We start from the raw sequence: 115,343 nt of genomic DNA on the forward strand, positions 1-115,343 counted from the left end.
TTAGCGACTAATCAGATCGCACAAACTGGACTGAGTTCCCTTCCTCCGGTGATCTACTATTCGGAACAGCTATTTAGAGCTTATCTGACCCCATACAAGACAGATTTTTGTGTTAAGCAGTTTCTCCAAGTGCCTTTGCATCGGTCAGATAGGAGCTACAACGCAGTCAATTGCCACAACCTATGTGGTTGACATTTAATTAATTTCCTATATAAAAGTACGATAAGTCTCATAGCAATTACCTGAGACAATTATGTAGCTTTTATTTCGGTAAAAAATGCGTAAGCTATTGAAATTGAAGGTTATATTTGTGCTGTGAAGTACGAGCACGAGGGTTCGAATCCCTCCCTCACCGCCAAATAAAACAAAAGGGCCTGTCTTGTGACAGGCCCTTTTGTTTTATCCGGTACGGGCGGTGCGGTTCGGGCCCTGGTTCGACAGGCGGGCAGGACAGTCCGCCTGGACGGCCAGAGGCCGCCCGCAGGGCGAGCGCCATGGATGGCGCGAGTCAATCCCGACCCAGCGTACAGATTGAAAAACCGACCTGATGGTCGGTTTTTTGCTTTGGGGAAGAATTATCCGCTCATGTCGAAGAGGGAGGGTAAGAACCCTCGCCGGGTTCGAGCAGAGCAGCTTGCTGCGATGAACGGCCGCAGGTGGCCCCGAAGGGGTGAGCAATGCACTGGCGAATCATCCTTCCCTCATCGTCAAACAAAGTAAAGGGCCTGTCTTGCGACAGGCCCTTTACTTTATCCGCTGAAGGCGGCCGGGTTCTGGCCCAGGCTCGACCTGTGGGTAGGGTAGCCCGCCTGGGCGTTATGCAAGGAAGCTTGCCAAGCTGTCCATCTCATTGAGCAGCGCGCTCACCACGTTGCCTCCCTTCTTCCTTATTACGCTGGCGCCAAGAGGTCTGTTTTTCGAAGACATATTGGCGCGCTTCTTTCTGTTTCTCTCTGCCTGTGGTGAGAGCCTTTAGTCGCCCAGGCTTTGATTGGCCAAGTGCCTCTCTTCAGTAAGTGATCGCCGGGTAATAGGTGAGGGGTAGAGATAAACTCTTCCCTGCGCAATGGATTGCCATTTCCTCAGTGATTGGTGCTGATTATGCAAGAGTTGGTAGTTTTATATGCCAACTACGCAATTTGTTGCGCCGCATGGCGGCTGTGCAAGTGAAGGTTTATTTTAATTGTTTGTTTTTTAAAGGAAAATTGGTTTGGCATGGTCACTGCTAACGGATTCGGTCGAGTGTCATTACCGTTCAACCAATCAGGAGCATACCCATGCCAACTCCATGTTATATCAGCATCGAAGGTAAAACCCAGGGCAACATTACCGCCGGTGCCTTCACCTCCGATTCCGTCGGCAACATCTTTGTACAAGGCCACGAAGACGAGATGCTGGTACAAGAGTTTCAACACGTCGTCACCGTACCGACCGATCCGCAATCTGGTCAGCCTGCTGGCCAGCGTGTCCACAAGCCGTTCAAGTTCACCGTTGCGCTGAACAAGGCTGTGCCGCTGATGTACAACTCGCTGGCCTCCGGCGAAATGCTGCCGAAAGTGACCCTGAAGTGGTACCGCACCTCTGTCGAGGGCAAGCAGGAACACTTCTTCTCTACCGTGCTGACCGATGCCACCATCGTCGACATCGACTGCCAGATGCCGCACTGCCAGGATCCGGCGAAGTCTGACTTCACCCAGCTGATCCAGGTCTCTCTGGCCTACCGCAAGATCAACTGGGAGCACACCGTTGCCGGTACTTCCGGTGCAGATGACTGGCGCGCGCCGATCGAGGCGTAACTCGCCCATCAGGGGCACTGCTTGCGGTGCCCCTTGTTTTCTTAACGCATAACCCGTTGCTTTCAACCGAGTCAGCTTATTTCCCCCTCATTTTTCTTATGTCCGTTTGCCTGGCGTGAGCGGGTACAAGAAAAAATCCGGGTTTACGTCTTGCCGCACGCCGTCAAGGGCGTGCGGTAGCCATGGTGTCAGAAAAACCGGGGCGATGGCGGATCTCTCACCCGGCTTGCAGTGCCCCGCCTGATGGGGCTACACGACATCTCAGAGGCGCTCAGCGATGGCAGACAGCACAGGATTACAATTTACCGTCAAGGTGGGGGCCCTGCCCGAGAGCACCTTCGTGGTGGCCGAGTTTGCGCTGGATGAAGCGCTGAACCGGCCGTTCAGCCTGCGCCTGGAGCTGGCGAGTGCCCAGCCCGACATCGACTTTGGCGCCGTGCTGGACCAGCCGTGCGAGCTGCTGGTGTGGTACAACGGCGAGCTGCAGCGTCGGGTGTGCGGGGTGGTCAGTGACTTCGCGCAGGGTGACAGCGGCTTTCGCCGCACCCGCTATCAGCTGCTGGTGCAGCCGGCCCTGTGGCGACTCTCTTTGCGCCAGAACTCCCGCATCTTCCAGGCACAGAAGCCCGATGAAATCCTCTCCATCCTGTTGCAGGAGCACGGCATCACCGACTATGCGTTTGCCCTGAAAAATGAGCATGCCAAGCGGGAATACTGCGTTCAGTATCGCGAGACCGACCTCGATTTCGTGAACCGCCTCGCCGCCGAAGAGGGAATGTTCTACTTCCACGAGTTTGAAGCGGGCAAGCACCGCATCGTGTTTGCCGACGATGCGGCGGCATTGACCCAAGGCCCCGAGCTCTTCTTCAACCTCGGGAGCCGCTCGCTGGAGCAAGGCCCCTATGTACGCCAGTTCCACTACCGCGAGGCAGTGCGCCCGTCGGATGTGGAGCTCAAAGACTACAGCTTCAAGACCCCTGCCTATGGCCTTTCCCACAAGAAGGTGGGGGCGGAGCTCGAGCACCAGCGCGACACCTACCAGCACTTCGACTATCCGGGTCGCTACAAGCAGGACCCGAGTGGCAAGGCCTTTGCCCAACATCGGCTCGATGCGCTGCGCAACGACGCGGTGGCTGGCCAGGCTAAGTCCAACTGCGCGGCCTTGCTGCCGGGCCAGACGTTTTCACTCACCGAACACCCCAATGGCAGCCTCAACACCGACTGGCAAATCGTGCACATCCAGCACACCGGCGTGCAGCCACAGGCGCTGGAAGAGGAGGGGGGCAGCGGTCCCACCGTCTACCACAACGAATTTGGCGTGGTGAAGGCGAGCTCCACCTGGCGGGCACGCATCGGCAGCCCCGAGGCACCCCACAAGCCGATGGTGGATGGCCCGCAAATTGCCATGGTGGTGGGCCCCGAGGGGGAGGAGATTTACTGCGACGAGCACGGCCGGGTCAAACTGCAATTCCCGTGGGATAGATATGGCAGCGCCAACGACCAGAGTTCCTGCTGGGTGCGGGTCTCCCAAGGCTGGGCCGGTGGTCAGTACGGCATGATGGCCATCCCGCGCATCGGCCACGAGGTCATTGTCTCGTTCCTGGAAGGGGACCCGGACCAGCCCATCGTGACTGGTCGCACCTATCACGCCACCAACCGGCCACCCTACGAGTTGCCGGCCAACAAGACCCGCACCGTGCTGCGCACCGAAACCCACCAGGGTGAGGGTTTCAACGAGCTGCGCTTTGAAGACCAGGCGGGGCAGGAAGAGATTTACATCCACGGTCAGAAAGACCTGAACGTGCTGATAGAGAACGATGCGGTCTGGCACATCAAGCACGATGAGCATCGGGATATCGACAACGAGCGGGTGACCCGTGTCAGGAAGGTACCGGGTGAGGAGGGGGCCCCACCCAGTCTTGGCAACGATCATCTGACCGTTGAAGGAGAGAAGCGGGACCATATCAAGGCTGACTACTCGCTGACCGTGGATACCTCCATGCATCAAAAACTCGGTCAGAGCTGGCTCACCCAGGCGGGGCAGGAAGTGCACGTAAAAGCCGGTGCCAAGGTGGTGCTGGAAGCGGGTTCTGAGATTACCGTCAAGGTCGGTGGCTGCTTTATCAAGGTCGATGGCGGCGGTGTCACCCTGGTCGGCCCCACCATCAAGATGAATTCGGGTGGCAATGCAGGCTCTGGATCTGGTTGGGCTGGCAAGGTACCCAAGAGCATCGAGGGTATGTTGGACAGCCCTCACACACGCTGGATGAAGTTTTATCACCTCGACTCCGAGCTGATGCCGCTGGCGGGCACCCCATACAAGGCCGTGCTGAGCGATGGTTCGGTGCGGGAAGGCACGCTGGATGGTGAGGGCATGGCGCTGCTCGAAGATGTGCCTGCTGGCACAGCTTCAGTGACCTATGACCTGCAGGACACTTTTGTCGATCTGCCCCGTGAATCCATCTCGGCCCTCACCGGCCATCTCGACAGTCTGAGCGACGAGGGCTGATATGTTCGGTAACGATCTGTTTGAACAGCTCTATGACCACCTGGATCAAGCGGTGTCTGGTGGCGCGGCCTATGTCAAACAAAGTGCAGAGGCGGTAAAAAAGGGGGTTGCTTCTAGCCTGCAGTGGATTTGGGAGGCCCTGCAGGGTGACTTCAATCCCAACCAGAGCGCGGGGCAGATTGCCGCCAATGCGGTGCTGGGTCTTATTCCCGTGGTCGATCAGGTGCTGGATTGCCGCGATCTGATTGCCAATGCCCGGGATATTTCCCGTGATCCCAAGCAGCCGGAGAAGTGGGTTTTTCTGAGCTTTACCCTGATTGGCCTGATCCCGTCGCTGGGCTCAGCCCTCAAGGGGGTGTTGAAGATCATCTTCCTGTTTGTCCGCAAGGCGGGTGGGGATGCCACCAAGGCGATCAGACCCGCAATGGCGCCCGTGCTGACGTTTCTCAGTGATCCCAAGGTCAAGAAAGTGCTGGGTATCTCGCGCCTCGACAAGGTGCTGAAAGGATTTGCCGGCCAGATCCGTGGGCTGAGAGGACAGATTGCCGTCAGCGTGCTGCTGGGTTATCTGAATGATGCAGTCAAGTCACTGACCAGTTTGATCGGCAAGATCAAGGGATTGGCTCCTGCTTCAGTCAGGATCTGGCTTGAGCAATCCCAGCGTCTGGTGTTGCAGATGCAGTCACAGGCGGGTCAGATGCTGCCTGTCGCCATGGGGCCCGTGCTCAAATCCCTCGATGAGATAGCCGCGGGATTGGAGAAAGAGGCGGTCAAGCATACCCCTGGTTACAAGGCCGTGCCCGGTGGGGCCGTTATCCACTCGCTGCCGGACGATGTGGTCAAAGTGGATCTCAAGATCCTGAGCCGCTCGAAGAAAGGGATTTATGGTGAGATCATCAGCGACAACTGGATGGCAAATCACAAGTTCGAGAACCTGTTGCCAGAACATCGCCGGGTACGTAGCCTGAATGACAAGCCCAGAGGGCGGGGCATCGATGGTATCTACAAGAATACCAATCCTCCTCCTCCCTACGTGGTGACCGAGACTAAGTTTCGGACGGCAGGGGGGGAGTATATTGACGAGGATGGCACCAAGAGCACCAAGCTGTTGTCGATGACCAAGGGGTCGGGCAAGCAGATGAGCAATTTGTGGATAGAAAGGCGATTACCGGATGAAATAGCAGATAAAAAACTATTGGCGGATATCAGAAAACAAAAATATGAATCTTGGTTGATGATCGTCGATGAGTCTGGTGAGGTGATTCAGATCACCAAGCTGAATAAGAATGCCGATGCTATCGGTACTATCCCGGTCAAGTAGGAGTAGAGAATGAGTTCGTTTATTGAGCAGCGTCGAGATCCACTATTATCTGAGGATTTCTTCTTGGTTCAGCTAGAAGACTACAAAGAATCGCTCTATTTTGACCAGGAGTGGTGGAGTTGGATAAATGATCCTCACCATGAACGCTGGAGTGACCCAGCAGGATTGCCTACTCGCTCTGGTGCCAGTGCGGGCATGTTTATGGATAATCTTGAACATCTGATCTTGCTTTATTCTGGTGGAGTCTCTCATGAAGAGGTTATTGCTCAGCTAGGCGTCGTCACTAAAGAGTTTTTACGCCATAAAAAAGAGTTTCCAGATGAACAGTTTTATTACTGGGAGCAAGATGCTTATCAATATCTGCTCTGGATGTTCTCATTAAGCATCCTCTATGGCCAGGATGAGATATTGCCCGAGTTGGTGCGTTATATCAGTAAGAATCCGGAAGGGGACGACGACCCGCTGTGGAGCGTACTGTTGGCCCGCCTGGGTTATCCTGGCTTCCCTCGAGGTCCAGAATCCTATATTCCAGAGGTGTACCGCCCGCTATTTGATGCCATCAAGGGAGATGGTGTGAATCCCACCAAGGTTGAGCGTCAGGTGAGCATCAAGCAATATCTCAAAGGATGGTACAAGGGGTGTAAAGAGTGCTATTGGCACGACAGGCACAAGGCAAAGCATGCCATCTACTTTGGCTATTGGGCTTTTGAAGCGGCGCTGGTCACCCTGCTTTATGAGCTGGATGACAGCAGCTATCGAGACATGCGCTATTACCCCAAGGATCTGGTGGATTATGCCAGAGCCAATGGTATTGCAGAGAAATGGCAGGCATTGCGAGTAGCCCAACATCCTATTGCCATGCCGGGTTCCGTGGTGGAGCAGGATGGCAACTGGCGCTGCAACCTGACCGATGAGCAGTGGCAGCTTCGCAAAGGGCAGCGCTTACCTTCCCAAACCCATGTCAACAAGGATGATATGTTGTTCTGGGTACAGGAGTAGTCCGCAGTGTATCGATCATGCATTGCCTGCGTGATCGATACATCGCGAACCGAACATCGTTTTGGTGCTGCCGTGGTATTGCTTGGCCTCTTTGGCTCTGTATGAAAAAATCGAGAAAGAAAGGTGAAGGCGATAAAAAAACTATTTCTGCTCCTATCCGTCATTATCTTGTCACCCCTGTTGATTCCCATGGTCTATGTCGAAAGACGAAGAAAGAAATGGCTTCTATCAATTTTACTATTTCCTCTGCCTGAAGAGATCAGAGTCGGCAGATTGAACGCGCTGATGAATACCCATACCGATGAGCTACAGGGGGGCATTGTGTCAGCACTTGTTGAATTCAACTCTGATGAGCATTGGGTGTGTCTCAATATTGACTGGCGAGACGTCGAGGAAGTTGAGTTGCAGGGCAACGCATTGGCGGATATTCATGGTATCAAGGAACATTTTATTTTATCCGAACCGGGTGAGGATACATCGGTTTGGCACATGTTGGTGCTTTATGACTTATGGCTGCAAGCGCGAGGATATGAAGTCGTGCTTTGGGATATAGATGCAGATCAATATACAGGGTTTATTTGTCGAACGGATGTTCTCGATAAACTGTTAAACGAGGGGCGCAAGCTGGGTTTGGCTATGGTCAAGCTGGATCATGTGAACGAGCAATAAGATTATTGGGCGCCATGGGCATGTCCAGAATAAGTTCTATTTAAAAGTTGATAAGCAATAGAGAGTCTATCTGGTTGTAAGCAAGCATTATGTACACAACTACCCTTCCATCTTCATTATTTTCAGATACAAACGATGACATACCGCACATTATGTTTGGTACTGGCGAGCCATTGGCTCGCCGCTTGTACCACTACGACGCCACAGACTGAATCCGATCTCATTCAAGCCGCTCAGCAGGGCCAAGGCAAGGCGCAATATGAGCTGGCCAATCGTTTGGCGGCCAAGCCGGATTATCCCGAGGCGATGCGCTGGATGAAACAGGCGGCCGAGCAGGCGGGCCCCCTGGCGGCAGATGCTGACATGCGGGGCAAAGCTGCACTGCAGGTGGGGAACTGGTATCAGGCTGGTCTGGGGGAGCCCAAGAGCCCCAAGCAGGCCAGTGGCTGGTGGCAGCGCTCGGCCAAGTTGGGGAATCCGGATGCCAGTTATCGGCTGGGGATGGAGTGTCGGCAGCAGCACAAGGGCAAGCTGGCCAATGAGTGTCTCGACTGGTTCGAGCAGGCGGCCCAACGCGATCATGCGAGTGCCCAGTTGATACTTGGACAATGGTATGCAGGTCAGGTGGGATCCTATGAGGAAGCCGTCAAATGGCTGGAGAAAGCCGCCGAACAAGGCAATCGGGATGCCCAATTCCAGCTTGGCACTCGCTATGAGCAGGGAAAAGGGGTGAGCAAGCGCCCCGATCTTGCCCTGCGCTGGTATGAGAAAGCCGCCGCTCAGCAGCAACCGGATGCCTTGCTGATCCTGGCACGCAAAGCTGCACCTGAGGAGGCGTTCAGTTTCTATCAGCGGGCTGCCAATGCAGGGTCTGCGCCAGCTCAACTGTGGCTGGGGCAGGCTTATCTGGCAGGAGAAAAGGTCGTTCAGGATCTTGCCTTGGGTCGTTATTGGCTGGAGCTGGCTGCTGGCAATGGTTCTCATGAAGCCGAATATCAGTTGAGCCTGCAACAGAGCGATGCCGCAGGGCGAGAGCATTGGTTGACGCGTGCCGCAGAAGGGGGATTGAGCCAGGCTCAGCTGGCATTGGCGCAATGGCAGCAAGAACGGGGGGACCTTGTGACCGCTCGTCAGTATTTTGCACTGGCTGCAGCACAGGGTAACGTCGATGCCCGTTATGCCTATGGCGAGATGCTGCGGTTGGGATTGGGCGGCAAGGAAGATTATGTGCAGGCGCTCAAACAGTATCGATTGGCTGCCAATGCCCAGCACAGAATCGCCCAATATCGCATGGGGATCATGCGTGAACAGGGGCTGGGAGCACCACGCAATAGAGTGCATGCTTATGCATGGTATTTGTTGGCGGCAACAGATGGTAATCAAGCGTCTGTCAACGCCCGTGATGAACTGGAAAAAGGCATGACGGAAAAAGAAAAAAGTGTTGGACAAAAATTGGCGCAGCATTGGTTTTTACAACAGAAAAATCAGCTGGAATTGTTGCCTGGTTAAGTAGAGGAATTACCTTTCAATCTAGGAACTCATCTTTTCAATGATGTCATTACGATGGCAATGCATTGTTTTCTTGGTTTTTCAATGAGTTCTGGTTAGCTGATGAAAGCTACTTATCATGTCCTTTCATGTAATGGAATCCTATTGTGTGCTGTCGCGGCACAGTTTGACGCATGAATGGCATTATATTTTAGACAGTAAGTGACGTATTGAGTCGTTAATGATGAAAAATAACATTTTTAATTGTTGAAAAGTGAAATTATTTTCTGATATTTGATGTGGATAATATGCCACAAATGTTTGTTTAGATTTGCAAATCCCTGTAACGCACTGTTTTTGTTGTGTTTTTTATTTTTGTTTTGCTTGTTTTATTAATGGCTTATTGACGGATTATTGCCTGTGAATATACCATCTGCCGCAAATGGCGCCTTAAGCCAATATGACCTCTAACAAAGAGTAGAGGCACTTCGGGTTGTATAAATACAAACGTGAATATTATGTTTTTGATTATTAGAGCTTTGCTCTATTCATATCAAAAGCATATCTGTTGGCCTGTGGACTTTCCTTGCGATATCCACCCATATCGTCAACTGTCATTTTTGACAGTTGTTGGTTAATCCATCGGCTATAAGCTTTTGGGTCTCTGTAGATCCATAACTTGGTATTTAGAGCATGGGAAAAAATATCGATGGCGCCACCGTTGCGCCCAAAGAACGTATCAATATAAAATATGTACCGGCGACCGGTGGGCAGCAGGGAGAAGTTGAACTTCCGTTGACCATGATGGTAGTCGGCAATATGAAGGGCCGTACCGAAGACACCCCGATCGAGGAGCGTCAGACCGTCTCCATCGACAAGAATAATTTTTCGTCCGTCATGAAAGAATCCGCACTGGAACTGAAGTTTTCCGTTCCCAATCGTCTGGAAGAGAACAGCCAGGATGCATTGCCGGTTTCGATCAATATCCAGTCTCTGGAAGACTTCACCCCTGACCGCGTGGCCCAGCAAATACCTGAGCTGCGCAAGCTGCTGGAGCTGCGCGAAGCGCTGGTTGCCCTGAAGGGGCCGCTGGGGAATATTCCTGCCTTCCGCAATCGTTTGCAGGATCTGCTGTCCAGTGATGAAGCTCGTGAGCAGCTGCTCAAAGAGCTGGATTTGATTAAGCCTGCCGAGTGATCGCCGGGTTGGATTGACTGAACGAGAAGGGAACAAACATGTCTTTGGTCGAAGAACAGGTTCAAGCGGGGGCGAGTGCCGCCTCCTCGTCCTTGCTGGACGAAATCATGGCGCAGGCCCGCATTACCCCGGTGGATGAGGGCTACAGCGTCGCCAAGCAGGGCGTTGCAGCCCTGATCGCCAACATTCTGGACAGCGGCACCACCAGCGATCCGGTCAACAAGGCGCTGGTGGACAGCATGATTGTCGAGCTCGACAAGAAGCTCAGTAAGCAGATGGACGTCATCCTGCACGCCAAGGAGCTGCAGGAGATGGAATCCTCCTGGCGCTCCCTGAAGCTCTTGGTGGATCGCACCGATTTTCGCGAGAACATCAAGATCCAGGTGCTGCATGCCACCAAGGAAGAGCTGCTGGAAGATTTCGAGTTCTCACCCGAAATCACCCAGTCCGGCCTCTACAAGCATGTCTATTCCAGCGGTTATGGTCAGTTTGGTGGCCAGCCGGTGGGGGCCGTGATCGGTGATTATGCCTTCACCCACAGCGCACCCGACATCAAGCTGATGCAATACGTCAGTGCGGTGGGTGCCATGGCCCATGCGCCTTTCATCTCCTCTGTGGCGCCATCCTTCTTCGGCGTCGACAGCTTTACCGACCTGTCCTCCATCAAGGATCTGAAATCGGTATTCGAAGGGCCGGCCTATACCAAGTGGCGCGCCTTGCGTGAGTCGGAAGATGCCCGTTATCTGGGACTGACCGCACCGCGCTTCCTGGCGCGTCTGCCCTACGACCCGACCGAAAACCCCATCAAGGGCTTCAACTATCAGGAAGACATCAGCTCGGACCACGATCACTACCTGTGGGGCAACACCGCCTACCTGATGGGGACTTCCCTGACCGACAGCTTCGCCAAGTATCGCTGGTGCCCGAACATCATAGGCCCGCAGAGCGGTGGCGCCATCCACGACCTGCCGGTGCACGTCTATGAGGCCATGGGTCAGCTGCAGGCGAAGATCCCGACCGAGGTGCTGATCACCGATCGTCGCGAGTACGAACTGTCGGAAGAGGGTTTCATCACCCTGACCATGCGCAAGGACAGCGACAACGCCGCCTTCTTCTCCGCCAACTCGGTACAAAAACCCAAGGTGTTCCCGAACACCAAGGAAGGCCGGGAGGCCGAGACCAACTACAAACTGGGTACCCAGCTGCCCTACATGTTCATCATCAACCGCCTGGCGCACTACATCAAAGTGCTGCAGCGCGAGCAGATCGGCTCCTGGAAGGAGCGTCAGGATCTGGAGCGTGAGCTGAACAGCTGGATCCGACAGTTTGTCGCAGACCAGGAAAACCCGCCGGCAGAGGTCCGCAGCCGCCGTCCGCTGCGCGCTGCGCAGATCAAGGTGCTGGATGTGGAAGGGGAGCCGGGCTGGTATCAGGTCGCCATGGCCGTGCGTCCGCACTTCAAGTACATGGGGGCGAGCTTCGAGCTCTCTCTGGTAGGTCGTCTGGACAAGGAATAAGGCCCGATGCCGCATCTCTCTTCTTGGGATAGAGGAAATGCGGCCAGCCTGTTTGATCGCATCCGGGGGGAGGGGCTTGGCTCCTCTCCCCGCTCGGAGTCTGAGGAACTGATCGCATCTGTCAAACGGCAGCTCGAGCAGGTTCTCAACACCCGCCCCGGCAATTGCCGTAGTGCACCCGATCTGGGGGTCATCGATCTCAATGACGCCACTCAGGGCAGTGCGGATATCAAGGGGCGGATCCGGGAGGCGATCCGGCAATGCATCCGTCGTTATGAACCGCGGATCGTGCATGTGGATGTTCGTTCACCCGACTATCAGGCGAGTCCGCTTGAGATGTCGTTTCAGGTGACGGCCCACGTGCGGCTGGAGCATATCGAGCAAGTTACCTCGTTCAACGTCCATATGGACAGTCACCGTCACTACCGCATGGTTTGATCAATGTCGCTGGAACATTACTTCAGGGATGAACTGGCATTTTTGCGCCTGCAAGGGCGCGAATTTGCCGACGCCTATCCCGAGCTCACCCGCTTTCTGTCGGAGCAGAACACCGATCCCGACGTGGAGCGCCTGCTGGAGGGATTCGCCTTCCTTACGGGCAACCTGCGCGCCAAGATTGAGGATGAGTTTCCCGAGCTGACCCACGGTCTGCTCAACATGCTCTGGCCCAACTACCTGCGTCCCGTGCCCAGCATGACCATCATGCAGTTTTCGGTCATTCCGGGGGCCATCGCCCAGCCGGCGCTGGTCAGGCAAGGCTGCCAGCTCGACAGTCTGCCGCTGGACGAGGTGACCTGTCATTTCCAGACCTGTCACGATACCTGGGTCTATCCGGCCGATATCCGTCATATCGCTGCCCAGAGTGGCAACGATCTCTCCACCATCTCGCTGGATATCGCCCTGCATGCCCCTCTGCCGCTCAGCGAGTTGCAGCTGGACAAGCTGCGCTTCTTCCTCGGTGGTGACAGCTACACCGCCTATGAGCTCTACTTCTGGCTCTCCAACCAGCTCTCCCATATCGAGCTGGAGATCGATGGCAAGCGTTTTCGCCAGGAGGCCAAGGCCCTCAAATCGGTCGGCTTCGAACGCGATGACGCGCTCTTGCCTTATCCGAACAACGTCTATTCCGGCTACCGGATCCTGCAGGAGTACTTCTGCTTCCCGGAAAGCTTCCTCTTCTTCGAACTCTCCGGTGGTGAGTGGCCCAAACAGCCGCTGCCAGTGAGCGAATTCAAGGTGCACTTCTGCTTCGACCGGCCGCTGCCGGCGGAGCTCAAGATCCGGCCCGACTCCTTCATGCTCAACTGCGTGCCGGCCATCAACCTGTTCCAGCACGACAGCGAGCCGGTCAACCTCAACGGTCGTCAGGCGGAGTATCCCCTCAAGGCGAGCTATCGTCATGCCGACAGCTTCGAGATCTTCTCGGTGGATCAGGTGGAGGGCTGGGTCGAGGGGAACCTCGGCCGCTCCCGCGGCACGCCGCGCATCTATCAGCCGTTCGAGAGCTTCCAGCACCAGATCGAGCGGGCCAAACAGCGGCTGGCGCTCTACTACCGGGTGCGGGTCAAGGAGGCGGTGAGCGGGGATGGTTTCGAGCACAGCCTCTCGTTCGTGCGCGGGGATGAAACCACCACGGTCGAACTGGATGAATCCATCTCGGTGACGCTCACTTGCACCAACCGCTCTCGCGCCGCCCGTCTCAAGGTGGGCAGCGTCTGCGTGCCGACCGGCAGCTCGCCCTCGTTTGCCACCTTCCGCAACCTGATCCGGCCGACCCGGCCGCTGCGCCCGGCGCTGGACGGCAGTCTGCACTGGACGCTGATTTCCAACCTGTCGCTCAACTATGTCTCCCTGCTGCGCCGCGATGCCCTGGTGCAGGTGCTGCGCACCTACGATTTTCCGGCGCTGCACGACAAGCAGGCCGAGCAGGCCTCGCGCAAGCGGCTGGCGGGGATCGAGGAGATCGAGACCAAACCGGTTGACCGGCTGGTGCGCGGCATGCCGGTGCGGGGGCTCAAGTCGGTGCTCTCCATCCGCCAGTCCGCCTTTGGCAGCGAAGGGGAGCTCTATCTGTTCAGTACCGTGCTGGCCCACTTCTTCTCGCTCTATGCCAGCGTCAACGCCTTCCACCTGCTTGAGGTGGTCAATCTCGACAACAAGGAGCGCTACCAATGGCCAGTCCAGATCGGTCAGCACTCCCTGATGTGAACGCCGCCCGGGAGGCGCCCCGCTTCAATTTCTTCCAGCTGGTTGAGCTGCTCAACCGGCTCGATGGCGCCGATCAGGAGCGGGGGCTCGACTACCTGCCGGGTGACGAGAACATCCGCTTCAAGGCGACCGCCTCTCTGGGGTTCCCCACCAGCGACGTGCTGCAGATTGGCCGGGACGGGCAGGGGCGCCACGAACTGGAGGTGGCCTTCCTTGGCCTGCACGGCAGCCAGTCGCCGATGCCCGGTTATTACCTCGATTCGCTGGCGTGGGAGTACGCCCAGGGGGAGCAGAAGCTCGGCCTGTTTCTGGACTTCTTCCATCACCGTCTGCTGACCCTGCTGCACCGGATCTGGCGCAAGTATCGCTACCACGTGCGGTTTCAGGACAACGGCGAGGATGGCTTCTCCCGTCTGATGTTGGCCCTGGTAGGGCTTGGCAACGAGGCGGTCTGCCAGAGCCTGCCGGTCAACCGGGCCAAGATGCTCTCCTATGCGGGCATGCTGGCCAGCCCCAGCCGCTCCCCCGAGGTGGTGGCCGGTCTGGTGGCCCACTGCTTCGATCTGGCCGACGTGCAGGTGAGTGCCTGGCAGTGGCGCAAGGTGCCTATTCATCAGGATCAGCAAAATCGCCTCGGCGGCGCCTGCGCCACCTTGGGGAGCGATTTTGTCATCGGTGACAAGGTGAACGACTGTGCCGGCAAGTTCTTGTTGAAGATCAACAACCTGAGCTTTGGCCAGTTTCTCGGCTTTCTGCCGAACGGGGAGCACTTCCACGCCCTGGTGACCTTTGTCTCCTTCATCCTGCGCGATCAGCTGGCCTGGGATCTGCGCCTGGGGTTCGGCCAGGAGCAGGCGAGGGGACTGAGGCTGGGGGAGGAGCAGAGTGCCCGCCTCGGGTGGAGTACCTTTCTCGGCCAGCCGCCGAGCGATCCGTTCGTGACCATCTGCGTGCAGGAATAAGTGCAGACATCAGCAGCGCAGAAAATTTAACTACAGGAATCAGTGCAGGAGTAACTGTGGACGATTTTAACCAGCAACTTTCCCTGGTGGTGCTCAACAGCGAACAGCTCGACGGCAGCCAGCAGGTGCAGTACCGCTTCGACGAGATGGGGGGGACCCTGGGGGCCTCCGAACAGGATGACTGGCAACTGCGCGACAGGCTGGGGGCCGTTATGCCCGCCCACGCCCGCATCGAGCTCAACGACGGTCGCTTCTGCCTGTGCGATCTGAGCGGCCAGACCTATATCAACGGTGCCACTTCGCCCATCGGGCGGGCCCGCAAGGTGCATCTGGAGCAGGGGGACGAGCTCGTGGTCGGCCCGTTCCGGCTGCGCGCCTATCTGGGGGCCATCACCCCCGAGCAGAGCCTGCAACAGGTGCTGGGCAACCGCCCCACCGAGCAGCTCGACGAGTGGCTGACCAGCGATGAACCCGTCGTACCTGCTGACGATCCGCGCACCCTGGCGGCCGATCCCTTGCTGGCATTGCAGCAGGAGCGCAGGGCGCCCAATCCGTTGATGGATGGCCCGCTGGCGGACGGTCGCCTGCAGGCTTCACTGCGTTCACAACCGGATGTGGACGTTCCCCCTCTTGCCCCTTTTTCTGCTGTCGAGAACACCATGAACCAAGAATTTCTGGATATGCCCGCCATCGAGAACCACCCCGATTATCAGCTGTCGCTGGACGGCGTCGATCACGTGGCCCTGACCCCGCTGATGCGCGGCCTGGGTCAACCTTTGCAACTGCAGGACACCCAGCAGGCTCACGACATGCTCGAAGAGATGGGCAAGACGGTGCGGGCCATGGTGGAGGGGCTGCTGCAGCTGCAAAACGAACAGGCTGCGCTGGCGGACAAGCACCTGCGCCCCATCGAGGACAACCCGCTGCGTCTGGGCCTCGATTATGACGAGACCCTGGCGGTGCTGTTTGCCGAGCAGAAGAGCCCGGTCCACCTGAGCGCACCGGCGGCGGTGGCCGAGAGCCTGCACAATGTGCGGATCCACCACGTGGCGAACCAGCAGGCCATCGGCGCAGCCCTCGACAGCATCCTGCAGGCGTTTTCGCCGCAGGCCCTGCTGGGGCGTTTCGAGCAATACCGCCGCAGTGGTGCACCGGGCACGGCTGATGAAGGCTGGGCCTGGGATATGTACCAGCACTACTACCGCGAGCTCACCTCCGCCCGTCAGCAGGGGTTCGACAAGCTGTTCCACCAGGTGTATGCCCAGGCCTACGACCAGGCCGTGCGTCAGCAACAGGGACTGATTTGATGATACGTGCGCTGATGCTGGGCGCCGCGCTGCTGGCCCTGGCAGGTTGTACCACCATGGGCAAGATGGCCGACGTGGCCATGAACCCGGATATCCAGGTGGGCAGCAATGACAGTCAACCGACGACCCTGGGGCTGAGCCTGCTGGCGGAGCCGGACGTCAACCCCAACGAGAGCGGGGAGGCGGCGCCCATCGAGTTTCAGGTGGTGCTGCTGGCGGAGGATTCCAAGCTGCTCGCCACCGACTACGACCAGGTGACCGCGGACGTGGAGAAGGCCCTTGGCAAGAACTACCTGGACCATCAGGACTACACCCTGCTGCCGGGCCAGTTCAAATACCTGCCCCCCATCAAGCTCGACGAGAAGACCCGCTACATCGGGGTGATCGCACGCTACGCCGACCCCGACAGCGCCGAGTGGCGCAAGGTCATCAAGATCAAGAGCAAGGGAACGGCTTATCAAATCCTGGTGCACCTGCGCCTGGATGAAGTGGAACTGCAAAAAGAAGAAGAATAACCATGTCGAGTCGAAATCGGGTTATCTGGCGTGAGGGGTTGTTCATCAAGCCCCAGCACTTCCAGCAACAACAAAGACATTCGGATTATGCGCTGCACGCTCGCCTGAGTGCGCTGTCCGACTATTTCTATGGCTTGCAGTCGCTCGCCATCAACGAGGATTACCTGGGCTTTGGCCGCATCGCCCTGGTGGGGGCCACCGGCATCCTGCCGGACGGCACCGTGTTCAACATCCCCAATGACGATGTGCTGCCGACCCCGCTGGAAGTCACCGACGCTTCGGTCGCCAACCAGAAGGTCTATCTGGCGCTGCCGCTCTCGGTGAGCGGTGTCAACGAGGTCAATCAGGGCGGCCAGGTGGCCACCCGGTTGCAGGCCCATCGCCACGACGTGCGCGATCTGCACAGCGAAGGGGGGGACGTGGTCTCCCTCGAAGTGGGGCGGGTCAGCCTGCGGCTGATGCTGGAGCGGGAGGATCGCAGTGCCTACGCCTCTTTGGCCATCGCCCGCATTCTGGACAAGCGTCCGGACGGCGGCCTGGTGCTGGATCCCAACTTCATGCCCTGCAGCATCAGCGTCTCCGCCATCCCGACCCTCAAGCGCTTCCTCGGTGAGTCGGCCGGGTTGGTCGCCGAGCGGGCCCGCAGCCTCTCCCAGCGCATCGCCGCGCCGGGTCAGCAGGGGGTGGCCGACGTGGCCGAGTTCATGATGCTGCAACTGCTCAACCGGGCCCAGCCCCAGCTCTCCCATCTGGCGCGCCTTGGCACCCTGCACCCCGAGCGGCTGCACGAGGCGCTGGTGCAGCTCTGCGGCGAGCTGATGACCTTTACCGACGAGTCTCGCCTGCCACCCGAGTTCCCCGCCTATCGCCACGACGATCAGCAGGTGAGCTTCGAGCCGGTGATGCTGGCCCTGCGCCAGGCGCTCAGCACAGTGCTGTCGCCGCGCGCCGTCTCCATCCAGCTGCGCAAGCACCAGTACGGCATCATGGTGGCCATGGTGAACGAGAGCGAGCTGATGACCAGCGCCGACTTCGTGCTGGCGGTGCGAGCCCGCATGCCGCAGGAGCAGCTGCGCAAACAGCTGCTGCAGCAGACCAAGGTGGCCTCCAGCGACAAGATCCGCGAGCTCATCAGCCTGCAGCTGCCCGGCATTCCGCTGCTGCCGCTGCCGGTGGCGCCGCGCCAGCTGCCCTATCACGCCGGTTACAGCTACTTCCAGCTCGACCGGCAGAGCCCGGCCTGGCAGATGCTGGCGGTGGGCAACACCCTTGCCTTCCACATCGCCGGCGACTTCCCCGAGCTCGACATGCAGCTCTGGGCCATTCGCAGCCAGTGATCGCACCAAGGAATAAGCAGAGATGACCACGGACATTATCAAGAACGAGCAACTCAGCGATCTGCTGTTCGATCATGCCGAGCAGCTGGACATGGATTCGGACTACTGGTTCCGCCTGCGCGGCCAGAGCATCAATCCGATGATCGATGCGGTGACCCCCTTGCTGGGGCTGGTGCAGCGGGTACGCCTGCTGTCGCGCTACGACCGGGTGCCCGAGCTCTACCAGCGGGTGGTGACCGAGATCCAGGCCATCGAACAGGAGCTGATGGCCCAGGGCTACGAGAACGGGGTGGTGCTGTCGTTTCGCTACATCCTCTGCACCTTCATCGACGAGGCCGTGATGGGCCGCGACTGGGGCAGTCAGAGCGAATGGTCCGAGCACTCCCTGCTGACCCGCTTTCACAACGAGACCTGGGGCGGCGAGAAGGTGTTCGTGCTGCTGGCCCGCCTGCAGGAAGACCCGGTGCGTTATCGCGACATTCTGGAGTTCATCTACCTCTGTCTGTGCCTCGGTTTCGAGGGGCGCTACAAGGTGATGAGCAAGGGACAAGGCGAGTTCGAGCGCATCGTGCGCCAGCTGCACAAGCAGTTGGCCCCCGAGGCCGGCGGCGAGGCGCCCAGCGTGTTTCACCTCGATCTGGGGCAGCAGGCCTCCCGCTATCGGCTGCGCAAGCAGGTCTCCCTGCGCAGCCTGTTCATGGGTGGCGCGCTGATCCTGGCGCTGATCTTTGGCCTCTATCACCACCAACTCAATAACCAGACCCAGGACGTGCTGCGTCAACTGGGCGAATTATTAAAATAAATACTTAAGGAGAGCACGCCTTGATTCGTATAGAGCTACCGGTACTGGTGGAAAGACTCAACCCCATCTGCCGTCACATGCTGGAAGAGGCTGCGGCCCTCTGCGTCAACCACCAGGGAGCCGAGATCCGCATCGAGCACCTGCTGCTCAAGATGCTGGAGACCCCGCTGAGCGATGTGCGCCAGATCCTGAAGGTGGCCGAGGTGGAGGTGGAAGAGCTCAAGACCCTGCTGCAACCGTCCGCTGCCGACAACGGCTATGGCCAGGGTTACCCCTCCTTCTCGCCCATGCTGGTGGAGTGGCTGCAAGACAGCTGGCTGCTCGCCTCCGCCGAGCTGCAACATGCCCAGCTGCGCAGCGGCGTCATGCTGCTGGTGCTGCTGATGACCCCCCAGCGCTACCTGCCTGGCTCGGTGACCCGCCTGCTCGCCAAGGTCAATCGCGAGCTGCTGCGCCAGCAGTTCGATGAGTGGGTCAAGGAGTCTGCCGAGACGCAAGTGACCACCGCCTCCGGCGGCAAGACGGCCCAGGCCGCCCTGCCGGCCGATGCCAGCTTGCTGGCCCGCTTTACCGTCAATGTGACCGAGCAGGCCCGCCAGGGCAGCCTGGATCCCGTGCTCTGCCGGGATCATGAAATCGACCTGATGATCGACATCCTCTCCCGTCGTCGCAAGAACAACCCCATCGTGGTGGGGGAGGCCGGGGTCGGCAAGAGCGCCCTCATCGAAGGGTTGGCCCTGCGCATGGTGGCGGGCCAGGTGCCCGAGAAGCTGCGCGGGGTCGAGCTGATGACCCTGGATCTCGGTGCCATGCAGGCCGGCGCCTCGGTCAAGGGAGAGTTCGAGAAACGCTTCAAGGGGGTGATGCAGGAGGTCAAGGACGCCGTGCAGCCTGTCATCCTGTTCATCGACGAGGCGCACACCCTGATCGGTGCCGGCAACCAGGCCGGCGGGCTGGATGTCTCCAACCTCATCAAGCCGGCGCTGGCCCGGGGCGAGCTGCGCACCATCGCCGCCACCACCTGGGGCGAGTACAAGAAATACGTGGAAAAAGACGCGGCCCTGTCGCGCCGCTTCCAGCTGGTGAAAATCGGTGAGCCCGATGCCGACGAGGCCACCGTGATCCTGCGCGGCCTGCGCAGCATCTACGAGAAGGCCCACGGGGTGCTGATCGATGAGGAGGCGCTGCAGGCAGCCGCCCAGCTCTCCGCCCGTTACATCTCCGGCCGTCAGCTGCCGGACAAGGCTATTGACGTGCTCGATACCGCCTGTGCCCGGGTAGCCATCAACCTCACCACGCCGCCGCGCGCGGTCAGCCACCTGCAAAATGCGCTGCGCCAGCGTGAGCTGGAGATCCGTCAGCTGGAGCGCCAGAGCCTGATAGGTCTCGGTGACAACGCAGAGCGCCTGGCCGAGTTGCAGGCGGCCCAGCAGGCTTGCCGTGAAGAACTGGCCGAGCAGGAGGCCCGGTGGCAGCAGCAGCAGGGGCTGGTACACCAGATTGTCGAGCTGCGCGCAGCCCTGCTGGCCGATCAGCAGGATGAGATGCTGGCCAGAGAGGCGCTGGATCTCGCCGATGCGCCGCTCGATCCGCAGGCCGCTGCCGAGCAGCTGGCTACCTTCGAGCGCGAGCTGGCCGAGCTGCAGCAAGGAGAAGTGCTGGTCTCCGCCCACGTCGACAAGACCCAGATTGCCGCCGTCATCGCCGAGTGGACCGGGGTGCCCCTCAATCGCATCTCGCAAGGGGAGCTGGACGTGGTGACCCGATTGCCGGAGTACCTCGGCGAGCTCATCAAGGGGCAGGATGTGGCGGTGGCCCACCTGCACAAGCACCTGCTCACCGCCCGCGCGGACCTGCGTCGTCCCGGCCGTCCGCTCGGGGCCTTCCTGCTGGTGGGACCGAGCGGGGTCGGCAAGACCGAAACCGTGCTGCAGATTGCCGAGCTGATGTTCGGTGGTCGCCAGTACCTGACCACCATCAACATGTCCGAGTATCAGGAGAAGCACACCGTCTCGCGCCTGATCGGCTCGCCGCCCGGCTATGTCGGTTTCGGCGAGGGGGGCGTGCTGACCGAGGCCATTCGGCAGAAGCCCTATTCCGTGGTGCTGCTGGACGAGGTGGAGAAGGCCCACCCGGACGTGCTCAACCTCTTCTATCAGGCGTTCGACAAGGGCGAGCTGGCGGACGGGGAAGGGCGCATCATCGACTGCAAGAACGTGGTCTTCTTCCTCACTTCCAACCTCGGTTTCCAGACCATCGTCGATCATGCCGAGCAACCGGACGTGCTGCTGGATGCCCTCTATCCGGAGCTCGCCGCCTTCTTCAAACCGGCGCTGCTGGCGCGCATGGAGGTGATCCCCTATCTGCCGCTCGGTCACGACACGCTAGTGCAGATTGTGGGCGGCAAGCTCAACCGGCTGGTCAAGCTGCTCAAGGAGCGCTTTGGCGCCGAGGTGGTGCTGGACGACGAGGTGGCCGAGGAGATCCTGCTGCGGGCCAATCGCAGCGAGAACGGTGCCCGCATGCTCGAGTCCGTCATCGACGGTGCCCTGCTGCCGCCGGTCTCCCTGCAACTGCTGCAGCGCCTCTCGGCCGGTGACCCCATCAAGCGCGTCCACTTTTCCGTGGTCGATCATCAGTTTGTGGCCGAGGTGGGGGCTTGAGTATGGAGCAAGCCCTCGCATTTGCCCTGGCCCTCACCGCCCAGCGTGATGAGCCGCACCTGTGCCACTGGTGGAGCTCGACCGTCCATGCCAGCTTCCAGCCCAGGGGGCTGCTGCTCGGCATGCTGGATGTGAGCGGCCGTCAGCTGGAGTGCCAAGGCTGGGTCAGGGGGAAGGAAGTGGCGCTGGGGCTGGCGGTGGACGATTTTTCCCACCCGCTTGCCTATGTGCTGCACAAGGCCCAGTCCCGCACCTGGGACTCCCTCTACGGCGGAGCACGCATCGAGCACGCCGGTTTTCGCGCACTGCTGGCCAACCTTGGCCAGCAGTGCGGGTTGCATGCGTATCCGCTGCTGGACGGCAATGGCAAGCCGTTTGCCGTGCTGGCCCTGATGGATGAAGGGGAGGTGCTGCGGGCCTGGGCCGATGGCTCCGAGCTGGCCCAGCTCTCCCAGGTCTTTTGCAACCAGCTCACCCTCATTCGCGATCTCGGTCGCAGCCGGCGGGATCAGGGGGTACTGCGTGACTCCCTGCGCCAGATGAAGGGGGAGGGGGAGCGGCTGCGTCAGCACGAGAAGCTGCTCGGCGATCAGCTGGTCGGCCAGTCGGCGGTGATCCGCGGGCTGCGCGAGCAGATCAATCAGGCTGGCCAGCACAAGCTGACTGTGCTCATTCAGGGGGAGACCGGCAGTGGCAAGGAGGTGGTGGCACGGCTGGTGCACCAGTGCTCCGATCGCGCCAACAAGCCCTTTGTGGCCATCAACTGCGCCGCCATCCCGGAGAACCTCATCGAGAGCGAGCTGTTTGGTTACCAGAAGGGAGCCTTCTCCGGCGCCCTTGCCAACAAGACCGGGCTGGTAGCCCAGGCCAACGGCGGCACCCTGTTTCTGGACGAGGTGGGGGACATGCCGGCTGCCATGCAGGCCAAGCTGCTGCGGGTGCTGGAAACCCGCAGTTACCGACCGCTCGGGGCCGAGCAGGAGTATCACTCCGATTTTCGCCTCATCGCCGCTACCCATCAGCCGCTGACCCGACATGTGGAGGAGGGGCAGTTTCGGGCCGACCTCTACCACCGTCTCTGTCAGTGCCTGCTGCTGATCGCCCCCCTGCGCGAGCACATGGATGACGTGCCGCTGCTGTGCCAGCACTTCATGGCCCAGTTTGCCGCCCAGGATGGCAAGACGCTCGTCGGTTTGCAGCGCAAGTTCTTGAAACAGCTGCAGACCTATGACTTCCCCGGCAACGTGCGCGAGCTGCGCAACCTGCTGGAGGTGGCCTGTGCCCATACCCGTCACGGGGAGGAGGTGGGGCTGGAGGCGCTGCCGCCGGAGTTGCGTGAGCGGGTCTGCGTCGAGTTGCCCGGCACCATGGACGACTACAACCACATCCGTGATCTGCGCCGGGCCATGCAGCAGTACGAGGCCTCCGTCATCGAGGCGCGGCTGCGTCACTTCCAGGGCAATCGGATGCTGGTGGCCGAGAGCCTCAACATTCCCAAGCGCACCCTGGATCACAAGTGCCAGAAACTGGAGGTGAACTGATGAGCATCCTCGGCTTGTTACCGCTGCTGCTGGCCACCAGTGCGGCCGAGGTCCCGCTGGACATGGCGCGCTGGCAGGCCTGCCGGCAGGAACCCTCGCCGCTGGTACGCCTCGCCTGCTACGACGCCATCGGCAATGGGGCGGTCAGTGCAGCCGAGGGGGCCGCCCCCAAGTCGGCGGCCTGGCAGGCCATCTGGGCCCAGGAGCAGGCTCGGACGCCAGCGAGCGCGCCCTTCCTGTTGCAGAGCGACGCCGGCAGTGGCAGTGAAACCCTGACCCGCCCGGCACTGCGGGGGGCGACCCTGGCCATCGGCTGCGTCGACAGCATCACCCATATCCGGCTGCGGCTGGATCAGCCCTGGAGCGGCGAGAAAGTGCAGGTCGAGCTGGATGGTCAGCCGAGTGCTGGCTCCCAGAGCTGGTTTATCCGGGATCAGGGGCTGTTGCTGGAATATGGCCGCGGCCTGCCCGCCATCGAGGAGCTCAAGCGCTGGCAGGGCCATCGCGAGCTGCAGGTGCGGGCCGACAACGGCGCCCTCTTGCGGGTCGATTTGAGCGGCCTGAAAGAGGCGCTGGCACCGCTGCGTCAGCAGTGCCGCTGGTAGGAGGGGCGATGAGCTATCAACACCCCTGGTGTGCACGCCTGCTCACCAGCCTGCCGGATGATCAGATAAAAGGCGCCGTGCTGGCCGACGAGCCGCGCTGGGACTACGTGGAGACCGAGCTGGTCAAGCTGGGATCCCTCGCTCACAGCCAGGTGGATCTCAATGCGGTGGCCGAGGCTTGCCTCGGCTTGCTGGAGAGCCGCACCAAGGACATGCGGGTGCTGGCCCAGCTGCTGCGCTGTCTGCAGCATCCGGCCAAGGCGACCCCGCTGGGGGCGGCGATCAGCCTGCTGGAGGCCTGGATCCAGGCTTACTGGCTGCTGGCCTGGCCCGGCAATGCCAGCCAGAAACAGCGGCTGATGGTGCAGATCGTCAAGCGCTTCGAAGGGGCCCTGCCGCGCATTTGCGAGAGCGCCTCGGCTGCCGAGTTGGCCCAGTTGCTGGCCCAGGCCGAGCAGCTGGAGCGGGTCTGGCTGGCGCAGTGTCCCGACAAGGGGGAGCTGCTCGACCCGCTGGTGATGGGGCTGAAGCGGGCCCAGCGCCAGCAGGTGGCACAGGCCGAGGCCAATGCCGCCGGGCAGCCGCAAAGCAGCGGCGCGGCGGCAGCGGGCTCCCCGGCCTCGGCTGCGTCGACCGCCAGCGGTGCCGGCGCCATGGGGCTCAGCGGCGGTGGCGGCAGTGCCGGCGTCGACGTCGACAGTTCCAACGATCGCGCCTGGCGCCAGACCCAGCTCAAGGTGGCGGAGCTCCTGATCGAGCGCCAGCCGGAGGCGGCGGTGGGCTATCGGCTGCGCCGTCACGCCGTCTGGGCCGGGATCACGGCGGTCCCCATGAGCGGGGCGGGCAATAAAACCCCGCTGGCGCCCATGTCGGCGGACATGGTGGACGAGTACCGCGCCGCCATGAACGCCCCTGATCAGGGGCTCTGGCAGCGCATCGAGCAGAGCCTGACCCTGGCGCCTTACTGGTTCGAGGGGCACAGGCTCTCGGCCGAGGTGGCCCAGAAGCTCGGCTTTGGGGCGGTGGCTCAGGCGATCGCCGAGGAGCTCGGCACTTTTCTGCAGCGCCTGCCGGCCCTGCGGGAACTGGCCTTCAGCGACGGCTCGCCGTTTCTCTCCCCCGAGTGCAGCCGCTGGCTGCAACCGGCCAAGAGCGGCAGTGCGGGCAGTGGCGAGGCGGGGCTGGCCGAGGAGGTCGCCCAGCGCCACGGCGAGCAGGGGATCGCGGCGGCGCTCGCCCTGCTCGATGAGCGGATTGCGCAGTTGAAAGAGCCAAGAGATCGCTTCCACGCCTTGCTGGTGCAGGCGGAGCTGTTGGCGCAGGAAGGCATGGAGGCGCTTGCGCGCCAGCACTATCAACACTTGTGGCAAGAGGCCAGTCGCCTCGGGTTGTCGCACTGGGAGCCCGGGCTGGTCAACCGCCTGGAGAGCCTGGCGGCGCCGTTGTCGAAATGAATGCCGAAATGAGTCATTGAGTCGGAGTTGGATCACATTTTATGTTCAAAACCATTTTTACTTTTCTGCGGCAACAGCTGCCGAAATTGAAACCCTCCTGGCCCCTGCTCGGTGCTGTGCTCTGGGTGCTGGCTCTCATCCTGGTGTGGTGGCTGGGCCCTCGTCTCGAGGTGCACGGCGCCAAGCCGTTCGAGCCGCTGTGGGGGCGGGTGGTGTTCACCCTGCTCTGGCTCTGGTTGCTGCTGGGAGTGGTCTCCTGGCGAGTGTGGCGCAAGATGCAACAGCTCAAGGCCGAGCGTCAGCACGAGGTAGTGCTGGAGCAGGACCCGGTCAAGGGGCTCATCGACAGGCAGGCGCTGTTCCTCGATCGCTGGCTGCAGGCGTTGAATACCCATCTGGGCAAGGGGGCGCTCTACGCCATGCCCTGGTATCTGGTGCTGGGGCTGCCCGGCAGCGGCAAGAGCAGCCTCATTCACCGCGCCAACCCGGCCAACAAGCTCAACCCGAGACTCGATACCGAACTGCGCGACGTGGCGCAGGATCAGCTGGTGGATTGCTGGTTGGGGGAACAGGCAGTGATGCTGGATCCCGCCGGGGTGCTGCTCTCCCAGAGCGAAGCCGAACTGGATCCGCAGGCGCGCAAGCATGAGCGGCTCTGGCTGCACCTGCTTGGCTGGCTCAATGAACACCGCCGTCGCCAGCCCCTCAACGGCCTGGTGCTCACCGTGGATCTGGCCTGGCTCTCCCACGCCAGCGTGGCCGAGCGCAAGGCCTATGCCCAGCTGATGCGCTCGCGCCTGCAGGAGGTGTCAGCCACCATGAATACCCGGTTGCCGCTCTATGTCGCCTTCACCAAGCTCGATCTGCTGCGCGGCTTTGACGTTATCTACCAGCAGCTCGACAAGGAGGCCCGCGAGGCCGTGCTGGGGGTGACCTTCAAGCCGGGCGCCGACTGGCAGCAGGATCTGGCCCTGTTCTGGGATCAGTGGGTGGACAACCTCAACCAGAATCTGCCCGAACTGATGCTGAGCCGGCTCGATGCCGCCCAGCGCAACGCGCTGTTCTCGTTCGTGCGCCAGCTGGCGGGCCTCAAGGATTACGTGACCAGCCTGCTGGCCGAGACCCTGGCCATCGAGGAGAGCAAGCCACTGCTGGTGCGCGGGGTTTATGTCAGCTCCGTCTATCAGCAAGGGGTGCCGTTCGATGCGTTTGCCCAGGCGGCTTCCCGCCGCTACAACCTGCCAGAGCCCATCCACTCGGCCCTGCGCGGGGAGTCCAACACCTATTTCGTGCGCCAGCTGTTCTCCTCCATCATCTTCCCGGAGGCCCATCTGGCCGGCGAAAACCGGCTGCATACCCTCTATCGCCGGCGCCGCATGGCCATCGGCCTCAGCTGTCTGTCGCTCTTCTCGGCCGCCCTCATCGGTGGCTGGCACTACTTCTACCGGGTCAACGAGGAGGCGGGTCGCAACGTACTGACCAAGGCCCAGGCCTTCATGGAGATCAACGAGGTGGCCGACGCCCACGCCTTCGGCGTGAGCCAGCTGCCGCGCCTGAACCTCATTCGCGAGGCGACCCTCTCCTTTGGCAACTACCGCGAGCGGATGCCGCTGGTGGCCGACCTCGGCCTCTACCAGGGGGACGAGATTGGTCCTTATGTGGAGGGCTCCTACCTGCAACTGCTGAGCCTGCGCTTCCTGCCGGCCCAGATGCAGGGATTGCTGGCGGATCTTAACCAGGCGCCTGCCGGCAGCGAGGAGAAGCTCGCCATCCTGCGGGTGATGCGGATGCTAGACGATGCGTCCGGTCGCAACAAGGAGCTGGTAGCGCAGTACATGGCGAGCCGCTGGCAGAAGGCCTTCCCGGGGCAGGGAGCGGTACAGGAGCAGCTGATGGGGCACCTGGACTATGCCCTTGACCACACCAACTGGTATGGCGCCAGGGCTGAGCGGGATCAGGCCGCCATCACCGCCTTCGTGCCGTTCAAGGAGCCGGTCTACGGTGCCCAGCGCGAGCTCGGCAAGCTGCCCATGTATCAGCGGGTCTACCAGAATCTGGTGGTGAAGGCGGGCGATGTATTGCCGCCGGATCTTAACGTGCGTGACGAGGTGGGCCCCACCTTCGACACCGTGTTTGCCCTGCGCAGCGACAACGCCGGCCAGGTGCCGCGGTTGCTGACCTGGCCCGGTTTCAACGACTTCTTCCTGAAACAAGACAAGGCGCTCATCGATCTCACCGCGATGGATGCCTGGGTGCTGGGCCAGCGCAAGCTGAGTCAGTTGAGCGAGGCGGATCGCAAGGAGATCACCCGTCAGGTCAACGACCGTTACGTCACCGATTACGTCAACCAGTGGCAAAAACTGCTGACCAATCTGGACGTGCAGACCCTGGAGAGCCCGGAGCAGGCGCTGGACGTGCTTGCTGCCATCACTGGCAACGATCAGCCGTTCCAGCGGGTGCTGGCCTCGCTGGATGACAACACCCGCATTCGCAAGATCTCCGACGTAGAAGGGGACCCGGCCCAGGCCATCAGTGCCCGCATCGGTCGTCCCTTCATGGCCACCAACGCGGCGCTCAGCGGCCGCGGCGAGCAGGGGCCGCTCATCTCCGAGGTCAACCAGAAGCTGGTGGAGCTGCAGCACTACCTGGAGCTCATCGTCAACGCCACCGAGCCGGGTCAGTCCGCCTTGAAAGCGGTGCAGCTGCGCATGACCAACAAGTACGCCGATCCGGTGTTCGCGCTGCAGCAATATGCCCGCAGTCTGCCGGCCCCGCTCGATCGCTGGGTGGGTCAGCTCTCCGAGCAGAGCTCTCGGCTGGTGATCGACCTAGCCATGTCCTCCCTCAACCAGGAGTGGCAGGACAAGGTGCTGGCCCCCTTCAACAGCCAGCTGGCCGGTCGTTATCCGTTTGATCCGAGCTCGAACAAGGACGTGCCCCTCTCCGAGATGGAGCGCTTCTTCGCGCCTAACGGAACGCTGGACAGTTTCTATCAGGTCAACCTCAAACCCATGGTGGAGAGCGGCCTGATGGAAGGGGAGTTCAGCTCGCCCATCCAGGCAGAGCTGGTCAAGCAGCTGGACCGTGCGGCCCGCATCCGTCAGATCTTCTTCAGTCAGCAGGGCAACCTGGAGGTGCAGTTTGCCCTCGAGCCCATCGAGCTCACCGCCAACAAGCGGCGCAGCGTGCTGAACCTGGACGGCCAGCTGCTGGAATACGCCCATGGCCGTCGTACCAAGATCCCGCTGGTGTGGCCCAACACCATGCGCGATGGGGCCGAGAGCAAGATCACCCTGGTGCCGGCCGCCCGCGAGCGCTCACCACGCAGCGAAGGCTTCGTCGGCCCCTGGGCCATGTTCCGCCTGATGGACAAGGGGGAGCTGACCCAGGTCAATGACGCCACCTTCGATGTGCGCTTCCCGGTGGATCAGGGGGCCATGACCTATCGCGTCTACACCGACAGCGCGCAAAACCCCTTCACCGGCGGCCTGTTCAGCCAGTTCAGACTGCCCGAATCCCTTTATTGATCGCGTCGGGGGCACGTTGTGCCCCCTTCCTGCGTTGGAAGTTCATATGTCACAGAATCAACAAGGTCAGCAGGCCCTGAAAGTGGGGCGCGACCCCAGGATGTTGCCGGAGTACGAGGCGCTGCGGGCCGAGATCAACAAGCTCAGCCACGCTTCGCGCCCCGAGGTGGACTGGCAGCGGATCCATCAGCTTGCCAGCCTTATCTTCGAAAAACACGGGGTGGATCTGCAGACCGCCATCTACTTCACCCTGGCCCGTTCGCGCCTGCAGGGGCTGAGCGGTTTTACCGAAGGGTGCGAGTTTCTCGCCAACCTCATCGTCACCCAGTGGGAGAGCTTCTGGCCGCCGGTCCATCAGGAGCGGGCCCGCATCGAGATGCTCGACTGGTTCATCGCCCGCATCAGCGACGTCATTCGCCAGTACCAGATCAGCCACGAGGACAAGCGGCTGATCTATCGCTGCGAGCGCGCGCTGCAGCTCATCAGCGAGAAGCTGCACAACGCGGATCTGAGCCGCATTCCCCGGGTCGAGAATCTGGTGCACTTCATCGAGGGGTATACCCACCTCTTTGACGAGACCGAGATCGTCATCGTCTCCGACGAGCCGGGCCTCAAGGAGGATCTGCAGATCCCGCCCATGGTGTTCTTCAAGTCCGACCTGGAGAGTGACCACGGCGGCACGGTCTCGACGTCGACCCCGCACCTGCCCCAGGGCAGCATTCTGGTGGGGCGCGAGAAGGGGCAGGTCAAGCCCACCGTGCTCAAGATTGAGCAGCACCGCCGGCAGCGCCCCGCCTGGTTCTGGTTTGGCTGCGGCCTGCTCAGCTGCGCCCTGCCGGTGATGGGCTGGCTCGGCTGGCAGCAACATCAGCAGGAGAAAACCGTGGCGGCCCAGCGTCTGGTGCAACCGGCCGCCGAGTTGCCCCGAGCCCTCAACTATGACGACATTCGTCAGGCTCGCATCGTGCTGGGGGAGCAGACCCTGCAGAACATGGAGAGCGATCTGGTGGCCCGCTACCAGAATCAGTTGACCCGGCTCGAGCAGACGTCGCCGCTCTACTGGTATCGCTACGGCGAAGGGCTGCGCAACTCGCTCTTGATGCTCTATCCCGACTCGCTGGCGGTCAAGGCGCTGGACAAGCAGTGGCAGGCACAGCTTGGCGCCCAGCAGGGGGATGTCATCAGCGTGCCCACCTACTTGGATGCCCGCGCCGGGGTGGATGCCCTGCTCGATCAGCTGCTGGAGCTGGAGCGCCAGCGCAAGACGGTGACCATCTCCTACCTCAAATCCCAGCTCTACGAAGTGCAGAAGAACCTGATGCAGAACATTCCGTTCAGTCTGCGCCTCGGTGAACTGGAGGCGAGAAAAGCCTCCCAGGAGCCCATCACGGCTGCCGAGCTCAAGAGCCTGGAAAATGATCTGAAAGCGCTCAATATCCGCCTCTATCAGCTGCAGCAGGGCGCTTCTGGTAGCTGAAAGTGCTGTCATGAGCAAAAAATTGCGCAAGCTGTGGTGAGTTTGACTGGCAAGGCAAGGTTTGCCGGGAAACTTGCCCTGTCTTGCGCAATGGATTGCAGCAGATTGGTCAGATGCCGCGAGCTTGAATCGTAATTGACTGATTTTTAATGTGATTGTGGACGACTTAGCCATGGCATGGAGGCTGCTGGGTCGCCGTTCCAACTGTCTCTGCACCAGACTGCGCTTGCACCATGGTTGCCCCACGGAGAATCCAGATGTGCCCTTCTATTGCATTGCTCGGTGACATCGGCACCGACCACGATGGTTTCCACCCATCCCCCGTGATTGCTGCCAGCCCGGATGTGTTCCTCGATGGCAAACCGGTGGCCCGCCAGGGTGATCCGCTGGCCCCCCACGACAAACCCAACAATCCACCCCATCCGCGCAGCATCTCGGGCGGCGTCGGCTCTGTGCTGGTTAACGGCAAGCCCATCGCCGTGACCGGTACCGCCGTCGGCTGCGGCGGTGTGGTGATTGGCTCAGGCAGCGGACAGGCAGGTTAAGGAGCGCTTCATGGCAGACAGCACAGGATTACAATTTACCGTCAAGGTGGGGGCGCTGCCCGAGAGCACTTTCGTGGTGGTCGAGTTTGCGCTGGATGAAGGGCTGAACCGGCCGTTCAGCCTGCGCCTGGAGCTGGCGAGTGCCCAGCCAGACATCGACTTTGGCGCCGTGTTGGACCAGCCCTGCGAGCTGCTGGTGTGGTACAACGGCGAGCTGCAGCGTCGGGTGTGCGGGGTGGTCAGTGACTTCGCGCAAGGGGACAGCGGTTTTCGCCACACCCGCTATCAGCTCATGGTGCAGCCGGCGTTGTGGCGGCTCTCTTTGCGCCAGAACTCCCGCATCTTCCAGGCGCAGAAGCCCGACGAAATCCTCTCCATCCTGTTGCAAGAGCACGGCATCACCGACTACGCCTTTGCCCTGAAAAACGAGCACGCCAAGCGGGAATACTGCGTTCAGTACTGGGAAACCGACCTCGAGTTCCTCAATCGCCTCGCCGCCGAAGAGGGGATGTTCTACTTCCACGAGTTTGAAGCGGGCAAGCACCGCATTGTGTTTGCCGATGACGCGGCAGCCCTGACCGCTGGCCCCGAACTCTTCTTCAACCTCGGCAACCGTTCCCTCGAGCAAGGCCTCTATGTGCGGCAGTTCCACTACCGCGAGGCAGTGCGCCCAAGCGATGTGGAGCTCAAAGACTACAGCTTCAAGACGCCTGCCTACGGTCTCTCCCACAAGAAGCAAGGCGCGGAGCTCGAGCATCAACGCGATACCTACCAGCACTTCGACTATCCGGGCCGTTACAAGCAGGATGGCAGCGGCAAGGCCTTTGCCCAGCACCGGCTCGATGCCCTGCGCAACGATGCTGTGGCGGGCCAGGCTAAGTCCAACTGCGCGGCCTTGCAGCCGGGGCAGAGCTTCTCGCTCACCGAACACCCCAACGGCAGCCTCAACACCGACTGGCAAATCGTGCGCATCCAGCACACCGGCTTGCAGCCACAGGCACTGGAAGAGGAGGGGGGCAGCGGCCCCACTGTCTACCACAACGAATTCGGGGTAGTAAAAGCGAGTACCACCTGGCGGGCGCGCATCGGCAGCCCGGAAGCCCCTCACAAGCCGATGGTGGATGGCCCGCAAATCGCCATGGTGGTGGGTCCCGACGGTGAGGAGATTTACTGCGACGAGCACGGCCGGGTGAAGCTGCAGTTCCCGTGGGACCGCTACGGCAGCTCCAACGACCAGAGCTCCTGCTGGGTGCGCGTCTCCCAGGGCTGGGCCGGCGGTCAGTACGGCATGATGGCCATCCCGCGCATCGGGCACGAGGTCATCGTGAGCTTTCTGGAAGGGGACCCCGACCAGCCCATCGTGACTGGTCGCACCTACCACGCTACCAATCGGCCGCCGTATGAGCTGCCAGCCAACAAGACCCGCACCGTGCTGCGCACCGAAACCCACCAGGGTGAGGGTTTCAACGAGCTGCGTTTTGAAGACCAGGCTGGCAAGGAAGAGATTTATATCCACGGTCAGAAAGACCTGAACGTGCTTATCGAGAATGATGCCGCCTGGCACATCAAGCACGACCAGCATACCGATATCGACAATGAGCGGGTGACCCGCATCAAGGCTAATGACCACCTGACGGTGGAGGGTGAGAAGCGCGACCAGATAAAAGCCGACTACTCGCTGACGGTGGATGCCAGCCTGCATCAGAAGCTGGGGCAGTCTCTGCTGGTGGAAGCCGGGCAGGAAGTGCATATCAAGGTGGGCGACAAGCTGGTGCTGGAGGCTGGTTCCGAGATCACCCTCAAGGGCGGCGGCAGCTTTGTGAAAGTGGATCCTAGCGGCATCAAGCTGGTGGGCCCCGCCATCAAACTCAATGCCGGTGGCAGCGCAGGGTCAGGATCAGGCTGGGGTGGCAAGGCCCCCGTGGTGCCCAAGGGGGTTGAGGTGGTCAAAGCTCCGGAACTGGTTGAACTGGTCAAAGCCCTTCCTACCGAGAAGGCGATGGAGGCGCTCTTGAAAGAAGAGAAGCCCGGTGCGTTTTATCTCTTTTCTGAATAAGGAAACAGCATGAAGTTTGCATTTCCCATCCTCACTGCCACAGGGGAAGAGTTCAAAGACGTCAAGGCATTGACGGCGCTGATCAATGGCGAGCAATCGGGTCACTATCTTCTTGGCAATCACAACAAATGGCATGGCGGCATTCATATCAGCGACAAGAGTGCCCCTTGGTGCAAGGATAAGTATCCTGTCAGAGCCATGGCCGATGGCAAGGTGGTGGCCTTCCGGATGATGAAGGATTACCTGACCTCTGAATTTCAGGGGGAGTCCTTGCGTTATTCCAACTGCTTCTGCCTGGTACAGCATGAATATTGTGAAGTGAATGCAGAGACCAAGGCGAAAAACGAGTTCACCTTCTATTCGCTCTATATGCATCTTCTGCCTTGGGATCAGTACCAAAGTACCGAGAAGCTGGTACTGAAGAAGGGGTGGAATGCGCGCAATTCCGTTCCCCATGCCAATCCTGATGCCGAGCAGCAACGTGTTGATGCCGCTTTGCCGCGCTTCACGCTACCTAAAAATACCGAACTGGAAATGGACAGTAACACGCCTCCTCAAAAGGGGAGCGTTGGGGGCAAGGAGTATGATTTCATCAAGGTGACGATCAAGAGCAAGCTGTCCAATACCCAGATGAAAGAGGCCGAGAAGGCCGGTGTTGTGGTCAGTCAAGGGAGTTCGGTCTGGATCGCCAATAGTCCGGCTGCTGTTGAGGTGATTAAACCCAACCTGCCTACCTGGCTATTCGATCAGATAGAGGCGGAACTGCTGACTAATATGGTTGGCCGTGCGGATCCTGGAGTTGATGGGCCTACAGGTCGTCCGGTGGTGGGAAAGAAAAGTGTTTCTCTGCCTGCCGGTACCAAGTTGCAGTATGATGCACACCAACTCGAATTCCATTGGGATGGTGACAAGGCGCGCAAGATGGCCAGATGCAAATATGTGACGCCGAGTGTGGACGGTGTGCCAAGTAGTTGTGGTGTCGCCTGGGTATGCGTCGAAGACAAATATATCAAGGCAAATACGCTTCCTCCCTCCCATCTTGGCGAACTCTATGTGTTGCCATCTCCCGTGGCCATTGCCGCAGGTGAGACCATAGGCTATCTCGGCTTGGTGGAAACGCCAAGCTCTCTGATTGGAGGCAAAAAGAGCAAGCATCAAGTCCATCTTGAAGTCTTCACCCAAGATCCTCGTCTTGACGATGTGCTGGCCAACAAGGCGGGAACAAAAGGCGGTGCTACCTATGCCAAGGTCCCGGCGGAACTCGTCTTATACGAAAAGAAAAAGCAGGATGGTAAAGATCTCTGGGTAGCGACTGCTGACAAAAGTCAGGAAGAACTGGTTGAATCACCCACGCTTGAAAAAGATGCCGCCAAGCAGGAGTGGGTCTGTGTTTCGTCAGGAAAGTATGTCAAGAAAGAGTCAGTGGAACTGTTGAGCCAGCATGACTGGCTGAAGATTGGTTTTAAAAAGGTCGATGGTTCAGGCTCCGACGGCTATCTGGATCCTGATGCACCTCCAGCCTTTTTCACCGATCTGGTCAAGAGCTTTGATTCCGATGGCAATGGTGAACTTAACAGTGATGAGATACAGGTTGCCCTGCAAAACATCAGCAATGCAGAAAAACTTCACAAGCTAATCGTCAAGCATCCCAGTGAGTGGTATGAAAAATCATCAGCCAGCAGTTATCTGTGGCTAGATAAATTGATGACAAAAATTGGCCTGCCAGATTTTGACCAACTGGTGGATCACGAAAAACAGCGTATCGATAAGCTGGAGTGGATGCAGAGTGCTGCCAAGTTAAAGCTTGATAAGGCGGTCTGGCATTTTTCACCAATGAAGATGGTTATAAAGGAGGAGGGATTTGATTGGTTGATAAATGTCGATGAATTTGTTCTGAAATATAAAGAAATGCATATGAGTTTTTCAGCAGGAACTCCGGCCCTATCTTCTCAGTCTGAAAAAAACCTCCGAAAGCTTATAGCTAACATTAATAAATACTATGCAAATAATAGCTTGTACAAGGCTAATCTTTATCAGATTGCCTATATGTTAGCAACTGCTAGGCATGAGACATATCATTTTGTTTCCGGTGAGTACTTTAGTGAGAAACCTGAAGTAGGTTCAGTTAGCTATTTTGATAAGTATGACCCAATATTAGCTGATACGCCTAAACGTAGAGAACGAGCAATATTAAATGGAAACACGGTGGAAGGTGATGGATATAAATACAGAGGCCGAGGCTGTGTTCATCTTACATGGAAAAAAAATTATCAGAGAGCAAAAGACAATATTGGTATTGATTTTGTTAACTTCCCTGAGAAGGCCGCCGATTTTGACTATGCAGTTTCGATTATGATATGGGGAATGGAGGAAGGGATTTTTACTGGCTCATCGTTGGATGATTATATCAATGAGTCATCGATGAACTATGTTTCCGCAAGAAAAATAATAAATGGCAATGATGCTGCTGCATTGATTGCATCTTATGCAGAAAAATTTCAATCACTGTTAGAAGTAACATCTATAGCTTCAAAGGAATTCTGATATGTTACGTATGTTATTATTGCTTTTTGTATCTTTTGGGGCTTCATCTCATGAAATAAAGTATAGTAAGGATGATGGGGAAGTTTATGTAATGAATGGTGAGGTGAAAAAATCGTTTGATTTTGATGAAAATAGCTCTGGTAATTCAGAACGGTGGTTCGATTTTTTTAATGGTAAACCGGCTATTGTCAATGATAGTAACTCATTGAATAGTTTTTCATCTTATGCGACATTAATATATCATAATGATGATTTTTACATTGATTGTATTTATATAGAATTTAAAAGCAATAAAAATGGAATTTATGATAAAACAGGGTTTTGTGGTCTAGAAAAAAAGATAGTAAATGGGTATGGAAATGTTGAGAGCTATATAGCATCATTTTCTGATAAAATATCTAGACAGATTAGTGATATTGATACATCTCGTCTTATTAGTGGTAAAAATGATTATCTTGCTATCGTCTCATATAGAGATAAAAATACGACTTTAAATAAAGTGTATGAAAGTAAAGAGTCTCTTATTGCTGGTGATTATGAGTATTTAATTATCTCCGGAGATAGTTGTAAACGCTATAAAAAATCTCCTTGGGTAGTTTATTATGAAAATAAAAAAACAATATCCTTTGAGACCAAGATGAGCAGAAATGGAAATGTTTTTCTAGTTGGCGCTAAATATGAGGAGAATGATGGTTTGTGTATGAATTTTAACCCCGCCAAGGTTGATTCTAGAAAAGCATATATTTATAGAGGTGGAAAGGTAACTACGTCATACCTGATTAAGGGGGACTTTATTAATTATCTTTATAGTGATGATAGTAATCATCTTTGTGAAGTTGTTTATATAAATGAAAAAAATAAAGAAGTAAGCGGTTCTTTATTATGCTCTGATATTAATTTTGGAGTAAAGTAGTCAGTTATGTAGATCATCAGTGTTGGTCTAGTTTGTATAAATATAGTAATCATCTGACACCGGCTTCAAGCCGGTGTCTTGTTTACGCTACTCTAGTGTGTGCTTCTTTCGGTATCAATTTCAGAACCTTCTTGAATATGTGCTAGGAGGGGGGTTGTCTTTCTATTGTTTTGCTCTGATGTCACCTCTGGTGAGTAGTGTTCCAAATAGCACTCCAGGTCTGGCTACATTAACCCCACCGATTCATACCAATTTGATACCCACAAGGTCTGATACGGGTTGCTGGCGACCTCCAGCACCAATACTTATGCCTTTTAGAGTGTCGCCTGTGCGACCCATTGCGGGCATTTTTGCAGCAACGGTTAGGACATTGGGAGAGCGGTTTATGTCTACCGGATTTAAATCGATAAGATTGGATGTTTTCTGAAAGGGATAATGGGGTGGCTGATGGGGCTCGAACCCACGACAACCGGAATCACAATCCGGGACTCTACCAACTGAGCTACAGCCACCACTGAAAATATCCATCAATGTTTGCATCGGGGAGACACATATCATCAATGGCGCGCCCTGCAGGATTCGAACCTGCGACCCACGGCTTAGAAGGCCGTTGCTCTATCCGACTGAGCTAAGGGCGCATTGCCTCGACAAGCCTGGCGGCATGTCGAAAAACCTGGTCGGTGATAAAGGATTCGAACCTTTGACCCTCTGGTCCCAAACCAGATGCGCTACCGGGCTGCGCTAATCACCGAAAATCTCGTCTCCAGCATAGCGACAGCGGCTGTACTGGGCAACGGGCCGGCATCATACCCAAGCGGGAAAGCCAGCGTCAACGAATTTTTCCACCAATGAATTCAAATGCCTACTTATTGCCCTCCATGCGAGAGCCGCTAACACCCGTGGCAAAAAAATGCGACAATGCGCGGCAGTTGAACACATGGTGAGTGAAGAACGATGTCTGCCAAAATCATTGATGGAAAACAGGTTGCGCAAACGATTCGCAATCAGGTCGCAGCGCAAGTCCAACAGCGGTTGGCACAAGGAAAACGGGCGCCGGGCTTGGCGGTCATCCTGGTCGGGGTAGATCCTGCCTCGCAGGTCTATGTCGGCAGCAAGCGGCGCGCCTGCGAAGAGGTAGGCTTTATCTCCCGCTCTTACGATCTGGATACGACGGCGAGCCAGGAAGAGTTGCTGGCACTGATCGATAAGCTGAATGAAGACGCAGACGTTGACGGTATTCTGGTGCAGCTGCCGCTTCCGCCCCATTGTGATACGACTCAGGTATTGGAGCGTATTCGCCCCGACAAGGATGTGGATGGTTTCCATCCCTACAACGTGGGTCGGCTGGCACAGCGTATTCCGGCACTGCGCCCCTGTACGCCCAAAGGCATCATGACGCTGATTGAAGCGACTGGTGTAAAAACGCATGGTCTGCATGCGGTGGTAGTCGGGGCCTCCAACATCGTCGGTCGGCCGATGACGCTGGAGCTGCTGCTGGCAGGTTGCACTACCACTACCTGTCACCGTTTCACTCAAGATCTGGAAGATCAGGTTCGCCGTGCTGACCTGCTGGTGGTGGCAGTTGGCAAACCCAATTTCATTCCGGGTGAGTGGGTCAAACCGGGGGCGCTGGTGATCGACGTGGGCATCAATCGGTTGGCAGACGGCTCTCTGGTCGGTGACGTTGAGTTTGAGACCGCGCGCAATCATGCCTCCTTCATCACGCCTGTGCCGGGCGGGGTTGGCCCCATGACGGTTGCCAGCCTGATGGAAAATACCCTGAGCGCCTGTCAGGACTATCACGACAACGCGCAATGATTTCCTTGTAGTCTGCTCGGGTGAACGAACTTCTCCTGTGAATTGCAGTAATAAAAAAACCGGCAACCTTGCGGCTTGCCGGTTTTTTTATTTATCCAGTTCGACTCTTACATGTTCTGTGCTTCGTTTGGCACAATGACAGAGGCGTGATTGCCTTTCGGCCCCTGCTGCAGTTCAAAGTTGACTGCTTGACCTGCTTTCAACGTCTTGTAGCCTTCCATTTGTATCGTGGAGTAGTGGGCGAAGATATCTTCACCACCTCCTTCCGGACAGATAAACCCAAATCCTTTTGCGTTGTTAAACCACTTGACTGTTCCGGTTGCCATACATCTACATCCTTTTATTGATTACCTTGAAGTCGTTGAGTAACCTGCGCCAGCCCTTTATAACTAGTAACATAGCCCATAGCAGACGGGCGCCGATTAGCAAGTAACCAATCTAGTCTAACTTTTGAGCGAGTCAAGGAGTTGTTAACAACTGATGTGATCTGGTTAACAAGTCTATTGACAATCTTGTGTTAGGCGGTAGTAATCTAGAGGTACCAAAGCGCGATTATGAGCAAGCAGAAAGAACTCTTTGCTAATGAAGAGATTGCAGAAGCAGAGAAAACCAAGCTGCAACCGCCACCCATGTACAAGGTCGTCCTGAACAACGACGACTACACACCGATGGAGTTCGTGGTGGAGGTGCTGCAAAAGTTCTTTGGTATGGATTTGGACAAGGCCACTCAGGTGATGCTGAGCGTGCATTATAGTGGTAAAGGAGTCTGTGGCACGTTCACCGCCGAGATTGCCGAAACCAAAGTGGTCCAGGTCAACACCTATGCACGTAACAACGAACATCCACTGCTGTGTACCATGGAAAAGGCTTGAATCTGATGACTTGATGGCGATGACGACACCACATTGTTGCTGTACTAGGGGAGGTGCCTATGTTGAATAAAGATCTAGAAAAGACGCTGAACGAGGCTTTCAAACTGGCCCGTGACGAGCGCCACGAATTCATGACTGTCGAGCACCTGTTGTTAGCCCTGCTGGATAACAGCTCAGCCCATGAGGCGCTGAGTTCTTGTGGTGCTGACGTGGAGCTGATGCGCAAAGAGATCAGCGCATTCATCAGTCAAACAACCCCGCTTATTCCCCGTGATGATGAAGATCGTGAAACCCAGCCCACACTGGGCTTCCAGCGGGTGCTGCAACGCGCCGTGTTCCATGTTCAATCATCGGGCAACACGGAAGTCAGTGGCGCCAACGTGCTGGTTGCCATTTTCAGCGAGCAGGAGTCCCAGGCCGCTTACTTCCTGAAAAAGGCCGAGATCAGCCGACTGGATGTGGTCAATTTCCTCTCCCATGGCGTGCGCAAAGACAGCAAGCCGGACAACAGCAGCAACAATGCAGAGTCCGACGACGATGTGTCTGCCGCCCAGATAGAAAGCTTTGCCACCAACCTCAATCAGCTGGTGCTGGAAGGGCGTATCGATCCGCTCATCGGACGAGATCAGGAACTTAACCGTACCATCCAGGTGCTCTGCCGCCGTCGCAAGAACAACCCCTTGCTGGTCGGTGAAGCAGGGGTGGGCAAGACGGCCATCGCCGAAGGGTTGGCCTATCGTATCGTCAAGGGTGATGTGCCCGAGGTGATTGCGGGCAGCACCATTTATTCCCTGGACATGGGCTCGCTGCTGGCGGGGACCAAATATCGCGGTGATTTCGAGAAGCGCCTCAAGGTGCTGCTCAAGCAGATCGAGCGCCAGGAAGGGGCGATCCTGTTCATCGACGAGATCCACACCATCATAGGGGCAGGGGCGGCCTCCGGTGGTCAGCTGGATGCGGCCAACCTCATCAAGCCGCTGCTCTCCAATGGCTTGCTGCGTTGTGTCGGCTCCACCACCTATCAGGAATACTCCCAGATCTTTGAAAAGGACCGTGCTCTGGCGCGTCGCTTCCAGAAGATCGATATCGTCGAGCCTAGCGTGGATGATACCACTCGCATCCTGATGGGTCTCAAGAGCCGCTATGAGGCTCACCATGGGGTGCGCTATACCGTCAAGGCCATCCGCGCCGCGGTGGAGCTCTCTGCCAAGTACATCAATGACCGCCATCTGCCTGACAAGGCGATCGACGTGATCGACGAAGCCGGTGCCGGACAACGGCTGCTGCCGGCGAGCAAGCGCAAGAAAGTGATCAATGTGCAGGAGATCGAAGCCATTGTGGCCAAGATTGCTCGCATCCCGGAGAAATCAGTCTCCTCTTCCGACAAGGAGGTGCTGAAGAATCTGGAGCGCAATCTCAAGATGGTGGTATTTGGTCAGGACAAGGCCATCGAGGTGCTGACCGACTCCATTCGCTTGTCACGTTCGGGCTTGGGTAATGAGCGGCGCCCCGTGGGTTGCTTCTTGTTTGCCGGCCCGACCGGGGTGGGCAAGACCGAGGTCACTCAGCAGTTGGGCAAGGCGCTTGGCGTCGAGGTGCTGCGCTTTGACATGTCGGAGTACATGGAACGCCACACCGTCTCTCGCCTGATCGGGGCACCTCCCGGCTATGTGGGCTTTGAGCAGGGTGGACTTCTGACCGATTCGGTACTCAAGCACCCGCACTCAGTGGTACTGCTGGACGAGATCGAAAAAGCGCACCCGGATGTGTTCAACCTGCTGCTGCAGGTGATGGACAACGGCACCCTGACTGACAACAACGGGCGCAAGGCGGATTTTCGCAACGTGATCCTGGTGATGACCACCAACGCCGGCGTGCAGGAGACCCAGCGCAAATCCATCGGCTTCCAGCAACAGGATATGAGCCACGATGCCATGGCGGTGATCAACAAGACGTTCAGCCCGGAGTTTCGCAACCGGCTCGATCACACCATCTGGTTCAACCATTTGGATATGCAGGTGATACATCAGGTGGTCGACAAGTTCATCGTCGAGTTGCAGGTACAACTGGATGCCAAGGGCGTGTCTCTTGAAGTGTCCGAGGGTGTCCGCCACTGGTTGGCCGAGAAGGGATATGACAGGGCCATGGGAGCGAGACCCATGGGACGGGTCATCCAGGAACACCTCAAGAAACCCCTTGCCAATGAGATCCTGTTCGGATCCTTGGTCGATGGGGGGGTAGTGAAGGTTGAGTTGATAAATGACAGCCTCAGCTTTGACTATCAAGTCAATGTTGAAGCTGTTTCCCACTAAGCTTAACGCTGTTGGAAAACCACAAAAAACCCCAACCGGAAGGTTGGGGTTTTTTGCTGAATTCCTGGCTTAGCGAGAGCGGAAAACAATACGTCCCTTGGAGAGATCGTACGGAGTCAGAGCTACCGTTACTTTGTCCCCAGTCAGGATACGGATGTAGTTTTTGCGCATCTTGCCGGAAATATGAGCGATAACCACGTGACCATTCTCCAGTTCCACACGGAACATGGTATTGGGCAGGGTTTCGAGAATAGTGCCCTGCATCTCAATACTGTCTTCTTTAGCCATTGAATCCTCTTGATAAGCCACAACAAAAAATCCGCTGGATCATGCCGGATTTAAGGCTATGTGTAAAGTTTACTCGGGCTTGCTGTCGATATTTTTCCATTCCCCCTGTATCAACCGTTCATGGGGCAGATACTGGCGCTTGTAATTCATCTTGCGGCACTCCTCCACCAGATAGCCCAGATATAGCCAGCTCCGACCGGTTCTTCTGGCCAGTTCCAACTGACTCAGAATGGCGAAGGTACCGAGGGAACGATCCGCATGGGCCGGGTCGAAAAAGGTGTACATGGCGCTGAGGGAATGGGGCAGCAGATCCGTGGTTGCGACCCCGATGAGCCGGTTATCCTTGCGCATTTCCAGATAGAGGGGCGGCATCCAGTCACAGTGCAGGAAGCCCTTGTACTGGGTGCGGCTGGGGGGATACATGCTGCCGTCATGATGGCGTTCGCGAATGTAGCGCTCATAGAGCTGATAGTACTCGGGCTTGTCGTCGTAGCTGAGCACCAGTTCGATATCCTGATTGAGCTGGCGGATCCGCTTCTGGCTGCGGCTCGGCACGAAGCGCTCGCTGTGGATGCGCAGGGACTGGCAGGCATTGCAGGCCGGGCAGTGGGGACGATAGATGTCGTTGCCGCTGCGCCGAAAGCCGGCCGTCAGCAGCCGTTCGTAGCCGCTGGCATTGAGCAGGCTGTGATCCATCAACACCAGCAATTGCTCCTGCTCATGACCCAGATAGCTGCATTGGTGCTTCGGGGTCAGCCCTACCTTGAGGATCACTTCTTCGGTCATAACAGAATGCTCCCCGTTTGCCAGCAATTGGCCGCCAGCGGTTGTCGGCTCAGTTGTGCCAGCGTCGTCAAAAATTGGCGTCTCGGCCACTCTTCTATTCCCAGGGTGGCCAAAAAATCGTTCTGCATCTGGCAATCGATCAAGGCGCCATCATGGCGGGCGAAGTGCCGGCAGAGGGCCACCATGGCCAGTTTGGCACCGTTGTCGATACGACTGAACATGGACTCGCCGCAGAACACCCGGCCGAGGGAGAGGCCATAGAGGCCGGCTTGCAACTGGCCCTCCTGCCAGATCTCGATGGAGTGGGCATGGCCAAGGCGGTGCAATTGTCGATAGGCGTCGATCATGGGTGTGCTAATCCAGGTTCCACTGGCACTGCGACGGGGCGCGGCGCAGGCCGCTATAACCTCATTAAAGGCGCGATCGATGGAAATATCGAATGAGGTACCACGGATAAATTTACGCAGAGTGCGACCGATATGCAGCTGTTCAGGCCGGATGACGCCTCTGGGATCCGGTGACCACCACAGCAGCGGCTGGTGGGGTTCATTCCACGGGAAGATCCCCTTGTGGTAAGCTGCCAGCAGGCGGGCAGGGGAGAGATCCCCGCCGATCGCCAGCAGGCCGTTGGGTTCCTCCAGGGCATGCTCGGGGTCGGGAAACCAGCACAGCTCATCATCCAATTGGGTAAGATAGCGAGACATAAGGTAACGAGGTTCATAGATGAAGGCCATTATCCTGATAGTATCCAGCTTGTTTTGCTTTGTCACTGCGCCCGCCTGGGCGCAGGTCTACGAGCGCAATACGGCAAGACCCGTGAATCAGGTGGTGTTTGGTCAGGTCGAGACGGTGCGCAACATCACCCAGCGCCAGATTCTGGAGTCAGAACACTCCGGCTGGAAAACCTTGGGCGGCGCCGTCCTGGGGGGGCTGCTTGGCAACCAGTTTGGTGGCGGTCATGGCCGTGAAATTGCTACTGCGGTCGGTGCATTGGCGGGGGCGGCCGCGGCGCAGCAGTATCAATTGGGCGGCAGCGTGGTGGAGAACAAGCTGGTGGAGCTGCTTATTCGCAACGAGCAAAACGGGCTGGTCAACGTCATTCAGGATTACGATCCGGCCATGGTGTTCATGAACGGCGACAAGGTGCGCATCCTCTATTTCGACGATGGCGTGCGGGTCGACAAGACCTATTGAAGCAGGCGCTGGCTCAGGCGGTCATCAAGGAGGGAGAAGTGACCCGACGGGCTGCCGGCTGGGCAAGCTGTCGGGCGGGTACTACACGGAGAACATCTGGCGAGGTAACGTCAGGCCGATGAGTCCTGCGACACTATCTTGTCACGGCCGGTGTTCTTTGCCTGATAGAGCAGGCGATCCGCCTCGCTCAGTGCCTCGTCCATGGAACCGCGCCCGACCTTGATCACCCCGAAACTGGCGCGAACAAACAGCGGCGTCTCCCTGGACAGCGGTTGCTGGCGCATCTGCTGGCGCAGCCCCTCCAGCCGTTTGAGCAGCACCGGTACGGTGCAGTGGGGCACCATCAGGGCAAACTCCTCGCCACCAAAACGGGCGATCATGGCATCGGGGAAGAACTGGGTGAGCAGCCGGGTGAGGTGGCAGAGCAGCTGATCGCCGATGGCATGACCCCAGTGATCGTTCACCTGCTTGAAGTGATCCACATCGAGCACGCACAGCGCAAGGGGCGTCTCCTGACGCTGGTGTTCCTCGAACCATTTCTGTCCTTCATTGAACCAGTAGCGCCGGTTGTAGAGCCCGGTCAGGTAGTCGCGATTGGCCGACTCCTGGATGCTGTTGAACTGCTCCAGCGCTTCCAGGTTGTGGCTGACCCGGCATTGCAGCTCTTCCGGTTCGAACGGTTGGTTGAGGAAGTCGTTGGCGCCCTGCTTGAGGTAGCGGGCGGAGAGGCCGCGCTTGTCCGACACCGAGATGCCGATGATGGCGAGCTGCTGCTTGCTGTAACGCTCGCGCAGCATGCGCACCAGGCTGATCCCGTCAATTTCTGGCATATAGTAGTCGACCAGCACCAGCCGAATGGCCTGGTTCTGTTCGAGCTGGGCCAGGGCCTCGCGGGCGTGGCTCGCCTCGTGCACCTGCAGCAGCTGCTTGCGCAACTGGGCCATGGTGCGGTGGCGGGAGGTGCGTGAATCATCGACCACCAGTACTTCGATGCGTTGGTTGAGGTAGAGGCGATGAACCAGGCTGACGGCGTATTGCAGGGAGTGGCGTGAATCCTTCATCACATAGTCCAGTACTCCCGCCTCCAGCCAGGCTGCACGCTTCTCCTCGCTGATATCGGCAGTGAGGATCACCACCGGCAAGCCCCGCTCCAGCAACACCTTGACCGCTTCCCCGCTGGGGGCATCCGGCAGGGTCAGATCCACCAATGCCACCACGTACTCTTCTCCCCGACAGTGGCGGGCACCCTCCAGGGTATCGAATGCATCGATCTCCAGCCCGGTTTGCTGCGCAATGGCCTGGATCAGCATCCGTCGAATGGTCAGACTGTCCTCGACTATCAATATTTTCTGTTTCATCCGGCTCCTTAAAGTAAAAAGGCATGCCTCGCGGCATGCCTTTTATATCCCTTGTGCTTATTGCGCGTCCAGATAGCGCTCGGCATCGAGGGCGGCCATACAGCCGGTACCGGCCGAGGTGATGGCCTGGCGGTAGGTGTGGTCAGCCACGTCACCGGCGGCAAATACCCCTTCGATGCTGGTCTGGGTGGCGAAGCCGTCGAGGCCGCCACGCACCTTCAGATAGCCGTTCTGCATATCCAGCTGGTCGGCGAAGATCTGGGTGTTGGGCTGGTGACCGATGGCGATGAAGACGCCCATCAGTGGCAGGTCGGTGGTGGTGTCGTTCTGGGTGTTGCGCAGACGCACACCGGTCACCCCCATGTCGTCGCCCAGCACTTCGTCCAGAGTCTGGTGGGTGTGCAGTACGATATTGCCGCTGGCCACCTTGTCGTGCAGACGCTTGATCAGGATCTTCTCGGCGCGGAACTCGTCGCGACGGTGAATGAGGTGCACCTTCTTGGCGATGTTGGCCAGATAGAGCGCCTCTTCCACGGCGGTGTTGCCGCCGCCGACCACGGCCACTTCCTGATTGCGATAGAAGAAGCCGTCACAGGTGGCGCAGGCGGAGACGCCGCGGCCCTTGAAGGCCTCTTCGGAAGGCAGGCCCAGGTACTTGGCGGAGGCACCGGTGGCGATGATCAGCGCATCACAGGTGTATTCGCCGTTGTCGCCCTTGAGGCGGAACGGACGCTGGGTCAGCTGCACTTCATTGATGTGATCGAACAGGATGCGGGTGTCGAACTTCTCCGCATGCTCTTTCATGCGCTCCATCAGGGCCGGACCGGTCAGACCCTCGGGGTCACCGGGCCAGTTCTCCACTTCGGTGGTGGTAGTCAGCTGACCGCCTTGCTGCATGCCGGTGATGAGCAGCGGATTGAGGTTGGCACGGGCGGCATAGACGGCGGCAGTGTAGCCCGCCGGGCCTGACCCCAGGATCAGCAGTTTGCTATGAGTGACTTGGCTCATGATGTGATTTCCGAGACGTGATGAGTTTGCGCGATTGTAGGTAATTCGTGATAAGGGGTCAAAGGCCAGTGAGTCGATTGTATCAATCGGCTGGCGGGGTGGGTGGGGGGTAAGAAAGGGCTGAAAACATGCCCTGTCGCGGAAGGCTCCTCAACCGGGTCTGGTGCACCTTGATAAGGAGCAAAATGGCTCTCACTCCATGGTGATGTGAGAGGTGGCGCTTGGTATCCGCTGGCGCTTGCCGGACGTGGTGCGCATTTCTATTGATGAGGTGGGGAAGGGCGTTTGCAGCCGTGTATGCCAGCGGGCGTAGCCCGCTCGGCTGATCCTGTCCGCTGGTGTGGCGGCGATCTAGACGCGATTGACAAGTTTTGGCGCAGTAGCCCTCGCTGCCGGTGCTTTGTAATACAGCACCTCAGGCCAAGCCCGCCCCATGAGGGGGGGGCACACATTCTCAGGCCGCGCACTGACATGAGGGAGGATTTCGCTGGGGTGGCCGCTCTCCTGGTGGGCACATTCACGATGGCGACCTCCCGTTATCTTGCAGGGGGAATACCAAATCATTGCCGGGCAGTTGTGACGAAGACGCAGGGAGGGGGGGGCGTTATGTTTTGAGTCTGATGGATACGCCGGCCGCGGTGAAAATTGCTGCAATGCAGGACAAAATAGCGACAGTGGCAGCGCGATAATCTGCACCACCTGAATCAATGCCGCTTCCTGCGCCGCTTTGGGCGAAAACAGTATGGTTTCGTGCTGTCAGTTCACGTACACTGGCCACAGCCATGCCTACGCGGTATTCATGGTTTTTTATTTCTTTAGGTACACCGATAATCATGCTATCCCTCGACTATCGATTGGTGGTTTATGTTGCAAGCTAGTTTGGCAACATTTGCGCCTTGCATATTCAGGTATTGACAGGATTTGTGACCATAATTATAAAATGACTGGTGATTCTTACCAAAAAATAGCCAAAGGATGGAATAAATGATGGAAGCTAAGAGTCGGCTAAAGGATTTGGACAGGATTGACCGCAACATTCTGAATGAGCTGCAAAAGGATGGCAGAATTTCGAACGTTGAGTTGTCCAAACGAGTTGGCCTGAGTCCTACACCGTGTCTGGAACGGGTTCGTCGCCTCGAGCGACAAGGGTATATCGAAGGGTATGCCGCCATTCTGAACCCTCATTATCTGGACGCGTCTCTGCTGGTATTCGTGGAAATTACCCTCAATCGCGGTGCCCCCGATGTGTTTGAACAGTTCAACAAGGCTGTTCAGGTGCTCGAGGAGATCCAGGAGTGCCATCTGGTCTCCGGCGATTTCGACTATCTGCTCAAGACCCGAGTCAGCGACATGTCGGCCTATCGCCGTCTGCTGGGGGAAACCCTGCTGCGTCTGCCCGGTGTCAACGACACTCGCACCTATGTGGTGATGGAAGAGGTCAAACAGAGCAGTCGTCTGGTGATCAGCACCCGTTGAGTCGGGTTATGCTGTGGCTTGCCAGCCTTGCGACAAGTCACGACATTCAGAAACGAGCGGCCGGTCCGCTCGTTTCTTCTTATCGAGTTGGTTGTGAATATGGCCGCCACGCCAGGCACTGGCTGACAACCGGTGGGCTTTTCAGGGATACTAGGCCCCCTTATCCCCCTGCATTACATGTTTTCAGAAAGGAGCCGGAGTTTGGCCGATAAAAAGCTGTTTACTCCTTTATCAGGTACACAACGGATCTTCGAAGCCGTCTTGATCGCCATCACCCTGATGGCTGCCTATCTCTTGCTTGCCCTGTTGTCCTACCACCCCGCCGATCCCGGTTGGTCCCAGACCTCCTGGCAAGGGGAGGTGAAAAACCTCGCCGGCAGCGCGGGGGCCTGGCTCGCCGACATCACCATGTTTACCTTCGGGGCGTTTTCCTATCTGGTTCCTCCCCTGGTCGTGCTGCTGGGCTGGAGCCTGTTCTGGCGTCCAAGCCGGCTGCTTGATGTGGATTACCTCACCCTGTCGGTGCGCATCGTCGGTTTCGTGCTGACTGTGCTAGGCATGTCCGCCATCGCCAGCATGAACTTCAATGATCTGCAGAATTTTTCCGCCGGCGGCCTGGTGGGGGACGTGATCTCCTCCGCCGTGGTGCCGCTGTTTGGCGGAGTCGGTGCCAACCTGATGCTGCTCTGCTTCGTGGCCACCGGCATCACCCTGTTCACCGGCTGGTCCTGGCTGACCATCGTCGAGCGGATCGGCGCCGCCTGCACCGGTTCGGTCAGCGCCGTTTACCATTTTCCCACCACCCTCGGCCGCTGGCTGACCGGTGGCTGGCGCCAGCCTCGCGTTGAGGGACCGGATCCCTTGCTGGAAGGGGGCGTGGGGGCCATCGAGCTCGATGACGAGGAAGATGAACCGCACTCCAGCTGGACCCGTCGTCCCAAGGAAAAGGCCAGCGCCAAGAGCCAGAAGGCCAAGTCCGATGAATGGCTGCCCGAGCTTGATGAAGATACCTTCCAGTTCGACCCGCAGTTTGACGATGAAGATGACGAGCCGGCCCCGGTGGCCAAGGCCAAGCGAGCAGCCACCAACGGTGCCCGTCATCAGCCTGCCCTGGTCACGGCCGATGACGAGGACGATGATCTGGATCTGCCTTGGGCGGAAGGAGATGAGGAGGCGCCAGCACCGGCGGCTCCCACGCCCGGCAAGCCCAAGCGCCGCCTGCAACCTGGGCTGCCACCCTTGCCCAGCATCGAGCTGCTGGACCGTCCGCCCGCCAAGACCCAGATGATGAGCAAGGATGAGCTGGAGCGCATGGGCCGACTGGTGGAGGCGAAACTGGCCGACTACAACGTGCAGGCCAAGGTGGTGGGTGTCTATCCGGGCCCCGTCATCACCCGTTTCGAGCTGGATCTGGCGCCTGGCATGAAGGCGAGCAAGATCACCAACCTCTCCCGCGATCTGGCCCGCTCTCTGTCGGCCAGCAGCGTGCGGGTGGTGGAAGTGATCCCGGGCAAGACGTTCGTCGGGATCGAGCTGCCCAACAGGGTGCGTCAGACCGTCTACCTGCGCGAGACCCTCGACTGCGAGGCGTTCTCGGGCAGCCGCAACCCGCTCACCATGGGGCTGGGTCAGGACATTGCCGGCGAACCCGTGGTGGTGAATCTGGCCAAGATGCCCCACCTGCTGGTGGCCGGTACCACCGGCTCCGGTAAGTCGGTGGGGGTGAACACCATGATCATCTCCATGCTCTACAAGTCGACGCCGGACGATCTGCGCTTCATCATGATCGACCCCAAGATGCTGGAGCTGTCGGTCTACGAGGGGATCCCCCATCTGCTGACCGAGGTGGTGACCGACATGAAGGACGCCGCCAACGCCCTGCGCTGGTGCGTGGGCGAGATGGAGCGTCGCTACAAGCTGATGTCGGCGGTCGGGGTGCGCAACCTCAAGGGCTACAACGACAAGGTGCTGGCGGCCATCGAGGAGGGAGAACCCCTGCTGGATCCGCTGTGGCGTCCAGGCGACTCCATGGATCAGATGCCGCCTGAGCTGGAAAAGCTGCCCCATATAGTCGTGGTGGTGGACGAGTTTGCCGACATGATGATGATCGTCGGCAAGAAGGTGGAGGAGCTGATCGCCCGTATCGCCCAGAAGGCGCGGGCGGCCGGTATCCACCTGATCCTGGCGACCCAGCGTCCGTCGGTGGATGTCATTACCGGTCTCATCAAGGCCAACATCCCGACCCGTATCTCGTTCCAGGTGTCGAGCAAGATCGACTCCCGTACCATCATCGATCAGGGCGGCGCCGAATCCCTGCTCGGCATGGGCGACATGCTCTACATGCCGGCCGGTACCTCCAACCCGACCCGGGTGCACGGCGCCTTTGTCGACGACCACGAGGTGCACAAGGTGGTGGCGGACTGGAAACTGCGCGGCGAGCCGAACTACATCGAGGAGATCCTCTCCGGTGAATCCGGCGGCGAGGGCGGTAGCGGCGAATATGGCGGTGGTGACGACGAAGAGCTCGACCCCCTGTTCGACGAGGCGGTGGCCTTCGTGGTGGAGTCGCGCCGCGGCTCGACCTCCAGCGTGCAGCGCAAGTTCAAGATCGGTTACAACCGGGCGGCCCGTCTCATCGAGCAGATGGAAAACCAGGGTATCGTCAGCGCCCCGGGCGGCAATGGTCAGCGCGACGTGCTGGCCCCGCCACCGGTACGGGACTAAGCCTCACCCCTCTATCATCCTGGCCATGCCCCCTGCGGGCGTGGCCTTTTATCGAGATAGTCGTTATGAAAAGCATGATGAAAAAACAACTGTTGATGGGCACTGTGCTGCTGGTTGCCAGCAGCCAGGTGTGGGCCGACGCGGCCAGCGATCTCAAGCAGAAGCTGGCGGGGGTGAGCCTCTTCTCCGCCAAGTTTGCCCAGACCGTCTATGACAGCAAGGGCAAGGAGCTGCAGCGCGCCGGCGGCGATCTGCTGGTGCAGCGCCCCAATCGCTTCAACTGGCACACCACCTCGCCGGACGAGAGCCTGATCGTGGCCGATGGCAAGGATGTCTGGGTCTATGATCCCTTCGTCGAGCAGGTGACCGCCCTCAAGATGAAAGATGCCGTGCTCAACACCCCCTTCGTGCTGATCGCCGGCAACGACAACAGCCTCTGGAAGAACTATGACGTGACCCAGGAAGGGGATGTTTACACCGTCACCAGTCGCAACCAGGACGAGCTGATCGCCTCCTTCCGCATCACCTTCGACAGGCAGAACAACATCAGCCGCTTCGACGTGAAAGAGGCCCAGGGCCAGTGGAGCGAGTTCACTCTGAGCAACTTCAACCGCAAGCCGGTGCTCAAGGGCAACGAATTTGTCTTCAAGATCCCGAAGGGGGTCGCGCTGGACGATCAGCGCTGATGAGCAGACGGTCGCTGGATTTCTGGTCGGCCCGTCTGCCAATGGCAACGGGCGTGACGCTGGGGGTCAACACAGATGAGTAACTTCTTATTGGATGTCTGGTCGGGCCGTTTTTCCATGGCTGTGTGCGTGATATTGAACGGTCAAAACAGATGAGCAACTTGTCGCTGGATTTCTCGTCGGACTTTCGTCCGCTGGCGGCCCGGATGCGGCCGCAAACCCTCGAGCAGTATATCGGTCAGCAACATATTCTGGGGCCTGATAAGCCCCTGCGCAAAGCGATCCTGGCCGGCCACTGCCACTCCATGATCCTGTGGGGGCCTCCCGGCACCGGCAAGACCACGCTGGCCGAACTGATGGCTCACTACTGCCAGGCGGAGGTCGAGCGGCTCTCGGCGGTCACCTCCGGCATCAAGGAGATCCGCGCCGCCATCGACAAGGCCAAGGAGAACAGCTGGCGCGGGGTGCGCACCATCCTGTTCGTGGACGAGGTGCACCGTTTCAACAAGAGCCAGCAGGACGTGTTCCTGCCTCACATCGAAGACGGCACCATCACCTTCATCGGCGCCACCACCGAAAACCCCTCGTTTGAACTCAACAACGCGCTGCTCTCCCGGGCCAGGGTCTATCTGCTCAAACGGCTGGAGGAGGAGGACATCCTCACCCTGATCGATCAGGCGATGCAGGACGCTCGCGGGCTCAATGATCCGGCGCTGACCTTCGCCCCCGGGGTGAAGGAGGCGCTGGCCAAGGCGGTGGATGGGGACGGGCGCAAGTCCCTCAACTACCTGGAGCTGCTGGCTGACATGGCCGAGCCCGACGGCAGCGGCCAGAAGCTTATCGACAGCACCCTGCTGGCCGCCGTGGTGGGGGAGCACGTGGCGCGCTTCGACAAGGGGGGCGATCACTTCTACGACCTCATCTCGGCGGTGCACAAATCCATTCGCGGCTCGGCGCCGGATGCGGCGCTCTACTGGTATGCCCGCATGGTGAGCGCCGGTTGCGATCCGCTCTATATTGCGCGCCGGCTGCTGGCGATTGCCTCCGAGGATGTGGGCAATGCCGATCCCCGTGCCATGCAGGTCGCCCTGTCGGCTTGGGATTGTTTCCACCGCATCGGGCCGGCGGAAGGGGAGCGGGCCATCGCCCAGGCGATCGTCTACCTCGCCTGTGCGCCCAAGAGCAATGCGGTCTACACCGCCTGGAAGGCGGCGCTTCACGATGCCAAGAACCTGCCGGATTTCGAGGTGCCGCCGCACCTGCGCAACGCACCGACCAAGCTGATGAGCGAGCTGGGCTATGGCGCCGAGTACCGTTACGCCCACGACGAGCCCGGTGCCTATGCTGCCGGCGAGCAGTACTTCCCGCCCGAGCTGGCCGGCAAGCAGTACTATCAGCCCACCGAGCGTGGGCTGGAGAAGCAGATAGCCCAGAAGCTCGACTATCTGCATGAGCTGGATCGGCAGAGCCCGCGGCAACGGGACAAATAGTGATGCAATGGCGGCTGGTAGCGAGCCTCTCCCGGGTCTGTCTTGCTGGGTTGCGCGTTAATTGGTCAGCCGATTTGATCCAGGTCGTCATCCCCCGGAAAACAGGGCAAAACGGGCGCAATAGTCCCTGTTCGGGCGGGGGGGCGGTCTGATACACTGGCCCTCTGACCCCGCTTGTCTTGGCCTGGTGCCATCTTCTTGATTTCGAAGGCCTGCTCACCATAGGCCCGATTCTGAAAGACGACAGGGGTGCGCCAACCGATGTTAACTTCCGGATCTGTTTTCCAGCCCGTCATGATGACTCAGGCCCAGATCCCATTTTAAAAAAGTAGGTAAACCATGCTGGATCCCAAATATCTGCGCAGCGATATCGCCGAAGCTGCCGCTCGTCTGGCGACACGTGGCTACGTTCTGGACGTAGCGGCTGTCAATGCTCTGGAAGAGAAACGCAAGGATCTGCAGTCCCGTACCCAGGAGCTGCAGGCCGAGCGCAACGCCCGCTCCAAATCCATCGGTGAGGCTGCCCGTCGCGGCGAAGATGTTGCACCGCTCAAGGCCGAGGTCACCAAGATCAACGAAGAGCTCGAGACCAGCAAGGTCGAGCTGGATGCCCTGCTGGCCGAGCTGAAGGTCATCGCGGACGCCATCCCCAACCTGCCGAGCGACACCACCCCGGTTGGCCGTGACGAGAACGACAACGTGGAAGTGCGCCGCTGGGGCACCCCGCGCGAGTTCAGCTTCCCGGTACGCGATCACATCGATCTGGGGGAAGCGGCCAAGGGCGTTGACTTCAAGAACGGCGTCAAGCTCTCCGGCTCCCGCTTCGTGGTGATGAAGGGCCAGATTGCCCGTCTGCACCGCGCGCTGGCCCAGTTCATGCTGGACCTGCACACCCTGCAGCACGGTTACACCGAGTGCTACGTGCCCTATCTGGTCAACCCGGACAGCCTGTACGGTACCGGCCAGCTGCCGAAGTTCTCCCAAGACCTGTTCAATACCGGCATCGACGGCGAAGGGGAAGAAGAGGGCAAGGTACGCAAGTTCTCCCTGATCCCGACCTCCGAAGTGCCGCTCACCAACATGGCCCGCGACGAGATCTTTGACGAGCAGGAACTGCCCATCAAGATGACCGCCCACAGCCCCTGCTTCCGTTCAGAAGCGGGCTCCTACGGTCGTGATACCCGTGGCCTCATCCGCATGCACCAGTTTGACAAGGTCGAGATGGTACAGCTGGTGCACCCGGAGAAATCCTGGGAAGCGCTGGAAGAGATGGCGGGTCATGCCGAGAAGGTGCTGCAGCTGCTGGAGTTGCCGTATCGCGTGATGGCGCTCTCCACTGGTGACATGGGCTTCTGCGCGGCCAAGACCTACGATCTGGAAGTGTGGCTGCCGGCCCAGAACACCTACCGCGAGATCTCCTCCGTCTCCAACTGCACCGACTTCCAGGCTCGCCGCATGCAGGCTCGCGTGCGCATCGATGGCAAGCCGCAGCTGCTGCACACCCTGAATGGCTCCGGCCTGGCGGTGGGTCGCACCCTGGTGGCGGTGATCGAGAACTACCAGCAGGAAGACGGCCGCATCGCCATCCCGGCGGCGCTGCAATCCTACATGGGCGGCCTGACCCACATCGGGTAAGCGCTCATTGCAGACGACAACGCCATGGCATGCCATGGCGTTGTGCATTCTGGCGTCGGTCAACCGTTTCAATGGGCCGTGAATGCGCTGGTTCGCCGCCTGTTTGAACCGTTAACACATTTTTATCAAGCATTGCGCAATCGTTTTTGTTAGACTGCGCCGCAATTTCGCAGGACATCTTTTTCTATGGTCTGGATTGATTACGCCATCATCGGCATCGTCGGTTTCTCTGCTCTCATCAGCCTGGTGCGCGGCTTCGTCAAGGAGGCCATGTCTCTTGTCACCTGGTTCGTCGCCTTCTTCATCGCCAGCCATTTCTATTCGGATCTCGCCATCTACTTCACCTCGTTCAGCGACCCGCTGGTGCGCAACGGCCTGGCCATCGCCGCCCTGTTCGTGGCGACCCTGATCCTCGGCAGCGTGGTGAACTACGTGGTGGGGCTGCTGGTGGACAAGACAGGGCTGTCCGGGACCGATCGGGTGCTTGGCATCTGTTTTGGCGCTATTCGCGGGGTACTGATCGTCAGTGCCCTGCTTTTTTTCATGGATACCTTCACCAATCTCTCCCAGAGCGACTGGTGGACGGCGTCCAAGCTGGTGCCCGAGTTCAAGCCGGTCATCCAGTGGTTTTTCGGGTTCATGCTGAACTCATCGAGTTTTCTTAAACAGGTATAGTGACTTCGAGGTAGCAAAGACATGTGTGGTATTGTCGGTATAGTTGGCACCACCCCCGTCAATCAGGCCCTCTACGACGCCTTGACGGTGTTGCAGCACAGGGGACAGGATGCCGCCGGGATCGTGACCATTGACAGTGGAAACTTCCGGCAACGCAAGGCCAACGGCCTGGTGAAGGACGTGTTTGAAGTGCGTCACATGCAGCGCTTGAAAGGGCATATCGGCATAGGACATGTCAGATATCCCACCGCAGGCAGCTCCAGTGCCGCTGAAGCCCAACCTTTTTACGTGAACTCCCCCTACGGCATGGTGCTGGCCCACAACGGCAACCTCACCAACGCCAAGGAGCTCAAGGAGCAGCAGTTCAAGGTGGCCCGTCGCCACATCAACACTACCTCGGACTCCGAGGTGCTGCTGAACGTGCTGGCGCACGAGCTGGATCTCTGTGACAAGATGGCGCTGCGCCCGGAAGACATCTTCTCGGCGGTGCGCAAGGTGCACCAGCAGATCCGCGGCGCCTATGCCGTGGTCTCCCTGGTGATCGGCCACGGTCTCATCGGTTTTCGCGATCCCAACGGCATTCGCCCGCTGATCCTCGGCCGCCGGGTCGACGAGCAGGGGCAGGTGGAGTACATGCTCGCCTCCGAGAGCGTGGCGCTTGACGCCATCGGTTTCGAGACGGTGCGCGACGTCGCGCCGGGGGAGGCCATCTACATCACCGAGCAGGGCCAGCTCTTCTCCGAGCAGTGTGCGGAGAACCCGCAGATGAGCTCCTGCATCTTCGAATATGTCTACTTCGCTCGCCCCGATTCGTGCATCGACAAGGTGTCGGTCTATGCCGCCCGCCTCAACATGGGTCGCAAGCTGGGCCAGAAGATTGCCCGCGAGTGGGAAGATCTCGACGTGGACGTGGTCATCCCCATCCCCGAGACCTCCTGCGACGTGGCGCTGGAGATCGCCCACACCCTCGACTTGCCGTACCGTCAGGGCTTCGTGAAGAACCGCTACATCGGCCGTACCTTCATCATGCCGGGCCAGACCCAGCGCAAGAAGTCGGTGCGCCGCAAGCTCAATGCCATCAGCTCCGAGTTCAAGGGCAAGAAGGTGTTGCTGGTGGACGACAGCATAGTGCGTGGCACCACTTCCGAGCAGATCATCCAGATGGCCCGTGAAGCGGGGGCAGCCAAGGTCTACTTCGCCTCGGCGGCGCCGGAAATTCGCTTCCCCAACGTCTACGGCATCGACATGCCCACCGCCAACGAGCTGATCGCCCACGGCCGGGAAGTGGAAGAGGTGTGCAAGCTGATCGGCGCCGACGGCCTCATCTTCCAGGATCTGGAAGATCTGGAAGCGGCGGTGCGGGAGATCAACCCCGAGCTGCGCCACTTCGAGACCTCGGTGTTCAACGGCCATTACGTCACTTCCGACGTGGATCAATCCTACCTCGACCACCTCAACGCCATGCGCAGCGATGACAACAAGGCGGTGCGCGAGTGGCAGGAAGGCACCAGCAACCTGGAAATTTTTAACGAAGGCAGTTAAACGTTTTCCACGCTGGGGTGTTGCAACGAGATGGGGGCCTTGGCCCCCATTGTTGTTTCCGCTCGCTAAAAAGGGCCCGCATCTGCTTGAAAAAGCAGCGTTTGTATCCGCAGCTATGGGCAGTGGCGGCGGGATCCGCTAGCATGGGCCGCCGCCGTATCAACCCGAACAGACGAGAATTCAGATGGATGACCTGCTAGCCCCCGTGCGCCAGTTTTTGCACTGCGAGACCCCGGATGCGTGGATCGAGATGGCGCGGGATCCCGCCTGGTTGCCGACCCTGCTCATCGATCACGCCAACTGCGAGAACAAGGCCGCGCTCACCGCCCACAGCCTGGTGCGCCGCTACTGTCTGCCCAAGGGCAAGCGTCATCTGTTGCCCAAGCTGGAGTTCTATCGGGAGCTGGATGCCATCCCGGAGAAAGCCGAGATCCTGGGCAAGCGCAGCATGGGGGAGTCTGATCGCACCGTGTTCGAGGAGCTGTCCCGCAATCCGTTGCTGTTTCCCATGGTGCGGCTCATTCAGGAGGAGCTGCACCACTTCGAGCAGGTGCTGGAGATCATGCAGGCCCGCGACATTCCCTATGGTCCGGTGACCGCCTCCCGCTATGCCCGGAACCTGATGCAGCATGTGCGCACCCACGAGCCCGCCACCATCGTCGACAAGCTGATCATCGGCGCCTATATCGAGGCGCGCTCCTGCGAGCGGTTTGCCAAGCTGGCGCCCCATCTGGACGAGGAGCTGGGCCGTTTCTACGTCTCCTTGCTGCGCTCCGAGGCGCGCCACTACCAGGACTATCTGGCGCTGGCCGAACAATATGCGGGGGAGGACATCAGTGAACGGGTGGCCTTCTTCGGCCAGGTGGAGGCGGAGCTGATCCGCTCGCCGGATCCGCAGTTCCGGTTCCATAGCGGTCTTCCTGTCAGATCTGACAGTTGTTGACGGGCAGGGCGCTGCCTACCATTGCAGCGTTCCTACTACGAGCGACGCATTCATTTTTGAGCGCAATTCCCGGCCCCTGAGCCGGGATTTTTTTGTCTCTTTTTCAGGCGTGAAAGCGGCGGGCAAGAGCCGGCGGCGAGCCGCCGGGTGGGGATCAACGGCGGTATTCGTTGTTGTAGTTCTGGATAAGGCGCCGGGTCACCTCGTGCTGGGGATCGGCGAACACCTTGAGGGTCTTGCCGCGCTCCACCACCCGTCCTTCGTGCATCACCAGCACCTCGTCGCTGATGTGGCTCACCACCCCCAGATCGTTGGCTACCAGCACATAGCTCAGCCCCATGGTCTCCTGCATCTCCAGCAGCAGGTTGATGATCTGGGAGCGCACCGAGATATCCAGGGTAGAGAGCGCCTCGTCGGCCACCACAATCTTGGGGTTGAGGATCAGCGCCCGTGCCAACGCCACCCGCTGCTGCTGACCGGCGGAGAGCATCTGCGGATAGAAGAGGGCGTGGTCCGCCAGCATGCCCACCATGCGCAGGGTCTGCACCACCTTGTCGCGGCGCTCCTCCTCGGTCATCTCGGTGTTGAGGCGCAGCGGCGTCTCTAGGATCTGGCCGACCCGGATCTTGCGGTTGAGGGAGGAGTTGGGGTCCTGGAAGATCATCCGCAGCAGCTTGCAGCGGGTCTGATAGTCGCCGTGGATCATCGGCTGCCCCTCGATGGCGATCTCGCCCCCGCTCGGCTCGATCATGCCCGCCAGAATGCGGGCCAGGGTGCTCTTGCCGGAGCCGGCCTCGCCGACGATGGCCAAGGTCTGGCCCACCTCGAGATCAAAGGAGAGCGGTTTGATGGCTTCCACCGCCCGGCGTCGAAACAGGCCGGTGCGGTTCTGATAGGTCTTGCACAGGCCCCTGACCTGCAACAGGGAGGGTTCGATCACTGTCCTGGCTCCTTGGTGAGAGGGCATGTAGCCACGCTCTGATACGGGATTGAATTCACTTTTTGGGCTCTTCCATGTTCAACGGGAAGTGGCAGCTGAACTGGTGCCCCTTGATCTTGCTCATCAGCGGGGTCTGCACGCACTGCTTCTGGGCATAGGGGCAGCGGGGGCCGAGCCGGCATCCGATGGGCAGGTGCTGCAGCGGCGGGATCACGCCGGGCAGGGTTTCCAGGCGCGACTTGTGGCGCACCAGCTTGTCAAAGTCGGGGATCGACTTGAGCAGCGCATCGGTATAGGGGTGGTGCGGCGTCTCCAGGATCTGCTCCCGGGTACCCACCTCCACCATCTGGCCGCAATACATCACGTTGATGGTATCGGTCAGGTTGGCGATGGCGGCGATGTCGTTGCTGATGATGAGGATGGTGGTGTTGCCCAGCTTGTTCATCTTGTCCAGCAGTCGCAGGATCTGCGAATGAGTGGTGGACTCCATGGCGCTGGTGGGTTCGTCCGCCACCAGCAGGCGCGGCTGGTTGGCAATCGCCATGGCGATCATCACCTTCTGGCACATGCCGTCCGACAGCTCGTGAGGGTAGGCCCGCATCACCTTGCGGTGATCCTTGACGCCGACCCGGTGCAGCAAGGCGATGGCCTTCTTCTTGCGCCACTGGAAGCGCTGCCAGAACTGCCCTTCGAAGGAGTCGGTCGGGATCGCCTCTTCCAGCTGGGTACCGATCTCCTCGGAGGGGTCGAGACAGCTGATGGGGTCCTGGAAGATCATGGCGATCTCGCGGCCCATGATGCGGCGCCGCTCGCGAGGCGCCATGGTCAGCAAGTCCATGTCGTTGAAGCGCATCCGGTCGGCGCGCACCGTCCAGTTGTCCTTCTGGATGCCGACGATCACCTTGGCTACCAGGCTCTTGCCGGAGCCGGATTCGCCCACCAGGCCGCGGATCTCCCCCTCGGCCAGGGTCAGGCTCACCTTGTCCACCGCCTTGACCTTGCCCTGCGGGGTGTCGATCTCGATGGTGAGGTTGCGTATATCGAGCAGAGGCATCAGTCGTTCCCCTCTTTGAGTGCTTCGCGAGTGCCTTCACCCACCAGCGATGGGTTGACCTGCACGCCGTACAGGAATGGGCAGGGGACAAGGGTGAGCATGCCTATCTTGGGCACAGAGCATTGCATCAGTCATTCCCCTCTTTGAGCGCTTCGCGAATGCCTTCACCCACCAGGTTGGTGACCAGCACACTGAACAGGATGGCCATGCCCGGCAGGGTCACGGTCCAGGGGGCGAGATAGATGAGATCGCTCGAGTCGGCCAGCATGGCGCCCCATTCCGGTTGTGGTGACTGGGCGCCGAGGCCGAGAAAGCCCACCGCCGAGATGTCGAGGATGGCTGCCGACAGGGTGCGGGTGGTCTGGGCCACCAGGGTCTCGACGATGTTCGGCAAAATGGCCAGCCGCATGATGCGCAAGGGGGGAGAGCCATCGAGCCGGCTGGCGATGATGTACTCCTTCTGCATCTCGGTGTGGACCGCGTTATAGGTGGCCCGGATGAAGGGAGGGATCAGCGCCAGGGTGATGGCGATCAGGGTATTGAACAGACCCGGCCCCAGGATGGCCACCATGATGATGGCCAGCAGCAGGGAGGGGATGGAGAGCAGGGTATCGAGCAGGTGGTGCAGCACGCTCGACTTGAGCCCCTTGCTCATGCCGCCAAGGATGCCGATGGCGGTACCCGCCACCATGGCGATCACCACCACCAGCAGGGCGTTGCCAAAGGTGAACCTGGCACCCACCACCAGCCGGGAGAGGATGTCGCGCCCCAGATCGTCGGTACCGAGGAAATAATCGATGTTGCCGCTGTTGGCCCAGGAGGGGGCCAGCAGCAAGCGGGCGCTGTGCTGCTCGTCGATGCCGTAGGGCACCACCAGCGGGCCGAACAGGGTGATGAGCAGCAGGATCACGAAGCACCAGAGCCCTGCCATCGCCAGCGGATTGCGGCGATAGGAGGCCCAGGTCTGCTCCAGCGGCGAGAGGATCTTGAGCTCGGGGTAGAGGCTAGTCTTGTCTTGCATAGGATTCCTGGCTCCGGGTCATGCCATGAGCACGTTCAGTCTTGTTTTGCATAGAGTTCTTTGCGCCGCGCCGGGTAGATGATGGTGGTGAGCAGCTCGGTGCTGACGCTGATGAAGATGACGAAGCTGGCCACCACCAGGGTGGCACCGCGGATGGCGGCGTAGTCCTGCAGGGCGATGCTGTTGATGAGCCAGCGGCCGATGCCGTGCCACTCGAACACCACCTCGGTGATCATGGCGGAGGTGAGCACGCTGCCCAGCTGCAGGCCCAGCAGCGGCAGCACCGGCGGCAGGGCGTTCTTGAGGCCGTGACGCCAGACGATCTGGCGACGGGAGAGGCCGCGGCTGGCCGCCGCCTTGATGTAGTTCTGCTTCATCACGTCGATGAGGGAGCTGCGCACGTGGCGGATCACCTCGGTGGTGGGCACCACCGCCAGCACCAGCGAGGGCAGGATCAGGTGGCGCAGGGCGTCGTGCAGGGCGGCCTGGCGCCAGGGTTCGTGGCTCATCAGCACGTCGATGAGGGCGATGCCGGTGATGGAGGGCACGTCATAGAGCAGGCTGATCTGGCCGGAGGCGGGCAGCCAGCCCAGATCCAGCGAGAAGAACATCACCACCAGCAGGGCCAGCCAGAACACCGGCACCGCGTAGCCGATGAGGCCGGCGGTCATGATGGTGAGATCGAGCGGCTTGCCCTGGGAGAGGGCTGCCAGGGTGCCGAGCGGAATGCCCACCAGCAGCGAGATGGCGAAGGCCGCCACGCAGAGGATCAGGGTGGCGGGGAAGTAGTGACGGATCTCGTCCAGCACCGGCAGGCCGGAGACGCTGGAGAGGCCCAGATCTCCGTCCAGAATGCGGCGCAGGAAGTCGGGGTAGCCGCTCCAGAAGCTGGCCTGCTGGCCGATGAGGCGCACGTCCAGCAGGTAGGCGACGAAGGTCAGCGCCAGCAGGGTGATGAGCAGCAGATTGATGCGACGCAGGATATAGAGAAACATGCTTACTCCCGATAGGCCTGGTTGAAGACGGTGCCGCCAAAGGGCATCAGGGAGAGCCCCTCGATGTCGCTGCGGCTGACCTGGGTGCGCAGGGCATGGGCCAGCGGAATGAGCGGCATCTGCTCGTTGAGCAGGGTCTGGGCGTAGTAGTAGTTGCGCAGCCTGAATGCCAGCTGGGGCGTGGTCACCGCATCGTCCAGCAGCTGATCAAACGCCGGGCTGCACCAGCGGCTGTAGTTGTTGCCGCGCTCGACGGCGGCGCAGCTCAGCAGCTGGCGAAAGAAGTTGTCCGGGTCGGCGTTGTCGGCAATCCAGCCGCTGAGCAGGCTGTCGTACTGGCCCTGGGCGAGGCGGGCCTCGATGACCGGCCACTCCTGCTGCACGATTTTGAGCTTGATGCCGACCTTGGCCAGGTCGCTTCGCATCAGCTGGGCGGTTTTGAGGGCATCCGGGTTGTAGGCACGCGAGCCCGGCTGCACCAGCACCTGCATCTCGAACCCTTGCTCGAGACCTGCCTCCTTGAGCAGCTGGCGCGCCCGCTTGAGATCCGGCTGGCGCATCGGCAGCGAGGGGTTGTAACCCCAGGAGAGCGGCGGCAGCAGGCTGTTGGCGGGCTGGCCCGTCTCGAAATAGACCGCCTGCAGCAGGTTGTCGATGTTGATGGCGCTGGCGATGGCCTGGCGCACCTGCACCTTGTTGAATGGCGCCTTGCGGGTGTTGAGGGCGAGGAAGGCGACGTTCATGCCGGACTGCACCGCCAGGCTGAGGTCGGGATCCTGGTCGATCACCGACAGCTGGCTGGCGGAGGGGGTGCTCATCACGTCGCACTCGCCGGTCAGCAGCTTGGCCAGCCGCTTGGACGATTTGGGGGTGATGTCGTAGATGAGCTGCTCAATCTTGGCCTCGCCGCCCCAGTAACCGGGGTGGCGCAGGTAGCGCACGTATTCGTTGTGGCGATACTCCTTGAAGCTGAACGGCCCGGTGCCCACCGGGCGGCTGTCGATGAGCCCCGGGGTGCCGGCCTTTTGCAGCTGCCCGGCATACTCGGCGGAGAGCACGATGGCGTAGTCGCTGGCCAGGGTGGCGAGGAAGGAGGCATCCGGCCGGTTCAGCTCGAATACCACCTGATCCGTGCCCTTCTTGTAGACCCGCTTGATCAGCTGATCCAGCCCCAGGCTGTAGAAGTAGGGGTATTCGCCGCCGGAGACGTCGTGATAGGGGTGCTGCTTGTCGAGCAGCCGCTGCCAGGTGAACACCACGTCGTCGGCGTTGAGGGGGCGCGAGGGGTTGAACCAGGGCGTGTGGTGAAAGGTGACCCCCTTGCGCAGGGTCAGGGTATAGAAGAGGCCGTCTTCGCTGGTGCTCCAGCGGGTGGCGAGCCCTCCCTCCAGTGCCAGGGTGTTGGGGTTCACCTCCAGCAGACGGTCGTAGAGCGGGCGCGAGCTGGCATCCAGGGTCACCCCGGAATTGGAGACCTGGGGATTGAAGGTCTGGGGCGAGCCTTCGGCACAATAGATGAGTCCCGTCCTGGACGCGTCGTCTTGTTTCTGACAACCGGTGAGCAGCACCAGCACTCCAAGCAGCAAGGGTTTGAGCATTCTCATTGTCGAACCATGTTTTTATACGAAGTTGCCGGCGACGGGGCCGGCAAGGGGTGGGTGCCGCTCTGGGGCAGGCTGCCCGGGTGATTAATCCACATCGTTGTCACTGTCCAGCAGCTGGTATTTGCGCAGCATGCCGCGGAACTGGTGATAGCTCAGGGCCAGCAGTTGGGCGGCTTTGCGCTGATTATACTGGGATTGCTGCAGCGCTTGCTTGAGTAAATTAATCTCGTAGCCCGCCACCGCCTGTTTGAGATCCAGCGGCAGGGCGGGGGAGTCCGGTGTCACCGCCGGCGTCTGCTCCAGCGGGACGGTGGTCGCGACCGCCGCCTGGGCCCGGGGACGCCAGGGGGAATCGAACGGGTTGAGCACCAGCTCGGCCAGCGGCAACTGGGGGTTGCCCTGGCGGTAGATGCTGCGCTCCACCACGTTTTTCAGCTCCCGCACGTTGCCGGGCCAGGGGTAATCCAGCAGCAACTGGGCCGCCTTGCGCGAGAAGCCGGCAAACAGCGGATAACCGAGCTCCCGGGTCATGCCGTGGGCGAAGTGCTCCGCCAGCATCAGAATATCTTCGCGCCGCTCCCGCAGGGGGGGCAGGGTGATGACGTCGAAGGCGAGCCGGTCCAGCAGATCGTGGCGAAACTGCCCCTTGTCGGCCAGCGCCGGCAGATCCTCGTTGGTGGCGCACACCAGTCGCACATCCACCTTGAGGGCCTTGGCGCCGCCCACCCGCTCGAACTCGCCGTACTCGATCACCCGCAGCAGTTTTTCCTGCACCCGCGCGCTGGTGGTGGCCAGCTCGTCAAGGAAGAGGGTGCCGCCATCGGCCCGCTCGAAGCGGCCCTGGTGGCGCTTGGCGGCGCCGGTGAAAGAGCCCGCCTCGTGGCCGAAAAGCTCGGTCTCCAGCAGACTCTCGCTCAAGGTGGCGCAGTTGACGGTGACAAAGCTTTGATCCCAGCGCGCAGAGAGATAATGTAGGCGGTGGGCGATGAGCTCCTTGCCGGTCCCCCGTTCGCCGATGATCAGCACGGGCTTGCGCAGCGGCGCCAGGCGGGAGGCCTGCTCAATGATCTCGAGAAATGCGTTGGATTCCCCCAACAGGCTTTCCGTGGCCGTGGTCATAGTCATCCCCGTGAATCGTTGAAAGCTGGTCAATCTTACCAAAAGTTGGTGATTCTAATCATTACTTGTGTGGTGCATCTTGAAACTCGACTTATCAGCCCCATATAAATCAACAAGTTAAATTCTGTTCCAGATTGGCACACAAGTTGCCATTGTCAATGGAGAAACAACGTATGCCAACCACAGGAGTACAATCATGAGTATTTTTTCCCGCCTGGCCGACATCATCAATTCCAACCTGACGGCCCTGCTCGACAAGGCAGAAGATCCCCAGAAGATGGTGCGCCTGATCATCCAGGAGATGGAAGACGAGCTGGTGAAGGAGCGCTCCAATCTGGCCCGCTTCCTCGCCAACCAGAAAGAGATTGGCCGCCAGGTCAGCCGCCATCAGGAGCGGGTTGCCGAGTGGCAGGGCAAGGCCGAGCTGGCCCTGAGCAAGGGGCGGGAAGACTTGGCCCGCGCCGCCCTCATCGAGAAGAAGAAGCAGGCCGAGCTGGCCGACGGCCTCGAGCGCGAGCAGCAGGCGGTGGACAGCGGCATCGCCAAGCTGGGGGAGGAGATCCGTCAGCTGGAAGCCAAGCTGGAAGACGCCCGTGCCCGCCAGAAGGCGATGGCCATTCGCAGCGAAGCAGCCAGCAGCCGTCTCAACGTGCAGAGCCAGGTCGCCCGTGGCGACAGCCAGGCGGTGGTGAGCAAGTTCGAGCGCATGGAGCGTCGCATCGACGAGATGGAAGCCCGCGCCGATCTGGGACAGTCCGACAAGGCGCTGGCCCAGCAGTTTGCCGAACTGGAAGCCGACGATCAGATCAGCAAAGAGCTCGAGGCCATGCGCCAGAAGCTGGGCCAAGGCGATACCACGCCGAAACAGGGGGAGTAACAGATGGAAGATCTGCTGGGTGTATTGATGGTTCCCATGGTGGTCTTCATGGTGGTGGTGGCCCCCATCTGGCTGGTGCTGCACTACCGCGCCAAGGGACGCATTGGCGCCGGTCTTGCCGATGGCGAGCGTGAACAGCTGCAGGGGCTGCTGGTGCGTGCCGAGAAGATGCAGGAGCGGGTCGGCGCCCTGGAGTCGATTCTGGATGCGGAAGTGCCGGGCTGGAGGAACAAGGTATGACACAGTGGAGCAAAGAGGGGCGCAACCTCTATCGTGATCCCCAGCGCGGCAAGATAGCCGGGGTCTGCGCCGGTCTGGCAGAGTACTTCGGGGTGGAGACCTGGATCGTGCGGCTGCTGGCCATCAGCGGCCTCATCTTCGCCGGTTTCATCACCTTCACCGCCTACGTGGCCGCCTGGTTTCTGCTCGACAAGAAGCCAGTCACCCTCTACGCCCAGGAGGATGCCGACTTTGCCGAGGTGCGGATGAAGGCGCGCAGCTGGCAGGCGGGTGTCACGCCCCATCAGGCCCTTGCCCGCATCGGCCAGGAGCTGGATGGGCTGGAGCCCAGATTGCAGCGCATCGAGAAGCTGGTGACCTCCAAGGAGTTCACCCTGCAGCGGGAGTTTCGCAACTTGTAACCCCGAGCGATGCCATGGCCCCGCCGGCGCGGGCCGGCCTTTGATGGCGGGCACCGCGCCAGGGGGCCATGGTGTGGGGGCGGCAGCGGCCATCCCCCTTCGCTCTGGATGGATGGGAGAACAGGACAAGCCTTGATACTCAATAAACTGGAACAGCAGTTCAATCGCCTGCAGCACAAGGCGAACGACGTGGTCAACCGGGTACGGGATCGCCACATCCGGCTGGCGGTCACCGGCCTCTCTCGCAGCGGCAAGACGGCCTTCATCACGGCGCTGGTGAACCAGCTGGAACACGCGGCCATCGACGGCCGCCTGCCCCTGTGGGATGCCCTGCGCCAGGGGCGCATCCTCGGTGCCCGCCGGGTGCCCCAGCAAAATGCCCACATTCCCACCTTTGCCTACGAGCGCGGCCTCGATGCCCTGTTTGGCGATCCGCCGGCCTGGCCCGAGCCGACCCGCGGGGTGGCCGAGGTGCGCCTCGAAATTCGCTATCGCACCCGCCATCCGCTGCGCAAGCACCTGGGGGAGATCTCCACCCTCTACGTGGATCTGGTGGACTATCCCGGGGAGTGGCTGCTCGACTTGCCGCTGCTGGAGATGAGCTACGAGCAGTGGAGCGAGCAGGTGCGCGAGCAGCTGCGTCGCCCCGAGCTGCAGGCCCTTGCCGCCGGCTGGCTGGCACCCGAATGGCAGGCGGATCAGGGCTTCGAGGAGCGGCCGGTGGCCCAGCTCGCCGAGCGCTACACCGACTATCTGCATGCCTGCAAACAAGAGCTGGGATTGCACCTGATCCAGCCCGGTCGCTTCGTGCTGCCGGGGGAGTATGCCGGCGCCCCCATGCTGCAGTTCGTGCCCTGGGTGTGGGCGATGCCTGTTGGCGAACCGGCCGAAGGCACCCTCTACGCCACCCTCAAGCAGCGCTTCGAGCAGTACAAGCAGCACCTGGTGCAGGGTTTTTATGAGCAGCATTTTGCCGGTTTCGATCGCCAGATCGTGCTGGTGGATTGCCTGCAGCCCCTCAACGCCGGGGCGGCCAGCTTTGGCGACATGCAGCAGGCCATCGCCCGCATCATGGAGAGCTTTGCCTACGGCAAGAGCAACTGGTGGCGGCGGCTCTTCTCGCCGCGCATCGACAAGCTGCTGTTCGTGGCGAGCAAGGCCGATCACGTCACCCCCGAACAGCATGGCCCCATGGTTTCCCTGCTGCAGCATCTGGTGCGCAGCGGCCGCGGCCAGGCCCGTTTTGAGGGGATTGCCACCGAGTGCCTGGCGCTGGCCGCCATCAAGGCGACCGAGGTGGGCAAGGGAGTGGCCGATGGCCGCGAGTTTCCCGCCATCCGTGGCACCAGCCTGAGTGGTGAATCGTTGCTGCTGTTTCCGGGCGAGGTGCCGTCCCATATCCCCCCCGCCCAGTGGTGGAACAATCAGGGCTTTGATTTTCAGGCGTTTCGCCCGCTGCCCATGAGCCCCCATCAGGCGCTGCCCCATATCCGGCTCGATGCGGCGCTGGAGTTTCTGCTCGGGGATCACCTCGAATAACCGGTGTGCGGCACGGGCTGGTTGCCTGCGCCGTACCCGGGAGACTGTTTTCAGGAGAAGCGATGAACGATCAGATAAAAGAGCGGCCACCGCTGCAGGGCAAGGTGATCCTGGAGCCCGCGTTGACGGCAGCAGAGAAGGAGCGAGCGCCCGCACCGGCCCAGCGACTGGAGGAGGCGAGCTTCGAGCGCCTCGACGAGCTGGAAGATCTCACCGAGGTGGAGAGCGCCCTTGTCATCAAACCGCGCCGCCGCCATCGGCTGCTGGCGTGGGGGCTGGGGGCGGTCGGTGTGCTCTCCCTGGGCCAGTATGGCGCCTTCCTTTACGAGCAGTTTCTCACCACTCCGCTCTGGGGCGGCGCCTGGCTGGCGGCCTCGGCGCTGGTGGCGGCAGGGACCGCCGGCGTGGTGGGGCGCGAGTGGCTGCGGCTGCGCACCCTCAAGCGGCGCCAGGATGTGCGCTCGCGGGCCGAAGATTTGCTGGCCCATCAGGGGGTCGGCCAGGGGCAGGCATTCTGCGAAGGGCTGGCCGAACGCAGTGGTGACAAGGGGCGCGAAGGGTATCAGACCTGGCTGGCCCAGCTCGACGAGAGCCACAGCGATCGGGAAGTGCTGACCCTCTACAGCCAGCTGGTGCTCGGCGAGCGCGACAAGCTGGCCCAGGCGCGGGTGGCCAAATGGTCGGGGGAGGCCGCCGTGCTGGTGGCCCTGAGCCCGCTCGCCACCGTCGACATGATGCTGATGCTGTGGCGCAACCTGCGGATGATCGAGGATATCGCTGACGTCTACGCCATCGAGCTCGGCTACTGGAGCCGCATTCGCCTGATCCGTCAGGTATTTCGCAACATGCTCTACGCCGGCGCCACCGAGCTGGTGACCGAGGTGGGGATGGATTTGCTGGGGGCTGAGCTTACCGCCAAGCTCTCCGCCCGTGCTGCGCAAGGGGTAGGGGCCGGGCTGCTCACCGCTCGCCTCGGCCTGCGCACCATAGAGGCGTGCCGCCCGCTGCCCTGGTGCGCGGACGAGAAACCCAGGCTCGGCGAGCTGCGCAAGCGGCTGATCGGTCAGCTGGCAGGCTACCTCAACAAGGGGTGAGCGGCCGGCCAGGGCTCGATTGTGATTGTCACAAATTATTTACAATTGTCCGCGGCAGCCGACCCTTGGGTCGGCTGCTTTTTTGGGGGGCAAACCGTTACAGTGATCCCATCGCGCAATGGCGCCTGACCGCCCGGATGGCGGGTCGCAACCCAGAGGATGGAGTCACCCATGGCAAGTCTCTACACCGCCCACCAGCCGGATGAAGCGGGCACGATCCACTACTCGGACGAGGAGCACGGCACCTGGCAGATCCTGATCGCGCGCCAGCTGGCGGCGCTCGAGGGCAAGGCCTGCGACGAGTACCAGGCCGGGCTGGCGCGGCTCGACCTGCCCCGGGATCGGATCCCCCAGCTGGCCCAGATCAACGCCGTGCTGCAACCGGCCACCGGCTGGTCGGTGGCGGCGGTGCCGGCGCTCATCTCCTTTGACCGCTTCTTTGCCCTGCTGGCCAATCGCCAGTTTCCGGTAGCCACCTTCATTCGCCGTCGAGACGAGCTCGACTACCTGCAGGAGCCCGACATCTTTCACGAGATCTTCGGCCACTGCGCCATGCTGACCAACCCCGCCTTCGCCCATTTCACCCATGTCTACGGCCAGCTTGGCCTGCGGGCCGGCAAGGAGGAGCGGGTCTTTCTGGCACGGCTCTACTGGTTCACGGTGGAGTTTGGCCTGCTGGCCACGGCGGACGGGCTGCGCATCTATGGCGGTGGCATTCTCTCTTCCATCGGCGAGACCGCCTATGCCCTCGGCGGCCAACCCGTGCTGCAACCCTTTGATCCCATTGAGGTGCTGCGCACCCCGTATCGCATCGACATCATGCAACCCACCTATTTCGTGTTGCCCGAGCTTGGCGAGCTCTATCGTCTGGCGGAGCAGGACATCATGGCCATGGTGGCCGAGGCGCGCCGTCTGGGGCTGCGTCCCCCCCGTTTTGCACCGGCCGGCGGCAAGCAGGCGAGCTGAGCCGCCCGCCGGTGTTTGATTACCCCCTTTTCATCGATACACAAGGAGAGTCCCATGTCCGAACTGGCCAGCCAGCAGTGTGAAGCGTGCCGCGCCGATGCCCCCAAGGTGAGCGAGCAGGAGCTGAGCGAACTGATGCGCCTCATCCCCGACTGGCAGCCGCTGGTGGTGAAAGGTGAGCTGCAGCTGCGGCGCGAATTCACCTTTCGCAACTTCAAGGAGGCGCTCGCCTTCACCAACCGGCTGGGTGAACTGGCAGAGGCGGAGTTTCATCATCCGGCAATCCTGACCGAATGGGGGAAGGTGACCGTCAGCTGGTGGACCCACAAGATCGGTGGATTACACCGCAACGACTTCATCATGGCGGCGCGCACGGATGAACTGCTGAAGTGAAGACGCCCTCACTCACCGAGTGGGCGAGATGGTGACCGTCAGCTGGTGGCCCCACAAGATCGGTGGATTACACCGCAACGACTTCATCATGGCGGCACGCACCGACCAGCTGCTCAAATAAACGTCTGTAGATGGCGCGGGCCTGCCCGGTGAAAACGGGGCGGGCCCGCATTTTTATGGGCTGGCGCTCGCACTGGCGGGATCGAGTCTGTATTATCCGGTCATTCATAGAGTTAGCTAGGAAGTGTGTCCCGAATGCGTCTTGAAGTCAGCTGTGAAGACCGCCTGGGCCTGACCCGGGAACTGCTCGACCGTCTGGTGGAGCACAACATCGATCTGCGCGGCATCGAAATCGATACCTCAGGCATCATCTATCTCAACTTTCCCGAGCTGGAGTTTCGTGATTTCCAGCACCTGATGCCGGAGATCCGCCGCATTCCCGGGGTCTATGACGTCAAGACCATCCCCTACATGCCCTCCGAGCGCGAACACCACGAGATTGAGGCGCTGCTCAAGGCGCTGCCGGATCTGGTCTTCTCCCTCGATGCCAAGGGCAAGGTGACCCAGGCCAACCAGTCCGCCCTCACCACCCTGGCTCTGCCGGTGGAGGAGGTGCGCGGCGCGGCGCTCGGCTCCCTGGTCAAGGGCTTCTCCTTCAGCCGCTGGCTGGAAGCGAGCGAGATCCGGCCGCAGACCTGCAAGCTCAGCATCAATGGCGAAGAGTATCTGGCGGATCTGATGCCGCTGTTCGTGGCCGAAGAGAAGGGCAGACAGGCCCTGGCCGGCGCCGTGGTGGTGCTCAAATCCGCCCGTCGGGTCGGCATGCACTTCAGCGCGCTGCACGCGGTGGAAGTGGGGGGCTTTGAACACCTGCAGGCCGAGAGCCAGAAGATGAAACAGGTGCTGGCACAGGCGAGCAAGCTGGCGATGCAGGATGCGCCGCTGCTCATCGTCGGCGAGACCGGCACCGGCAAGGAGCTGCTGGCCCGCGCCTGCCACGGTGCCAGCCTGCGCTCCAGCCACCCCTTCATGGCGCTCAACTGCGCCGCCATGCCGGACAACGTGGCCGAGAGCGAGCTGTTCGGTTACGCCCCCGGCGCCTTTGGCAACAACACCGAAGGCAAGCGCGGGGTGCTGGAGCTGGCGAGCGGCGGCACCCTGATGCTGGACGAGATTGGCGACATGTCCCCCCATCTGCAGACCAAGTTTCTGCGGGTGTTGCAGGATGGCGTGTTCCGCCGGGTCGGTGACGAGCAGGAGGTGAAGGTCAACGTGCGTTTCATCTGCACCACCCAGAAGCAGCTGCTGGATCTGGTGCACGAGGGCAAGTTCCGGGAAGACCTCTACTATCGCCTCAACGTGCTGAGCCTGGCGCTGCCACCGCTGCGCGAGCGCAAGGCGGACATCATGGCGCTGGCCCAGCAGTTCGTCTCCCGCTTTGCCAGCGAGCTGCAGCGCCCGCGCCCGCGCTTTACCCGCAACATGGCGGAATACCTCACCGCCTACCGCTGGCCGGGCAACGTGCGCCAGCTGCGCAACTGCCTCTACCGCGCCATGACGCTGCTGGAAGGGGACGAGATCGGCCCTGAGCACGTGGATCTGCCGGTGGCGGCCGACGCCATGCCGCTCATCGACGAGTGGTTCGAAGGGGGACTGGACGAGGCGGTGAAACGCTTCGAGAGCCGGCTGCTGGAGCGGCTCTACCCGGCGTTTCCCTCCACCCGTCAGCTGGCCAAACGGCTGGGCGTGTCGCACACCGCCATCGCCAACAAGTTGCGGGAATACGGGATCAACAAGAAGTAACCCCATGAATGCACTTTATTGCAGGGCTCACGCACGGGTGGGCCCTCGTCATTATTGTGATGCCGGCCCGGTCAGCCCCTTGCTCTGTCGGCTGCGCCTTGTCATGCTGCTGACAAGTTCAATACTATTTCCATCCGGCTCACCCCTCGCGGGCAACCGCCCTTCATGGGTGCTGATGTGGGCTTAAGCGCAGGCACGATGCACTCTTTTTCACTGATCCGGATCCTGGCGTGGTTGGCGCCGCTGGTTTGCACGCTGGCCCTCTCCACCGAGCCGCCCCCCCTGACCTCGGCCGAGCTGCGAGCCGAGCAGGTGCGCCAGACCGTGCTCGACATTCTCAGCTACACCCGCTGGCCGACCGAGCCGAGCGAACTGCGCCTGTGCGTGGCGGCGCCGACGGAGTACGCCACTGCGCTCTTCTCCATCAAGCAGCAGGCCAACGGCCGGCCGGTCAGCGTCCATCGCTACGACGTCGATGACAAGGCGATCGGCCCCCAGTGTGACGTGCTCTATCTGGGGGTGTTGTCCCCCGAGCGACGGCTGCCGCTGTTCGAGCGGCTGCGCGGCTACCCCATTCTCAGCATCAGCGAACACAGCACCGAGTGCGTGGCCGACTCCGTCTTCTGCCTGCAGATCGGCAAGGAGCGGATCCGTTTTCGGGTCAATCTGGATGCCCTGGCCAGGAGCGGGGTGCGGGTGCACCCCGCCGTGCTCAAGCTGGCCAAGGCCGATGAGGGGGGCTCATGATCGGCTTGTTTCGCCCCCCTAACCAGCGCCTCACCTTGCGACAGAGTCTGGGACGCACCCACTTGGTGACGTCCCTGACGGCGGTCTGCATGGCCGGTGTGCTGCTGACCGGCATCGCCCTGCTGGCGCTGCGACTCTATGCGGATCACAACCTGGAGCTGGTGGCGCGGGCCATCAGCTACACCAGCGAAGCGGCCGTGGTGTTCCACGACGAAGAGGCAGCCCGCGAGGCGTTGCAGGCCATCACTACCCACGAGGATGTGGCGCGGGCCAGCATCTATCTGCCGAGCTGTCAGCTGCTGGCCAGCTGGAGCCGAGCCATGAGCACCCCCTGGTCCGGTCTTGAACAGTACCTGGCGCGGCTCATTCTGCCGGGGCCGGTGGATCAGCCCATGCTGCGGGGCGGGGTGGAGATCGCCCGCATTCATCTGGTGGGGCACGGCCAATACCTGCTGCTGTTCCTGTTGCAGACCCTGCTGGCGATGCTGCTCTGCCTGGTGCTCAGCACCCTGGGGGCGCTCTACGTGGCGCGCCGGATGCAAAACTCTCTCACGGCGCCGCTCAAGGATCTGGCCCAGGTGGCCCACAGCGTCAGCCGCCAGCGGATCCTCGCCATGCGGGTGCCCGAGGCCAACATCGCCGAACTGCACGCGCTCGGCCAGGATTTCAACTCCCTGCTCGATGAACTGGAAGCCTGGCAGGCTCACCAGCGGCGGGAGAATGCCAGCCTGCTGCACCAGGCCACCCATGACGCCTTGACCGGCTTGCCCAATCGTGCTCTGTTTGAGGCTCGTCTGGATCAGGCGGTGACCACCGGCCGGCTGCATGATGAGCGCTTTGCACTGCTCTACCTCGATTGTGATCGCTTCAAGCAGATTAACGACACCCTGGGCCATGCCGCCGGGGATGACGTGCTGATCGCCCTGGCCAGACGGATACAACATCAGCTGCGGCCGATGGATCTGGTATGCCGTCTGGGGGGCGACGAGTTTGCCATCCTGCTGACCCCCTTGTCCCAGGTGGGCGAGGCGGAAGATGTGGTAACCCGCATCCAGCAGGCCATGGCAGACCCCGTGGTACTGGGGGATGGCAGCCAGCTGCTGGCTGCCGTCAGCATCGGGATCGCGCTGTATCCGGATCAGGGGCTGACCGCCGCCGATCTGCTGCAGCAGGCGGACCATGCCATGTACCAAGCCAAACGGCTGCGTCGGGAGCTTGCACTCCATGACCAGCTGGAATTCGATGTCTCTGCTGAGGAAAAATAACAATGAAGATCCATGTCCTGATGAAAACCGGCTTGATCGGCCTGCTGTTGAGCGTGCTGGCGGGGTGCCAAAGCGCCCCCCACGGCCTGACCGCAGAGCAGATCGCCGTACTCAAGGAGCAAGGCTTTCGCCTGACCGACGAGGGTTGGACTCTGGACTTCTCCAACCGTGTGCTGTTTGCCAACAACGCCGATGCCCTGACCCCCAAGACCCGTGTGGTGGTGGAAAAACTGGGCAAGACCCTGCAGGAGGTTGGCTTGAACCGGGCGCGGATCGATGGTCATACCGACTCCAACGGGGCGGCGGACTATAACGATCAGCTCTCGTACAAGCGGGCGCAGTCGGTGGCCGACGTGCTGGTATCGGTCGGTATGCCGCAGGCCAACCTGGACATCCGGGGCCGTGGTGAACGCGATCCGATCGCCGACAACAAGACGGCTGCCGGTCGGGCCGAGAACCGCCGCGTGGCGATTGTCATCAGCAATGAATGACATGGTTGTGTAGATAAAAAAAGAGCGCCTGATGGCGCTCTTTTTTGTGGCTCACAGTTATTCCTGCTTGAGCTTTTCGCGGTCGTGGTGACTGCGCAGGCGGATGTTGATCATCTCCACCGTCAGCGAGAAGGCCATGGCGAAGTAGATGTAGCCCTTCGGAATGTGCAGATCCATCCCCTCGGCCATCAGCGCGAAACCGACCAGGGTGAGGAAGGAGAGGGCCAGCATCTTGATGGTGGGGTGGTTGTCGACGAAATCGCCGATGGCCTTGGCGGCGAACATCATGATGAAGACGGCGATCATGATGGCCAGCACCATGACCGGCACGTGATCCGCCATGCCCACGGCGGTGATGACCGAATCCAGGCTGAAGACGATGTCGAGAATGGCGATCTGGATCAGGGTGCTGATGAAGCCGGATGCGGCGGCGCTCACGCTCTCAGGTTCGGCGGCGCCCTCCAGGGTGGCGTGGATCTCGTGGGCACTTTTGCCGATGAGGAACAGACCCCCCAGCAGCAGGATGAGATCGCGGCCAGAGATGGCCTCGCCCAGCACGGTGAACAGCGGCTCGGTGAGACGCATCACCCAGGCCAGGGAGAGCAGCAGCAGGATGCGGGTACCCATGGCGAGACCCAGCCCCAGGATCCGCGCCTTCTGGCGCTGTGCCTCCGGCAGGCGACCGACCAGGATGGAGATAAAGATGATGTTGTCGATGCCCAGTACGATCTCGAGCAGGGTCAGGGTGGCGAGCGCGACCCAGGCGGAGGGGTCTGCAATCCATTCCAGCATGATTGAACCTTGGTTGAACTTTGATTGAGGGGTGAAGCCGCGCATTCTAACAGGGGGTTATGGCTTGTCCCAGTGGCAGGAAAAGATAAAAATGGCGGCCATCCAACGGGAGGGACACATGTTTCGTTTAGGACTCATCATCAATCCGGTCGCCGGCATCGGCGGCGCGGTCGGTCTCAAGGGCAGTGACGGCATGGTGGCCGAGGCGCTGGCCCGTGGCGCCGTCCCCAAGGCCTGCGAGCGGACCCGTCAGGCGCTGCTGCCGCTGTGTGAACTGGCGGACCGCTTCGAGCTGCTGACGGTGGCGGGCGAGATGGGGGCCGAGCTTGCCGGCGAGCTCGGCCTGCCCTGCCGCATCGTCCATCAGCCCGCGGCAGCAGCCACCACGGCGGCCGATACCCGCATCGCTGCCGAACGGATGCGCGAGGCGGGCGTTGACCTGCTGCTGTTTGCCGGCGGTGACGGCACCGCGCGGGACATCTGTGCGGCGGTGGGGGAGGCGTGCCACGTGCTCGGCATTCCGGCCGGCTGCAAGATCCACTCCGGGGTCTATGGGGTGACCCCCGCCGCCAGCGGCCGGGTGGCGGCCCGGATGATTGCCGGCGAGCTGCTGAGTCTGGTGGATGCCGAGGTGATGGACATCGACGAGGAGGCGTTTCGTGCCGGCAAGGTGCGCGCCCGTCACTACGGCCAGCTGCAGGTGCCCGGCGATCTGCGCTATGTGCAGGCGGTCAAGCAGGGGGGGCGCGAGTCTGAAGAGCTGGTGCTGGCAGACATCGCCGCCGGCGTGGTCGAGCAGATGGAGCCCGATACCCTCTATCTGATGGGCTCCGGCAGCACGGTGGCGGCCTGCATGACGGAGCTCGGCCTCGAAAATACCCTACTCGGTGTGGATCTGGTGGAAAATGGCCGGCTTATCGGGCAGGATCTGTCCGCCGCCGAGATCCTGACCCGGATCCGCGGCCGTCGCTGCCGGTTGATCATTACCCTGATCGGCGGTCAGGGACATCTGTTCGGGCGCGGAAATCAGCAACTGAGTCCAGAGGTGTTGCGGGCCGTCGGGCGGGACCAGATCCAGGTCCTGGCCACCAAAGCCAAGCTGGCGGCCCTTGCGGGCAGGCCCTTGCTGGTGGATACCGATGACCCGGCGCTGAACCGGTCGTTAAGTGGTTATCTGCGGATCACCACGGGATACAAGGATCAGGTCATCTACCCGGTGGCCAACCCGGAATAGGACATCAAGGATGCGGCTGGCCTGGCGCCAGAGAGCCGTGATCAACCGGATCGCGGTTCCACTCCCCCGAATTATTTTGCCGGCAACCCCGGAAAATGAGGCTGCGTTAAATGACGATTCATGATTTTGAGCACAAGTTGTTGGGACTGATAGACGGCATGGTGGCCACGGCGACCGACGATGAGCTGTTTGCCGGGGGTTATCTGCGCGGCCACATCTCGCTGGCGGTGGCGCGGGCCGAGCTGGAAGGCAAGACCCTGGTGCGGGATGTAAAGAGTTATGTGCTGCGCAGCCTGAACGAGGCCATCCTGCAGGGTGAACTCTCCGAGCAGGATGAGAAGCTGGTGCAGGCAATGTGGATTCGTTTGCAACAACAAGCAGAAGCTTGATCGGTTACACAGTTCAAACAGAAGTTTGAGTTTATTCTTCCCTGAGGTTAGTGAAAGGTTAATAATAAGTTTCGCCTTTTGTTTCAGGGATTAAACTATGGCTTCCTCCTCGCGTATTGCCAATAAACTGCCGCTCGAAATGCTCTACCAATGGGAGCGGCAGTGTCCTGACCGAGTCTATCTGCGTCAAACCATCAACCGCGAATACCTGGACTTCACCTGGGGTGAGGTCGCTGACGAGGCCCGCCGCATGGTGACCGCGCTGCGTCAGCTGGGGCTGGTGGCCGGCGACAAGGTGGCGCTGCTCTCCAAGAACTGCGCCCAGTGGTTCATCGCCGATCTCGCCATGCAGATGGGGCAATACGTGAGCGTGCCCATCTATCCCACCGCCAACGTCGACACCATCGAATACGTGCTGCGTCACAGCGAGGCCAAGGCGATTTTCGTCGGCAAGCTCGATGACTGGAAGAGCCAGGAGGCGGGGGTCCCCGCCGAACTGCTGCGCATCGCCTTTCCCTATGACACCATGCCGGCGGCCCATCAGTGGGACGATCTGCTGGAGCAGCACGAGCCCATCCCGGACAGCCCGGTGCAAGCACCGGACTCCCTGCTGAGCCTGGTCTACACCTCCGGCAGTACCGGCAAGCCGAAAGGGGCCATGCTGAGCGTCGAGCGCTACGCTTGGTCGTGAGAGAAGCTGGTGGAGGCGGTCGGACTGTGCGAGCAGGACCGCGGCTTCTCCTACCTGCCGCTGGCCCACATCACCGAGCGGGTCTATGTCTATGGCGGCAGCCTCTATGGCCGCGCCGAGATCGCCTTCCCCGAGTCCCTCGATACCTTCATCGAGGACGTCAAGCGCTGCCGTCCCACCGTGTTCATCTCGGTGCCACGGCTGTGGGCCATGTTCCGCATCAAAATCCACGAGAAACTGCCCCAGAAGAAACTCGAGCTGCTGCTCAAGATCCCGTTCGTGTCGGGCCTCATCAAGCGCAAGCTGCAAAAGGGGCTGGGGCTGGATCAGGCGCGGGTGCTGGGCTGTGGTTCGGCGCCGGTGGCACCGGCCCTGCTCGAGTGGTACCACAGCATCGGCATCGAGATCACCGAGGCCTGGGGCATGACCGAGAACCATGCCTTCTCCACCCTCAACTACCCGTTTAGGGCCGACAAGATAGGCACGGTCGGCAAGGCGGGGCCGGGGGTCACCATCAAGATCTCCGACGAAGGGGAGATCCTCTGTCGCTGCGAGGGGATGATGCTGGGTTACTACAAGGATCCCGAGCACAGCCGTGAAGCCATCGACGAGGAGGGCTGGCTGCACACCGGCGACATGGGCAAGCTGGATCGGGAGGGTTATCTCACCATCACCGGTCGCATGAAGGACGTGTTCAAGACCGCCAAGGGCAAGTATGTGGCGCCGGTGCCCATCGAGGGGCTGCTCGGCCAGGAGCCGATCATCGAGCAGCTGTGCGTGATTGGCTACGGCATGCCGCAGCCGGTGGCGCTGGTGCAGCTGGCGGAGAGCGCCATGAAGGGGGATCGCAATCAGGTCAACGCCCAGCTGGAGGCGGCCCGCAACCGGGTCAACGAGCAGCTGGTGTCCCACGCCAAAATTCGCGGCATCCTGGTGGTGAAGAGCCCCTGGAACATCGAGAACGGGGTGCTCACCCCGACCATGAAGATCCGCCGCCACCTGCTGGAGCAGAAGTATGCCGATCTCGGCGACGCCTGGTCCTCTTCCCAGAGCATCATCTGGGAGTCCTGACGCGCCCGGCAGGCTTGCTGCTGAGCACCACAAAACAACAAGGGGAGCCACTGGCTCCCCTTGTTGTTTCAGGCAACGGTAGGTCAGACCGCCTGATACTCCAGCTCGACCGAACCGAGCGCCTTGAGAGTGGCGCGGGCGGAGTCCTGCTGGCTGATCTGGCCATCCTTGCTCTCCAGCAGCACGGCGCGGCGGATGGTGGCAAGATCCTCGCCGCCCAGCACCGCGTGGGCACAGGCCATCTGCATCGGTGGTAGGCTGGGGTTGAAGGCGGCGTTTTCGGCGTAGCGACCGCAGAAGATGCGACCGTCGGCGAACTGCAGCGCCACCGCGGCATAGCCCTGGCTGTAGGGGGCGTAGCTCTGGCGGGCGGCGGCCAGCGCGGCCTGCCACAGCGGATCGTCGCTCGCAAGCGTGAGCTCGTCGTGGGCCTGCGGGCTCATCAGCGCGTCCGTGATGTCCAGATCCGCCGGGCCGAACGAGTGGGGCAGGAAGGATTGCAGCGCGCTCAAGTCATCCGGCAGGGAGACCTTGAGGATCTTGGCGGTGCTCAGCTCGTTCATGAACTGGCGGCAGTGACCGCAAGGGGTGTAGTTGACGGTGATTTCAGAGATGCCGGTCTCGCCGCCCAGCCAGGCGTTGGAGATGGCGGACTGCTCGGCATGAACCGAGTGGAACAGACCTTGACCTGCAAACTCCATGTTGGCGCCGAAATACCAGTTGCCGCTCAGGCCGCAGGCGATGGCACCGACGAAGAACTTGGAGATGGGGGCCACCGAGCAGGCGGCGGCCAGTGGCAGCAGGGCCAGGCGCAGGGCGCGATCGTCAAGACCGGTGGCGGCCTTCAGCGTGGCGATCTGATCCGGGGTGAAGCGAGCCTGGAAATCATCGCCCAGCATGGGCAGCAGCGCCGCCTTGAGCGGGGCGGACAGGGTATCGAGTGGCTTGGCAAAACGGGGATGCATAGTGTGTCCTCAAAGGCCAATTGGGGGGCCATTGTAGGGAGCAAGCTCGGCTAAATGTGTGAGCATGCTCACGCCCTGACGGGCAAACGGAGGGGGATGGTAATGGAAACGTTTGTCTTGTGCAAATTGTGCGGCAGGTCGCACATCGGCGGGCCCGCAGGCCCGCCATCGCGGAAAAGGGTGCTCTTCAGCTCAACCAGTGGTAAATGGCAAACAGCAGGGGGGCCACGGCGGCGGTAAGGATGCCGCACACCACCATGGCCAGCGAGGCAAAGGCCCCCTGGGTGATGCCCTGCTCGGCGGAGGTGGCGGTGCCGATGGCGTGGGCGCAGGCCCCCATGGCCAGCCCCTGGGCTTCGGGGTCGGTGACCCGCATCAGTTTGAGCAGGGGGAAGCCGATCAGGGCGCCGACGATCCCCACCACCACCACCACGGCGGCGGCGATGGCGGGAATGCCGCCCAGGGACTGGCTGACGCTCATGGCGAGCGGCGTGGTGATGGATTTGGTGGCGAGCGAGGCCAGCAGTGCCGGATCGGCGCCCATAAAATGACCGATCAGCAAGGTAGTGCAGACCGAGATCAAGACCGAGCTCAGGGTACAGATTAGGATGGGCTTGAGCCTGGCCTGGATCTGGCGGGCCTGCTGATAAAGGGGCAGTGCCAGCGCCACCACCGCCGGCTCCAGCAGCGCCGTGATGGGGCGGGTGCCGCTCTCGTACTGCTCCAGCGGCAGATCGAACCAGAGCAGCAGGCCGATGATGACGGCGGTGGGCACCAGCACCGGGTTGATGATGGGCCAGGGCAGCTTGCGATAGAGGGCCCGGGTGGCGAAGTAGAGCGCCAGGGTCAAGGGAATGGCCAGCCAGAAGATCATTTGTTCATCCTCTGGTAGAGGCGGCCGACGGTGCCGAGGATCAGCACGATCCCGAGCACGATGCAGAGCATGATGAGGCCGAAGGATTGGCGCAGCGGCTCCAGCCAGGCCACCAGCCCGACCGCCACCGGCACGAACAGGACCCCCATGTGGCGCAGCAGCAGGCCGGCGCCCTGCTCAACCCAGTGCAGTTTCACCAGTTGCAGGGAGAGCAGCACGAACAGCAGCAGCATGCCGATGATGCTGCCGGGGAAGGCGAACGGCAGGATGGCTGCCAGGGTTTTGCCCGCCAGCAGGCAGGCGACGATGACCAGAAAGTCACGAAGGTACAGCAAGGCACGTTGCGCGATCACAGGAGCCCCATCTTGGTAACGGTGAACTAAGGAATACGCCAGTCTACCAGAGAGGCCGGGTCGCGGCATTAAAACAATAACAGCTGAAATCAGTTCGTTTGAGGCTGATTTAATTGAAGATTTTCAGATAGAACCCTTTTCGAACCACAAGGAGTCGCCATGACATCTCTCTTGTCCCGCCTGCGCCAGCTGGCGGACGACCACCATCTGCCCCCTTCGTTGCTGCAAACCCGCCAGTGGGAGGGCCCCCTGTGCCGGGTGCGGCTCGACAACACCGGCGGCAGCGAGGCCCGGGTCGGGTACTGGACGCTGTTTGACGGCAAGCTCGGCCTCTCGCCTACGTGCGCCATCTACGGCGAAGGCTTCCAGATGCTGGCCCAGACCATGGGCAGCTGGCAAGCGCCACAACCGGTCGGCCGTTGCTCCGATGCCGGTGTCTATCGCATCACCGATGATCAGGGTTATCACACGGTGCACAACCTGCTGCTGGTGGAGCATGACAAGGGCTGGCTGCTGCTCGCCTTTGCCAGTTGTCAGCGCTTTGGCGGGGAGTTTCGGCTCTACCCTGATGGCCGGTTGCAGATCATGATGAACGGTGAGGGGCGTGCACTCCCTGCCGGCCAGTTCTGGCAGAGCGAGGCGCTGCTCTGCCTTGAGGGGAAAGATCGGGAGGCACTGCTGGCCGAACTGGCGCAGCGGATCGAGGCGGAGCATGGCTCGCTGATCGGCCAGGTTGGCGAACGCCCCAGCGGTTGGTGCTCCTGGTATCACTACTACGCGGACGTGAGCGCCGCCGACATTCGCGAGAACCTGCAGGTGCGTGCCGAGCGCTTTCCGGCGCTGCGCTACGTGCAGATCGACGACGGCTATCAAGCGAAAATGGGCGACTGGCTCACCCCGTCGGCCAAGTTCGAGCAGGGGGTGGCGTCCCTGGCCGCCGAGATCAAAGGCGCCGGCTGCGAGCCCGCGCTCTGGGTGGCCCCCTTTATCGCCGAGCCTGGCTCCCAGGTGTTTCAGGATCACCCCGACTGGTTCGTGAAGGGGGATGACGGGCTGCCGCTGCCCTCCGAGCGGGTTACCTATGGCGGCTGGCGCTGTACCCCCTGGTATGTGCTGGATGGCACCCACCCCGAGGTACAGGCTCACCTCGAGCGGGTGTTTCGTACCCTGCGCGAGCAGTGGGGCATCCACTACTTCAAGCTCGACGCCAACTTCTGGGGGGCCATCCACGGCGGTCGCTTCCATGACCCGGCCGCCACCCGGGTGGAGGCCTACCGACGCGGCATGGCCGCCATCCTGCGCGGGGCGGGTGAGGGGGCCTTCCTGCTCGGCTGCAACGCGCCCATCTGGCCAAGCCTTGGGCTGGTGCACGGCATGCGGGTGAGCGATGACGTGGAGCGCAATGGCCATCGCTATCGCCAGATCGCTCGCGAGGCCTTCTGCCGCGCCTGGCAGAACGACCGGCTGTGGGCCCTCGACCCTGACTGCATCTGTTTGCGGGATCTGCCGAGCCAGCAGGCGAGCCCTGCCGAGTACCGTTTCCATCTGGCGGTGCTGGTGGCAAGCGGCGGCATGATGCTGGCCGGGGACAGGCTGCAGGATCTCGACGAGGTACAGGCGGCGCAACTGCGCAAGCTGCTCGAGCTTTGCGCGGCGCGCGCCCCTGGCGCCCGTTTCGAGTCGATGGACTTTGCCTGCGGTGAGGTGAGCCTGCCCGAGGGAGGCAACCTGCTCTGCCTCTTCAACTGGGAGGCGCAGCCTCAGGAGTTCCTGTTGCCGGCAGGGGGCGAAGATTTCTGGGATGAGGGGACAGTCTGTACCGCGCTCACCCTGCAGGGGGGCGAGGGGCGGGTGATCCGCTACCGCTGAGCAGGCTGGCCATCATGATTCAGGCTCCCACGGGAGCCTGAATGTATTGCGAAAGGCGCTGCTATGCCGGAGTCAGTAACGCCACTCGAAGCCGATGGCGTAATTGGCGGCGCCATAGCCCGGGATCTCGTTGCTGGAGAGCAGGGCCTTGAAGGTGAGCTGCGCTGTGAGCGGAATGCCGAGCCCCATGCCGAGGGCGACCTCGTCGTTGGTGTTGCCCATCATGTCGGCCCGGATCATCCGATAGAGCGACATGTCCTGGCTCATGTGCACATAACTCTGGGAGGCGCGGTTGTAGAGCTGGCCGAACACTTCCAGCTGGAAACCGGCCTGGGGGGTTATGGCCAGGGGCACGCCGACGAAGTTGTAGAGATCGGAGCGGTTGAAATAGCTGTTGGTGATCTGGGGGGTAAAGTCGGTCTGCTGATAGAGGCGGCTGAAGTTGCTCTCGATCAACTGATAGGTCTGCTGCGGCAACTGCAACAGATAGTCGGGGACATCAAAACGCACACCCGCCATGCTGGCCGATGGCAGCAGGGCGCAGATGAGCAAACCAAAACCGGATAATCCTGAACGCATCGGATGCGGCATCCCCAAGGGTCGATAGGCCAACCGGCCGTTAGTGCAATGTTAGCGCACAAATAATTGAAACATCAGGAGTCTTTGCTCCCCTTCCCATTATGTCGCGGGGCGGGGGAGCGTACAGTCATTTAACCGTGAGGCGGGTCACATCTCACAGATTTTCGAGGTAGTGATAGAGGCTTTTGAGGATGGCAAAGTTCCGTTCGTTACCCTGATTCTGCTCGGCCAGCGCCTCGAGGCGCGGTACATAGTCGGGCAGACGGTGGCTGAAGTAGTCGCTGCAGTGCAGCCGCCAGCGCTTTTGCTCCGTTTCGCTCAAGGTGTGCGGCCAGTTGCGGGCACGGTAGCGGAACAGCATCTCCGGCAGCCGTGCGTCGGTGAAGGCAAACTCCCGCTCACCCAGCAGATCCGCCGGGGTGGCGCGCACCAGATCCATGGTGGACTTGTCGCCGTGACCGAAGAAGCCGGCGTAGAGCTGGGTATCCGGGTCGCCGTCATTGCTGCCGGCAAACTCCTGATTGAACACTTCCACCAGTTTTTCCCGCACTTCGGGGTGGGCGCGCAGCAGATCCAGGCTCTTGCGGCACTGCTCCCGGTCGATGCCAAGCTGGTCGGCACGCTCTGCCGTCAGGGTGGCGGCCGGCGCCAGCACCGGGCACTTGTTGATGTGCACCAGCTTCACCGGAATGCCGGCCAGCTCCCCCAGCTCCTCTTTCTTGGTGTAGAGGCGCTCGCGGATCTCCTCGCTGGTGAGCTCGATGAGCGGGGTGGGGTCGCGGGTCAGATCCACCATGATCACCGCGTTCTGGTTGCTGGGGTGCCAGGCGAGCGGCGAGACCCAGCTTGCGCACCCCTGCCAGGGGGAGAACATGCCGGAGACGTGCACCAGCGGCTTCATGGTCACCACGTCGATGAGGGCCTTCACCTTGTTCTTGTTGCGAAGGTCAAACAGATAGCCGAACAGCTTGGGCTGGGCCTTTTTCACCAGCTTGGCCATCTCGATGGTGGCCAGCACGTCGGACAGTGCATCGTGGGCATTGGCGTGGGCCACGCCGTTGGCGACGGTGAGCTTCTCCAGCTTGAAGCTTGGCTTGCCCTCTTCATCAAACGCCCACTCGATCCCCTCCGGGCGCAGGGCGTAGCAGGCCCGCAGCATGTCGAGAATGTCCCAGCGGGAGTTGCCGTTCTGCCAGCTGTAGGCATAGGGGTCATAGAAGTTGCGATAGAGGGTGTAGCGGGTCACTTCATCATCGAAGCGGATGCTGTTGTAGCCCAGCACGCAGGTGCCCGGGGTGGCGAACTGCTCGTGGATCTGACGGATGAAATCCGCCTCGCACAGCCCGTCCTTCATCGCTTTTTGCGGCGTGATGCCGGTAATGAGGCACGCCTCCGGCTCCGGCAGATAGTCAGCGGGCGGCTTGCAATAGATGACCAGCGGCTCGCCGATGAGGTTGAAATCCCCGTCGGTACGAATGCCGGCAAACTGCGCCGGCCTGTCCCTGGCCGGGCTGATGCCGAAGGTCTCGTAGTCGTGGAAGTAGAAGGTCGGCTCGCTGCCGGCGTGTGCTGTTTTGCTCATGTTGCTCGAGAGGGATATCCGATGACGGTGGCGCCTGGCGCCAGGGTGGGGGTGCCATGCACCTCGGTTGCCTGCATGGTAAACCATAGTACAGGCAGAACGAAGGGCAGACCGGCCGGCTGCCGCTTTATTGGGCAGGCAGGCGCCAGTGGCAGGAGAAAAAGAGGTACGGGGGAGAGAGTACAAAGAGACAGCCCCGCTGGTGGGGCTGTCCAGCTTTTCTGGTGGCGGACTCAGTGGCAGAGCTTGTAGTAGACCTCGTTCCACTGCAGGGTCTGCTTGAGCTCGGGGATGCGGGTGTGCTCGTCGATGACCACAAACTCGATGCCCATGAGGTCGGCGAAGGTGCGCAGCTGTTCGATATCCACCGACTGGGTGAATACCGAGTGGTGGGCGGCGCCCGCCAGGATCCAGGCCTCGGCGCTGGTCTGCAGGTCCGGCATGGGCTGCCACAGGGCGCTGGCCACCGGCAGTTTCGGCATGGCCTCTGGCAGGTCCACCACCTCGAGCTGATTGACCACCAGCCGGAAGCGGTTGCCCAGATCGATGAGGCTCGCATTGACAGCCTTGCCGGCGGGTGCCGCGAACAGCAGGCGGGCCGGGTCGGCCTTCTTGCCTATCCCTAAATGCTGGGCATCCAGCACGGGTTTATCGCCGGCGATGGAGGGGCAGACCTCCAGCATGTGGGCGCCCAGCACCAGGTTGTTGCCCGCCTCCAGGTGGTAGGTGTAGTCCTCCATGAAGGAGGTGCCGCCCGCAAGACCGGCCCCCATCACCTTGAGGGTGCGCAGCAGGGCCGCGGTCTTCCAGTCTCCCTCTGCGCCGAAACCGAAGCCTTGCTGCATCAGGCGTTGACAGGCGAGCCCCGGCAGCTGGTGCAGGCCGTGAAGGTCTTCAAAGGTGGTGGTGAAGGCGCCAAAGCCGCCGTCGGTGAGGAATTTCTTCATCCCCAGCTCCTGGCGCGCCGCCTCATACAGAGAGGCGCGAAGCGGCCCGCCCGCCTGCACCGCCTCGGTCAGGTGGTAGGTTTCTTCGTATTCGGCCAGCAGCGCCTCGATGTCGCTTGCAGGCACGGCGTCGATCACCTTCACCAGATCGCCGACCGGGTGGTAGTTCACCTGATAGCCAAACTGGATCTGGGCCTCAATCTTGTCGCCCTCGGTGACCGCCACGTTGCGCATGTTGTCGCCAAAGCGGGCGATCTTCAGGTGGCGGCTGTCGTGAATGGCGGCGGCGACCCGCATCCAGTTGCCCAGCTTGCGGTGGGCCTCTTCATCCTGCCAGTGACCGACCACCACGGTGCGCGGCAGCCGCAGCCGGGCCCCCATGAAACCGAACTCACGGCCGCCGTGGGCGGTCTGGTTCAGGTTCATGAAGTCCATGTCGATCTCGCTCCACGGCAGATCCCGGTTGAACTGGGTGTGGAACTGCAACAGGGGTTTTTGCAACTGGCTGAGGGCCGGGATCCACATCTTGGCGGGGGAGAAGGTGTGCATCCACACCATGAGCCCGATGCAGCGCTGGTCGTGGTTGGCATCACGGGCCACCGCGCTTATCTCGTCGAGGGTGGTGCCGGTGGGCTTGAGCACTATCTTGACCGGCAGGCCGGCGCGCTCGTTGAGCTGGCTGGTGATGGTGTGGGCGTGATCGGCCACCTGCTTCAGGGTGGCGGCGCCATACAGGTGCTGGCTGCCGACCAGAAACCACACTTCCAGCTGTTTCATCAATTCCATCTTGGTGTCCTCTTTATGCTTTTGTCTGGCCGTAATAGGCGTGTTTGCCATGTTTGCGCTGGTAGTGCTTCTCCAGCAGGTAATCGGGCAGGGGGCGGGCCGCGGGGTTGATCTGGCCGGTGAGCCAGGCCATGCGCGCCACCTCCTCCAGCACCACGGCGTTGTGTACCGCGTCCTCGGCGCTCTTGCCCCAGCTGAAGGGGCCGTGGTTGGCCACCAGCACTCCCGGCATGGTGAGGATGGGGGTCTGCTTGAGGGTCTCGACGATGAGATGACCGGTCAGCCCCTCGTAATCCTCCTCCACTTCACCCGGGGTGAGCAGGCGCGAGCAGGGGATCTCGCCGTTAAAGTAGTCGGCCTGGGTGGTGCCGAAAATGGGGATGGCACGCCCCGCCTGGGCCCAGGCGGTGGCGTGGGTGGAGTGGGTGTGTACCACGCCGCCAAGCTCCGGATAGGCGCGATAGAGCACCAAATGGGTGGCGGTATCGGAGGAGGGGCGCAAGGCGCCTTCCACCTGCTTGCCGGCCAGATCCAGCACCACCATGTCTTCGAGCAGCATCCGCTCATAACTGACGCCGCTTGGCTTTATCACCACCAGATTGCGCTCTCGGTCTATGCCGCTCACGTTGCCCCAGGTGAAGGTCACCAGCTCGTGGCGCGGCAGATCCAGGTTGGCGACGAGCACCTGCTCCTTGAGCATCTTGAGGTTCATGCCGAAATCCCCCGGTTGTAGAGCGGCTCGGCGGCAGCGCCCCAGGCGAGGTAGCGCTGGTAGAGATGCTCGTATTCGGCGACCCGCTCAGGGTCAGGCTGGTGGGTGCGCTCCACGGCGCTCGCCATGTGGTGCTGGGCCTTGGCCACATCGGCGTGGATGCCGGCCGCCACGGCGGCAAAGATGGCCGCCCCTAGGGCGCAGCACTGATCCGAGGCCACCACCTGGATGGGCCTGTTCATCACGTCGGCGCAGGTCTGCATCACGGTGGCCGACTTGCGGGCGATGCCGCCAAGGGCGATCACCTGCTCCACCGGCACCTGCTGACTGGTCATGCACTCCATGATGCTGCGAGCCCCGAAGGCGGTGGAGGCGACCAGGGCACCGAACAGATCGGGCGCATCGGTGCCGAGGTTGAGCCCGGTGACGGTGCCCTGCAGGCGCTGGTTGGCATATGGGGTGCGGCGACCGTTGAACCAGTCGAGCACCACCGGCAGGTGGGCCAGATCGCGCTGCTGCTCCCAGGCGGTTGCAAGGCTTGGCAGCAGCTCCCGCTTGTGGGCCTCGATGGCGGTGCGCAGCTCCGGATACTGGGCGGCGAGGCTCTCCAGCGGCCAGCCGAGCTGGCGCTGATACCAGGCATAGATGTCGCCAAACGCCGATTGTCCCGCCTCCAGTCCCACCATGCCCGGCACCACGCTGCCGTCCACCTGGCCGCAGATCCCGGCAATGGCCCGATCACCTATGGTGGCTTCGTCGGCGATCAGGATGTCGCAGGTGGAGGTGCCGATCACCTTGACCAGCGCATTGTTGCCGGCCCCGGCCCCCACCGCCCCCATGTGGCAGTCAAAGGCGCCGCCAGCGATCACCACTTCGCAGGAGAGATGCAGCCGCTCCGCCCACTCGGTGGTCAGGGTGCCGACCGGCAGATCGGCGGTCCAGCTGTCGGTAAAGAGCGGGTAGTCGAGATCCTCGGTCAACAGCGGATCCAGCGCGTTGAGGAACTCGGCGGGGGGCAGGCCGCCCCAGCTCGGGTGCCAGAGGGACTTGTGGCCGGCGGAGCAGCGCCCGCGCCGGATGTCGGCCGGGGCCTGGGTACCGCTCAGGATGGCGGGCACCCAGTCGCACAGCTCGACCCAGTTGCAGGCGGCGGCGCGCACCGCCGCGTCAGCGCGGGAGACGTGCAGGATCTTGGCCCAGAACCACTCGGAGGAGTAGACCCCGCCGATGTAGCGGCTGTAGTCGGGGAACTGGCCGCCATGGCACAGGGCGGTGATGGCCTCGGCCTCCTCGATGGCGGTGTGATCCTTCCACAGCACGAACATGGCGTTGGGGTTGTCGGCAAACTCCGGGCGCAGTGCCAGCACTCGGCCCTCCTCGTCGATGGGGGCCGGTGTGGAGCCGGTGCTGTCCACCCCGATGCCACGCACGGCTGCGCGCTGACTCGGGGTGAGCTGGCTCACCACCGCCACCACCGCCTGCTCCATGGATTCCAGATAGTCGAGGGGGTGGTGGCGAAACTGGTTGGTGACCGGCTGACAGTAACGACCGGCCTGCCAGCGCGGGTAATAGACGACCTGGGTTGCCAGCTCGGCGCCGTCGTGGCAGCGCACGGCGAGTGCCCTGACCGAATCGCTGCCGAAATCGAGTCCGATGGTGATCTGCTCGGACCTGGGGTGCTCAGACATAAGTGCTCCTGACCATCAATGAGGGGTGACTGGGGAGGAACCATAGGAGATGGACTGGATGGGCGGTTAGCCATTGGCTGCTGGAAATATGGATTTAAACGCTATGCCGGCAAGAGGGTGACGGCCATCGAAGATCGGATATGTGATTATTTTGCTGAAAACATAGACAAAACAGCTGCAATTTCATGGCGTGATCCTGCTCTCCATTTTTCCATGTGAAAACGATTACAACTTGGTTCGCTCAACTAGCAACAACAATAACGTCCTGTTTAAGCATGTTTTTATATGGCTGCGACTTGATTGACTCAAGGAGCAGCACGGCGTGGATACATGGATTGATAGAACACCTGGAGACACTCGCATGAACAAAATCGTTAACAGCATGATCGCAATGGGGTTTGCCCTTGGTATGGCAAATTCTGCTTTCTCGGCCGAGACACTGAAGCTGGGCTACCTGGTCAAGCAACCGGAGGAGCCCTGGTTCCAGACTGAATGGAACTTCGCCGACAAGGCGGGCAAGAATCTCGGCTTCGAGGTGATCAAGATCGCCGTCCCCGATGGCGAGAAAACCCTCAATGCCATCGACAGCCTGGCGGCCAACGGCGCCAAGGGCTTCGTCATCTGCACCCCAGACCCCAAGCTCGGGGCCGCCATCATGGCCAAGGCCAACAGCATGGATCTGAAGGTCATCACGGTGGACGATCAGTTCGTCAACGCCAAGGGCCAGCCTATGGAGCAGGTGCCGCTGGTGATGATGGCCGCTACCAAGATTGGTGAACGCCAGGGCCAGGAGCTCTACAAGGAGATGCAAAAACGTCAGTGGGACGTGAAGGCGACCGGGGTGCTTGCCATCACCGCCGACGAGCTCGACACCGCCCGCCGCCGGGTCGAAGGCTCCCTGAGCGCGCTCAAGGCCGCCGGTTTCCCCGAGGCGCAGATCTACCGCTCACCCACCAAGGCCAACGACATTCCGGGGGCACTGGATGCCGCCAACTCCATGCTGGTGCAGCACCCCGAGGTGAAGAACTGGCTCATCGTCGGCATGAATGACAACACTGTGCTCGGCGGCGTGCGCGCCACCGAAGGGCAGGGCTTCAAGGCCGAGAACGTCATCGGCATCGGCATCAACGGGGTGGATGCGGTGAACGAACTCTCCAAGTCCAGCGCCACCGGCTTCCTCGGCTCCCTGCTGCCCAGCCCGGACGTGCACGGTTACAAGAGCATCCAGATGCTTCATGACTGGGTAGTCAACGGCGCCGAACCGGCCAAGTTCACCGAGGTGACCGACGTGGTGCTCATTACCCGCGACAACTTCAAGGTCGAGCTGCAGAAGAAAGGTCTGTGATTGACGCCATTTAAACCCTGACACCGAGACCGGCATGGCGCAGTGCGCCATGCCGGTCGGCTGGAGTGAAACATGAATCAGTCAGTTCCTTATCTGGAGTTTTGCGGCATCAGCAAGGAGTTTCCCGGCGTCAAGGCGCTAAGGAACGTCTCCTTCTGCTGCCAGCAGGGCACGGTGCACGCGCTGATGGGGGAAAACGGCGCAGGCAAGTCCACCCTGCTCAAGATCCTGAGCGGTTTTCAGTCGCCCACCACCGGGGTGGTGAAGCTGGCCGGCCAGGAGCGGGTCTTTCAGAGCACGGTCGATGCGCTGGAGAGCGGGATCGCCATCATCTATCAGGAGTTGCACCTGGTGCCCGAGATGACGGTGGCCGAGAACATCTACCTCGGCCAGCTGCCGACCCGGCGCGGGGTCATCGACCGGGAGAAGCTCTATCAGGATGCGGCCAGGCAGCTGGCGCGCCTCGGGATGGACGTCTCCCCCGAGACGCCGCTCAAGTACCTGTCGCTCGGGCAGTGGCAGATGGTGGAGATCGCCAAGGCGCTGACCCGGGATGCCAGCGTCATCGCCTTCGACGAGCCGACCAGCAGCCTGTCGTCGCGCGAGATCGAGCAGCTGTTTCGGGTCATCCGCCAGCTGCGTGACGAGGGCAAGGTCATTCTCTACGTCTCCCACCGGATGGACGAGATCTTCGCCCTGTGCGACGCCATCACGGTATTCAAGGACGGCCAGTTCGTGCGCACCTTCGCCTCCATGGCCGAGGTGGACCGGGATCTGCTGGTCAAGACCATGGTGGGGCGCGAGCTGACCGACATCTATGGCTACAGCCCAAGGCCGCTCGGCGAGGCGGGCCTCAAGGTGGAGCACCTGATGGGGCCTGGACTCAAGGCGCCGGTGTCGTTCGAGGTCAAACGCGGGGAGATCCTCGGCATCTTCGGGCTGGTGGGGGCCGGTCGCAGCGAGCTGATGAAGCTCATCTTCGGCGCCGACAAGATGCACAGCGGCGAGATCGCGGTATTTGGCAAGCCGGTGGTCATCGGCAGCCCCATCGACGCCATTCGCAGCGGCATCATGCTCTGCACCGAAGATCGCAAGGCACTTGGCATCATCCCCATTCACTCGGTGCAGGAGAACATCAACATCAGTGCCCGCCGTCACCACGCGTGGGGGGGCTTCTGGATCAACCAGCGGTGGGAGGACGAGAACGCGAGACTGCGGATCCGCGACATGCGGGTCAAGACCCCGTCTCCTCAGCAGGCCATCATGAACCTCTCCGGCGGCAACCAGCAGAAGGCCATTCTGGGGCGCTGGCTCTCCGAGGACATGAAGGTCATCTTGCTCGACGAGCCGACCCGCGGCATCGACGTCGGGGCAAAGAACGAGATTTACAACGTGATTTACGATCTGGCCAAGGTGGGCATCGCCGTGGTGGTGGTCTCCAGCGAGCTGCCGGAAGTGCTGGGCATCGCGGACCGGATCATGGTCATGCGGGAGGGGGAGATCGCCGGCGAGCTTTCCCACGACGAGGCCAACGAGGTCAAGGCGCTCAATCTGGCCATGCCGGCCCGTTGATCTGCTGACCGCAACGAGATAGCACCCGGAATTTTCAGGAGAAATACCATGACAACTACTACCTCAGTCGGCCAGGCCGCCAGCGCCGCGACGGCCAGCGGCTCCCGCCTGCAACTGGCCCGCGTCTGGGATCAATACGGCATGCTGGTGATCTTCGCCATCCTGTTTTTGCTGGCCTGCGTGCTGGTACCCAACTTCGCCAGCCTGATCAACATGCGCGGGCTCGGGCTCGCCGTCTCCATGTCGGGCATGGTGGCCTGCGGCATGTTGTTCTGCCTCGCCTCCGGCGAGTTCGACATGTCGGTGGGCTCAGTGGTGGCCTGCTCCGGCGTTGCCTGCGCGGTGGGCATCAACGCCACCGAGAGCATCACGGTGGGCATCCTGGCCGGCATGTCGGTGGGGGTACTGTTTGGCCTCATCAACGGCATCGTGGTGGCCAAATTCAAGATCAACGCCCTCATCACCACCCTCGCCACCATGCAGATGGCGCGCGGGGTCGGTTACATCATCTCCGACGGCAAGGCGGTGGGCATCGTCGAGGAGCGTTTCTTCGAGCTCGGCAACTCCGCCCTGCTCGGCATCCCGACCCCGGTCTGGCTGACCGCCGTCTGCTTCGTGCTGTTCGGCCTGCTGCTCAACAAGACTACCTTCGGTCGCAACACCCTGGCCATGGGGGGCAATGAGGAGGCGGCGCGCCTGGCCGGGGTCAACGTGGTGCGCACCAAGATCATCATCTTCACCATGACCGGGCTGATTGCCTCCATCGCCGGCATCATACTCGCCTCGCGCATGACCTCGGGTCAGCCGATGACCTCCATCGGCTTCGAGCTGGTGGTGATCTCCGCCTGCGTGCTGGGTGGGGTCTCCATGAAGGGGGGGATCGGCAAGATCTCCTACATCATCGCCGGGGTGCTGATCCTGGGGCTGATGGAGAACGCCATGAACCTGCTCAACATCTCCCCGTTTGCCCAGTACGTGGTGCGTGGCCTCATCCTGCTCGCCGCCGTGCTGTTCGACCGCTACAAGCAGGTACGCAAGGCGCGTATCTGATCCCTGTCCGACCGATGCAGGCCCGCGCGCTGCGGGCCTGCCGAGGGGTGCCCCATGGCGCACAACACATCCCGTTGTGAGCCAGTTCACCAATTTCACACGGCGCCACGCGCCGGATAGCGCGTTCTCAAGGTGAGTCTTTACAATGGCCCAAGCCGATTTTTTTACCCAAGCGCTGTTTTCCGCCATGTCCTCGATGCAAAAAGAGAAGCCGAAACAACTCAACCCCCTGCTGCCGGGCTATGCCTTCGACGTCTTCCTGGTCTCGGGCATGACCCCCATCGAGCAGGGGAGTGCGCTCGACTTCATCATCGACCGGCCCCAGGGGATGAAGGGCTTCATCGTCAATCTGACCATCAGGGGCAAGGGGCAGATCTTTCAGGGGGAGCAGGCCTTCACCGTGGAGCCTGGCGATCTGCTGTTGTTCCCACCCGCGGCCGTGCACCATTACGGCCGGGCGCCGGATGCCCAGGAGTGGTATCACCGCTGGGTCTATTTCCGGCCGCGGGCCTATTGGGCCGACTGGCTCAAGTGGCCGCAGGTGACGGAGCGGGTGGGGCGATTGCAACTGGCGGACGCCGCCTTGCTCGCCGAGTTCGATGCCCTGTTCCTCGACATCGAAGAGACCCACCAGCAGCTGCGACCCATGTCGGAGCAGCTGGCGATGAACCTGCTGGAGCGGCTGCTCATTCGCTGCTACGAAGCCTCCTCCCTGGATGCCTATCCCGCCATCGACCACCGGGTTCACCAGGCGTGCCAGATCTTAAGCGAGTCGCTCTGCGCCGAGATCTCGGTGGAGGCGTTGGCGGAGCAGGTGTTCTTGTCCCCCTCGCGCCTCGCGCACCTGTTTCGCGAGCAGGTGGGGGTGAGCATAGTGCGCTGGCGCGAGGATCAGCGCATAATGCGGGCCAAGCTGCTGCTGCAGACCACGCCGCTGTCGGTGGCCACCATAGGCCAGCAGGTGGGCTATGACGATCAGCTCTACTTCTCGCGTGTGTTTCGAAAGCGGGTGGGGGTCAGTCCCACCGAATATCGCAAGTGCGCCACCCCGCTGTGACCCCTCTTGCCTGAGGCTGCGGCCCATCTTGTCCATTCAGCATTCACCCCATGATGGGGTGGCTGCCTGGGGCTGCTGCTTTCTTCATCACTCCTCGTCGATGGCGGCGAAGCGCTCCACCAGATAGTCGATCAGGGCCCGCACTGAGGGGAGCAGGCCACGCCGGGAGGGGAACACGGCGTGGATGAGTTCGGGCTTCGGCTCCCAGGCAGGCACTACCTTGACCAGGGTGGCGGCGCTCAGCTGCTCCTGCACCATCAACAGCGGCAACTGCACCACCCCGACCCCGGCCAGCGCCGCACTGCGCAGCGCCACCATGTCGGTGGTGACGAAGCGGGGCTGGTGGGTGAGGTCGACCTGTGCCCCCTGCGGCCCGAACAGTGACCAGAGGTAGTGCTGCCGCGGCGTCCCCAGCCCCATGCTCGGCCAGCCGTGCAGATCTGCCGGTGCGGTGGGCAAGCCCTGCTGTGCGACGAGTGCCGGGCTGGCCACCAGGCACTGGCGACGTTGCGCCAGTATCCGGATCACCAGCTCGCTGTCCTGCAGCGGTGGCGGCCTGACCCGGATGGCCACATCGACCCCTTCGGCGATGGGATCGACCCGCCGATTGGTCCCTTCCAGCTCGACCCTGATCTGCGGGTGACGGGCCATGAAATCCGCCAGCATGGGGCCGATATGGGTATGCAGCAGGGCGATGGGGCAGCTCATGCGGATGAGCCCGCAGGGCTCGGCCCGGGTCATCTCGATGGCGGCCTGCGCCGCCTCGGCCTCCACCAGCATCGCCTTGCAGTGCTCGTAGTAGGTGCGGCCCAGCTCGGTCACCGCAAACTGGCGGGTCGAGCGTTGGAGCAGCCGCACGCCGAGCCGCTCTGCGAGCAGTGCGATGCGGCGGCTGAGACGGGATTTGGGCATGCCGATGGCGCGGCCGGCGGGGGCAAAGCCGCCGTGATCCACCACCTGGACGAAATAGTAGAGATCGTTCAGATCTTGCATAGGGTGCTCTCATCGTTCCAAAAATAGGACGCTGATGCCCAATTTAGCAGTCTACCCACCCGTTCGTCTCGAAACTATGCTGTCTCCAGTGTTCAATTCCACCGGATATGTCAGGAGCGACAGATGAAAAAGATCCTCGGCGTTTACAGCGCACCCCGTCCTCACTGGGTAGGCGACGGCTTTCCCGTCCGCTCTCTCTTCTCCTACAGCAGCCACGGCAAGCAGCTGAGCCCCTTCCTGCTGCTCGACTATGCCGGCCCGGCCAACTTTTCGCCGACCCGCCAGCCGCGCGGGGTGGGTGAACATCCCCATCATGGTTTCGAGACGGTGACCATCGTCTACAAGGGCGAAGTGGCGCACCGGGATTCGACCGGTCAGGGCGGCGTGATAGGTCCGGGCGACGTGCAGTGGATGACCGCCGGCGCCGGTATCCTGCACGAGGAATTTCACGCCCCGGCCTTCAGCGAGTCGGGCGGTGAGCTCGAGATGGTGCAGTTGTGGGTGAATCTGCCGAGCCGGCACAAGATGACGCCGCCCGGCTACCAGCCTATCTTGGCGGGCGACATTCCGACGGTGGCTCTGGCCAGCGACGCGGGGTCGGTGCGGGTCATCGCCGGCGAGTTTGAGGGGGTCCGTGGTCCGGCCCATACCTTCAGTCCGCTGCATGTCTGGGATCTGCGTCTGGTGCAGGGCAGTGTCAGCACACTCGAGTTGCCCGAAGGCTGGACCGGCGCGCTCATCGTGCTCAAGGGGTCCGTGCAGGTCAACGGCAGTGCCATCGCCCGGGAGGCGCAGATGGTGGTGCTGGACCGGGCAGGGCAGCAGGTCATGATCGAGGCAAACAGCGACGCCTCTGTGCTGCTGCTGAGCGGTGATCCCATCGAGGAGCCCATCGTGGGTCACGGTCCCTTCGTGATGAACAGCCATGAGGAGATAGTGCAGGCCATCGATGACTTCAACAGCGGCAGATTCGGCATGATGCCGGAGTGATAAATGGACCAGGCCCTCCCATGAGGGCCTTGTTTTTATGAGGCTGCGGATCAGCGCTGACGGGCCTTGAACCTGGGGTTGCTCTTGCAGATCACGAACAGCTTGCCGCGGCGGCGGACAATCTGGCAATCGGGGTGGCGCGACTTGGCTGATTTGAGGGAGGAGAGGACTTTCATGACTGCGCTTTTCCTTTGTTGAAGAACTGACCGAAACGCTGGCCGAAGCGGGCGACCTGACCTTCCTTGCTGACCTGCTTCTGCTTGCCGGTATAGAAAGGGTGTGACGCACTGGAGACATCCAGCGTCACATAGGGGTAGGTGTTGCCGTCTTCCCACAGCTTGGTGCGATCGGTCTTGAGGGTGGAGCCCACCAGAAAATAGGTATTGGCGGTCAGGTCGTGGAACAAAACCTGACGGTACTCGGGGTGAATGTCGGGACGCATGATGCTGGCCTCACAATTTGACTGTTATAACATAACAAATAAATCATGCCTTTGTTGAGAATAGATATCAACAATTTTTTGTCTTGTTTGGTGATGGGGTAACCGGCCGGGTTTGGTGATGTCGCTGCAGGGTTGGCAACAAGAGGTTGATGACGCGCTTTACTTTTGATTTTTACTGTATAAAAATACAGTTATAAATCATGGAGAAGTATCCTATGCGTCTGGAAATCATCATCGACAAAAAACATCAGGTGCCCACCTCGACCATGGAGGCGCTGCGTCAGGAGCTGCTCAAGCAACTGGGCGAGAAGTTCCCCGACCTGCATGTGCGGGTCGCCCCCGGCAGTGCCATGGCACTGACGGTCAGCCGCGCCAGCAAGGAGGACAAGGAGCTGGCTGAAGCCATGGTGCAGGAGGTATGGGAGAATGCCGACAGCTGGATGCCGGAGAGTGTTGCCTCCTGAGCCTGGTGGCCGGGATTTTATCTAGCGCCTCTCTTGCCGAACAAAAAACGCAGCCCAAGGCTGCGTTTTTTGTTGCTGGTGGGATGAGCTTCCGAGCTGATCGTACGTCAGTACTCAGCCTTTAATCCTCAACCGTCAAAGCCCGGCCCAGTGTTTGAGACTGTTGATCTGCACCCGCTGATCGGCCTGGGCGATGTCGCCGCTGGCGCGCAGTGCCTTAAGGGCGACAGGCAGGGCTGCCCGCACTTCGCTGGCCGTCATGCCAGCCTGCAGGGCCGGGTGATAGGCAAGCTTGAGCAGCACGTAATCGAGCCCGGTCGGGAAGCTGTCGATGCTATTGTCGTTGAAGATGGAGGGGAACACCTTGTCCGAATCGTTGGGCAGTCCCATCACCTGGGTGAGCTCCTCCACCACGCAGTCGAGAAAGCGCCCCTTGGCCCGGCTGTAATCCACCGGAATGATGATGGTGGCACGGGCCATCTCGCGGCGGGTATTGGTGGTGAAGTTGGCCATGCAGAGCCCCTCCTTGAGCGCCGTCTTGACGGAGGCATCCTGCCCCATGGTGCGTTTGGCCCAGCTCGCCATCTTGGCGCGTTCGGTCATGATCAGGGTGATGTTGGGCCGCTCGCTGACCAGGGCGATGGGACGGCCTATGATGCTGGCCAGATGCTGGCTCTGTACTTTGACCACCTCGCTTTGCAGCGCCTTGTCGCCAAATTCGTTGACCAGCTTGAGCCGGATGGGCTGCTCCCAGCGGGAGAAGTGCACGTTCTGTTCGTGGCCGTACTCCCGCTTCATGGCGACCTCGAAGAAACTCTCGGTGAGATAGGCATCGCTCTGCCAACGCTCGGCGGCCTGCAGACAGGGGCTTAGCAACAGGAGTGCCACCAGCCAGCGGCCGAGCGGCTGGCGCCGGTCTGAGTGGCGCACGGCAAGGTAACGGCGCAATGAAGTCATGTCTCCTCCTTGAAACAGTCGGGATCAGCGCGTGGCCCGTTCGAGATCGCGCCAGGTGAGCCAGAGCCGCAGATCAAACTCCAGTTGATGATAGTCGGGCTCCATATGCTGACAGAGCTGATAAAAGCCCTTGTTGTGATCCTTCTCCTTCAGGTGGGCCAGCTCGTGCACCACGATCATCTTCAGGAAGGCCGGGTGGGCCTCCTTGAACAGGGCGGCGATGCGGATCTCGTTCTTGGCCTTGAGCTTGCTGCCCTGCACCCGGCTCACATAGGTGTGCAGGCCGAGGGCATCCTTGATCACGTTGATCTTGCCATCGAAGATCACCTTGGAAAGCGGCGCCGAGCTTTTCAGGTAGCGGTTCTTCAGCTCCATGGTGTAGGCGAGCAGCGCCTTGTCACTCTGGATGAGGTGGGTCTCTGGATAACGCTTGGCCAGCACGTCCCCCAGCTTGCCCGCCGCGATTAGCTGTTGCACCTGGGCCTTGAGGGGCTCGGGGTAGCCACCGAGGTAGGTCAGTTCCGCCATGTCTGCATTACTCGTCATATCAAAAGAGCGCCATTGTAGTCAGCGCGTCGCCGCTTGCCTACCGTTTCGGGCCTTGCCTGCGTTGGCGCAATGAAAAGGGCCGTCATCGCGGGATGACGGCCCTTTTCGGTCAAGGGGGCTCAGCGCCTGCGATAGAGGCCCGGATCCACCTCTTCATACTGGCTCACCAGATGTTGATAGAAGGCGAGACTGGAGGGGGAGCTCGGCTTTTTGAGCTCATCGGCCACCCGATCCGGCTTGGCGATGATGAACTTGGGACTCTGGCGCTTGAGGTCGGCCAGTACCCGTTCACGCACGTCGTAGGGCGGGTTGACGTTGGCAAAGAACAGGTAGGCGGAGGCCGGCTGGCGATCGGTCCAGAGGTAATATTGCGGCTGGATGCCGTCCACCCAGATCTTGTCGGTGGGGCTGGTCTCGGCCTTGATCCGATCGACCCGTACCTGGGCCGGCGGGTTGAACGGCGTGCCCTTCAGGGTGCCTTCCCAGGCGTTGTTGAGCAGCAGGGCCAGCATGGCGAGCGAGGCGAGCCAGGGGGTGGCGCTGCGCACATCCCAGGCACGCCACAGGGGCACCAGGATGAGTACCGGCAGCGCCCACAACAGGCTGTTGCCGAGCACTTCACGCACCCGCTCCAGCGACAACTCCTTGGTGCTCCAGCCGTAACCCAGCTGCTGGGCCAGCAGCCAGCTGGCGGTCAGCACCACCAGCGAGATGCAGAGCAGGCCGAGGCCATCGGCCTGCTGTTCGCTGCGATCCAGCAGGCAGGCGAGCGGCAGCAGGGCCAGCGGCAGATAGAGCACATCGTAGTGATCGAACACGTGGCCGGAGACCGAGTTGGCGATCAGGGTGAAGATGACCCCAAACAGGGTGGCGCACAGGGCCGGCAGATACCACTCCTGACGGCGCCCCATCATCAGCACGATGAAGGCGGGCAACAGCATGATGAGGCCGGTACGCAACAGGCCGACACTGCCCACATCCGGCGAGAAGCCGTTGCCGTAGCTCCCCTCGAAGAAGATGTCGAAGGCGTAGTATTTGAATTCGGCCAGCAGGTTGTGATGCTGGAAGTAGGCGAGCAGCGGGCCGCCGACGAGCGCCAGCCCCAGCAGGCTGGAGCAGAGCAGGGAGAGGGCGCAGCGCCACTGCTCGCGCAGGCACCAGTGGCAGAACAGCACCAGATACCAGGCACCCCAGAAGGCGCCGTTGTTGGTGCGCATCCAGGCGACGATGGCAAAGGTGAGCGCGGCCACCAGCGCCGGTCCCCAGCTGCAACGCTTGTCCAGCAGCATGGTGATGAAGGCCCACTGGGCGATGAGGGCCAGATGGAACGTCCAGTCCTCGGTCATGTTGCCGTAGTAGTAGCGGGTACCGTAGAGCGCCAGCACCGCCAGCATGCTGCCGAGCCGGGCCCGCAGCGAGAGGCCGAGCTGGCCGAACGCCTGCCAGCTGGCCAGCAGCCCCAGCCAGCAGAGTGCCCATTCCAGCAGCCAGATCCCGAAGAAGCCGCCGAGGCCGTAGCCGAGGGCGTCGAGGGCGAAGATCATGGGGCCCTTGATGTCGATCATGTCCCGGTAAAGCACGCCCCCTTCGCTCCACATCTTGCCCATCACCGCAAACAGCGAGGCGTCAAAGCCTGGCGCCATGCCGTGGAACAGCGGGTTGCGCAGGCAGAACAGCAAGGCCAGCAAGCCGGTGAGCAGGATCACCAGCGGCCGCAGGCCCGGATTGACGCGAGGAGGGGTAAAACGGATGGCATGATTCATGGGTGACCTGTTCCTGCTGGGAAGTCTCGAAAGCGGGCCTATCTTGCCGAGCCTGACAGCACGATGCAATGGGCGAGGGGAATGTGCTTGAAATAATTTGTAAAAGTGCCGCTTTACGGCATGAAAGCGGCACGTGTTCTGACAACACCGGCTAAAGCGGCCTGGCGGACCTCCACCAAGGGGCCCGGCAGATCCTTACCGGGTGGATGGCCCCTGATACTCCACCAGTGCCGGCGCAGCGGCGAGCTCTGGCAGATAGCGGGCCCAGCGGATGAAGGCATCCGCCAGGGTGATGCCGAGCTCCTGGTTGTGCTGGGTCAGGGTGCGGGCCAGCGCGGTGTAGCCCTCCTTGCCGGAGGCGGTGTAGGCGCTGGAAACCCCCCGATAGATGGCATCGGCCTCGACCGGCTGCCACTGGCCGGGGGCGCGCTCCCACTCCAGCCGGGTGATCCGGCGCCCTTTGGGTTGGTCCGCCTGATAACAGAAGCGCACGCCGGCGGTATAGGGGAAGCTGCCGCTGCCATTGCCCGTCACGCCGTTGTTGGTGGCGTTGTCGATGGCCCCCTCCAGTGCCTCGGCCAGCTCATGGCCGTGCACCCGATAGAGGGTGAGCGGGATGGCGAAGGGCAGCAGGCGGCCGGCGATGTCCGCTTCGCTGAGCGGCCCGGGTTCGAGGGAACAGCGCACCCCGCCGGCATTGTGCAGGGCGAAGTCCACCTGACCGACTTGCTCGCGGGCCCCGGCCAGCATGGCGCTGGCCACCAGGGGCGCCACCTGGCTGCCGGCCGGCAGGCTGGCATCGGGCAGCCGCTGATGGTGCAGCGGCCCGCCAAGGCGGGTCACGATGCGCTGGGTCATGGTCTCGAGCTCGGGCCGGTAGCGTTTGGCCAGCAGTTGCTCGAGCGCAGGCGCCGGCTCGCAAAAGTGCAGCCCGGCCGGCGGTGTCGAGGCAAACGGCCAGGGCTGCCAGGGCAGCCACTCCAGCTGGCCACGGCTGCGCGCTACCCGGCCGTGCTGGTCAAACGTCAGCTCGCACACCCCGAGGCAGAGAGCGCTGTGGGCGGCGTGCAGGATGGCGACGCCGTTTCGCATCAGCGGATAGCTGCCCTCGCTCGCCAGACCGAGCGGCGCCAGATCCCCCAGCAGGCTGTGGGTGTGGCCACCGATGATGAGGCTGAGCTCGGGGAAATGCTCGGCCAGCTGTTTGTCCTGCTCCAGCCCCAGGTGGCTCAGCAGGATGATGTGGCGGATGCCGGCGGCCTTGATCTCTGCCAGCGCGGCTTTCAGGGTCTGCTCGATGCCGTGAAAGCGGGTGTGGGGATCAGGGCTGGCGATGGCCGCCATCTGCGGCAGCGTGATGCCGAGCAGGGCGAAGGGCACGCCGTCGATGATGCGCTGGTGCCAGGGACGGCTGGCATCATACAACTGAGGCAGACCGCGCAGTCGCAGCGGGGCGTCGGCGGGCTCCTGACTGCTGTCGAGGTTGGCGGCCAGCACCGGAAAGTCGAGCTGGCGCAAAAATTCCACCAGCGGCCCGTTGCCCAGATCGAATTCGTGATTGCCGATCACCATGGCGTCTGGCTGCAGCAGGCTGAGCAGGTCGGCGTTGGCGCGCCCCTTGAAGCGGTTGAAATAGAGCGAGCCCTGGAAGGTGTCACCGCCGTGCAGGAACAGGCAGGTCTGGCCCGCCGTGTCGGCTTGTCGGCGCAAGGCGTTGAGCCGGGTCAGGATGCGGGCGTAGCCACCACACTGGGTGCGCCACTCGGACTCGCCTGCGGGGGCGAAGCGCATGGGTGCGCCATCGAAATGGGAGTGGCAGTCACTGAAGTGGGCAAGTTGAACCGTAATACTCATCTCGGTCCTCCTTAGAGAAAAAAGAGCACCGAGTCTACTCCAATGGCGGGGGGAGATACCAGCCCGGCGGCAGGCCGGGCTGGTAGCGCGAATATAGAGGCGGGGCATCCGCTCAGGGAGCCCCGGCCAATTTAGGCAGGCACCATGATCTGGGTGGCGAGGATTACCACCAGCAGACCGACCGCGACTGGCACCGAGGTGCGCTTGACCACTTCGAACGGCGAGAGGTTGCCCATCCCCGCACAGGCGACCACCACCCCGGAAACCGGCGAGATGGTGCGGCCCAGGTTGGAGGCCTGCAGCATGGGGATCACCAGGTAGGCGGGGTTGACACCGAGGCTGGTGGCCAGATGGGGAATAAGCTCCACGAAGGCATAGAAGGGAGCGTTGCCGGACCCCGTGGTAAAGGCGGCCAGAGTGGTGATGACCACCAGCACCAGCATGATGACGATGCCGCCGGTACCAAAGCTCTGGGCCAGATCCAGGAGGTTGGCGATGAAGCCGAGCCCCATCAACCCCTGGGCAAACACCCCGGCACCCACCAGCAGCATCACCACGCCAGCGAAGGCGTCGGCCATGCTGCGCCAGCACACCTGCAACCCGTCCAGCAGCTCTTTGCCGTTGCGCTTGCGGGCCAGCTCCAGCAGGGCGGCCAGCACCAGGCAGATGACGATGATGGTGACGATGTCGAGCTTGGGCCCGAGTTTGCCGTCAAACAGCAGCACCCCGATGATGGGAGTAAAGGGCAGAATGGCGTAGAAACCGGGGGCATCGGTGATGAGATCGCTCGGGGCGACCGCCTCGTTGTGCTCGCCTGCCTTCTGATCCAGATAACGCTGCCAGAAGAAGTGGGTCACCGCCATGGCGGCGATGGCCACCAGCGAGATGGGCAGGGTCAGCTTGAAGGCAAAATCGAGCAGTTCCATGTTGGCGGCCTGGGCGGCCATCACCACGTCCCCGGAGGTGGGGGCCAGGATGATGGCGGCCGGCGAGGCACACACCGCCGCTGCGGCGCCACGGGAGATCCCCATATTGACCATCAGCGGGAACAGGGTGGCCATCAAGAGTACGCCGAGGCCGGTGGCGGAGCTCACCGCCAGCGACATGGCACAGGCCACCAGATAGGCGGCAACCAGCAGGATGTAGGGGGACTTGATGATGCCAAGCGGCTTGCTGGCCAGCTTCACCAAAATGGTGTTGGCGCCGATGTGGCTCATGTAGCCGGCGAAGCCGCACAGCACCATGATCAGCATGCCGAGGCCACCGCCCCGATCCACCAGCAGGAAGCGCACGTATTCGAAGATGTCGGTGGCCACGTGGCCGGTGGAGGTGACGCTGGTGGGCAGCACCGCCTTGCCCATCAGGGCGGTGATCGCCAGCAGCAGCAAGCCGCCGCTGAGCAACACCCCGGTGGCCGAGTAGCCCTTGAAGATGTAGCGACCCACAGCCAGGGTGACCAGGGTGCCGATAAGGAGTTCCATCATAGAGTGAGTTCCTGAGTACGAATGAAGGTGGATGCATTCCTGGCGTCAACTTGGAGGTTAATCTGGCCAATCCCGAAATGTATCGACATAAAACTCGGCGATTATTATCCAATAAGGGGTATCTCACCATGATGTTGCGCATCACTTGTGATCTTGCTTGCAAATCAATGGCGGTGCGGGGTTGCGACTTGTCAACCTGACACTTAGGCTTTGTGACGGGAGTAGGTGACAGTCGCGGGGATCGCGGTTAATCTCCTGCTTCGAGTATTAATGCGTTGATTATTAATTAAAATAACAACCCCGCCAGCAACGAGGTCAAGGCAGCAGAGATGGGAATGGTCAGCAAAGTTTTCATGGTGGCACTGATGTTGTTCGCCACCACGGCCGGGGCCGAGAGTTCCCATTACACCGGTATCAAGGCGGTGCCTGACATCAAGGTCGACTTTCAGTTTTATCGGGTTTCCGGACCGGATGTGGCGAGCCTGGCGCGCCAGATGACCAATGCGGGCACAGCCCGGGCCAACGGCCACATCGGCATGGCCAGTTACCAACTCTCCTGGCAGTTGCAGACCCGTCCCGAGGCGCAGCGCTGCGAGCTGGAGCAGGTCAGGGTCACCACCCGGATCAAGGTGATGGTGCCGAACTGGATGGACAAGGCCAAGGCTTCCGCCGCCGAGCGCCAGAAGTGGGACAAGCTGGTGGCCGCCATGTTCGATTACGAGAGCCGCCACAAAGATATCTTGCTGGAGAGCGTCAGCCAGCTCGGCATCCAGCTGGCGCAGCTGCCGGTGGAGCGCGACTGCGCCGCCCTGGAATATCAGGCCTGGCAGCGGGGGCAGGGGGTGCTGGCCAGCTCGCGCCAACGTTTCAGCCAGTTGCAGCAGCAGACCGATCACGGTCGCAAGCTGGGGCTTAACTGGCCAAAGGGCATCTGAGCCCGAGAGGATTTGAGCGAACAAAAAGGGCTCCCGCTGGGGAGCCCTTTTTGTTGTTGCGCCTTGCCGAGCATCTGAATGCTCACTGGAGTGGCTTGCCCTTGAGCAGCTTGCGCACCCAGTAGCGGGCCGGGTGGAGCGCCTCCAGCAGATCGGCCGCCAGCGGCAACGGATCGCCGCAGATCTCGCTGGCCAGCAGTTCGCCGCAAAGGGGCGCCGAGCAGAGTCCCCGCGAGCCGAGCGCCCCCAGCACATAGAGGCCGGGATGCAGCGGCAAGGGCGCGGCGTTTTGCTGATCGCCCTGCAGTCCGGCGTAGTGATCCGCGAGGTTGGCCAAGCTGGCGACTGGTCCCGCCACCGGCAGGTGATCCCGACTGGCACTGCGCACGCCGACCCGGGCCTGATTGCCACTCACATCCACCTCGGCGGGCCAGCTCTGCTGCGGCAGGCAGGCTTGCAGTCGCGCCTGGTTCTGGGCCTGCTCGTCGGTGCGAAACCCGAGGTCGGTCTGGTTGCGACCATAGCTGGCGCCGATGCAGTGGTGATCGTGGCTAGCCGGAGTGAGGTAGCCATCGTAGCAGAGCACGGTGTTGAGCTTGCTCAAGCTCACCGAGGTCGGCACATGGCTCACCTGGCCACGCACCGGGTAGAGCGGCAGCTCGGCAAAGGGGATGAGCGCAGGCAGCTGATGGCCGGCGGCCACCACCAGATTGGGGGCTTGCCAGCGGCGCCCGTCACGAGACTCGACCTGCCAGCCATCGGCCTGTTCGGCAATGGCGACCACCTCGGTATTGAACGCCACCTCAAGCAGCCCGCAGGCCTGCGCCTCCTGGATGGCGGCGTGGGTGAGATCCGCCGGGCAGAGCCAGCCCCCCTGCGGATAGCTGACGCCACCGTGACCGCAGGGCAGGCCGACCACTTGCTCAACCTCCGGCTCGGAAAGTACCTGCATCAGTTCGGGCGGGAAGGGGCCTTGTGCCATCTTGGCCAGCTTGGCGGCGGACTTGTCGTCATAGCCGAGCTGGGTGACGCCGCACAGCGAGAAGGCGACAGGGTGGCGCTCGGCCAGGGATAACAATCGGTTTCTGGCAAAGCCGAAGGCCAGCGAATAGAAGCGCGACAGGGCATCGTGCTCGCCGTTGAGCAGCGGGTAGAGGGCTCCCTGCCGGTTGCCGGAGGCGCCGGTCGCCGGCTCGCCATCCTGGCACAAGAGCGTCACCTTGCGGCCCCGCTCCACCAGCGAGAGCGCCGTCATGGCCGAGGCGATGCCGCCACCGATGATCAGCACCTCGCCCGCGCGGCCGGCAGGTCTGGCATACCAGGGGGCGATGGTCTGCTGTGGCTGTTTCTCTGCGCGCTCCCCGGCCAGCATCTCCCGCTTGCTGCCATGCCCTTTCACCTTCTGCATGGCAAAACCGGCGGCAATCAGGCCGCGGCGCACGAAGCCGGCACAGGTAAAGGTGGCGATGGTGGCGTGGGGCCGCGCCAGGCGGGCCAGGCCGTCGAACAATTCTTGCGTCCACATCTCCGGGTTCTTGGCGGGGGAGAAGCCATCAAGATACCAGGCGTCCACCAGCCCGTCTGCCGGGTGGGGCACCTGGGGCAGCATCTCCTTGATGTCGCCAAACCAGAGGTCGAGCCGGATGCGGCCGCCGGCAAAGAGCAGCCGATGACAGCCTGCAACGGGCAGCGGCCACTGCGCGATGAGGGGCTGGCTGAAGGTGGCGAGCTCTGGCCAGGCGGCCAGTGCCTTGCGCAGATCCTCCCGGGTCAGCGGGTATTTTTCGAAGCTGATGAAGTGGAGGCGGGCACCGTTGCCGGATTGGGGCGCCTGTTCCAGAAAGGCGGCCATTGTCGCCAGAAAGTTAAGACCTGTGCCGAAACCTGTCTCACCTATCACGAAAATGTCACTATCGTGATGCGAAAATCGCGCTGGCAGCCGATTTTGCTGCAAAAAGACGTAGCGGGTTTCACTTAGACCGTTATCATTGGAAAAGTACACATCTCCGAACTCATTGGAGACTGGAGTTCCCGCTTCATTCCAGTCCAATCGGGCATGATGTAAGGATGTTTGACTCACGTTTTCCTCTGCTCGCGTCACAAAATCGCGGGCATTCTACGTGAAAGCAGACCAGTTTGGCAGCCGAAAGCGGGTAGACTTGGCGCCAGTTTTTCCAGACGAGATGAATTAATGAGAAGAGCAGTGATCACCGGTATCGGCGTCATCTCCAGTATCGGCAACAACAAGGAAGAAGTGCTGGCCTCCCTGAAAGCAGGCAAATCTGGCATCACCTATTCCGAGCAGTTCGAACAGTACAACCTGCGCAGCCGTGTCTGGGGTAACATCAAACTCGACCCGTCTGAACTGATCGACCGTAAAGTCATGCGTTTCATGGGCGATGCAGCGGCTTATGCCTATCTCTCCATGCAACAGGCCATCGAAGACGCCGGTTTGCCGGAAGAGATGGTGTCCAACGAGCGTTCCGGTATCGTGACCGGCTCCGGTGGCGCCTCCGGCAAGAACACCTCCGAGTCTGCGGATATCGCCCGTGAGAAGGGCGTCAAGCGTGTGGGTCCCTACATGGTGCCGCGTACCATGTCCTCCACCACCTCCGCCTGCCTGGCCACCCCGTTCAAGATCAAGGGTGTCAACTACACCATCAGCTCCGCCTGCGCCACCTCTGCCCACTGCATCGGTCACGCTCTGGAACTGATCCAGCTTGGCAAGCAGGACATCGTCTTCGCCGGCGGCGGCGAGGAGCTGGACTGGTCTTCCACCATCCAGTTCGATGCCATGGGTGCCCTGTCCACCAAGTACAACGACACCCCGGAAAAAGCCTCCCGTACCTATGATGCGGATCGCGACGGTTTCGTCATCTCCGGTGGCGGCGGCATCCTGGTGGTCGAGGAGCTGGAACACGCCCTGGCCCGTGGTGCCCACATCTATGCCGAGATCACCGGTTACGGTGCCACCTCCGATGGCTACGACATGGTCGCGCCGAGCGGTGAAGGCGCGGTGCGTTGCATGAAGATGGCGATGCAGGGTGTCGGCAAGGTGGATTACATCAACACCCACGGTACCTCCACTCCGGTCGGTGACACCAAGGAGCTGGAAGCGATCCAGACCCTATTTGGCAGCAATGCGCCCAAGCTCTCCGCCACCAAGGCCATGACCGGTCATGCCCTGGGTGCTGCCGGCGTGCACGAGGCCGTTTACTCCCTGCTGATGATGGAACACGGCTTCATCGCCCCCAGCATCAACATCGAGACCCTGGACGAGAAGGCCGAAGGCCTGCCCATCGTGCGCGAGTACGAAGAGGCAGATCTCAATACCGTCATGTCCAACAGCTTCGGCTTCGGCGGGACCAACGCCTCCCTGGTGTTCAGCAAGTTCAAGGCTTGATGAGTCCACCATGAGTCGAAAAAAGGCGCCGCAAGGCGCCTTTTTCATTGGGTGTTCGTCAGCCCCGTTGCGGCAGCGGCAGCCGCATGTAGGTCGCGCCCTCGCCATATTCGGTGAGGGACTTGCGGGTTCTGGCCGGCTGGAAGCCCTGTTTGCGCCAGAAGGCCGGCGCATCCTGCACCGCCACCAGACCGGCGTGCTCAAACCCTTCGTCTGCGGCAAACGCAAGGGCGGTGGCGAGCAGCCGCTGCCCTATGCCCTTGCCGCGGGCCTGCCGTGAGACGGCGAGATCGTGCAGATAGAATTCGTCGTTGCCGGCCAGGCGTTGAATGGGGACGGAGAGCGGCGGTGGCTGGTGGGCGCGCCAGGGGTGGCAGAGCAAATAGCCCAGCACCTGGCCCTGATGTTCTGCCACCCAGCAGCAGGCGGGGGCCAGTTCGGCCTTGTTGCTCATGACTTCGATGGGCTCAGGATCCAGCTGGTGATAACACTCGTCCTGAATGGCCATGATGGCGGGCCAGTCGTTGGCCCGTGTCGTGCGGATCTTGATCATAGTGGTAGGGCATGGCTGCCCGAAAACGCTGATTAAGCAATGGATTCGTCAACCAGCGTACCAGAACCGGGTCATGAACTGAACAAGCATCTCCAAATGATGCCTGCTTTGATCAGCGCGCCGCCTGTTTGCTGACGACCTTGATGAGCTGGTAGCGCAGGGAAGGGGCATCTGCCGGCACATCGGTGAGCTGCTCCTTGCTGACGGTCAGTTGATAGCGGTAGCCGGGTTCAAACTGAAAGCCTTCAATCTGCTGATAGAACAGGGTCCAGGGCTGCTGCTCGTCACTGCGCACCTGCATGCACTGCATGGGGCCGACGCCGACGCAGTGTACCAGCTGGCTGTTGACGTAGAGGGTCTCGCCTGCGGTTGGCGTGGGGGCGCTTTGACAGGCGCTGAGCAGCAGGGCGGCAGCGGCGCTGAGGAACAGTGGTCTCATGATGAACTCCTTCGATGGAAAGGGGGGCATTAGAGCGGCAAATAAAAAGGCGGTCAATGACCGCCTTTGTAACAAAAAATCCGAAACCCGTGACTCAACGTTGGTCGAGCGGGGTGAACTCGCGTTGCGGCTGACCGGTATAGAGCTGACGCGGACGGCCGATCTTCTGATCCGGATCCGAGTGCATTTCGTTCCAGTGGGCAATCCAGCCGATGGTACGGGAGATGGCGAAGATCACGGTGAACATGGACATGGGAATGCCGATGGCCTTCATGATGATGCCGGAGTAGAAGTCCACGTTCGGGTAGAGCTTCTTCTCGATGAAGTAGGGGTCGGAGAGCGCGATGCGTTCCAGCTCCATGGCCACGTCCAGCAGCGGATCCTTGATCTGCAGCTCGGTCAGTACCTCGTGACAGGTTTCGCGCATCACGGTGGCACGGGGGTCGTGGTTCTTGTAGACCCGGTGGCCGAAGCCCATCAGACGGAACGGATCGTTCTTGTCCTTGGCCTTGGCGATGTACTCGGGAATGCGGTCAACGGAGCCGATCTCCTCGAGCATCTTGAGGCAGGCTTCGTTGGCACCACCGTGGGCCGGTCCCCACAGGGAGGCGATCCCCGCGGCGATACAGGCAAACGGGTTGGCGCCGGAGGAGCCGGCCAGACGCACGGTGGAGGTAGACGCGTTCTGCTCGTGGTCCGCATGCAGGGTGAAGATGCGGTCCATGGCGCGTTCGACGATGGGGTTGACCTTGTACTCTTCGGTCGGCACGCCAAACATCATGTGCAGGAAGTTGCCGGCATAGGAGAGGGCGTTACGCGGCTGCATGAACGGCTGACCGATGGAGTACTTGTAGCACATGGCGGCCAGGGTCGGCATCTTGGAGAGCAGACGGAAGGCGCAGATCTCGCGGTGCTCTTCGTTGTTGATGTCGAGGGCATCGTGATAGAAGGCTGAGAGCGCACTGACCACGCCGCACATGACGGCCATGGGGTGGGCGTCGCGACGGAAGCCGCGGAAGAAGAAGGCAATCTGCTCGTGCACCATGGTGTGGCGGGTGACCAGACGTTCGAATTCCGTGTACTGCGCCTTGGTGGGCGCCTCGCCGTACAGCAGGATATAGCAGACTTCCAGATAGCTAGCCTGGGTGGCCAACTGGGCGATGGGGTAACCACGGTGCAGCAAGACACCCTGATCGCCATCTATGTACGTAATGGATGATTTGCAAGAACCGGTTGCCATAAAACCGGGGTCGAAGGTGAAGTACCCTTGCGCGCCCAGTTTTCTGACATCGATCACGTCGGGTCCGACAGTTCCTGACAGGATCGGGAGTTCTACCGGGTCTTTACCGGGCAGATGTAGGGTGGCTATCTTATCAGCCATAGCACGTCTCCTTTGCTCTTTTATAATTTGATTCCAGCTCTACTTTATTACGAGTTTGATGACGCTGGCAAAGGTTCTGACCCGTACCAGGGCGGCTGGAGCGCCTTATTTGAAACAGAGTTCAGGGCTGTTGTCAATTTTGCTGGATGATCATTAATGATTTGTTAAATGAGTTGTGAGATCTGGTTTACGGTTTTGGGTTTTCTTTGTAGCTAATTGATTGTCATTGGTTAAGCCCGCCGATATACTGCGCCTCGTGGGTGATGGCTGTCGGTGTTTGAAACGCTTTCGCAAAGCTAGATGTGATATTGAAAATGTTATTTTTGGCTTTCCTGAGTTGTTTTGGTAACAAAAACCTAACAAATGCCACTCCATGCCCTCATAAGCGTGTAAAAACAATAACTAACGTGCTCAATGGAGCTGAGTGGGCAAAGCCGTGAAAAATAAACAGAGACCTGTAAACCTCGACCTACAGACGATCAGCTTTCCTGTCACCGCCATCGCTTCCATCTTGCATCGTGTCTCAGGGGTCATCACCTTTGTGGCGCTCTCAATCTTGCTGTGGATGCTTGGTACTTCACTCGCCTCTCCCGAAGGATTTGAGACCGTGGTGTCCATCATGGACAACTTCCTGGTCAAATTCGTGCTGTGGGGGATCCTGACTGCGCTGGCGTACCACATTGTGGGCGGACTGCGTCACCTGGTCATGGACATGGGCTATTGGGAAGAGCTGGAATCCGGTAATCAGAGTGCCCGTGTGGCCTTCGTGATCACCGCGGTTTTGGCGGTATTGGCGGGGGTACTGGTATGGTAACCAATTCTGCAACCTTCGGGCGCAGCGGCGTTCACGATTACATCCTGATCCGCGCCACCGCCCTCATCATGACCTGTTATGTCCTCTACCTGGTGGGCTTTGTCGCGTTCAACGACATCAGCTACGAGGTGTGGACCGGCTTCTTCGCCAAAACCTTCACCAAGGTGTTCACCCTGTTGGCGCTGCTGTGCGTACTGATCCACGCCTGGATCGGTCTGTGGCAGGTGCTGACCGACTATATCAAGCCGGTGGGGTTGCGCGGTGCGCTGCAATTTGCCCTGGTAGTGGTGCTGTTCGTCTACCTGATGACCGGCTTCGTTGTACTGTGGGGGGTGTAAGGTGACTATTCCAACTCGTGAATTTGATGCGGTGGTGATCGGTGCCGGTGGCGCCGGCATGCGGGCCGCGCTGCAGATTGCCCAATCCGGCAAGAGCTGCGCTCTGTTATCCAAGGTATTCCCGACCCGTTCTCACACGGTTTCTGCCCAGGGCGGGATCACGGTTGCGCTGGGCAATGCCCACGACGACAACTGGCAGTGGCACATGTACGACACCGTCAAGGGCTCCGATTACATCGGTGATCAGGAAGCCATTGAATACATGTGCAAGACCGGCCCCGAGGCCGTCTATGAACTGGAGAACATGGGCCTGCCCTTCTCCCGCTTCGACAACGGCACTGTCTATCAGCGTCCGTTTGGTGGCCAGTCCAAGAATTTCGGTGGCGAGCAGGCGGCCCGTACCGCGGCGGCAGCCGACCGTACCGGTCACGCCCTGTTGCACACCCTCTATCAGCAAAACGTCAAGAACAAGACCACCGTCTTCTCCGAGTGGTATGCGCTGGATCTGGTGAAGAACCAGGACGGCCACATCGTTGGCTGTACCGCCATCGACATGGAGAGCGGTGAAGTCGTCTACTTCAAGGCCAAGGCCACCGTACTCGCTACCGGCGGTGCCGGTCGCATCTACCAGTCCACCACCAACGCCCACATCAACACCGGTGATGGCGTCGGCATGGCGCTGCGCGCCGGGGTTGGCGTGCAGGACATGGAGTTCTGGCAGTTCCACCCGACCGGTATCGCCGGGGCAGGGGTGCTGGTGACCGAAGGTTGCCGCGGTGAAGGCGGCTACCTGCTCAATAAAGACGGCGAGCGCTTCATGGAGCGTTATGCGCCGAACGCCAAGGATCTGGCCGGTCGCGACGTGGTGGCCCGTTCCATCATGATCGAGATCCGCGAAGGTCGTGGCTGCGACGGTCCCTGGGGCCCGCACATCAAGCTCAAGCTGGATCACCTCGGTAAAGAGGTGCTGGAATCCCGCCTGCCCGGCATCTGCGAGCTCTCTCGCACCTTCGCCCACGTGGATCCGGTCAAGGAACCCATCCCCATCATCCCGACCTGCCACTACATGATGGGCGGCGTGCCGACCAACGTGAATGGCCAGTGCCTGACCCAGGACAAGGACGGCAACGACGTGCCGGTGGTCGGTCTGTTTGCGGTGGGCGAAATCGCCTGCGTTTCGGTGCACGGTGCCAACCGTCTGGGCGGCAACTCGCTGCTGGATCTGGTGGTATTTGGTCGCGCCGCCGGCATGCACCTGGTCAACACCCTGAGCGAGATGGAGCACGGCCGCGCCGCCTCCGACGCCGATATCGACGCTGCACTGTCCCGCTTCAATCGCTGGGAAAATTGCCGTGACGGTGAAGATCCGGTGCAGATCCGCAAAGACCTGCAGCGCTGCATGCAGAACAACTTCTCCGTATTCCGGGAAGGCGATGCCATGGCCGAAGGGCTGGCCGAGCTGAAACTCATCCGCGAGCGCCTCAAGAACGCCCGTCTGGACGACACCTCCAAGGAGTTCAACACCCAGCGCATCGAGTGCCTGGAGCTGGACAACCTGATGGAGACGGCCTATGCCACCGCGGTGGCTGCCAACTTCCGTACCGAGAGCCGGGGCGCCCACAGCCGCTTCGATTTCCCGGAGCGTGACGATGAGAGCTGGCTGTGCCACAGCCTCTATCATCCGGACACCGAGTCCATGACCCGTCGCGCTGTCAACATGTCACCCAAGACCCGTGAGGCGTTCCCGCCCAAGGTCCGGACTTACTGATTGCGGAGCTAGCCCTATGAACGTCACATTCTCTGTCTACAGATACAATCCCGATGTTGATAACGTCCCTCATATGAAGGAATATCGTCTTGATATTCCTGAAGGTTCCGACATGATGGTGCTCGACGCACTGATCCAGCTCAAAGAGCTGGATCCCACGCTCGCCTTCCGCCGCTCTTGCCGCGAAGGGGTCTGTGGATCTGACGGTCTCAACATGAATGGCAAGAACGGTCTTGCCTGCATCACCCCGCTCTCCGATCTGCTGAAGAAGGGCAATAACGTCGTTATCCGTCCCTTGCCAGGCCTGCCGGTGATCCGTGATCTGGTGATCGACATGACCCAGTTCTACACCCAGTGGGAGAAGGTCAAACCCTTCCTCATCAACGACGAAAAATTGCCGCCCGTGCGTGAGCACCTGCAATCCCCCGAAGAGCGCGCCAAGCTGGATGGCCTGTACGAGTGTATTCTCTGTGCCTGCTGCTCCACCTCTTGCCCCTCCTTCTGGTGGAACCCGGACAAGTTCATCGGCCCGGCCGGTCTGCTCGCCGCCTATCGCTGGCTGGCTGATAGCCGCGATACCGCGGCTACCGATCGACTGGGTAATCTGGATGACGCCTTCAGCGTGTTCCGTTGCCACGGCATCATGAACTGCGTGAACGTCTGTCCCAAGGGCTTGAACCCGACCAAGGCCATCGGTCAGATCAAGTCGATGCTGCTCAATCGGGCTGTTTAGTATCAGGGCCAGGGCGTCACGCGCCAGGCCCGACCTCTGGATAGCCATCCGTCACCATGGCTGGATGGCTATTTAAACCCTACAAGCTGCGCTGCAGTGAACAAGATGTACAAGGGATAGAAATGCATAACGGCGTGATGAAGGCCTGGTTGGAGTCATCTCACCTGGCTGGTGCGAATGCAAGCTATATTGAGGATTTGTACGAATCCTTCCTGGAAGACCCCGAGTCCGTAGCCGAAGAGTGGCGCAGCCTGTTTAGCTCGCTGCCCCAGGTCAATGGCCATGCGATAGAACAACCTCACTCCCGAGTCCGCGATTATTTCCGTCGCCTGGCCAAGGATCCCTCCCGCTACAGTGCCCCCGTCTCCGATCCGCAAGTGGATGCCAAGCAGGTGCGGGTATTGCAGCTGATCAACGCCTTCCGCTTCCGTGGCCATCAAAACGCCAATCTGGATCCGCTCGGCCTCTGGGCGCGTGAAACCGTTGCCGAACTGGATCCCGCGTTTCACAACCTGCAGGGCGCAGACATGGAGGCCACCTTCAACGTGGGCTCCTACGCCATCGGCCGCGAGACCATGGTGCTCTCCGATCTGTATGCCTCGCTGAAGAAAACCTACTGCGGCAGCATCGGCGCCGACTACATGCACCTCACCTCCACCGAGGAGAAGCGCTGGCTGCAACAGCGTCTCGAATCCATCGAAGGGACGGGCAGCTACACCCTGGAAGAGAAGACCCGCTTCCTCGAGAGCCTGACCGCCGCCGAAGGGCTGGAAAAATACCTGGGCGCCAAGTTCCCGGGGGCCAAGCGTTTCTCCCTGGAAGGGGGCGATGCCATGGTGCCCATGCTCAAAGAGCTTATTCGCCGCGCCGGTGAGCAGGGCTGCAAAGAGGCCGTCATCGGCATGGCCCACCGCGGCCGTCTCAACGTGCTGATCAACGTGCTGGGCAAGCGCGCCCAGGACCTGTTCGACGAGTTTGCCGGCAAGCACGGCGAATCCTGGGGCACGGGTGACGTGAAGTACCACATGGGCTTCTCGTCCGACTTCGCCACCCCGGGCGGCAACGTCCACCTGGCGCTCGCCTTCAACCCGTCTCACCTCGAAATCGTCAACCCTGTGGTCATCGGCTCGGTCCGTGCCCGCATGGACCGCCGTGGTGACAAGGACGGCTCGACCGTACTGCCCATCACCATCCACGGCGACTCCGCCATGGCCGGTCAGGGCGTGGTGGCCGAGACCTTCAACATGTCCCAGACCCGTGCCTATGGCGTGGGCGGGACCGTGCGCATCGTCATCAACAACCAGGTGGGCTTCACCACCTCTTACATTCGTGACCTGCGCTCCACCGAATATTGCACCGACATCGCCAAGGCGGTGCAGGCCCCCGTGCTGCACGTCAACGGCGATGACCCAGAAGCCGTGGTGCTGGTGACCCAGATTGCGCTGGATTACCGCAACACCTTCAAGCGCGACGTGGTGATCGAGCTGGTCTGCTACCGTCGTCACGGTCACAACGAGGCCGACGAGCCGAGTGCGACCCAGCCGCTGATGTACCAGAAGATCAAACAGCACCCGACCCCGCGCAAGATCTACGCCGACCAGCTGGTGGCGGAAGGCAGCATCAGTCAGGAGCTGGCCACTACCCTGGTCAACGAATATCGCGAGACCCTGGATCGCGGTGAGCGGGTGAGCAAGGAGTGGCGTCCGATGGAGCTGCACTCCGTCGACTGGACCCCTTATCTCGGTCACGACTGGGCCATGGCCTATGACAGCACTGTACCGATGGATCATCTGAAGTCCCTCGGCGAGCGCATCAGCCAGTACCCGGCCACCCACGTGCTGCAGCGCCAGGTCGAGAAGATCTACGAAGACCGCCGTCTGATGGCCGCCGGCGAGAAGCTGCTGGACTGGGGCTTTGCCGAGACCCTGGCCTACGCCACCCTGGTGGACAAAGGCTCGCGTATCCGCTTCACCGGGGAAGACTCCGGCCGTGGCACCTTCTTCCACCGCCACGCCGTGCTGCACAGCCAGACCGATGCCAGCACCTACACCCCGCTGTGCAACCTGCACGACGAACAGGGCCCGTTCGAGGTGTACGACTCCGTGCTGACCGAAAACGCGGTATTGGCCTTCGAATATGGCTACGCCAGCGCCGAGCCGGCCGGCCTCACCATCTGGGAAGCCCAGTTCGGTGACTTCGCCAACTGTGCCCAGGTGGTGGTCGATCAGTTCCTCTCCTCCGGCGAGCAGAAGTGGGGCCGGATGTGCGGCCTGACCATGCTGCTGCCGCACGGCTACGAAGGGCAGGGCCCGGAGCACTCCTCCGCCCGTCTGGAGCGCTATCTGCAGATGTGCGCCCAGCACAACATGCAGGTGTGCGTACCGTCCACCCCGGCGCAGGTGTTCCACATGCTGCGTCGCCAGGTGGTACGTCCGATGCGCCGTCCGCTCATCGTGATGACGCCCAAATCCCTGCTGCGCCACCCGCTGGCGGTGAGCAAGCTCGAAGAGCTGGCCGAAGGCACCTTCCAGAACGCCATCGGCGAGATCGATGCGCTGGATCCGAAGGGCGTCAAGCGCGTGGTGTTCTGCTCCGGCAAGGTCTACTACGACCTGCTCG

The 115,343-nt window shown here is 61.0% G+C and carries 100 protein-coding genes, 3 tRNA genes, 1 other RNA gene and 2 pseudogenes (1 of these 106 running past the window's edge); 68 read left to right on the plus strand and 38 right to left on the minus strand.

Going from position 1 to position 115,343, the window contains the following annotated elements; all coding sequences use genetic code 11:
* The first annotated feature begins 255 nt into the window (after positions 1–255).
* From PG899_RS02245 to PG899_RS02375, 27 genes and pseudogenes are all read left to right on the plus strand, one after another.
* Positions 256–358 (plus strand): annotated as a pseudogene (locus tag PG899_RS02245).
* A gap of 223 nt (positions 359–581) precedes the next feature.
* Positions 582–710, plus strand: a non-coding RNA gene (locus PG899_RS02250) — RtT sRNA.
* A gap of 567 nt (positions 711–1,277) precedes the next feature.
* Positions 1,278–1,796 (plus strand): type VI secretion system effector Hcp1, encoded by a 519-nt coding sequence (gene hcp1, locus PG899_RS02255; protein ID WP_011705044.1) that lies wholly within the window; start codon positions 1,278–1,280, stop codon positions 1,794–1,796.
* A gap of 277 nt (positions 1,797–2,073) precedes the next feature.
* Positions 2,074–4,305, plus strand: coding sequence for a type VI secretion system effector VgrG (gene vgrG, locus PG899_RS02260; protein WP_190283631.1), 2,232 nt, complete (start codon positions 2,074–2,076; stop codon positions 4,303–4,305).
* A gap of 1 nt (position 4,306) precedes the next feature.
* Positions 4,307–5,626 carry a hypothetical protein gene (locus tag PG899_RS02265; RefSeq protein WP_190283630.1) on the plus strand — a complete coding sequence of 440 codons (1,320 nt, stop codon included), beginning with the start codon at positions 4,307–4,309 and terminating at the stop codon, positions 5,624–5,626.
* Between the two features lie 9 nt (positions 5,627–5,635).
* Complete coding sequence (locus PG899_RS02270; protein WP_077096910.1) at positions 5,636–6,625, plus strand: PoNi-like cognate immunity protein; 990 nt, start codon at positions 5,636–5,638, stop codon at positions 6,623–6,625.
* 285 nt (positions 6,626–6,910) lie between these two features.
* A complete protein-coding gene (locus PG899_RS02275; RefSeq protein WP_252410916.1) occupies positions 6,911–7,294 on the plus strand; it encodes a DUF6630 family protein in 384 nt (127 codons plus the stop codon).
* 135 nt (positions 7,295–7,429) lie between these two features.
* On the plus strand, positions 7,430–8,803 hold the full coding sequence (locus tag PG899_RS02280) for a tetratricopeptide repeat protein (protein ID WP_077096906.1): 1,374 nt from the start codon (positions 7,430–7,432) through the stop codon (positions 8,801–8,803).
* Positions 8,804–9,475: 672 nt separating this feature from the next.
* A complete protein-coding gene (gene tssB, locus PG899_RS02285) occupies positions 9,476–9,979 on the plus strand; it encodes a type VI secretion system contractile sheath small subunit (protein ID WP_011705712.1) in 504 nt (167 codons plus the stop codon).
* 38 nt (positions 9,980–10,017) lie between these two features.
* Positions 10,018–11,496: a type VI secretion system contractile sheath large subunit gene (gene tssC, locus PG899_RS02290; RefSeq protein ID WP_043163044.1), complete on the plus strand. Its 1,479-nt coding sequence runs from the start codon at positions 10,018–10,020 to the stop codon at positions 11,494–11,496.
* Between the two features lie 6 nt (positions 11,497–11,502).
* The gene (gene tssE / locus PG899_RS02295; protein WP_011705714.1) at positions 11,503–11,934 is read left to right on the plus strand and encodes a type VI secretion system baseplate subunit TssE; all 432 of its coding nucleotides are present in this window, start codon (positions 11,503–11,505) and stop codon (positions 11,932–11,934) included.
* A 3-nt stretch (positions 11,935–11,937) separates the two neighbouring features.
* Positions 11,938–13,704 carry a type VI secretion system baseplate subunit TssF gene (gene tssF, locus PG899_RS02300; RefSeq protein WP_011705715.1) on the plus strand — a complete coding sequence of 589 codons (1,767 nt, stop codon included), beginning with the start codon at positions 11,938–11,940 and terminating at the stop codon, positions 13,702–13,704.
* On the plus strand, positions 13,668–14,666 hold the full coding sequence (gene tssG / locus PG899_RS02305) for a type VI secretion system baseplate subunit TssG (RefSeq protein WP_077096904.1): 999 nt from the start codon (positions 13,668–13,670) through the stop codon (positions 14,664–14,666). Before tssF ends, tssG begins: the two co-directional genes overlap by 37 nt.
* A gap of 56 nt (positions 14,667–14,722) precedes the next feature.
* A complete protein-coding gene (gene tagH, locus PG899_RS02310) occupies positions 14,723–15,973 on the plus strand; it encodes a type VI secretion system-associated FHA domain protein TagH (RefSeq protein ID WP_011705717.1) in 1,251 nt (416 codons plus the stop codon).
* On the plus strand, positions 15,973–16,488 hold the full coding sequence (gene tssJ, locus PG899_RS02315) for a type VI secretion system lipoprotein TssJ (protein ID WP_011705718.1): 516 nt from the start codon (positions 15,973–15,975) through the stop codon (positions 16,486–16,488). Before tagH ends, tssJ begins: the two co-directional genes overlap by 1 nt.
* A 2-nt stretch (positions 16,489–16,490) precedes the next feature.
* Positions 16,491–17,825: a type VI secretion system baseplate subunit TssK gene (gene tssK, locus PG899_RS02320; RefSeq protein ID WP_029301183.1), complete on the plus strand. Its 1,335-nt coding sequence runs from the start codon at positions 16,491–16,493 to the stop codon at positions 17,823–17,825.
* Between the two features lie 22 nt (positions 17,826–17,847).
* The gene (gene icmH, locus PG899_RS02325; protein WP_179101467.1) at positions 17,848–18,627 is read left to right on the plus strand and encodes a type IVB secretion system protein IcmH/DotU; all 780 of its coding nucleotides are present in this window, start codon (positions 17,848–17,850) and stop codon (positions 18,625–18,627) included.
* Positions 18,628–18,647: 20 nt separating this feature from the next.
* A complete protein-coding gene (gene tssH / locus PG899_RS02330; RefSeq protein ID WP_190283629.1) occupies positions 18,648–21,290 on the plus strand; it encodes a type VI secretion system ATPase TssH in 2,643 nt (880 codons plus the stop codon).
* Positions 21,291–21,292: 2 nt separating this feature from the next.
* On the plus strand, positions 21,293–22,831 hold the full coding sequence (gene vasH / locus PG899_RS02335) for a sigma-54-dependent transcriptional regulator VasH (RefSeq protein ID WP_190283628.1): 1,539 nt from the start codon (positions 21,293–21,295) through the stop codon (positions 22,829–22,831).
* The gene (gene vasI / locus PG899_RS02340; protein WP_077095956.1) at positions 22,831–23,436 is read left to right on the plus strand and encodes a type VI secretion system-associated protein VasI; all 606 of its coding nucleotides are present in this window, start codon (positions 22,831–22,833) and stop codon (positions 23,434–23,436) included. The genes vasH and vasI overlap by 1 nt, the downstream gene beginning before the upstream one ends.
* An 8-nt stretch (positions 23,437–23,444) precedes the next feature.
* On the plus strand, positions 23,445–24,890 hold the full coding sequence (tssA, locus tag PG899_RS02345; RefSeq protein WP_077095955.1) for a type VI secretion system protein TssA: 1,446 nt from the start codon (positions 23,445–23,447) through the stop codon (positions 24,888–24,890).
* 41 nt (positions 24,891–24,931) lie between these two features.
* Positions 24,932–28,417 carry a type VI secretion system membrane subunit TssM gene (gene tssM, locus PG899_RS02350; RefSeq protein WP_077095954.1) on the plus strand — a complete coding sequence of 1,162 codons (3,486 nt, stop codon included), beginning with the start codon at positions 24,932–24,934 and terminating at the stop codon, positions 28,415–28,417.
* Between the two features lie 46 nt (positions 28,418–28,463).
* Positions 28,464–29,894, plus strand: coding sequence for a VasL domain-containing protein (locus tag PG899_RS02355; RefSeq protein ID WP_077095953.1), 1,431 nt, complete (start codon positions 28,464–28,466; stop codon positions 29,892–29,894).
* Between the two features lie 257 nt (positions 29,895–30,151).
* Positions 30,152–30,439 carry a type VI secretion system PAAR protein gene (locus tag PG899_RS02360; protein WP_017411057.1) on the plus strand — a complete coding sequence of 96 codons (288 nt, stop codon included), beginning with the start codon at positions 30,152–30,154 and terminating at the stop codon, positions 30,437–30,439.
* A gap of 10 nt (positions 30,440–30,449) precedes the next feature.
* The gene (tssI, locus tag PG899_RS02365; protein WP_077095952.1) at positions 30,450–32,495 is read left to right on the plus strand and encodes a type VI secretion system Vgr family protein; all 2,046 of its coding nucleotides are present in this window, start codon (positions 30,450–30,452) and stop codon (positions 32,493–32,495) included.
* Between the two features lie 9 nt (positions 32,496–32,504).
* Entirely contained in the window at positions 32,505–35,039 is a 2,535-nt protein-coding gene (locus PG899_RS02370) for a hypothetical protein (RefSeq protein WP_077095951.1), read from the plus strand.
* Position 35,040: 1 nt separating this feature from the next.
* On the plus strand, positions 35,041–35,952 hold the full coding sequence (locus tag PG899_RS02375) for a hypothetical protein (protein ID WP_143238969.1): 912 nt from the start codon (positions 35,041–35,043) through the stop codon (positions 35,950–35,952).
* A 436-nt stretch (positions 35,953–36,388) separates the two neighbouring features.
* On the opposite strand, the gene PG899_RS02380 is transcribed toward PG899_RS02375, so the two are convergent.
* The 3 genes from PG899_RS02380 to PG899_RS02390 all read right to left on the minus strand — a co-directional run bounded on the left by PG899_RS02380 (position 36,389) and on the right by PG899_RS02390 (position 36,703).
* Positions 36,389–36,464, minus strand: a tRNA-His gene (locus PG899_RS02380).
* 49 nt (positions 36,465–36,513) lie between these two features.
* A tRNA-Arg gene (locus tag PG899_RS02385) sits at positions 36,514–36,590 on the minus strand.
* Positions 36,591–36,626: 36 nt separating this feature from the next.
* Positions 36,627–36,703 (minus strand) — tRNA-Pro (locus PG899_RS02390).
* A 203-nt stretch (positions 36,704–36,906) separates the two neighbouring features.
* Between PG899_RS02390 and folD the strand changes: the two genes are divergently transcribed.
* Complete coding sequence (gene folD, locus PG899_RS02395; RefSeq protein WP_077095950.1) at positions 36,907–37,770, plus strand: bifunctional methylenetetrahydrofolate dehydrogenase/methenyltetrahydrofolate cyclohydrolase FolD; 864 nt, start codon at positions 36,907–36,909, stop codon at positions 37,768–37,770.
* Positions 37,771–37,877: 107 nt separating this feature from the next.
* On the opposite strand, the gene cspD is transcribed toward folD, so the two are convergent.
* Positions 37,878–38,096 (minus strand): cold shock-like protein CspD, encoded by a 219-nt coding sequence (gene cspD, locus PG899_RS02400; protein ID WP_005300025.1) that lies wholly within the window; start codon positions 38,094–38,096, stop codon positions 37,878–37,880.
* Positions 38,097–38,324: 228 nt separating this feature from the next.
* On the opposite strand from cspD, the gene clpS reads away from it, so the two are divergent.
* On the plus strand, positions 38,325–38,642 hold the full coding sequence (gene clpS, locus PG899_RS02405) for an ATP-dependent Clp protease adapter ClpS (protein ID WP_005300028.1): 318 nt from the start codon (positions 38,325–38,327) through the stop codon (positions 38,640–38,642).
* A gap of 59 nt (positions 38,643–38,701) precedes the next feature.
* Entirely contained in the window at positions 38,702–40,954 is a 2,253-nt protein-coding gene (gene clpA, locus PG899_RS02410; RefSeq protein ID WP_024944043.1) for an ATP-dependent Clp protease ATP-binding subunit ClpA, read from the plus strand.
* A 69-nt stretch (positions 40,955–41,023) separates the two neighbouring features.
* Here clpA and infA read toward each other — a convergent pair whose 3' ends face one another.
* The 3 genes from infA to aat all read right to left on the minus strand — a co-directional run bounded on the left by infA (position 41,024) and on the right by aat (position 42,732).
* Positions 41,024–41,242 (minus strand): translation initiation factor IF-1, encoded by a 219-nt coding sequence (gene infA / locus PG899_RS02415; RefSeq protein WP_005300033.1) that lies wholly within the window; start codon positions 41,240–41,242, stop codon positions 41,024–41,026.
* 69 nt (positions 41,243–41,311) lie between these two features.
* The gene (locus PG899_RS02420; RefSeq protein WP_011705735.1) at positions 41,312–42,028 is read right to left on the minus strand and encodes an arginyltransferase; all 717 of its coding nucleotides are present in this window, start codon (positions 42,026–42,028) and stop codon (positions 41,312–41,314) included.
* The gene (gene aat / locus PG899_RS02425; protein WP_029303253.1) at positions 42,025–42,732 is read right to left on the minus strand and encodes a leucyl/phenylalanyl-tRNA--protein transferase; all 708 of its coding nucleotides are present in this window, start codon (positions 42,730–42,732) and stop codon (positions 42,025–42,027) included. Before aat ends, PG899_RS02420 begins: the two co-directional genes overlap by 4 nt.
* 19 nt (positions 42,733–42,751) lie before the next feature.
* Here aat and PG899_RS02430 point away from each other — a divergent pair, with 19 nt between their 5' ends.
* Positions 42,752–43,222 carry a glycine zipper 2TM domain-containing protein gene (locus PG899_RS02430; RefSeq protein ID WP_077095949.1) on the plus strand — a complete coding sequence of 157 codons (471 nt, stop codon included), beginning with the start codon at positions 42,752–42,754 and terminating at the stop codon, positions 43,220–43,222.
* 110 nt (positions 43,223–43,332) lie between these two features.
* On the opposite strand, the gene PG899_RS02435 is transcribed toward PG899_RS02430, so the two are convergent.
* The 3 genes from PG899_RS02435 to PG899_RS02445 all read right to left on the minus strand — a co-directional run bounded on the left by PG899_RS02435 (position 43,333) and on the right by PG899_RS02445 (position 46,423).
* Positions 43,333–44,580 (minus strand): response regulator, encoded by a 1,248-nt coding sequence (locus tag PG899_RS02435; RefSeq protein WP_039214578.1) that lies wholly within the window; start codon positions 44,578–44,580, stop codon positions 43,333–43,335.
* A 57-nt stretch (positions 44,581–44,637) separates the two neighbouring features.
* On the minus strand, positions 44,638–45,588 hold the full coding sequence (gene trxB / locus PG899_RS02440) for a thioredoxin-disulfide reductase (RefSeq protein ID WP_017409663.1): 951 nt from the start codon (positions 45,586–45,588) through the stop codon (positions 44,638–44,640).
* A 604-nt stretch (positions 45,589–46,192) separates the two neighbouring features.
* Complete coding sequence (locus tag PG899_RS02445) at positions 46,193–46,423, minus strand: alanine dehydrogenase (RefSeq protein ID WP_077095948.1); 231 nt, start codon at positions 46,421–46,423, stop codon at positions 46,193–46,195.
* Between the two features lie 149 nt (positions 46,424–46,572).
* Between PG899_RS02445 and lrp the strand changes: the two genes are divergently transcribed.
* The 8 genes from lrp (at position 46,573) to miaE (ending at position 56,759) form a co-directional block, all read left to right on the plus strand.
* Entirely contained in the window at positions 46,573–47,064 is a 492-nt protein-coding gene (gene lrp, locus PG899_RS02450) for a leucine-responsive transcriptional regulator Lrp (protein WP_005300047.1), read from the plus strand.
* 201 nt (positions 47,065–47,265) lie between these two features.
* On the plus strand, positions 47,266–49,788 hold the full coding sequence (locus tag PG899_RS02455; RefSeq protein ID WP_077095947.1) for a DNA translocase FtsK: 2,523 nt from the start codon (positions 47,266–47,268) through the stop codon (positions 49,786–49,788).
* 77 nt (positions 49,789–49,865) lie between these two features.
* Positions 49,866–50,474 (plus strand): outer membrane lipoprotein chaperone LolA, encoded by a 609-nt coding sequence (lolA, locus tag PG899_RS02460; RefSeq protein ID WP_011705742.1) that lies wholly within the window; start codon positions 49,866–49,868, stop codon positions 50,472–50,474.
* Between the two features lie 152 nt (positions 50,475–50,626).
* Positions 50,627–51,964 carry a replication-associated recombination protein A gene (locus PG899_RS02465; RefSeq protein ID WP_077095946.1) on the plus strand — a complete coding sequence of 446 codons (1,338 nt, stop codon included), beginning with the start codon at positions 50,627–50,629 and terminating at the stop codon, positions 51,962–51,964.
* Between the two features lie 339 nt (positions 51,965–52,303).
* Complete coding sequence (serS, locus tag PG899_RS02470; protein WP_011705744.1) at positions 52,304–53,599, plus strand: serine--tRNA ligase; 1,296 nt, start codon at positions 52,304–52,306, stop codon at positions 53,597–53,599.
* A 186-nt stretch (positions 53,600–53,785) separates the two neighbouring features.
* On the plus strand, positions 53,786–54,274 hold the full coding sequence (locus tag PG899_RS02475) for a CvpA family protein (protein ID WP_011705745.1): 489 nt from the start codon (positions 53,786–53,788) through the stop codon (positions 54,272–54,274).
* Positions 54,275–54,295: 21 nt separating this feature from the next.
* Positions 54,296–55,816: an amidophosphoribosyltransferase gene (gene purF, locus PG899_RS02480; protein WP_011705746.1), complete on the plus strand. Its 1,521-nt coding sequence runs from the start codon at positions 54,296–54,298 to the stop codon at positions 55,814–55,816.
* A gap of 184 nt (positions 55,817–56,000) precedes the next feature.
* Entirely contained in the window at positions 56,001–56,759 is a 759-nt protein-coding gene (gene miaE / locus PG899_RS02485) for a tRNA isopentenyl-2-thiomethyl-A-37 hydroxylase MiaE (protein WP_017409658.1), read from the plus strand.
* Positions 56,760–56,913: 154 nt separating this feature from the next.
* Here the strand turns inward: miaE and PG899_RS02490 are convergent, their stop codons facing one another.
* The 7 genes from PG899_RS02490 to pspF all read right to left on the minus strand — a co-directional run bounded on the left by PG899_RS02490 (position 56,914) and on the right by pspF (position 63,492).
* Positions 56,914–57,699 carry a peptide ABC transporter ATP-binding protein gene (locus tag PG899_RS02490; RefSeq protein WP_011705748.1) on the minus strand — a complete coding sequence of 262 codons (786 nt, stop codon included), beginning with the start codon at positions 57,697–57,699 and terminating at the stop codon, positions 56,914–56,916.
* Positions 57,700–57,754: 55 nt separating this feature from the next.
* Complete coding sequence (locus PG899_RS02495; RefSeq protein ID WP_005300065.1) at positions 57,755–58,753, minus strand: peptide ABC transporter ATP-binding protein; 999 nt, start codon at positions 58,751–58,753, stop codon at positions 57,755–57,757.
* A complete protein-coding gene (locus tag PG899_RS02500) occupies positions 58,753–58,881 on the minus strand; it encodes a hypothetical protein (protein ID WP_256821944.1) in 129 nt (42 codons plus the stop codon). Before PG899_RS02500 ends, PG899_RS02495 begins: the two co-directional genes overlap by 1 nt.
* Entirely contained in the window at positions 58,881–59,774 is an 894-nt protein-coding gene (locus PG899_RS02505) for an ABC transporter permease subunit (RefSeq protein ID WP_011705750.1), read from the minus strand. The genes PG899_RS02500 and PG899_RS02505 overlap by 1 nt, the downstream gene beginning before the upstream one ends.
* A 35-nt stretch (positions 59,775–59,809) precedes the next feature.
* The gene (locus PG899_RS02510; protein WP_011705751.1) at positions 59,810–60,769 is read right to left on the minus strand and encodes an ABC transporter permease; all 960 of its coding nucleotides are present in this window, start codon (positions 60,767–60,769) and stop codon (positions 59,810–59,812) included.
* Positions 60,770–60,771: 2 nt separating this feature from the next.
* Positions 60,772–62,367, minus strand: a complete 1,596-nt coding sequence (sapA, locus tag PG899_RS02515) for an ABC transporter substrate-binding protein SapA (RefSeq protein WP_016350465.1) — start codon at positions 62,365–62,367, stop codon at positions 60,772–60,774.
* A 90-nt stretch (positions 62,368–62,457) separates the two neighbouring features.
* Positions 62,458–63,492: a phage shock protein operon transcriptional activator gene (gene pspF / locus PG899_RS02520; protein WP_077095960.1), complete on the minus strand. Its 1,035-nt coding sequence runs from the start codon at positions 63,490–63,492 to the stop codon at positions 62,458–62,460.
* Between the two features lie 196 nt (positions 63,493–63,688).
* On the opposite strand from pspF, the gene pspA reads away from it, so the two are divergent.
* The 12 genes from pspA (at position 63,689) to PG899_RS02580 (ending at position 73,308) form a co-directional block, all read left to right on the plus strand.
* Positions 63,689–64,369 carry a phage shock protein PspA gene (gene pspA / locus PG899_RS02525; RefSeq protein WP_011705754.1) on the plus strand — a complete coding sequence of 227 codons (681 nt, stop codon included), beginning with the start codon at positions 63,689–63,691 and terminating at the stop codon, positions 64,367–64,369.
* Between the two features lie 3 nt (positions 64,370–64,372).
* Positions 64,373–64,609, plus strand: a complete 237-nt coding sequence (gene pspB, locus PG899_RS02530) for an envelope stress response membrane protein PspB (protein ID WP_005300084.1) — start codon at positions 64,373–64,375, stop codon at positions 64,607–64,609.
* The gene (gene pspC, locus PG899_RS02535) at positions 64,606–65,010 is read left to right on the plus strand and encodes an envelope stress response membrane protein PspC (protein WP_029303246.1); all 405 of its coding nucleotides are present in this window, start codon (positions 64,606–64,608) and stop codon (positions 65,008–65,010) included. The genes pspB and pspC overlap by 4 nt, the downstream gene beginning before the upstream one ends.
* A 132-nt stretch (positions 65,011–65,142) precedes the next feature.
* Complete coding sequence (locus PG899_RS02540) at positions 65,143–66,549, plus strand: YcjX family protein (RefSeq protein WP_179101386.1); 1,407 nt, start codon at positions 65,143–65,145, stop codon at positions 66,547–66,549.
* Positions 66,550–66,611: 62 nt separating this feature from the next.
* Positions 66,612–67,643: a YcjF family protein gene (locus PG899_RS02545; RefSeq protein ID WP_077095943.1), complete on the plus strand. Its 1,032-nt coding sequence runs from the start codon at positions 66,612–66,614 to the stop codon at positions 67,641–67,643.
* Between the two features lie 171 nt (positions 67,644–67,814).
* Positions 67,815–68,609 carry a phenylalanine 4-monooxygenase gene (phhA, locus tag PG899_RS02550; RefSeq protein ID WP_011705758.1) on the plus strand — a complete coding sequence of 265 codons (795 nt, stop codon included), beginning with the start codon at positions 67,815–67,817 and terminating at the stop codon, positions 68,607–68,609.
* A gap of 54 nt (positions 68,610–68,663) precedes the next feature.
* The gene (locus tag PG899_RS02555; protein ID WP_005300093.1) at positions 68,664–69,002 is read left to right on the plus strand and encodes a 4a-hydroxytetrahydrobiopterin dehydratase; all 339 of its coding nucleotides are present in this window, start codon (positions 68,664–68,666) and stop codon (positions 69,000–69,002) included.
* A 28-nt stretch (positions 69,003–69,030) separates the two neighbouring features.
* Entirely contained in the window at positions 69,031–69,123 is a 93-nt protein-coding gene (locus PG899_RS02560) for a 4a-hydroxytetrahydrobiopterin dehydratase (RefSeq protein ID WP_373881255.1), read from the plus strand.
* Between the two features lie 134 nt (positions 69,124–69,257).
* The gene (tyrR, locus tag PG899_RS02565; protein WP_016350472.1) at positions 69,258–70,805 is read left to right on the plus strand and encodes a transcriptional regulator TyrR; all 1,548 of its coding nucleotides are present in this window, start codon (positions 69,258–69,260) and stop codon (positions 70,803–70,805) included.
* A gap of 165 nt (positions 70,806–70,970) precedes the next feature.
* Positions 70,971–71,552, plus strand: a complete 582-nt coding sequence (locus PG899_RS02570) for a YfiR family protein (RefSeq protein WP_017409649.1) — start codon at positions 70,971–70,973, stop codon at positions 71,550–71,552.
* The gene (locus PG899_RS02575) at positions 71,549–72,817 is read left to right on the plus strand and encodes a diguanylate cyclase domain-containing protein (protein WP_190283624.1); all 1,269 of its coding nucleotides are present in this window, start codon (positions 71,549–71,551) and stop codon (positions 72,815–72,817) included. Before PG899_RS02570 ends, PG899_RS02575 begins: the two co-directional genes overlap by 4 nt.
* Before the next feature lie 2 nt (positions 72,818–72,819).
* Entirely contained in the window at positions 72,820–73,308 is a 489-nt protein-coding gene (locus PG899_RS02580) for an OmpA family protein (protein WP_011705764.1), read from the plus strand.
* A 57-nt stretch (positions 73,309–73,365) separates the two neighbouring features.
* On the opposite strand, the gene PG899_RS02585 is transcribed toward PG899_RS02580, so the two are convergent.
* Positions 73,366–74,100, minus strand: a complete 735-nt coding sequence (locus tag PG899_RS02585; protein ID WP_016350476.1) for a TerC family protein — start codon at positions 74,098–74,100, stop codon at positions 73,366–73,368.
* Between the two features lie 118 nt (positions 74,101–74,218).
* Here PG899_RS02585 and PG899_RS02590 point away from each other — a divergent pair, with 118 nt between their 5' ends.
* The 3 genes and pseudogenes from PG899_RS02590 (at position 74,219) to PG899_RS02600 (ending at position 77,485) form a co-directional block, all read left to right on the plus strand.
* The gene (locus PG899_RS02590; RefSeq protein WP_190283623.1) at positions 74,219–75,334 is read left to right on the plus strand and encodes an ATP-NAD kinase family protein; all 1,116 of its coding nucleotides are present in this window, start codon (positions 74,219–74,221) and stop codon (positions 75,332–75,334) included.
* A gap of 110 nt (positions 75,335–75,444) precedes the next feature.
* On the plus strand, positions 75,445–75,723 hold the full coding sequence (locus tag PG899_RS02595; protein ID WP_011705767.1) for a YfcL family protein: 279 nt from the start codon (positions 75,445–75,447) through the stop codon (positions 75,721–75,723).
* Between the two features lie 97 nt (positions 75,724–75,820).
* Positions 75,821–77,485, plus strand: a pseudogene (locus PG899_RS02600) (AMP-binding protein).
* A gap of 83 nt (positions 77,486–77,568) precedes the next feature.
* Here PG899_RS02600 and cdd read toward each other — a convergent pair.
* The 3 genes from cdd to PG899_RS02615 form a co-directional block, all read right to left on the minus strand.
* Positions 77,569–78,450 carry a cytidine deaminase gene (gene cdd, locus PG899_RS02605; protein ID WP_077095939.1) on the minus strand — a complete coding sequence of 294 codons (882 nt, stop codon included), beginning with the start codon at positions 78,448–78,450 and terminating at the stop codon, positions 77,569–77,571.
* Positions 78,451–78,637: 187 nt separating this feature from the next.
* Positions 78,638–79,324, minus strand: coding sequence for an LrgB family protein (locus PG899_RS02610; protein WP_011705770.1), 687 nt, complete (start codon positions 79,322–79,324; stop codon positions 78,638–78,640).
* Positions 79,321–79,677 (minus strand): CidA/LrgA family protein, encoded by a 357-nt coding sequence (locus PG899_RS02615; protein ID WP_011705771.1) that lies wholly within the window; start codon positions 79,675–79,677, stop codon positions 79,321–79,323. The genes PG899_RS02610 and PG899_RS02615 overlap by 4 nt, the downstream gene beginning before the upstream one ends.
* A 159-nt stretch (positions 79,678–79,836) precedes the next feature.
* Between PG899_RS02615 and PG899_RS02620 the strand changes: the two genes are divergently transcribed.
* Complete coding sequence (locus PG899_RS02620) at positions 79,837–81,546, plus strand: glycoside hydrolase family 36 protein (protein ID WP_077095938.1); 1,710 nt, start codon at positions 79,837–79,839, stop codon at positions 81,544–81,546.
* Positions 81,547–81,618: 72 nt separating this feature from the next.
* Here PG899_RS02620 and PG899_RS02625 read toward each other — a convergent pair whose 3' ends face one another.
* The 5 genes from PG899_RS02625 to PG899_RS02645 form a co-directional block, all read right to left on the minus strand.
* Positions 81,619–82,125, minus strand: a complete 507-nt coding sequence (locus PG899_RS02625) for a hypothetical protein (RefSeq protein WP_039214596.1) — start codon at positions 82,123–82,125, stop codon at positions 81,619–81,621.
* A 154-nt stretch (positions 82,126–82,279) separates the two neighbouring features.
* Positions 82,280–83,707, minus strand: coding sequence for an exodeoxyribonuclease I (gene sbcB, locus PG899_RS02630; RefSeq protein ID WP_179101385.1), 1,428 nt, complete (start codon positions 83,705–83,707; stop codon positions 82,280–82,282).
* A 233-nt stretch (positions 83,708–83,940) separates the two neighbouring features.
* A complete protein-coding gene (gene araA / locus PG899_RS02635) occupies positions 83,941–85,440 on the minus strand; it encodes an L-arabinose isomerase (protein WP_190283621.1) in 1,500 nt (499 codons plus the stop codon).
* A 13-nt stretch (positions 85,441–85,453) separates the two neighbouring features.
* Positions 85,454–86,152 carry an L-ribulose-5-phosphate 4-epimerase gene (locus tag PG899_RS02640; protein ID WP_077095935.1) on the minus strand — a complete coding sequence of 233 codons (699 nt, stop codon included), beginning with the start codon at positions 86,150–86,152 and terminating at the stop codon, positions 85,454–85,456.
* Positions 86,149–87,840 carry a ribulokinase gene (locus tag PG899_RS02645; RefSeq protein WP_077095934.1) on the minus strand — a complete coding sequence of 564 codons (1,692 nt, stop codon included), beginning with the start codon at positions 87,838–87,840 and terminating at the stop codon, positions 86,149–86,151. Before PG899_RS02645 ends, PG899_RS02640 begins: the two co-directional genes overlap by 4 nt.
* A gap of 361 nt (positions 87,841–88,201) precedes the next feature.
* Between PG899_RS02645 and PG899_RS02650 the strand changes: the two genes are divergently transcribed.
* The 4 genes from PG899_RS02650 (at position 88,202) to araC (ending at position 92,864) form a co-directional block, all read left to right on the plus strand.
* Complete coding sequence (locus PG899_RS02650; RefSeq protein ID WP_077095933.1) at positions 88,202–89,185, plus strand: arabinose ABC transporter substrate-binding protein; 984 nt, start codon at positions 88,202–88,204, stop codon at positions 89,183–89,185.
* Between the two features lie 72 nt (positions 89,186–89,257).
* A complete protein-coding gene (araG, locus tag PG899_RS02655; RefSeq protein WP_077095932.1) occupies positions 89,258–90,757 on the plus strand; it encodes an L-arabinose ABC transporter ATP-binding protein AraG in 1,500 nt (499 codons plus the stop codon).
* Between the two features lie 48 nt (positions 90,758–90,805).
* The gene (gene araH / locus PG899_RS02660; RefSeq protein WP_029303215.1) at positions 90,806–91,807 is read left to right on the plus strand and encodes an L-arabinose ABC transporter permease AraH; all 1,002 of its coding nucleotides are present in this window, start codon (positions 90,806–90,808) and stop codon (positions 91,805–91,807) included.
* Positions 91,808–91,952: 145 nt separating this feature from the next.
* Entirely contained in the window at positions 91,953–92,864 is a 912-nt protein-coding gene (gene araC / locus PG899_RS02665; RefSeq protein WP_044799840.1) for an arabinose operon transcriptional regulator AraC, read from the plus strand.
* Between the two features lie 87 nt (positions 92,865–92,951).
* Here the strand turns inward: araC and PG899_RS02670 are convergent, their stop codons facing one another.
* Entirely contained in the window at positions 92,952–93,857 is a 906-nt protein-coding gene (locus tag PG899_RS02670) for a LysR family transcriptional regulator (protein ID WP_077095931.1), read from the minus strand.
* Between the two features lie 123 nt (positions 93,858–93,980).
* Between PG899_RS02670 and PG899_RS02675 the strand changes: the two genes are divergently transcribed.
* Positions 93,981–94,847 carry a pirin family protein gene (locus tag PG899_RS02675; protein ID WP_270696946.1) on the plus strand — a complete coding sequence of 289 codons (867 nt, stop codon included), beginning with the start codon at positions 93,981–93,983 and terminating at the stop codon, positions 94,845–94,847.
* A gap of 50 nt (positions 94,848–94,897) precedes the next feature.
* On the opposite strand, the gene ykgO is transcribed toward PG899_RS02675, so the two are convergent.
* Positions 94,898–95,023: a type B 50S ribosomal protein L36 gene (ykgO, locus tag PG899_RS02680; protein ID WP_005300174.1), complete on the minus strand. Its 126-nt coding sequence runs from the start codon at positions 95,021–95,023 to the stop codon at positions 94,898–94,900.
* Entirely contained in the window at positions 95,020–95,289 is a 270-nt protein-coding gene (locus tag PG899_RS02685) for a type B 50S ribosomal protein L31 (protein WP_010634187.1), read from the minus strand. The genes ykgO and PG899_RS02685 overlap by 4 nt, the downstream gene beginning before the upstream one ends.
* A 215-nt stretch (positions 95,290–95,504) precedes the next feature.
* Between PG899_RS02685 and PG899_RS02690 the strand changes: the two genes are divergently transcribed.
* Positions 95,505–95,753, plus strand: a complete 249-nt coding sequence (locus PG899_RS02690) for a DinI family protein (RefSeq protein ID WP_011705785.1) — start codon at positions 95,505–95,507, stop codon at positions 95,751–95,753.
* A gap of 135 nt (positions 95,754–95,888) precedes the next feature.
* On the opposite strand, the gene PG899_RS02695 is transcribed toward PG899_RS02690, so the two are convergent.
* The 5 genes from PG899_RS02695 to dcuC all read right to left on the minus strand — a co-directional run bounded on the left by PG899_RS02695 (position 95,889) and on the right by dcuC (position 102,360).
* The gene (locus tag PG899_RS02695) at positions 95,889–96,710 is read right to left on the minus strand and encodes a DUF2927 domain-containing protein (protein WP_077095930.1); all 822 of its coding nucleotides are present in this window, start codon (positions 96,708–96,710) and stop codon (positions 95,889–95,891) included.
* A gap of 24 nt (positions 96,711–96,734) precedes the next feature.
* Positions 96,735–97,238: a M48 family metallopeptidase gene (locus PG899_RS02700; RefSeq protein WP_011705787.1), complete on the minus strand. Its 504-nt coding sequence runs from the start codon at positions 97,236–97,238 to the stop codon at positions 96,735–96,737.
* A gap of 140 nt (positions 97,239–97,378) precedes the next feature.
* Positions 97,379–99,022, minus strand: a complete 1,644-nt coding sequence (locus tag PG899_RS02705; RefSeq protein ID WP_179101384.1) for a hypothetical protein — start codon at positions 99,020–99,022, stop codon at positions 97,379–97,381.
* 195 nt (positions 99,023–99,217) lie between these two features.
* Positions 99,218–100,876 (minus strand): bifunctional metallophosphatase/5'-nucleotidase, encoded by a 1,659-nt coding sequence (locus tag PG899_RS02710; RefSeq protein WP_077095928.1) that lies wholly within the window; start codon positions 100,874–100,876, stop codon positions 99,218–99,220.
* 131 nt (positions 100,877–101,007) lie between these two features.
* Positions 101,008–102,360 carry an anaerobic C4-dicarboxylate transporter DcuC gene (gene dcuC, locus PG899_RS02715; protein ID WP_016350497.1) on the minus strand — a complete coding sequence of 451 codons (1,353 nt, stop codon included), beginning with the start codon at positions 102,358–102,360 and terminating at the stop codon, positions 101,008–101,010.
* Positions 102,361–102,695: 335 nt separating this feature from the next.
* On the opposite strand from dcuC, the gene PG899_RS02720 reads away from it, so the two are divergent.
* Positions 102,696–103,295: a DUF922 domain-containing Zn-dependent protease gene (locus tag PG899_RS02720; protein WP_179101383.1), complete on the plus strand. Its 600-nt coding sequence runs from the start codon at positions 102,696–102,698 to the stop codon at positions 103,293–103,295.
* A gap of 82 nt (positions 103,296–103,377) precedes the next feature.
* Here the strand turns inward: PG899_RS02720 and mnmC are convergent, their stop codons facing one another.
* Entirely contained in the window at positions 103,378–105,396 is a 2,019-nt protein-coding gene (mnmC, locus tag PG899_RS02725) for a bifunctional tRNA (5-methylaminomethyl-2-thiouridine)(34)-methyltransferase MnmD/FAD-dependent 5-carboxymethylaminomethyl-2-thiouridine(34) oxidoreductase MnmC (RefSeq protein WP_179101382.1), read from the minus strand.
* Between the two features lie 90 nt (positions 105,397–105,486).
* On the opposite strand from mnmC, the gene fabB reads away from it, so the two are divergent.
* A complete protein-coding gene (fabB, locus tag PG899_RS02730; RefSeq protein ID WP_029301086.1) occupies positions 105,487–106,698 on the plus strand; it encodes a beta-ketoacyl-ACP synthase I in 1,212 nt (403 codons plus the stop codon).
* Positions 106,699–106,756: 58 nt separating this feature from the next.
* Here fabB and PG899_RS02735 read toward each other — a convergent pair whose 3' ends face one another.
* From PG899_RS02735 to PG899_RS02745, 3 genes are all read right to left on the minus strand, one after another.
* Entirely contained in the window at positions 106,757–107,251 is a 495-nt protein-coding gene (locus tag PG899_RS02735; RefSeq protein WP_042065806.1) for a GNAT family N-acetyltransferase, read from the minus strand.
* A gap of 112 nt (positions 107,252–107,363) precedes the next feature.
* Positions 107,364–107,690, minus strand: coding sequence for a DUF4377 domain-containing protein (locus PG899_RS02740; protein WP_077095926.1), 327 nt, complete (start codon positions 107,688–107,690; stop codon positions 107,364–107,366).
* 94 nt (positions 107,691–107,784) lie between these two features.
* The gene (locus PG899_RS02745; RefSeq protein WP_005300205.1) at positions 107,785–109,071 is read right to left on the minus strand and encodes a citrate synthase; all 1,287 of its coding nucleotides are present in this window, start codon (positions 109,069–109,071) and stop codon (positions 107,785–107,787) included.
* A gap of 424 nt (positions 109,072–109,495) precedes the next feature.
* On the opposite strand from PG899_RS02745, the gene sdhC reads away from it, so the two are divergent.
* The 5 genes from sdhC to sucA form a co-directional block, all read left to right on the plus strand.
* Entirely contained in the window at positions 109,496–109,885 is a 390-nt protein-coding gene (gene sdhC / locus PG899_RS02750; RefSeq protein ID WP_011705795.1) for a succinate dehydrogenase cytochrome b556 subunit, read from the plus strand.
* The gene (gene sdhD / locus PG899_RS02755) at positions 109,879–110,223 is read left to right on the plus strand and encodes a succinate dehydrogenase, hydrophobic membrane anchor protein (RefSeq protein ID WP_011705796.1); all 345 of its coding nucleotides are present in this window, start codon (positions 109,879–109,881) and stop codon (positions 110,221–110,223) included. The genes sdhC and sdhD overlap by 7 nt, the downstream gene beginning before the upstream one ends.
* Before the next feature lies 1 nt (position 110,224).
* Positions 110,225–111,991, plus strand: coding sequence for a succinate dehydrogenase flavoprotein subunit (sdhA, locus tag PG899_RS02760; RefSeq protein ID WP_011705797.1), 1,767 nt, complete (start codon positions 110,225–110,227; stop codon positions 111,989–111,991).
* 16 nt (positions 111,992–112,007) lie between these two features.
* Entirely contained in the window at positions 112,008–112,724 is a 717-nt protein-coding gene (locus PG899_RS02765; RefSeq protein ID WP_011705798.1) for a succinate dehydrogenase iron-sulfur subunit, read from the plus strand.
* A 122-nt stretch (positions 112,725–112,846) separates the two neighbouring features.
* Positions 112,847–115,343, plus strand: partial view of a 2-oxoglutarate dehydrogenase E1 component gene (sucA, locus tag PG899_RS02770; RefSeq protein ID WP_024945410.1) — the 5' portion only. 314 nt of this gene lie beyond the right edge of the window; 2,497 of the gene's 2,811 nt are visible here — the first part of the coding sequence; the start codon lies at positions 112,847–112,849; its stop codon lies off the right edge, out of view.

The sequence above is a fragment of the Aeromonas sp. QDB39 genome (genome assembly GCF_027707585.1).
GTDB classification, from domain to species: Bacteria; Pseudomonadota; Gammaproteobacteria; order Enterobacterales; family Aeromonadaceae; genus Aeromonas; species Aeromonas hydrophila.

Excerpts from the sequence above, each read along its gene's own strand:
- hcp1 (WP_011705044.1), top strand. The coding sequence starts at position 1,278 with ATGCCAACTCCATGTTATATCAGCATCGAAGGTAAAACCCAGGGCAAC.
- vgrG (WP_190283631.1), top strand. The coding sequence starts at position 2,074 with ATGGCAGACAGCACAGGATTACAATTTACCGTCAAGGTGGGGGCCCTG.
- PG899_RS02265 (WP_190283630.1), top strand. The coding sequence starts at position 4,307 with ATGTTCGGTAACGATCTGTTTGAACAGCTCTATGACCACCTGGATCAA.
- PG899_RS02270 (WP_077096910.1), top strand. The coding sequence starts at position 5,636 with ATGAGTTCGTTTATTGAGCAGCGTCGAGATCCACTATTATCTGAGGAT.
- PG899_RS02275 (WP_252410916.1), top strand. The coding sequence starts at position 6,911 with ATGAATACCCATACCGATGAGCTACAGGGGGGCATTGTGTCAGCACTT.
- PG899_RS02280 (WP_077096906.1), top strand. The coding sequence starts at position 7,430 with ATGACATACCGCACATTATGTTTGGTACTGGCGAGCCATTGGCTCGCC.
- tssB (WP_011705712.1), top strand. The coding sequence starts at position 9,476 with ATGGGAAAAAATATCGATGGCGCCACCGTTGCGCCCAAAGAACGTATC.
- tssC (WP_043163044.1), top strand. The coding sequence starts at position 10,018 with ATGTCTTTGGTCGAAGAACAGGTTCAAGCGGGGGCGAGTGCCGCCTCC.
- tssE (WP_011705714.1), top strand. The coding sequence starts at position 11,503 with ATGCCGCATCTCTCTTCTTGGGATAGAGGAAATGCGGCCAGCCTGTTT.
- tssF (WP_011705715.1), top strand. The coding sequence starts at position 11,938 with ATGTCGCTGGAACATTACTTCAGGGATGAACTGGCATTTTTGCGCCTG.
- tssG (WP_077096904.1), top strand. The coding sequence starts at position 13,668 with ATGGCCAGTCCAGATCGGTCAGCACTCCCTGATGTGAACGCCGCCCGG.
- tssJ (WP_011705718.1), top strand. The coding sequence starts at position 15,973 with ATGATACGTGCGCTGATGCTGGGCGCCGCGCTGCTGGCCCTGGCAGGT.
- tssK (WP_029301183.1), top strand. The coding sequence starts at position 16,491 with ATGTCGAGTCGAAATCGGGTTATCTGGCGTGAGGGGTTGTTCATCAAG.
- icmH (WP_179101467.1), top strand. The coding sequence starts at position 17,848 with ATGACCACGGACATTATCAAGAACGAGCAACTCAGCGATCTGCTGTTC.
- vasH (WP_190283628.1), top strand. The coding sequence starts at position 21,293 with ATGGAGCAAGCCCTCGCATTTGCCCTGGCCCTCACCGCCCAGCGTGAT.
- vasI (WP_077095956.1), top strand. The coding sequence starts at position 22,831 with ATGAGCATCCTCGGCTTGTTACCGCTGCTGCTGGCCACCAGTGCGGCC.
- tssA (WP_077095955.1), top strand. The coding sequence starts at position 23,445 with ATGAGCTATCAACACCCCTGGTGTGCACGCCTGCTCACCAGCCTGCCG.
- tssM (WP_077095954.1), top strand. The coding sequence starts at position 24,932 with ATGTTCAAAACCATTTTTACTTTTCTGCGGCAACAGCTGCCGAAATTG.
- PG899_RS02355 (WP_077095953.1), top strand. The coding sequence starts at position 28,464 with ATGTCACAGAATCAACAAGGTCAGCAGGCCCTGAAAGTGGGGCGCGAC.
- PG899_RS02360 (WP_017411057.1), top strand. The coding sequence starts at position 30,152 with ATGTGCCCTTCTATTGCATTGCTCGGTGACATCGGCACCGACCACGAT.
- tssI (WP_077095952.1), top strand. The coding sequence starts at position 30,450 with ATGGCAGACAGCACAGGATTACAATTTACCGTCAAGGTGGGGGCGCTG.
- PG899_RS02370 (WP_077095951.1), top strand. The coding sequence starts at position 32,505 with ATGAAGTTTGCATTTCCCATCCTCACTGCCACAGGGGAAGAGTTCAAA.
- PG899_RS02375 (WP_143238969.1), top strand. The coding sequence starts at position 35,041 with ATGTTACGTATGTTATTATTGCTTTTTGTATCTTTTGGGGCTTCATCT.
- folD (WP_077095950.1), top strand. The coding sequence starts at position 36,907 with ATGTCTGCCAAAATCATTGATGGAAAACAGGTTGCGCAAACGATTCGC.
- cspD (WP_005300025.1), bottom strand. The coding sequence starts at position 38,096 with ATGGCAACCGGAACAGTCAAGTGGTTTAACAACGCAAAAGGATTTGGG.
- clpS (WP_005300028.1), top strand. The coding sequence starts at position 38,325 with ATGAGCAAGCAGAAAGAACTCTTTGCTAATGAAGAGATTGCAGAAGCA.
- clpA (WP_024944043.1), top strand. The coding sequence starts at position 38,702 with ATGTTGAATAAAGATCTAGAAAAGACGCTGAACGAGGCTTTCAAACTG.
- infA (WP_005300033.1), bottom strand. The coding sequence starts at position 41,242 with ATGGCTAAAGAAGACAGTATTGAGATGCAGGGCACTATTCTCGAAACC.
- PG899_RS02420 (WP_011705735.1), bottom strand. The coding sequence starts at position 42,028 with ATGACCGAAGAAGTGATCCTCAAGGTAGGGCTGACCCCGAAGCACCAA.
- aat (WP_029303253.1), bottom strand. The coding sequence starts at position 42,732 with ATGTCTCGCTATCTTACCCAATTGGATGATGAGCTGTGCTGGTTTCCC.
- PG899_RS02430 (WP_077095949.1), top strand. The coding sequence starts at position 42,752 with ATGAAGGCCATTATCCTGATAGTATCCAGCTTGTTTTGCTTTGTCACT.
- PG899_RS02435 (WP_039214578.1), bottom strand. The coding sequence starts at position 44,580 with ATGAAACAGAAAATATTGATAGTCGAGGACAGTCTGACCATTCGACGG.
- trxB (WP_017409663.1), bottom strand. The coding sequence starts at position 45,588 with ATGAGCCAAGTCACTCATAGCAAACTGCTGATCCTGGGGTCAGGCCCG.
- PG899_RS02445 (WP_077095948.1), bottom strand. The coding sequence starts at position 46,423 with ATGATTATCGGTGTACCTAAAGAAATAAAAAACCATGAATACCGCGTA.
- lrp (WP_005300047.1), top strand. The coding sequence starts at position 46,573 with ATGATGGAAGCTAAGAGTCGGCTAAAGGATTTGGACAGGATTGACCGC.
- lolA (WP_011705742.1), top strand. The coding sequence starts at position 49,866 with ATGAAAAAACAACTGTTGATGGGCACTGTGCTGCTGGTTGCCAGCAGC.
- PG899_RS02465 (WP_077095946.1), top strand. The coding sequence starts at position 50,627 with ATGAGCAACTTGTCGCTGGATTTCTCGTCGGACTTTCGTCCGCTGGCG.
- serS (WP_011705744.1), top strand. The coding sequence starts at position 52,304 with ATGCTGGATCCCAAATATCTGCGCAGCGATATCGCCGAAGCTGCCGCT.
- PG899_RS02475 (WP_011705745.1), top strand. The coding sequence starts at position 53,786 with ATGGTCTGGATTGATTACGCCATCATCGGCATCGTCGGTTTCTCTGCT.
- purF (WP_011705746.1), top strand. The coding sequence starts at position 54,296 with ATGTGTGGTATTGTCGGTATAGTTGGCACCACCCCCGTCAATCAGGCC.
- miaE (WP_017409658.1), top strand. The coding sequence starts at position 56,001 with ATGGATGACCTGCTAGCCCCCGTGCGCCAGTTTTTGCACTGCGAGACC.
- PG899_RS02495 (WP_005300065.1), bottom strand. The coding sequence starts at position 58,753 with ATGCCTCTGCTCGATATACGCAACCTCACCATCGAGATCGACACCCCG.
- PG899_RS02500 (WP_256821944.1), bottom strand. The coding sequence starts at position 58,881 with ATGCAATGCTCTGTGCCCAAGATAGGCATGCTCACCCTTGTCCCCTGC.
- PG899_RS02505 (WP_011705750.1), bottom strand. The coding sequence starts at position 59,774 with ATGCAAGACAAGACTAGCCTCTACCCCGAGCTCAAGATCCTCTCGCCG.
- PG899_RS02510 (WP_011705751.1), bottom strand. The coding sequence starts at position 60,769 with ATGTTTCTCTATATCCTGCGTCGCATCAATCTGCTGCTCATCACCCTG.
- sapA (WP_016350465.1), bottom strand. The coding sequence starts at position 62,367 with ATGCTCAAACCCTTGCTGCTTGGAGTGCTGGTGCTGCTCACCGGTTGT.
- pspF (WP_077095960.1), bottom strand. The coding sequence starts at position 63,492 with ATGACCACGGCCACGGAAAGCCTGTTGGGGGAATCCAACGCATTTCTC.
- pspA (WP_011705754.1), top strand. The coding sequence starts at position 63,689 with ATGAGTATTTTTTCCCGCCTGGCCGACATCATCAATTCCAACCTGACG.
- pspB (WP_005300084.1), top strand. The coding sequence starts at position 64,373 with ATGGAAGATCTGCTGGGTGTATTGATGGTTCCCATGGTGGTCTTCATG.
- pspC (WP_029303246.1), top strand. The coding sequence starts at position 64,606 with ATGACACAGTGGAGCAAAGAGGGGCGCAACCTCTATCGTGATCCCCAG.
- PG899_RS02545 (WP_077095943.1), top strand. The coding sequence starts at position 66,612 with ATGAACGATCAGATAAAAGAGCGGCCACCGCTGCAGGGCAAGGTGATC.
- phhA (WP_011705758.1), top strand. The coding sequence starts at position 67,815 with ATGGCAAGTCTCTACACCGCCCACCAGCCGGATGAAGCGGGCACGATC.
- PG899_RS02555 (WP_005300093.1), top strand. The coding sequence starts at position 68,664 with ATGTCCGAACTGGCCAGCCAGCAGTGTGAAGCGTGCCGCGCCGATGCC.
- PG899_RS02560 (WP_373881255.1), top strand. The coding sequence starts at position 69,031 with ATGGTGACCGTCAGCTGGTGGCCCCACAAGATCGGTGGATTACACCGC.
- tyrR (WP_016350472.1), top strand. The coding sequence starts at position 69,258 with ATGCGTCTTGAAGTCAGCTGTGAAGACCGCCTGGGCCTGACCCGGGAA.
- PG899_RS02570 (WP_017409649.1), top strand. The coding sequence starts at position 70,971 with ATGGGTGCTGATGTGGGCTTAAGCGCAGGCACGATGCACTCTTTTTCA.
- PG899_RS02575 (WP_190283624.1), top strand. The coding sequence starts at position 71,549 with ATGATCGGCTTGTTTCGCCCCCCTAACCAGCGCCTCACCTTGCGACAG.
- PG899_RS02580 (WP_011705764.1), top strand. The coding sequence starts at position 72,820 with ATGAAGATCCATGTCCTGATGAAAACCGGCTTGATCGGCCTGCTGTTG.
- PG899_RS02585 (WP_016350476.1), bottom strand. The coding sequence starts at position 74,100 with ATGCTGGAATGGATTGCAGACCCCTCCGCCTGGGTCGCGCTCGCCACC.
- PG899_RS02590 (WP_190283623.1), top strand. The coding sequence starts at position 74,219 with ATGTTTCGTTTAGGACTCATCATCAATCCGGTCGCCGGCATCGGCGGC.
- PG899_RS02595 (WP_011705767.1), top strand. The coding sequence starts at position 75,445 with ATGACGATTCATGATTTTGAGCACAAGTTGTTGGGACTGATAGACGGC.
- cdd (WP_077095939.1), bottom strand. The coding sequence starts at position 78,450 with ATGCATCCCCGTTTTGCCAAGCCACTCGATACCCTGTCCGCCCCGCTC.
- PG899_RS02610 (WP_011705770.1), bottom strand. The coding sequence starts at position 79,324 with ATGATCTTCTGGCTGGCCATTCCCTTGACCCTGGCGCTCTACTTCGCC.
- PG899_RS02620 (WP_077095938.1), top strand. The coding sequence starts at position 79,837 with ATGACATCTCTCTTGTCCCGCCTGCGCCAGCTGGCGGACGACCACCAT.
- PG899_RS02625 (WP_039214596.1), bottom strand. The coding sequence starts at position 82,125 with ATGCGTTCAGGATTATCCGGTTTTGGTTTGCTCATCTGCGCCCTGCTG.
- sbcB (WP_179101385.1), bottom strand. The coding sequence starts at position 83,707 with ATGAGCAAAACAGCACACGCCGGCAGCGAGCCGACCTTCTACTTCCAC.
- araA (WP_190283621.1), bottom strand. The coding sequence starts at position 85,440 with ATGGAATTGATGAAACAGCTGGAAGTGTGGTTTCTGGTCGGCAGCCAG.
- PG899_RS02640 (WP_077095935.1), bottom strand. The coding sequence starts at position 86,152 with ATGAACCTCAAGATGCTCAAGGAGCAGGTGCTCGTCGCCAACCTGGAT.
- PG899_RS02645 (WP_077095934.1), bottom strand. The coding sequence starts at position 87,840 with ATGTCTGAGCACCCCAGGTCCGAGCAGATCACCATCGGACTCGATTTC.
- PG899_RS02650 (WP_077095933.1), top strand. The coding sequence starts at position 88,202 with ATGAACAAAATCGTTAACAGCATGATCGCAATGGGGTTTGCCCTTGGT.
- araG (WP_077095932.1), top strand. The coding sequence starts at position 89,258 with ATGAATCAGTCAGTTCCTTATCTGGAGTTTTGCGGCATCAGCAAGGAG.
- araH (WP_029303215.1), top strand. The coding sequence starts at position 90,806 with ATGACAACTACTACCTCAGTCGGCCAGGCCGCCAGCGCCGCGACGGCC.
- araC (WP_044799840.1), top strand. The coding sequence starts at position 91,953 with ATGGCCCAAGCCGATTTTTTTACCCAAGCGCTGTTTTCCGCCATGTCC.
- PG899_RS02670 (WP_077095931.1), bottom strand. The coding sequence starts at position 93,857 with ATGCAAGATCTGAACGATCTCTACTATTTCGTCCAGGTGGTGGATCAC.
- PG899_RS02675 (WP_270696946.1), top strand. The coding sequence starts at position 93,981 with ATGAAAAAGATCCTCGGCGTTTACAGCGCACCCCGTCCTCACTGGGTA.
- ykgO (WP_005300174.1), bottom strand. The coding sequence starts at position 95,023 with ATGAAAGTCCTCTCCTCCCTCAAATCAGCCAAGTCGCGCCACCCCGAT.
- PG899_RS02685 (WP_010634187.1), bottom strand. The coding sequence starts at position 95,289 with ATGCGTCCCGACATTCACCCCGAGTACCGTCAGGTTTTGTTCCACGAC.
- PG899_RS02690 (WP_011705785.1), top strand. The coding sequence starts at position 95,505 with ATGCGTCTGGAAATCATCATCGACAAAAAACATCAGGTGCCCACCTCG.
- PG899_RS02695 (WP_077095930.1), bottom strand. The coding sequence starts at position 96,710 with ATGACTTCATTGCGCCGTTACCTTGCCGTGCGCCACTCAGACCGGCGC.
- PG899_RS02700 (WP_011705787.1), bottom strand. The coding sequence starts at position 97,238 with ATGGCGGAACTGACCTACCTCGGTGGCTACCCCGAGCCCCTCAAGGCC.
- PG899_RS02705 (WP_179101384.1), bottom strand. The coding sequence starts at position 99,022 with ATGAATCATGCCATCCGTTTTACCCCTCCTCGCGTCAATCCGGGCCTG.
- PG899_RS02710 (WP_077095928.1), bottom strand. The coding sequence starts at position 100,876 with ATGAGTATTACGGTTCAACTTGCCCACTTCAGTGACTGCCACTCCCAT.
- dcuC (WP_016350497.1), bottom strand. The coding sequence starts at position 102,360 with ATGATGGAACTCCTTATCGGCACCCTGGTCACCCTGGCTGTGGGTCGC.
- PG899_RS02720 (WP_179101383.1), top strand. The coding sequence starts at position 102,696 with ATGGTCAGCAAAGTTTTCATGGTGGCACTGATGTTGTTCGCCACCACG.
- fabB (WP_029301086.1), top strand. The coding sequence starts at position 105,487 with ATGAGAAGAGCAGTGATCACCGGTATCGGCGTCATCTCCAGTATCGGC.
- PG899_RS02735 (WP_042065806.1), bottom strand. The coding sequence starts at position 107,251 with ATGATCAAGATCCGCACGACACGGGCCAACGACTGGCCCGCCATCATG.
- PG899_RS02740 (WP_077095926.1), bottom strand. The coding sequence starts at position 107,690 with ATGAGACCACTGTTCCTCAGCGCCGCTGCCGCCCTGCTGCTCAGCGCC.
- PG899_RS02745 (WP_005300205.1), bottom strand. The coding sequence starts at position 109,071 with ATGGCTGATAAGATAGCCACCCTACATCTGCCCGGTAAAGACCCGGTA.
- sdhD (WP_011705796.1), top strand. The coding sequence starts at position 109,879 with ATGGTAACCAATTCTGCAACCTTCGGGCGCAGCGGCGTTCACGATTAC.
- PG899_RS02765 (WP_011705798.1), top strand. The coding sequence starts at position 112,008 with ATGAACGTCACATTCTCTGTCTACAGATACAATCCCGATGTTGATAAC.